Source organism: Armatimonadota bacterium, assembly GCA_013359125.1.
In the GTDB taxonomy this organism is placed as follows: Bacteria; Armatimonadota; Fimbriimonadia; order Fimbriimonadales; family GBS-DC; genus JABWCR01.
Window position 1 is genome coordinate 1 of record JABWCR010000013.1, and the last position, 111,341, is coordinate 111,341.

Annotated in this window: 96 protein-coding genes, 6 tRNA genes and 3 rRNA genes; 54 read left to right on the plus strand and 51 right to left on the minus strand. The window is 58.5% G+C overall.

What is annotated here, in order from left to right:
- Positions 1–350 precede the first annotated feature (350 nt).
- The 4 genes from uvrB to HUU60_07330 form a co-directional block, all read right to left on the minus strand.
- On the minus strand, positions 351–2,342 hold the full coding sequence (uvrB, locus tag HUU60_07315) for an excinuclease ABC subunit UvrB (protein NUL82518.1): 1,992 nt from the start codon (positions 2,340–2,342) through the stop codon (positions 351–353).
- 14 nt (positions 2,343–2,356) lie between these two features.
- Positions 2,357–2,773 carry a YjbQ family protein gene (locus HUU60_07320; GenBank protein ID NUL82519.1) on the minus strand — a complete coding sequence of 139 codons (417 nt, stop codon included), beginning with the start codon at positions 2,771–2,773 and terminating at the stop codon, positions 2,357–2,359.
- A gap of 11 nt (positions 2,774–2,784) precedes the next feature.
- Positions 2,785–3,540, minus strand: a complete 756-nt coding sequence (locus HUU60_07325; GenBank protein NUL82520.1) for a sugar phosphate isomerase/epimerase — start codon at positions 3,538–3,540, stop codon at positions 2,785–2,787.
- A 179-nt stretch (positions 3,541–3,719) separates the two neighbouring features.
- The gene (locus tag HUU60_07330) at positions 3,720–4,145 is read right to left on the minus strand and encodes a hypothetical protein (GenBank protein ID NUL82521.1); all 426 of its coding nucleotides are present in this window, start codon (positions 4,143–4,145) and stop codon (positions 3,720–3,722) included.
- Between the two features lie 54 nt (positions 4,146–4,199).
- On the opposite strand from HUU60_07330, the gene HUU60_07335 reads away from it, so the two are divergent.
- Positions 4,200–5,576 carry an FAD-dependent thymidylate synthase gene (locus HUU60_07335; protein NUL82522.1) on the plus strand — a complete coding sequence of 459 codons (1,377 nt, stop codon included), beginning with the start codon at positions 4,200–4,202 and terminating at the stop codon, positions 5,574–5,576.
- A 3-nt stretch (positions 5,577–5,579) separates the two neighbouring features.
- On the opposite strand, the gene speE is transcribed toward HUU60_07335, so the two are convergent.
- From speE to HUU60_07365, 6 genes are all read right to left on the minus strand, one after another.
- Positions 5,580–6,506 carry a polyamine aminopropyltransferase gene (gene speE / locus HUU60_07340; protein ID NUL82523.1) on the minus strand — a complete coding sequence of 309 codons (927 nt, stop codon included), beginning with the start codon at positions 6,504–6,506 and terminating at the stop codon, positions 5,580–5,582.
- 18 nt (positions 6,507–6,524) lie between these two features.
- A complete protein-coding gene (locus HUU60_07345; protein ID NUL82524.1) occupies positions 6,525–7,601 on the minus strand; it encodes a bifunctional phosphoglucose/phosphomannose isomerase in 1,077 nt (358 codons plus the stop codon).
- The gene (locus HUU60_07350) at positions 7,598–7,879 is read right to left on the minus strand and encodes a 30S ribosomal protein S18 (GenBank protein ID NUL82525.1); all 282 of its coding nucleotides are present in this window, start codon (positions 7,877–7,879) and stop codon (positions 7,598–7,600) included. The genes HUU60_07345 and HUU60_07350 overlap by 4 nt, the downstream gene beginning before the upstream one ends.
- An 11-nt stretch (positions 7,880–7,890) precedes the next feature.
- The gene (locus tag HUU60_07355) at positions 7,891–8,367 is read right to left on the minus strand and encodes a single-stranded DNA-binding protein (GenBank protein ID NUL82526.1); all 477 of its coding nucleotides are present in this window, start codon (positions 8,365–8,367) and stop codon (positions 7,891–7,893) included.
- 1 nt (position 8,368) lies between these two features.
- Positions 8,369–8,803, minus strand: a complete 435-nt coding sequence (rpsF, locus tag HUU60_07360; GenBank protein NUL82527.1) for a 30S ribosomal protein S6 — start codon at positions 8,801–8,803, stop codon at positions 8,369–8,371.
- 83 nt (positions 8,804–8,886) lie between these two features.
- Positions 8,887–10,113 carry a hypothetical protein gene (locus HUU60_07365; GenBank protein ID NUL82528.1) on the minus strand — a complete coding sequence of 409 codons (1,227 nt, stop codon included), beginning with the start codon at positions 10,111–10,113 and terminating at the stop codon, positions 8,887–8,889.
- Between the two features lie 69 nt (positions 10,114–10,182).
- On the opposite strand from HUU60_07365, the gene gatC reads away from it, so the two are divergent.
- On the plus strand, positions 10,183–10,476 hold the full coding sequence (gene gatC / locus HUU60_07370) for an Asp-tRNA(Asn)/Glu-tRNA(Gln) amidotransferase subunit GatC (GenBank protein NUL82529.1): 294 nt from the start codon (positions 10,183–10,185) through the stop codon (positions 10,474–10,476).
- Entirely contained in the window at positions 10,473–11,936 is a 1,464-nt protein-coding gene (gene gatA / locus HUU60_07375; GenBank protein ID NUL82530.1) for an Asp-tRNA(Asn)/Glu-tRNA(Gln) amidotransferase subunit GatA, read from the plus strand. The genes gatC and gatA overlap by 4 nt, the downstream gene beginning before the upstream one ends.
- Here the strand turns inward: gatA and HUU60_07380 are convergent.
- The 9 genes from HUU60_07380 to HUU60_07420 all read right to left on the minus strand — a co-directional run bounded on the left by HUU60_07380 (position 11,933) and on the right by HUU60_07420 (position 19,209).
- Positions 11,933–12,823 (minus strand): hypothetical protein, encoded by an 891-nt coding sequence (locus HUU60_07380; GenBank protein ID NUL82531.1) that lies wholly within the window; start codon positions 12,821–12,823, stop codon positions 11,933–11,935. The genes gatA and HUU60_07380 overlap by 4 nt on opposite strands.
- 30 nt (positions 12,824–12,853) lie before the next feature.
- Positions 12,854–14,398 carry a hypothetical protein gene (locus HUU60_07385; protein ID NUL82532.1) on the minus strand — a complete coding sequence of 515 codons (1,545 nt, stop codon included), beginning with the start codon at positions 14,396–14,398 and terminating at the stop codon, positions 12,854–12,856.
- A gap of 72 nt (positions 14,399–14,470) precedes the next feature.
- Entirely contained in the window at positions 14,471–15,601 is a 1,131-nt protein-coding gene (locus HUU60_07390) for a Gfo/Idh/MocA family oxidoreductase (protein ID NUL82533.1), read from the minus strand.
- Positions 15,602–15,619: 18 nt separating this feature from the next.
- Positions 15,620–16,189 (minus strand): ABC transporter ATP-binding protein, encoded by a 570-nt coding sequence (locus tag HUU60_07395; protein NUL82534.1) that lies wholly within the window; start codon positions 16,187–16,189, stop codon positions 15,620–15,622.
- Entirely contained in the window at positions 16,182–16,541 is a 360-nt protein-coding gene (locus HUU60_07400; GenBank protein ID NUL82535.1) for an ATP-binding cassette domain-containing protein, read from the minus strand. Before HUU60_07400 ends, HUU60_07395 begins: the two co-directional genes overlap by 8 nt.
- Positions 16,534–17,355, minus strand: a complete 822-nt coding sequence (locus tag HUU60_07405; protein NUL82536.1) for a hypothetical protein — start codon at positions 17,353–17,355, stop codon at positions 16,534–16,536. Before HUU60_07405 ends, HUU60_07400 begins: the two co-directional genes overlap by 8 nt.
- 25 nt (positions 17,356–17,380) lie before the next feature.
- Complete coding sequence (locus HUU60_07410; GenBank protein ID NUL82537.1) at positions 17,381–17,959, minus strand: DUF1211 domain-containing protein; 579 nt, start codon at positions 17,957–17,959, stop codon at positions 17,381–17,383.
- Positions 17,960–18,002: 43 nt separating this feature from the next.
- Entirely contained in the window at positions 18,003–18,938 is a 936-nt protein-coding gene (locus HUU60_07415; GenBank protein NUL82538.1) for a hypothetical protein, read from the minus strand.
- A gap of 67 nt (positions 18,939–19,005) precedes the next feature.
- Positions 19,006–19,209 (minus strand): hypothetical protein, encoded by a 204-nt coding sequence (locus HUU60_07420; protein ID NUL82539.1) that lies wholly within the window; start codon positions 19,207–19,209, stop codon positions 19,006–19,008.
- Positions 19,210–19,282: 73 nt separating this feature from the next.
- On the opposite strand from HUU60_07420, the gene HUU60_07425 reads away from it, so the two are divergent.
- The 9 genes from HUU60_07425 (at position 19,283) to HUU60_07465 (ending at position 29,063) form a co-directional block, all read left to right on the plus strand.
- Complete coding sequence (locus HUU60_07425; protein ID NUL82540.1) at positions 19,283–21,814, plus strand: DEAD/DEAH box helicase family protein; 2,532 nt, start codon at positions 19,283–19,285, stop codon at positions 21,812–21,814.
- Between the two features lie 9 nt (positions 21,815–21,823).
- Entirely contained in the window at positions 21,824–24,352 is a 2,529-nt protein-coding gene (locus tag HUU60_07430) for an N-6 DNA methylase (GenBank protein ID NUL82541.1), read from the plus strand.
- 35 nt (positions 24,353–24,387) lie between these two features.
- Positions 24,388–24,741 (plus strand): four helix bundle protein, encoded by a 354-nt coding sequence (locus tag HUU60_07435; protein NUL82542.1) that lies wholly within the window; start codon positions 24,388–24,390, stop codon positions 24,739–24,741.
- 140 nt (positions 24,742–24,881) lie between these two features.
- A complete protein-coding gene (locus tag HUU60_07440) occupies positions 24,882–25,799 on the plus strand; it encodes a hypothetical protein (protein ID NUL82543.1) in 918 nt (305 codons plus the stop codon).
- 79 nt (positions 25,800–25,878) lie between these two features.
- Positions 25,879–26,361: a hypothetical protein gene (locus HUU60_07445; GenBank protein NUL82544.1), complete on the plus strand. Its 483-nt coding sequence runs from the start codon at positions 25,879–25,881 to the stop codon at positions 26,359–26,361.
- A gap of 200 nt (positions 26,362–26,561) precedes the next feature.
- Positions 26,562–26,786: a DUF433 domain-containing protein gene (locus HUU60_07450; GenBank protein ID NUL82545.1), complete on the plus strand. Its 225-nt coding sequence runs from the start codon at positions 26,562–26,564 to the stop codon at positions 26,784–26,786.
- On the plus strand, positions 26,783–27,127 hold the full coding sequence (locus HUU60_07455; protein ID NUL82546.1) for a DUF5615 family PIN-like protein: 345 nt from the start codon (positions 26,783–26,785) through the stop codon (positions 27,125–27,127). The genes HUU60_07450 and HUU60_07455 overlap by 4 nt, the downstream gene beginning before the upstream one ends.
- A gap of 77 nt (positions 27,128–27,204) precedes the next feature.
- Complete coding sequence (locus HUU60_07460; protein ID NUL82547.1) at positions 27,205–28,767, plus strand: methylmalonyl-CoA mutase; 1,563 nt, start codon at positions 27,205–27,207, stop codon at positions 28,765–28,767.
- A 146-nt stretch (positions 28,768–28,913) separates the two neighbouring features.
- Positions 28,914–29,063, plus strand: a complete 150-nt coding sequence (locus HUU60_07465; GenBank protein NUL82548.1) for a type II toxin-antitoxin system VapC family toxin — start codon at positions 28,914–28,916, stop codon at positions 29,061–29,063.
- Between the two features lie 44 nt (positions 29,064–29,107).
- Here HUU60_07465 and HUU60_07470 read toward each other — a convergent pair whose 3' ends face one another.
- Positions 29,108–30,220, minus strand: coding sequence for a hypothetical protein (locus tag HUU60_07470; GenBank protein NUL82549.1), 1,113 nt, complete (start codon positions 30,218–30,220; stop codon positions 29,108–29,110).
- Between the two features lie 710 nt (positions 30,221–30,930).
- Here HUU60_07470 and HUU60_07475 point away from each other — a divergent pair.
- The 14 genes from HUU60_07475 to HUU60_07540 all read left to right on the plus strand — a co-directional run bounded on the left by HUU60_07475 (position 30,931) and on the right by HUU60_07540 (position 51,652).
- Positions 30,931–31,716, plus strand: a complete 786-nt coding sequence (locus tag HUU60_07475; protein ID NUL82550.1) for a hypothetical protein — start codon at positions 30,931–30,933, stop codon at positions 31,714–31,716.
- A gap of 322 nt (positions 31,717–32,038) precedes the next feature.
- Positions 32,039–33,566, plus strand: a 16S ribosomal RNA gene (locus tag HUU60_07480).
- A 100-nt stretch (positions 33,567–33,666) separates the two neighbouring features.
- Positions 33,667–33,743 (plus strand) — tRNA-Ile (locus HUU60_07485).
- Between the two features lie 10 nt (positions 33,744–33,753).
- Positions 33,754–33,828 (plus strand) — tRNA-Ala (locus HUU60_07490).
- 184 nt (positions 33,829–34,012) lie between these two features.
- Positions 34,013–37,294, plus strand: a 23S ribosomal RNA gene (locus tag HUU60_07495).
- A gap of 70 nt (positions 37,295–37,364) precedes the next feature.
- Positions 37,365–37,481 (plus strand): 5S ribosomal RNA (rrf, locus tag HUU60_07500).
- Together the 16S, 23S and 5S rRNA genes with 2 tRNA genes alongside form the textbook arrangement of a ribosomal RNA operon.
- A gap of 89 nt (positions 37,482–37,570) precedes the next feature.
- Positions 37,571–41,089 carry a hypothetical protein gene (locus tag HUU60_07505; GenBank protein ID NUL82551.1) on the plus strand — a complete coding sequence of 1,173 codons (3,519 nt, stop codon included), beginning with the start codon at positions 37,571–37,573 and terminating at the stop codon, positions 41,087–41,089.
- Positions 41,090–41,149: 60 nt separating this feature from the next.
- Positions 41,150–42,178, plus strand: coding sequence for a Holliday junction branch migration DNA helicase RuvB (gene ruvB, locus HUU60_07510; protein ID NUL82552.1), 1,029 nt, complete (start codon positions 41,150–41,152; stop codon positions 42,176–42,178).
- Positions 42,179–42,564: 386 nt separating this feature from the next.
- On the plus strand, positions 42,565–43,968 hold the full coding sequence (gene dnaA / locus HUU60_07515) for a chromosomal replication initiator protein DnaA (GenBank protein ID NUL82553.1): 1,404 nt from the start codon (positions 42,565–42,567) through the stop codon (positions 43,966–43,968).
- Positions 43,969–44,018: 50 nt separating this feature from the next.
- Positions 44,019–44,267 carry a hypothetical protein gene (locus HUU60_07520; GenBank protein ID NUL82554.1) on the plus strand — a complete coding sequence of 83 codons (249 nt, stop codon included), beginning with the start codon at positions 44,019–44,021 and terminating at the stop codon, positions 44,265–44,267.
- Positions 44,268–44,326: 59 nt separating this feature from the next.
- Entirely contained in the window at positions 44,327–46,822 is a 2,496-nt protein-coding gene (locus HUU60_07525) for a tetratricopeptide repeat protein (GenBank protein NUL82555.1), read from the plus strand.
- Positions 46,819–47,769, plus strand: coding sequence for an aldo/keto reductase (locus HUU60_07530; protein ID NUL82556.1), 951 nt, complete (start codon positions 46,819–46,821; stop codon positions 47,767–47,769). The genes HUU60_07525 and HUU60_07530 overlap by 4 nt, the downstream gene beginning before the upstream one ends.
- A gap of 553 nt (positions 47,770–48,322) precedes the next feature.
- On the plus strand, positions 48,323–50,821 hold the full coding sequence (locus HUU60_07535) for a sodium-translocating pyrophosphatase (protein ID NUL82557.1): 2,499 nt from the start codon (positions 48,323–48,325) through the stop codon (positions 50,819–50,821).
- A 78-nt stretch (positions 50,822–50,899) separates the two neighbouring features.
- Positions 50,900–51,652: a PEP-CTERM sorting domain-containing protein gene (locus HUU60_07540; GenBank protein NUL82558.1), complete on the plus strand. Its 753-nt coding sequence runs from the start codon at positions 50,900–50,902 to the stop codon at positions 51,650–51,652.
- 27 nt (positions 51,653–51,679) lie between these two features.
- Here HUU60_07540 and HUU60_07545 read toward each other — a convergent pair whose 3' ends face one another.
- Genes HUU60_07545 through atpB form a run of 9 tightly spaced genes read right to left on the minus strand, consistent with a single transcriptional unit; the run spans position 51,680 to position 59,311 of the window.
- Positions 51,680–53,662, minus strand: a complete 1,983-nt coding sequence (locus tag HUU60_07545) for a hypothetical protein (GenBank protein NUL82559.1) — start codon at positions 53,660–53,662, stop codon at positions 51,680–51,682.
- A gap of 55 nt (positions 53,663–53,717) precedes the next feature.
- On the minus strand, positions 53,718–54,161 hold the full coding sequence (locus tag HUU60_07550) for a universal stress protein (GenBank protein ID NUL82560.1): 444 nt from the start codon (positions 54,159–54,161) through the stop codon (positions 53,718–53,720).
- A 2-nt stretch (positions 54,162–54,163) separates the two neighbouring features.
- Positions 54,164–54,610, minus strand: coding sequence for an Rrf2 family transcriptional regulator (locus HUU60_07555; protein NUL82561.1), 447 nt, complete (start codon positions 54,608–54,610; stop codon positions 54,164–54,166).
- Between the two features lie 50 nt (positions 54,611–54,660).
- Entirely contained in the window at positions 54,661–55,521 is an 861-nt protein-coding gene (atpG, locus tag HUU60_07560; protein ID NUL82562.1) for an ATP synthase F1 subunit gamma, read from the minus strand.
- Positions 55,518–57,056, minus strand: coding sequence for a F0F1 ATP synthase subunit alpha (locus HUU60_07565; GenBank protein ID NUL82563.1), 1,539 nt, complete (start codon positions 57,054–57,056; stop codon positions 55,518–55,520). The genes atpG and HUU60_07565 overlap by 4 nt, the downstream gene beginning before the upstream one ends.
- Positions 57,057–57,078: 22 nt before the next feature.
- Entirely contained in the window at positions 57,079–57,636 is a 558-nt protein-coding gene (atpH, locus tag HUU60_07570; protein NUL82564.1) for an ATP synthase F1 subunit delta, read from the minus strand.
- On the minus strand, positions 57,637–58,206 hold the full coding sequence (gene atpF, locus HUU60_07575; protein ID NUL82565.1) for a F0F1 ATP synthase subunit B: 570 nt from the start codon (positions 58,204–58,206) through the stop codon (positions 57,637–57,639).
- Positions 58,207–58,261: 55 nt separating this feature from the next.
- Positions 58,262–58,543: an ATP synthase F0 subunit C gene (gene atpE / locus HUU60_07580; GenBank protein ID NUL82566.1), complete on the minus strand. Its 282-nt coding sequence runs from the start codon at positions 58,541–58,543 to the stop codon at positions 58,262–58,264.
- A 60-nt stretch (positions 58,544–58,603) separates the two neighbouring features.
- On the minus strand, positions 58,604–59,311 hold the full coding sequence (gene atpB / locus HUU60_07585; protein NUL82567.1) for a F0F1 ATP synthase subunit A: 708 nt from the start codon (positions 59,309–59,311) through the stop codon (positions 58,604–58,606).
- A gap of 172 nt (positions 59,312–59,483) precedes the next feature.
- Here atpB and HUU60_07590 point away from each other — a divergent pair, with 172 nt between their 5' ends.
- Positions 59,484–60,011: a dihydrofolate reductase gene (locus HUU60_07590; protein NUL82568.1), complete on the plus strand. Its 528-nt coding sequence runs from the start codon at positions 59,484–59,486 to the stop codon at positions 60,009–60,011.
- Positions 60,012–60,018: 7 nt separating this feature from the next.
- Here the strand turns inward: HUU60_07590 and HUU60_07595 are convergent, their stop codons facing one another.
- From HUU60_07595 to HUU60_07610, 4 genes are all read right to left on the minus strand, one after another.
- Complete coding sequence (locus HUU60_07595) at positions 60,019–60,726, minus strand: hypothetical protein (GenBank protein NUL82569.1); 708 nt, start codon at positions 60,724–60,726, stop codon at positions 60,019–60,021.
- 44 nt (positions 60,727–60,770) lie between these two features.
- Positions 60,771–61,628: a PEP-CTERM sorting domain-containing protein gene (locus HUU60_07600; protein NUL82570.1), complete on the minus strand. Its 858-nt coding sequence runs from the start codon at positions 61,626–61,628 to the stop codon at positions 60,771–60,773.
- Between the two features lie 53 nt (positions 61,629–61,681).
- Positions 61,682–61,756 (minus strand) — tRNA-Val (locus HUU60_07605).
- A gap of 12 nt (positions 61,757–61,768) precedes the next feature.
- Positions 61,769–61,854, minus strand: a tRNA-Leu gene (locus HUU60_07610).
- A gap of 71 nt (positions 61,855–61,925) precedes the next feature.
- On the opposite strand from HUU60_07610, the gene HUU60_07615 reads away from it, so the two are divergent.
- From HUU60_07615 to HUU60_07625, 3 genes are read left to right on the plus strand one after another with little or no spacing between them, the layout of a single operon-like run.
- Entirely contained in the window at positions 61,926–63,140 is a 1,215-nt protein-coding gene (locus HUU60_07615) for an ABC transporter permease (protein NUL82571.1), read from the plus strand.
- Between the two features lie 19 nt (positions 63,141–63,159).
- Positions 63,160–63,768 (plus strand): hypothetical protein, encoded by a 609-nt coding sequence (locus HUU60_07620; protein ID NUL82572.1) that lies wholly within the window; start codon positions 63,160–63,162, stop codon positions 63,766–63,768.
- A gap of 3 nt (positions 63,769–63,771) precedes the next feature.
- The gene (locus HUU60_07625) at positions 63,772–64,509 is read left to right on the plus strand and encodes an ABC transporter ATP-binding protein (protein ID NUL82573.1); all 738 of its coding nucleotides are present in this window, start codon (positions 63,772–63,774) and stop codon (positions 64,507–64,509) included.
- On the opposite strand, the gene HUU60_07630 is transcribed toward HUU60_07625, so the two are convergent.
- A complete protein-coding gene (locus HUU60_07630) occupies positions 64,506–65,030 on the minus strand; it encodes a nucleotidyltransferase family protein (GenBank protein NUL82574.1) in 525 nt (174 codons plus the stop codon). The genes HUU60_07625 and HUU60_07630 overlap by 4 nt on opposite strands.
- Positions 65,027–65,533, minus strand: a complete 507-nt coding sequence (locus HUU60_07635; protein ID NUL82575.1) for a DinB family protein — start codon at positions 65,531–65,533, stop codon at positions 65,027–65,029. Before HUU60_07635 ends, HUU60_07630 begins: the two co-directional genes overlap by 4 nt.
- 82 nt (positions 65,534–65,615) lie before the next feature.
- Here HUU60_07635 and HUU60_07640 point away from each other — a divergent pair, with 82 nt between their 5' ends.
- Complete coding sequence (locus HUU60_07640) at positions 65,616–66,725, plus strand: carboxylate-amine ligase (GenBank protein NUL82576.1); 1,110 nt, start codon at positions 65,616–65,618, stop codon at positions 66,723–66,725.
- A 527-nt stretch (positions 66,726–67,252) separates the two neighbouring features.
- On the opposite strand, the gene HUU60_07645 is transcribed toward HUU60_07640, so the two are convergent.
- Entirely contained in the window at positions 67,253–68,965 is a 1,713-nt protein-coding gene (locus tag HUU60_07645; protein NUL82577.1) for a hypothetical protein, read from the minus strand.
- The gene (locus tag HUU60_07650) at positions 68,916–69,677 is read right to left on the minus strand and encodes an ABC transporter ATP-binding protein (GenBank protein NUL82578.1); all 762 of its coding nucleotides are present in this window, start codon (positions 69,675–69,677) and stop codon (positions 68,916–68,918) included. The genes HUU60_07645 and HUU60_07650 overlap by 50 nt, the downstream gene beginning before the upstream one ends.
- A 36-nt stretch (positions 69,678–69,713) precedes the next feature.
- On the opposite strand from HUU60_07650, the gene HUU60_07655 reads away from it, so the two are divergent.
- The 4 genes from HUU60_07655 to dut all read left to right on the plus strand — a co-directional run bounded on the left by HUU60_07655 (position 69,714) and on the right by dut (position 73,695).
- Positions 69,714–70,508: a PD-(D/E)XK nuclease family protein gene (locus tag HUU60_07655; GenBank protein NUL82579.1), complete on the plus strand. Its 795-nt coding sequence runs from the start codon at positions 69,714–69,716 to the stop codon at positions 70,506–70,508.
- A 39-nt stretch (positions 70,509–70,547) separates the two neighbouring features.
- The gene (locus HUU60_07660) at positions 70,548–71,342 is read left to right on the plus strand and encodes a slipin family protein (protein ID NUL82580.1); all 795 of its coding nucleotides are present in this window, start codon (positions 70,548–70,550) and stop codon (positions 71,340–71,342) included.
- Positions 71,343–71,525: 183 nt separating this feature from the next.
- A complete protein-coding gene (locus tag HUU60_07665; GenBank protein NUL82581.1) occupies positions 71,526–73,250 on the plus strand; it encodes a GAF domain-containing protein in 1,725 nt (574 codons plus the stop codon).
- Positions 73,177–73,695 (plus strand): dUTP diphosphatase, encoded by a 519-nt coding sequence (dut, locus tag HUU60_07670; protein NUL82582.1) that lies wholly within the window; start codon positions 73,177–73,179, stop codon positions 73,693–73,695. Before HUU60_07665 ends, dut begins: the two co-directional genes overlap by 74 nt.
- Before the next feature lie 6 nt (positions 73,696–73,701).
- Here dut and HUU60_07675 read toward each other — a convergent pair whose 3' ends face one another.
- Both HUU60_07675 and HUU60_07680 read right to left on the minus strand, forming a co-directional pair.
- Complete coding sequence (locus tag HUU60_07675; GenBank protein NUL82583.1) at positions 73,702–75,255, minus strand: hypothetical protein; 1,554 nt, start codon at positions 75,253–75,255, stop codon at positions 73,702–73,704.
- Between the two features lie 51 nt (positions 75,256–75,306).
- The gene (locus HUU60_07680) at positions 75,307–76,539 is read right to left on the minus strand and encodes a hypothetical protein (protein NUL82584.1); all 1,233 of its coding nucleotides are present in this window, start codon (positions 76,537–76,539) and stop codon (positions 75,307–75,309) included.
- A 662-nt stretch (positions 76,540–77,201) separates the two neighbouring features.
- Here HUU60_07680 and HUU60_07685 point away from each other — a divergent pair.
- Genes HUU60_07685 through HUU60_07700 form a run of 4 tightly spaced genes read left to right on the plus strand, consistent with a single transcriptional unit; the run spans position 77,202 to position 80,760 of the window.
- A complete protein-coding gene (locus HUU60_07685; GenBank protein NUL82585.1) occupies positions 77,202–78,116 on the plus strand; it encodes an ABC transporter ATP-binding protein in 915 nt (304 codons plus the stop codon).
- Complete coding sequence (locus HUU60_07690) at positions 78,113–79,060, plus strand: ABC transporter permease subunit (GenBank protein NUL82586.1); 948 nt, start codon at positions 78,113–78,115, stop codon at positions 79,058–79,060. Before HUU60_07685 ends, HUU60_07690 begins: the two co-directional genes overlap by 4 nt.
- A complete protein-coding gene (locus tag HUU60_07695) occupies positions 79,057–79,977 on the plus strand; it encodes an ABC transporter ATP-binding protein (GenBank protein NUL82587.1) in 921 nt (306 codons plus the stop codon). Before HUU60_07690 ends, HUU60_07695 begins: the two co-directional genes overlap by 4 nt.
- Before the next feature lie 3 nt (positions 79,978–79,980).
- Positions 79,981–80,760: an ABC transporter permease gene (locus tag HUU60_07700; protein ID NUL82588.1), complete on the plus strand. Its 780-nt coding sequence runs from the start codon at positions 79,981–79,983 to the stop codon at positions 80,758–80,760.
- Between the two features lie 51 nt (positions 80,761–80,811).
- Here the strand turns inward: HUU60_07700 and HUU60_07705 are convergent, their stop codons facing one another.
- A complete protein-coding gene (locus tag HUU60_07705) occupies positions 80,812–81,465 on the minus strand; it encodes a PEP-CTERM sorting domain-containing protein (GenBank protein NUL82589.1) in 654 nt (217 codons plus the stop codon).
- A 132-nt stretch (positions 81,466–81,597) separates the two neighbouring features.
- Positions 81,598–82,812, minus strand: coding sequence for an NADH dehydrogenase (quinone) subunit D (gene nuoD, locus HUU60_07710; GenBank protein ID NUL82590.1), 1,215 nt, complete (start codon positions 82,810–82,812; stop codon positions 81,598–81,600).
- Positions 82,813–83,160: 348 nt separating this feature from the next.
- Here nuoD and tmk point away from each other — a divergent pair, with 348 nt between their 5' ends.
- From tmk to HUU60_07735, 5 genes are read left to right on the plus strand one after another with little or no spacing between them, the layout of a single operon-like run.
- Complete coding sequence (gene tmk, locus HUU60_07715; protein NUL82591.1) at positions 83,161–83,856, plus strand: dTMP kinase; 696 nt, start codon at positions 83,161–83,163, stop codon at positions 83,854–83,856.
- On the plus strand, positions 83,853–84,539 hold the full coding sequence (locus HUU60_07720; protein NUL82592.1) for a thymidylate kinase: 687 nt from the start codon (positions 83,853–83,855) through the stop codon (positions 84,537–84,539). The genes tmk and HUU60_07720 overlap by 4 nt, the downstream gene beginning before the upstream one ends.
- 2 nt (positions 84,540–84,541) lie before the next feature.
- A complete protein-coding gene (locus tag HUU60_07725) occupies positions 84,542–85,435 on the plus strand; it encodes a CHAD domain-containing protein (protein ID NUL82593.1) in 894 nt (297 codons plus the stop codon).
- The gene (locus HUU60_07730) at positions 85,432–86,529 is read left to right on the plus strand and encodes an HD domain-containing protein (protein ID NUL82594.1); all 1,098 of its coding nucleotides are present in this window, start codon (positions 85,432–85,434) and stop codon (positions 86,527–86,529) included. Before HUU60_07725 ends, HUU60_07730 begins: the two co-directional genes overlap by 4 nt.
- Entirely contained in the window at positions 86,526–88,097 is a 1,572-nt protein-coding gene (locus tag HUU60_07735) for a Ppx/GppA family phosphatase (GenBank protein NUL82595.1), read from the plus strand. Before HUU60_07730 ends, HUU60_07735 begins: the two co-directional genes overlap by 4 nt.
- Here HUU60_07735 and HUU60_07740 read toward each other — a convergent pair.
- Entirely contained in the window at positions 88,024–89,310 is a 1,287-nt protein-coding gene (locus HUU60_07740; protein ID NUL82596.1) for a hypothetical protein, read from the minus strand. The two genes, HUU60_07735 and HUU60_07740, sit on opposite strands and share 74 nt — an antisense overlap.
- A 26-nt stretch (positions 89,311–89,336) precedes the next feature.
- Here HUU60_07740 and HUU60_07745 point away from each other — a divergent pair, with 26 nt between their 5' ends.
- Positions 89,337–90,023, plus strand: a complete 687-nt coding sequence (locus tag HUU60_07745; GenBank protein NUL82597.1) for a leucyl/phenylalanyl-tRNA--protein transferase — start codon at positions 89,337–89,339, stop codon at positions 90,021–90,023.
- On the opposite strand, the gene HUU60_07750 is transcribed toward HUU60_07745, so the two are convergent.
- From HUU60_07750 to HUU60_07765, 4 genes are read right to left on the minus strand one after another with little or no spacing between them, the layout of a single operon-like run.
- Positions 90,020–90,811, minus strand: a complete 792-nt coding sequence (locus HUU60_07750; GenBank protein ID NUL82598.1) for an ABC-2 family transporter protein — start codon at positions 90,809–90,811, stop codon at positions 90,020–90,022. The two genes, HUU60_07745 and HUU60_07750, sit on opposite strands and share 4 nt — an antisense overlap.
- Complete coding sequence (locus tag HUU60_07755; GenBank protein NUL82599.1) at positions 90,808–91,626, minus strand: ABC-2 family transporter protein; 819 nt, start codon at positions 91,624–91,626, stop codon at positions 90,808–90,810. Before HUU60_07755 ends, HUU60_07750 begins: the two co-directional genes overlap by 4 nt.
- On the minus strand, positions 91,593–92,573 hold the full coding sequence (locus HUU60_07760; GenBank protein NUL82600.1) for an ATP-binding cassette domain-containing protein: 981 nt from the start codon (positions 92,571–92,573) through the stop codon (positions 91,593–91,595). Before HUU60_07760 ends, HUU60_07755 begins: the two co-directional genes overlap by 34 nt.
- 7 nt (positions 92,574–92,580) lie before the next feature.
- A complete protein-coding gene (locus HUU60_07765) occupies positions 92,581–94,020 on the minus strand; it encodes a DUF853 family protein (protein NUL82601.1) in 1,440 nt (479 codons plus the stop codon).
- Positions 94,021–94,518: 498 nt separating this feature from the next.
- Here HUU60_07765 and HUU60_07770 point away from each other — a divergent pair, with 498 nt between their 5' ends.
- Complete coding sequence (locus tag HUU60_07770; GenBank protein ID NUL82602.1) at positions 94,519–96,681, plus strand: DEAD/DEAH box helicase family protein; 2,163 nt, start codon at positions 94,519–94,521, stop codon at positions 96,679–96,681.
- Between the two features lie 124 nt (positions 96,682–96,805).
- The gene (locus tag HUU60_07775) at positions 96,806–97,444 is read left to right on the plus strand and encodes a hypothetical protein (protein NUL82603.1); all 639 of its coding nucleotides are present in this window, start codon (positions 96,806–96,808) and stop codon (positions 97,442–97,444) included.
- Between the two features lie 104 nt (positions 97,445–97,548).
- On the opposite strand, the gene clpB is transcribed toward HUU60_07775, so the two are convergent.
- The 5 genes from clpB to HUU60_07800 all read right to left on the minus strand — a co-directional run bounded on the left by clpB (position 97,549) and on the right by HUU60_07800 (position 101,938).
- Complete coding sequence (clpB, locus tag HUU60_07780) at positions 97,549–100,137, minus strand: ATP-dependent chaperone ClpB (protein NUL82604.1); 2,589 nt, start codon at positions 100,135–100,137, stop codon at positions 97,549–97,551.
- Complete coding sequence (locus tag HUU60_07785) at positions 100,128–101,108, minus strand: RluA family pseudouridine synthase (GenBank protein ID NUL82605.1); 981 nt, start codon at positions 101,106–101,108, stop codon at positions 100,128–100,130. Before HUU60_07785 ends, clpB begins: the two co-directional genes overlap by 10 nt.
- Before the next feature lie 9 nt (positions 101,109–101,117).
- Positions 101,118–101,192 (minus strand) — tRNA-Gly (locus HUU60_07790).
- A gap of 43 nt (positions 101,193–101,235) precedes the next feature.
- Positions 101,236–101,330 (minus strand) — tRNA-Sec (locus HUU60_07795).
- Positions 101,331–101,341: 11 nt separating this feature from the next.
- Positions 101,342–101,938 (minus strand): dioxygenase, encoded by a 597-nt coding sequence (locus tag HUU60_07800; GenBank protein NUL82606.1) that lies wholly within the window; start codon positions 101,936–101,938, stop codon positions 101,342–101,344.
- Between the two features lie 99 nt (positions 101,939–102,037).
- Here HUU60_07800 and HUU60_07805 point away from each other — a divergent pair, with 99 nt between their 5' ends.
- From HUU60_07805 to HUU60_07835, 7 genes are all read left to right on the plus strand, one after another.
- Positions 102,038–103,246, plus strand: a complete 1,209-nt coding sequence (locus tag HUU60_07805) for an extracellular solute-binding protein (GenBank protein NUL82607.1) — start codon at positions 102,038–102,040, stop codon at positions 103,244–103,246.
- Positions 103,247–103,303: 57 nt separating this feature from the next.
- Positions 103,304–104,650, plus strand: coding sequence for an extracellular solute-binding protein (locus tag HUU60_07810; GenBank protein ID NUL82608.1), 1,347 nt, complete (start codon positions 103,304–103,306; stop codon positions 104,648–104,650).
- Positions 104,651–104,667: 17 nt separating this feature from the next.
- Complete coding sequence (gene recG, locus HUU60_07815) at positions 104,668–106,752, plus strand: ATP-dependent DNA helicase RecG (protein ID NUL82609.1); 2,085 nt, start codon at positions 104,668–104,670, stop codon at positions 106,750–106,752.
- A complete protein-coding gene (gene coaD, locus HUU60_07820) occupies positions 106,752–107,237 on the plus strand; it encodes a pantetheine-phosphate adenylyltransferase (protein ID NUL82610.1) in 486 nt (161 codons plus the stop codon). Before recG ends, coaD begins: the two co-directional genes overlap by 1 nt.
- Positions 107,238–107,294: 57 nt before the next feature.
- Positions 107,295–107,846, plus strand: coding sequence for a hypothetical protein (locus HUU60_07825; GenBank protein ID NUL82611.1), 552 nt, complete (start codon positions 107,295–107,297; stop codon positions 107,844–107,846).
- 75 nt (positions 107,847–107,921) lie between these two features.
- On the plus strand, positions 107,922–110,585 hold the full coding sequence (locus HUU60_07830) for a pyruvate, phosphate dikinase (protein ID NUL82612.1): 2,664 nt from the start codon (positions 107,922–107,924) through the stop codon (positions 110,583–110,585).
- 44 nt (positions 110,586–110,629) lie between these two features.
- Positions 110,630–111,163 (plus strand): thymidine kinase, encoded by a 534-nt coding sequence (locus HUU60_07835; GenBank protein ID NUL82613.1) that lies wholly within the window; start codon positions 110,630–110,632, stop codon positions 111,161–111,163.
- Positions 111,164–111,341 lie beyond the last annotated feature (178 nt).

Genomic DNA, 111,341 nt, shown 5'->3' on the forward strand with positions numbered 1-111,341 from the left:
ACCGCCGGGGACATCGAAACTGTTTAGTCTGAACCCTCCGATCCCCCAGCGCCCGCCGGAACGCCAGGCTCCCGCCTGGCACGGTCTTTCGGCTCGCGGAGACGCTCGCCCTCCCGCCTGGCACGGTCTTTCGGCTCGCGGAGACGCTCGCCCTCCCGCCTGGCCTGTCGCGCCGAACGGGATTTTTTCAAAATGTAGCACAATTTTGAGTTCGAAACAAAACCCTCCACACCTGTCGTTTGGTGTGGAGGGTTCGCGAACCTAGAGGTTATACACCGGAATCGAAGTTCTGTCGACTCTTTTTCGCGCAATCGCGCCATACTGGGGCATTTGTGGCATTACGGATTCGCCTACAGCCGCTTGGTCTGTTCGAGGATCGCGCGGAGTTTGAAGATTTCGTCTCGGATGGCGGCGGCTTCCTCAAACTCCAGGGCCTTGGAGGCCTCTTTCATCTCGCGCTCTAATCGCGCGATCACCATGGGCAGGTCTTCGAACGCGATGCGATCGGGGTCGATGCCCTTGTCGTAGGCCGCGCTCTCTTCGGCGACTTTTAGCGAGCGCACGCTGTCGCGCACCTCTTTCTTGATCGTTTCGGGTTCGATTCCGTGCTTGAGGTTGTGCGCTTCTTGGATGGCTCGTCGGCGGTTGGTTTCATCGATGGCGCGCTCCATCGAGCCGGTTATCTTGTCGGCATAGAGCACAACGCGGCCCAGCTTGTTTCGTGCGGCGCGGCCGATCGTTTGGATGAGCGAGGTCTCCGACCGCAGAAAGCCCTCCTTGTCTGCGTCGAGAATTGCGACCAAGGAGACCTCCGGCAAGTCTAAGCCCTCTCGCAGCAGATTGACTCCGACCACAATGTCGCAGTTGCCCAGTCTTAGGTCGCGCAGGATTTCCATGCGCTCCAGCGTGTGCACGGTCGAGTGGAGGTATTGCACCTTCATGCCGGCTTCTCGCAGATAGTCGGTCAAATCTTCGGCCATTTTCTTGGTGAGGGTCGTAACCAAGGCTCGGTCGCCGCGATCGACGGTCTGCTGAATCTCGGCTATCAGGTCGTCGATTTGGCCTTTGGTGGGACGGACTTCGACATTGGGATCGAGCAGGCCGGTCGGGCGGATCACCTGTTCGGCGATGACCGCGCTGTTGTCTCGTTCGAACGGGCCTGGGGTCGCCGAGACAAAAATCACCTGCCCAACGCGATCCAGAAACTCTTCGAACCTCAACGGTCGGTTGTCGAGCGCGGAGGGCAATCGGAAGCCGTACTCGACCAGGGTTGACTTGCGCTGTCGGTCGCCGTTGTACATGGCGCGGAGCTGCGGGATCGTCTGGTGCGATTCGTCGACGAAGATAATCACGTCCTTGGGGAAGTAGTCCATCAGTGTGTAGGGCGGCTCGCCTTCGCTCCGCCCGTCCAGGTAGCGCGAGTAGTTCTCGATGCCGGAGCAGTAGCCCAGTTCGCGCATCATCTCCAAGTCCATATCGGTGCGCTGACGTATGCGCTGGGCTTCGATATGCTTGCCTTGAGAGAGGAAGTATTCCTGCTGACGCTGCGCTTCTTCGTCGATCTTGATCAAGATTTCTTGCAGGCGGTCCCACGGCGTTACATAGTGCGTGGCGGGGAAGATGGTGATGCGATTCGGCTGGTCGAGCGTTTCGCCGGTCAACGGATCGTACAGGCGAATGCGCTCGATCTCGTCGCCAAAGAACTCGACCCTCGTTATGATCTCCTCATCGGCGGGCTGAACCTCTAAGACGTCGCCCCGCGCCCGAAACGTGCCGCGTCCCAGCACCATGTCGTTGCGCTTGTAGGTCATGCCGACCAGTTTTCTCATGCAGTCGCGCATGTCCATCGCCGCGCCGACTTCGAAGGTGAGCACGCCCTGCATATATTCGTCTGGCGAACCAAGGCCAAAGATGCACGAAACGCTGGCGACGACCAGTGCGTCTCGCCGCTCTAGCACGGCTTGGGTGGCGGCATGGCGCAGGCGGTCGATCTCGTCGTTGATCGACGAATCTTTCTCGATATAGGTATCGGTCTGCGGCACATAGGCTTCTGGCTGGTAGTAGTCGTAGTAGCTGATAAAATATTGGACAGAGTTGTCTGGAAAGAACGCCCGGAACTCTTGGCAAAGCTGGGCGGCCAGCGTTTTGTTGTGCGCGATGACCAGCGCCGGACGTTGCAAAGCGGCAGCGATGGCAGCCATGGTGAAGGTTTTGCCCGTGCCGGTCGCGCCTTTAAGGGTTTGGAAGCGGTGGCCTTTGGTCAGGCCTTCGGCCAGCAGGTCGATGGCTTGTTGCTGGTCGCCCTTGGGCGAATAGTCAGGGTTCAGTCGAAAACGATCCATTTGGGCGGGCGCGCTTAATCCCCTAGGATTTGGACGACGACTTCTCGCTTTCGGGGCCGGGTGTCAAAATCGATCAGCACGATCTGTTGCCAGGCTCCCAGCGCCAGGTTGCCGTCTACAAAAGGCACGGTGATGGTTGGGCCGATCAACGCCGCGCGCACATGGGAGTGGCCGTTATCGTCGGACCATCGAGCCTCGTGGGCATACTCGGCGTTGCGAGGCGCAATGCGCTCCAAGGCATTCGGCAGGTCGGCTACCAGTCCGGGCTCGTATTCTATGGTCGTCAGCGCGGCGGTCGAGCCGATGACAAAGGCCACGACGACGCCGTTGATCAGCCCCGATTCCAGCACCGACTGCTGGATTTGGGGCGTGATGTCGATGATGTCGTCGTTGCCTTTGGTCTGCAGATCGACTCGGCTAGTGTGAACCATATAACATTAGTTTACCCTTCGAGCATCTCTCGAAGATTTTTGAGGCAAACGCGAACGCACTCCATGGGCGGCAGGGCGTACGATTCCTGTTCGACCACATACCACTGAGTACCGCCCACCGTCTGGCAGAGTTCCAGCACTTCGGCCCAAGGCACGTCGCCTTCGCCCAAGAGCGCTTTGTCGTTGGTGGCGGAATGCTCTTTAAGATGAACCGTTATGGCGCGTCCGGGGTATCGGCGCAGATAGTCGGTTGCGCGGGCGCCTGCCGAGAGCGCGTTGGCCGTGTCGAACTGCATGATCACCTCGGGCTTGGTGTTGGAGAAGAAAATATCCCAAGGCACATGGCCGTCGATCGGGACAAACTCGAAGTTGTGATTGTGGTACCCGACTCGGAAGCCCGCGGCGGTCGCTCGGTCGGAGGCCTCGTTAAAGCGATCGGCCAAGCGCAGCCAATCGGCGGCCGATTGGCGATCGTTTTGGTCGATCCAGGGCACGATCAGGAACTGGCAACCGATGGTTTTGTGAAAGTCGGTCGTTTCGGCAAATCGATCCGCTGTGAGCGAATCGAGCCCAATGTGAGTGCCGCAGCACGACAGGCCGTTATCGTCCAGCATCCGGCGCAGCGTCGGCGCGTCGAAACCGTGATAACCGGCAAACTCGACGCCATCGTAGCCCATGTCGGAGACGGCTTCGAGCACGCCCGGCAGGTCTTTGGCGCAATCCTCGCGCACGGAATAGAGTTGAAGCCCGACAGGAATCTGGGACATGAATCCTCCTTGAGTTAAATCAAGGAGAGTCTACCGGAAAGCGGCTAGTTGGCGATCTGCCATTCGCCCGTGGGCGAGCCGGCGTTTAAGATTCGGTCGGCGGTCTCTTCGTCCATGCTTGCGCCCGGATTTTGGTCGCAGACCAGTGCCTTAAAGTCGGCCCAGGGCAGGCAACGGGCCTATCGATTTCGCATTCGATTTCGCAGGTCTCGCTCCTTCTCGTCCGACCAGTATCCGCAGTCCAGCTCGAAAAAGACCGAAGTATAGGCGCGGCAGTGGCGCGTCTTGATCACATAGACCGGATAGAGTTTGGCCGTTTCGTCCAGGCGTAGCAAAAGGTCGCCGTGAGGCACGAGCGCTGGTTGAAATCTCGCGGCCCAGTTTTCGGATCCCAGAACCGCGATCTCCGCGTCTCGATAGACCTTGGCTCGCACGTGCGGCTGGCTCTCAATGGCGCGCGCCACCTTCTCGGCGACTGCTGGCAAATCCTCGTCGACGAACTGGGTGCGAATGCCGGGATGCGTCATCAAGGGAAAGGCCATATCGGCCGCCACAATCCAGTTTCTGTGCCCCAAAAGTCGCAGATCGATGCCGTAAAGCTTCATATTGACCTCCCTGACGCCTGATACCGCTTAGGCGTCAAGTATAGTATACGGCGTATGCGCGCCACGCTCGTTTCGTTGCGGCCTGCGGAGACCGCCGCAGACCGACCATCTCTCACACCCGAGCTTTTAGCCGCAAGCGGCGCGCGCTACTCTCGCAACAACGAGGGGCTTGAGGCGATCCTCGCCAAGATCGATCCCGAGAACTTGGACAAGTCGGTCGATTCGATCTTTCGCATGATCGATTACGGCCATCAATCGATTGCCGACATGGCGCCGGTGGCGATCTTCATCGATGGAATCTCCCTGATACTGGCCTATAAGCTTTGGGCGCGGTGCCCGACTGCGGGCGGGCAGGAATCGTCCACTCGATATATCCAACTGACGCAAGAGGGCGCGCTCTCTGCCGAGGCGATCGGTCTGCCCGAATCGTTGCGCAATGAACACGAGCGGATGATCGGGGACGCTTTCTCGGCCTATGAGCAAGCGCTGGCTTTTTGGGGATGGCTGGCGGAAGAAAGGCCCGATCTGATTCGTGCTCCAGAAGGCTTGTCGCCCAAGGCGGTCGAACGGATCAAGCGGAATTACGCCTTCGACAGGGCGCGGTACTTTCTGCCGGTCGCCAGCAAGACGAACGTGATGTTGGCGATGTCGGCGCGCGCCTGGGCGCAACTGTGCCAGCGGCTTAACTCGCACTATTTGGCCGAGGCGCGGCAATTGGGCGAGTTGCTAAGAAACGAGCTGGCTTTGGCGACGCCGAGACTGGTGAAACATGCGGGTGAGACGCACTCGTACAAGATGGGCGCTCAATATGAATTGGATTGCTGGGTCAATGAGGCGATCCACTTTGTCCCCGAAAGGATTTGCCGCTCCGAATATGAGACGGACGAGCCGCCGATGGCGATGATGGACGTCTATCCCCCTCACGAAATGCCCAATTACGCGGCGGATTTGGCTCATCACGGCAATCGATACGACTGGGTCGGGCCGGACTTGCGGCGCACGGGCTTGCGGTACGGCTGGTCGGCTGTGGCGTTCGGAGAGATTCGCGATCTCAACCGACATCGAACGGGCGCACGGTACTGTCCGCTTATCCCGCGCGGATTCTATTGGGCGTCGGACCAGATTCCAAAGGGAGTCGATCCGTCGCCGATCCGAAAGTTAGCCGAGACGGGCCGAGAGGCAGCCAAGCGATGCTATGAGCTTTTGCGCGACGGCGAGCACACGTTTGGCTATTGGCCGACCTTGGGCGTACAGTTTTTCTTCGAGCGGCTGACCACGGCGGACAAGTTCGTCTACGAGGCCGAATTGAGGACTGGGGCAGGCGCGCACTTTCGCTACGCCCGCCATTACACCGATGCGCTCAGGCTCTTTTACGAGTGGTTTCCCGAGACCAAAGGTCTGATTCTAGAAGGCTCTGCCGAGCCGGAATAGCCTCTACGCCTCCCAGCTATACGGCTGATCGTTGGTCAGTACCCGCGCTTCCTGGATCACTTTGGTCAGATAGGGCGGCAGACCGAACATCCCAAAGTGAACGAAGGGCGAATAGTATTGCAAGCCCGTAACTCGCCGCGACTCGATCCTTGCCATGATCTCTTCGGGCGTCAGCTTGAGCGGGTCGTGCTTTTTGGACGCGACCACGAAACCCCACGGTAAGAGAAAGCCGGCCACGAACGACCAGTAGCCGTGCACGACAGGGAACACCTCGCCCAGCGTTTTGACGATGCAGCCGAACAGATAGGGATAGAGCGGATCGGCCGCTCCCGCTTGCACAGCCAGCACACCGTCGTCCGTCAGCGACTCGTAGATCGATTGGTAGAACTCCTTGGTAAAGAGAAACTGCGACGGCCCAGCCTCTAACGGGTCGGTCAGGTCGCTGATCACCACATCGTAGGCGTTCTTGTTGTTCGCGATCACCTTCATCGCGTCGTCGTAGATCATGGTCGTGCGCGGATCGACGAACGCGCCCTGATGCCACTCGGGCATGTGTTGGTCGCACAGCTTGACCAGTTCGTCGTCGATGTCCACCATGGTGGCCGATTCGACGCTCTTGTGCCTTAAAACCTCGCGCAGGGTCGCGCCCTCTCCGCCGCCCGCCACCAGTACGCGCTTGGGGTCGGGATGGGTGAACATCGCCGGATGCACCATCGGTTCGTGAAACATAAACTCGTCGAGCTGGGCGGATTGAATCTTGGAGTCCAGAATCAGCGCCTTGCCGTACCCTTCCAGCGTTACGATCCAAACGTCCTGATATTTGGACTTGGTCATGGTGTGAACGTCTAAGATGCGATACTTATATTGAATGGCGTGGGTGTGGGTTTCGCTAAACCAAATGCCCGACGCCGCCTGATGGTCTGCAGCCATGGGTTCCTCCGTGAACGATCAGTCGCCGACCTTGGCCAGCTCTGATTTCAAATGGTTGATATAGTCGATGTTGGTCGGGTCTTGCCCGTTAAGGAAGGCCAGATAGACGCTGACGAAGTCGCCAAAGTAGGTAAGGCTCATCATTCGATCCAACAGGCATCCGCCTGTGGCCGTCAACTCGTGCCAATGTTCCGGTCGTCCGACGCACTCCTTCGTTACCTCGATGCGCTTCGCCATCTTGGCAGATTCGGCGCCGTCGCGGAGAACCATAACGCTCCAGTTGTCCGCCTGTTGCCAGCCCGTAACCCATCCAAGAATCTCGTTGTGGTTCATTTCGGGCAGGGAGTAAGCGAAGGCGTGCATTTTGGCGTTCTCGTTGATCTGGCCCTTCCAGCGGAGCGCCGCAACCGTGGGATAGCCCGCCACGCCGTAGACAATGGGGGTGCGGCCAGCCAGTTTGGTGGCTAGGACCTTCGCCGGATTGTCGTCCAGCGCCTTGTCCGGTCCCCAAGCGTCTCTGCGTTTGCGCAAGCCTTCTAATGCCAACGTCCGGTCTCGCGACAGGTCGGGAAGCAGTTCTAACTTTTCGCAAGCGACCACGAGCGGGAAGAAGAGATAGCCCAGCGCGGCGCGAGGCGGCAACCCTGCGGGTACTGTGATATAGGGAAAACCGTCCGCTTTGGCTCGTTCGGTCAGTTCGCCTCCGCTGGAGAGCACAATTATCTGCGCGCCTGCCTCTTTGGCTTGGCGATAGGCGCTGAGGGTCTCCTCTGTATTGCCTGAGTAGCTGGCGGCAATAACCAGCGTTTCGCGCCCTACGAACTTTGGAATGCGATAGTCGCGATTGACCGCCAAAGGCAGGCTGCCGACGTCCTCGAACAGGCAGCGCAACAGATCGCCGCCGATCGCGCTTCCGCCCATTCCGGTAACAAGCACGGCGTTAGGCTTGACGCTTAGGGCCGGCGCATCCCATGCTTCGCCGATCTGAATAGCCTCGGAGACTTGGGACGGCAAATCGTAAGTCAAGCCCATCATGCCGAACGGGTCGGCGGCCATCCATGCGGCTCGGTCGTCTAAGATTCGGGCGTCGCTCATGCCGCGACGTAAGGCAACAGAGCGAGCTCTCGGGCGCGCTTGATCGCGATGCTCAGCTTTCGCTGACACTTAGAACAAGCGCCCGAGGTGCGTCGAGGCAGGATCTTGCCCCGCTCGGTCATGTACCGTCGAAGCCGCGGCACGTCCTTGTAGTCGACGGGGAGCTTGCTGACGCAGAACTCGCAAACCTTCTTCTTGCGCCGAAAGCGTCGTATTTTTGAGGCGGGCGTTGAGTATCCGCCATCTGATTCTTTCTTATAATCGTCTGCCACTGAAATCCTCCAAAGGGTTACGGTTTGCTGAACGGATCGGAGTCGTCGTCCGGGAAGTCGTCAAAATCGGGCGCGGGCGGAGGCTCGTGCGAGGCTGCGACCGGCGCAGGCTCCTGAGGGGCGGCGCCTTCGGTCGAGGCAACGACGGCTCTCTCCGACACGGGCGCATCCGAAGCGCCTTCTTTCGCTCGATCGAGCAGACGGACATTGTCGGCCTGGATCTCGGTCTTATATCGTTTCTGCCCGTCTTGTCCAACCCAGCTTCGGTTTTGCAGGCGGCCCTCGACCAAAACGAGGCGGCCCTTTTGCGCATAGTTGGCCAGGAATTCGGCCTGTTGCCGCCAAGCCGAACAATCGAAGAAATCGGCAACATCGTCTTTGCTTTGGCGGTTGACGGCGACACTGAACTGGCAGACCGGCACTCCGTCCGGCGTCGAGCGAAGTTCGGGATCGCGGGTCAATCGACCGACCAGTATCACGCGATTGAAGTTCATCTTACTCCTCCGTCTTTTCGGGGGCGGCTTCAGCCTCGGCTTCGGGCTGAGGCTCGGGTTCTGGGGTTGGCTCTGGCTCGACTGCCGTTTCGGTTACGGGCGGCGCTTCCTGTCGTGGAGATGGAATGGGTGGCGCGTCTTCGTCTTGGCGGAAGATTCGAGCGCGGACGACTTCTTCGGTCAGTCCCAGAACGCGATTCAGTTCTACGGGAACATCAGGCGCGCTGTTGAAGCTGACGTAGAGATAGTAGCCTTCGCGCGAGTTGCCGATCTCGTAGGCAAGGCGGCGCTTGTCCCAAATTTTGGCTTCGACGACCGTGCCGCCCGCATCGGAAACGACCTTTTGCGCGCGGTCGAGAATAGCGTTTATCCGCTCTTCCTCAATGGAAGAGGGCACGATGAACATCGCCTCGTAAGGCGCGGAAACTGTTGGCATTGTCCCTCCTATGGACCTGTTTTAGGGCTCCAGTCTCGCTGGAGCAGAAGGGGCGCAAATGCGCCGTGCGGACATTATACCCGCTACTTGCCTCGTCGCCGAGTCCAATCGAACATCTCCATCAGCCCAGCGTGCGATTCTTCGCTCGCCGGCACGATCTGCTCTGGCGGCAGAAGAAATCCGAAGTCTCCCGTATCGCGGAGCTCATAGGATATGCCGATGGCGCGACGGTCCCCATGAATCCAGTCGACCGAGTTGCCGCTGGCGGGATAGATGGTCGTGTAGATCGGGCCAATGGTGTAGGTATAGCCGTAAAGCGCTTCCATCTCGGTCTTCATCCTGCCGACCAACTGCTGATAGGTCGCGTTGTTCGCCGGAAGGCTGCTGGTATAGCCCCAGGGCCACAGGATGAGTTGCGAGTAGCTATGGATGTCCATGTGGGTTGTGAGGTTGGGCAAACTCTGCAAGAATCGACGCAGGTTGGTCGTCTCGATCTCGGAAAAGGCCGATGGGCCGCGATAAGTCTCGGATCCCGTGCTTCCGCTAGAGCCTTGACCGCCCCACTGATAGCCCCAGTTCCGGTTAAGATCGACCCCGACGTTGCTGCCCACGGGCCGTCGGTTCTTGCGCCACATCCGGTTCGTCGTCCACGTATAGACGTTGCCATCCGGATTGACGACCGGGATGATGTAGATCTCGCACTCTCTCACGATCTTGGTCGTGCGGGCGTCGATGCCGTAATCGTTTAATAACCGAGTTGCGGTATAGATGGGCGCCATGGTGGCGATCCATTCGCGCGCGTGCTGGCAGCCTTGAACGACCGATGCCGGGCGGCTGCGATAGCTTCGCTGAAGGCGCACGCCCTCTGTGATCTTGATGCCGTAAACTCGCCGACCTTGATAGGAGTTGCCAATGCTAAAGACCTGCGCAAGGTTCGGATAGGTGCGTTGAAGCCTGTAGAGGTACTCGACGATCTCGTCGTAGGTCTTGTAGGAGCCAAACGGGTTCTCGCCCGCTATTCTTGTTGTCTGGCGCTCGATCGCCGCCCCAACGTCTTCTATCACGACCTCTGCGATAAAGCCGCTCTCGGTCAGCTTCTTCAGTTCGTCCGGCGAGACGCAAACCTCCAAGTAGCCTGGCCCGATGATACAATTGCAGATCGTCGCGACCATCGATTCGAGTCTTTCGACGTCTGCCTCGGTTTTGGCATAAGTTCGAACAATCTTGTAGCCGCTGTAGTCGAAGGGTTGTGCAAAGGCAGACAGACACGCAATGGTCCAAACGGCCAGCAAAAGAGAACGCTTAAGCATTGAGGCCTCCTTGTCGTAGGATATTATATCCCTTTTTTGACCATTGGCGTTGGGTAGAATCCCGGGGTTATGGCTCTCACCCTAGACGAGATGCGCCATGTGGCGCGTTTGGCGCGATTAGAGTTGGACGACGAAAGGCTGTTGCGCCAAATGCAACACATCAACGCGCTGATGAGCCATTTTGAGCGGCTGAACGCGATTTCGACCCAGAATCTGGAAGCCACGTCGCACGCAACCTCTGTGGTCGATGTGCTGAGAGAGGACGAAGCGCGTACGGGACTGACGCGAGAAGAAGCCTTGGAACAGGCGCCCGAATCGCGGGACGGCCTGTTCATCGTGCCAAGGATCGTCGAAGAGGAATGAACAGCGATCTTTTTCGACTGTCTATCCCGGAAGCCCGCGCGCTGCTCGATTCCAGACAGATCTCGGCTGTCGAACTCTGCCAAAGCTGCCTGGACCGAATCCGTTCGATCGACCCCCAGGTAAAGGCGTATTTGTTGGTCAATGCCGAGTCGGCGCTGTCCCAAGCTTCCATTGCCGACGCACGGTTGGCGGCAGGGGAGACCGGCCCTCTATTGGGCATTCCGATCGCCCTCAAAGACAACCTCTGCACGACGGATGCCGATACGACGGCCGGCTCCAAGATTCTCGAAGGCTATCGACCGCCATACGATGCGACCGTGGTTGCTAAACTGCGAGAGGCGGGCGCCGTTTTGATCGGGAAGGCCAACTGCGACGAATTTGCCATGGGGTCGTCTACCGAGAATTCTGGCTTCTTTCCGACCGCAAATCCTTGGGATCTGACCCGCGCTCCCGGCGGATCGTCCGGCGGATCGGCGGCGGCGGCGGCGGCCGATATGGCGCTAGGCGCATTGGGCAGCGACACCGGCGGATCGATCCGCCAGCCTGCGGCGCTGTGCGGCGTGGTCGGCGCAAAACCGACGTATGGCCGCGTCTCGCGCTATGGCCTGATTGCCTACGCATCCTCATTGGATCAGATCGGGCCGTTTGGCAAGACGGTCGAAGATTGCGCGATTCTGACCGAGGCGATCTGTGGCCTAGACGCACATGATTCAACAACGTTCGACGCGCCTCCGCCTAAGATTGTAGATACCTTGCATGAGGGCGCTAAGGGGCTTAGGTTGGGAGCGCCAAAGGAGTTTTTCGGCGAGGGAGTCAACCCGCAGGTCGTCTCCGCTGTGCGCCGCGCAATGGACGTATTGGCCGACGCCGGAGCCGAGATCGAGGAGACCTCGCTGCCCTATGTCGAGTATGGGCTGCCTATCTACTACATCCTTGCACCCGCAGAGGCATCCTCCAATCTAGCTCGATTTGACGGCGTTCGGTACGGCCTGCGCGAGGGCTTCGCCGAAGGGCACATCGGCATGATGCAGCGCACTCGGGCAAAAGGCTTTGGCGAGGAAGTCGTCCAACGCATAATGATCGGCACATACGCGCTCTCCGCGGGCTATTACGATGCCTACTATCTAAAGGCGCAACAGTGCAGGACATTGATCCGTCAGGATTTTGACCGGGCTTTCGAGAAATACGATGCTCTGATCTGTCCGACCAGCCCGACGACCGCGTTTAAGTTAGGAGAGTTTAGCGACGATCCATTGGCGCTGAAGTTGGCCGACGTGCTGACGATTCCGGTCAATTTAGCCGGATTGCCCGGCATCAGCGTGCCGTGCGGATTGGACGAGGCGGGGCTGCCGATCGGGCTTCAGATTATTGGCAAAGCATTCGACGAGGCGACGATGTTTCGCATCGCCGCCTCGTACGAGTCTCGAACCGACTTCAGATCGCTGAGACGGTTGCTTTAGCAGCCGGCGCCGAAGAAGCTCAGAACGATCGCCAAATCGCTATCGTCCACGATTTCGTCCGAATTGAAGTCGGCGGCCAGGTTTGTGCCTGTCAGGCCGAACATGGCAAGCGTGATGGCCAAGTCGGTATCGTCCACGCAACCGTCGCCGTTCGCATCGCCGTTGCGGAAACCGGCGCCGCGAGTTACCCACTTGACCGCGTTGGAAACAAGTTGGGCGTAGTCGCCGTTGGCCATCGAATCGAGTCCGCCGCAAGTCGAGAAGGAGACTGTGCGAGCGCCGGAGGCGTGAGTGAATCCTACGACGCCTCCGCCGGGTTCATCGTCGATCAAGTAGTCCGATGCGTAAAACACTAGAGCGCCAGGGCGCGGGACGAAATACGATTCTGTGCCCGCATAGTTGGTCGCACCGTACGAGAATGGGGAACTGACGCCATCGTCCATAATCGGATTTGGCACCGATCGAGTATACGTTACGGCAAAATCGCCGCGATAGTAACCGTCAATGTCTTGTACGGGAAACAGATCTCCCATCATCTGGAAGTGGCCCGATGCGCTCCACTTCCAGATGATCCACTCCGTAGTAACGATACCGCGACCAGGGAGCGACATAAACTCAATGAGATGTTCCTGACCGGCTTGCGGCATGTCCCCGACTGCCCAGTTGGCATTAGCCTGCATGAAGACCACATCGATGTCGGACAAGTCGGCCGTACCATCGAACAAGTGATAGGCTTGGCCGATCGTTACCGTGTGCCCCCGAGAGGTCAGGGCATTGACGACGGCCGTATCCACGTCCGTGTCTTGCGACGTCATCAAGTAAACTCTTTCGGCAAACGCGAAGCTGGCCAAGAGGCCAGCGAGAGCAACATAAGCAAATTTCTTCATTCAAATCTCCTGTTATATTTGATCTGAGTCTTAGCATCCCAAGCCGAAGTTGCTCAGGACGATCGCTAAGTCGGTGTCATCGACGGTTTCGTCGTTGTTGAAATCGGCCGGCAGTCCCGGTCCCGTCTGGCCAAAGAGCGATAAGGTGATCGCCAGATCGGTGTCGTCCACGCAACCGTCGCCGTTCGCATCGCCGGGCACCGCGGCGTCTCTCTGCATGACCCAGGCAAACGCATTGCAGAATAAACGCGCGAAGTTTTCGTTGGCCAACTGAGTCGGACCGTTCGTGCTGGAAAAGTGCAGCACGCGGCCCCGAGCGGGCAATTGGCGGCCTGTAACGGCCGATCCCGGTTGACCGCCGTCGTCGGTGATGTCCGAATTGTAAAATCGAACGCCGCCGTTGATCGGCGTCAGGTGCGAATCCGTACCGCTGTAGATGTCTAGCAGGCAGTCGAACGATGAGGGCACGCCTTGGTCGAGCGTCGAGTTGGGGGTAACGCGGCTAAACGTCATCAATGTAAACGTTCGCCAGGCGTTGAGTTCCGCTCCAAAGACCTGGTTGAGAATTTGAAGGCTTCCGGCCCCTTCGATATAGTGGACCCATTCTCCCAGCGCCAGACCGTTGCCTGGCGTATCGAGGAACTCCACAAGGGCTTGCTGGCCGTCGGCGGGCATGTCTCCGAACACATGCGAATGCGCCGTCGCAAAATAAACGGCGCGCACTTCTGGCATATACAGCAGCCCGACAAATTCCGAATAGTTGACCCCGACGTACGGCCGATATCCGCAGTTTTGCAATGTCGAGAGCGTCGCGTCGTCCATAGCGTTGTCGCGCGTGGCCATTACATAGATGTTTGGTTTGAGTTCGGTGCCCAAACTGGCCCAAGTAACCGCGTTGGCGACCAACCGAGAAAAGTCGGGGTGGGAGAAGTCGGACGGACCAGCGCAGACGGAGAAAGAGATCGAACGGCCGCCGCCCGGTATCCGCATGCCTACGACGCCGGCGCCAACCTGGTCGCCGAACGGATAATTGGACGAGTAAAAGACGGTCGCGTTGGACTTGGGCACAAAGAACGATTCCGTGCCAGCATAGCTAGAGGGCGCGAACACAAACTGATTCGGCACCCCGGCGTTTATGACGGCGTTGGCCGTCTCGCGCGTGTAGGTGACCGATTCGGTGCCGCGATAAGCGCCGTTGCCCGTGATCGGGAGCACGCGATAGAGCGTGCGCAAGTTTCCCGCCATGAACTTCCAAATGGCCCACTCGGTCGTTAAAAGACCGTGCGCTGGATCGCTCAGCCAATGAACAAGCTGCACCTGCCCCAGCAAAGGCATGTCTCCCCACGTCCAGTTCGCGCTGGCTTGAAAATAAACGACGTCGATGTTCGACAAGTCGACGCTGCCGTCAAAGTTGGGGTAAGAGACCCCAAGCGTTACATTGTGGCCATGGTCGGTCAGCGCGTCTACAACGGCAGAGTCGGTTTGAATGTGGTCGCTCGACATGACGTAGACTCTTGCTGGCCATGCGTGCGCGCACAGCATCACAAAAATCAAGATCAATGAGAGCCTCTTCATAATTCTGTCTCTCTTCTTAGGGTTTGTCCAAATCGAACACATTATAACGCGATTTTTGCGAATCGGTCAGGATCACGGCAAAAACTTTGGATCGGTGGCGCTTTGCTCGGCGATTCGCTCCTTAGGTTTGGATTGACGGATGTGGGCCTGTATAACGGCTTTGATGGCGGGACGGTCGACTGGAATGTGAACGGCGTCTTCAACAAAGGCCGAAAGGTAGATCGCATTGATCAGCTCGACCGCCGCCAGACCTTCGTGTCCGGGAGCGATCAGGGGCTCGTGCCCCATGCAAAAACGCGCAAAATTACGGATGACGGCCGCATGATGCCGAGGTTCCGCAGGATCGGGCATTTCGATCGGAATATCTCGCCATTCAGGGCTGTCCCACATGCCGCGAGCCTGCCGGGTGAACTCTGCAAGGTTGTCCTTGAGCGACCAGAACCGAATCGCCTCGCCCCTAATCAGCAACTTGCCCCTGTCGCCCGCTAACTCAATGGTCGTCTCGGGAGGCGCCTCGCCGGTCGTTGCGTAAAGATAGCCGTGCGCGCCGTTCGCATACTCCATCGTCGCCCAGGCCTCGTCCTCCGTCTCCATGTCGTGAAAGCGCGTTCGAGTTTCGGCCCTCAGTTTCACAGGAAGCCCGGTCAATTCCACTAAGAAGTCGAGATAGTGGGGCGCCTGGTTGATCAGCACGCCGCCCCCTTCGCCCGCCCAGGTTGCGCGCCAGCCGCCCGAATCGTAATAGGCCTGATTCCGATACCAAGCCGTAACCAGAGAGGCGCGGCGCAGCTCGCCAATCTCCTTAGAGAGTTCGACCGCTTTTCTGAAGTAAGGCTCCGTGCGCGTCTGATACATAACGGCAAAGGGGAGATTGCCCGCCGCTTCGATCATCGCATCGGCGTCGCCTACGGTTACGGACAATGGCTTTTCGACCAGGGCGCCGAGTCCCGCACTGAACGCCGCAATCGCTATCGGAGCATGATCATGATGAGGCGTGGCGATGAGGACCGCTTGCGCCAAGCTCGACGCGATGGCTTGATCGGAGTCTGTAAACGCGGGAACGCCCAACTCCCCAGCGATCGCGCTCGCCTTTTCGGGCCGTCGGTCGCAAACAAAGACCAGCTCTGTTTCTGGCAGCGCCGCTATAGATTTGCAATGCGCCGAACCCATTGCGCCTGCGCCGATTACGCCGATCTTGACCATAGGCGTCAGATTCTGCGCTTAGCCGGGCTGTCCTGGCGAGGCGCGCCAGCACGCCGCCTCGCGCGCGCCCACCTGCCAGGCGTTCAATAGAGGCTCTTCGATCTCGCATCGATCAATCGCCAAGGAGCATCGGCTTCGGTAGCGACAACCCTGGGGAAGCGAAAACGGATCGGGCGTTTCTCCCGGCGGAATGGGCGGCAGCTTCCCAGTCGGTTTGGGCGGCAGCACGCTGGCCAACAGCATCTTCGTATAGGGATGGCTGGGCGCCTTCAACACCTCGCTGGCTGGGCCGATCTCGACGATGCGACCCATGTACATGACGGCGATCCGCTGGGCAAGCGTCGTTACGACCGAAATATCGTGGGTGATGAGCAGGATGGCCAAGTTGCGCTCCGCTTGTAGGTCGGCCAACAGATTGAGCGCCTGCGCGCGCACGGAAACGTCCAGAGAGGCGGTCGGCTCGTCCATAATCAGCAATTCGGGATCGGTGGACAGGGCGCGCGCAATGGCCGCTCGTTGCCGTTGACCGCCGGACAGTTCTTGAGGAAATCGGAGCGCGAGGGTCGATTCTAGTCCAACTCTACTCATCAGCGACTTTCAGCGGCTCGGCAATGATGTCGCCCACTTTCCAGAGCGGGTCCATCGAGGCCATGGGGTCCTGAAACACCATCTGCCGCTTGCGCGCAATCTCTCTCCTTTGCGCTTTGCTTGCTTTAGCCCAGTCGGCGCCTCGATAGAGGATTTGGCCGCTTGCAGGGGGCAATATTCCAGCCGCGGCGCGTCCTACGGTCGTCTTGCCGCAGCCCGATTCGCCTACCAGGCCCAAACACTCGCCCGCATGGATCGTAAGGGAAACATCATCGACCGCTCGAAGCTGACGACGGCCGACTTCGAACACGACAGAGAGATTCTTGATCTCTAACAGCGGCTGTTCAGACATCGAAGGTCATGCCGTCAAAAGCAACTTCGACCCCGTGAGGATTGAGCGCGGCTTCCAGTTCATCGTGCAGCGCGCCGCCATTGTGCGAAAAGTGGGTCGCCACAAACCGTGAGTCCTGTGCGATCGCGCCGCAATCCAGCAGGTTTTGCCTTTGCGCGACAAGCTGCTTGGCGCTGAGGTGGCCATCGTAATCGCTATGCACCAGAGCCGCCGTACAATCCATGGCGACGGCCCGAATCTGGCGTCCAGCCAAAAACTCCATCGTCTCATCGCGATAGAATCCGGTATCGCAGGCGTAGAGGAACGACGCGCCGTCTTGTTCGACAATCAGATTCAGGCACGTCTCTCCGTCGCCCGCCGTATGCCGAGCACGGATAGGCGTGATCGTGTATTCGCCCGCGACTGCGCTCTCCTCGGGCGAGATCAAGTTCACGGTGAAGCCCAAGTCCAGATAGTTGCGAACGCTTTCGACCTTGGCTTTGATGTGCGCGTTGCCAAACAGTCGGAGGTTCTTCGACATCGAATCGGGCGCAAAGCCCGGCATCAAGTACTGCAGTTCGTGCTCGGCCAAGTGATCGTGATGCGAGTGGGAAAAAAACAGCCATCGCCATTCCGTCGGGTTCAGACGGTCTCGGTGAATGTGATAGAGCGTGTCCGGTCCAAAGTCCAGTTTCAGACTGCTGTCGATCAGTACGCCAGAGCGGGATCGGATCTCCTTGCCGCCTCGCTCGCGGGCCGTGCCGCAGATTCTGCAATCGCAGCCCAGGGCAGGGATGCCCTCTGCGGCCGACGTGCCCAAAATTCTGATTCGCATAACGCAGAGGCGATTATACCCAGGCTCAACTCGACGAGGCGTGCCGCTCTATCCGGCGGTCCGGCACAATCCAGACAAGCGCGACGAATACATAGATCGCTATGGCGGCGCGATGCTCCCAAAAGGCGATCGCAATGGCTGCCGAGTAAAGCACGATGGAACCCTTGCCCTTAAGATCGCCTTGAATCGCTTTTGCCAAAGGCGAATCGTCGCCTTGACTGCGGATGATGGCGCTCTGCAGAATCCAATAGGCGATCGCCGCTAATAGCAGCACAACTCCATACGCCGCCGTAGGGACCGCCGCGAAGTTGTTTTCGCCCATCCAACCGGTAACAAAAGGCACCAGCGAAAGCCAAAAGAGCAGATGAAGATTGGCCCAAAGAATGCCGCCCGAGGTCGTCCGCGTCATGTGCAGCATGTGATGGTGGTTGTTCCAATAGATGGCCAAATAGACGAAGCTCATCGCATAGCTGAGAAACACGGGGACGATGGGTTTGAGCGCGCTCCACTCGGCAGAATGCGGCACCTTCATCTCCAGCACCATGATGGTGATGATGATGGCCAGCACTCCGTCGCTGAACGCCTCCAAACGACCCTTGCTCAAAGTGGATGCGCGGCCCATCTTTTCGATGGGCCGCGAGTTGAGATCAGCAGCCTTCGCCGAACGCGGCCAGAACTTCGGCCAGGTCGATGTCGTCCACCACGCCGTCGTTGTTCATATCCGCCAGCGAGCAGTTGCTGCCAAAGTCGCTAAGAGCAATCGCCAGATCCGTGTCGTTTACGCAACCGTCGCCGTTGACGTCGCCTCGCCCGCGAGGGCCGAGCGCCGGAGCCCACGTCGCCGCGCTAAACGTGCCGCTGCCTGTGAACGGCGAAGGCAGTGTGCCGACTTGAGTTCCCGAAGGAATGTCGTACACATAGAAGTTGGCCTGCGTGCCCATCGGACCGTCGCTGACATAGTAGGCATTATTGCCGTGAACGGCCAGGCCGTCGATGTCGGTCTCCGTGCCCGGATAGCCCGAGATAAACGTCGTCGTCGTACCGATATAGTCCACTTCGTACAGCCCGCGGACGTTGCCGGTAGGCGCCGTATCGCTCAGGCAGTAAAGCTTATCGTTCGCGTATTCCACGCCGCCCATATCGAAGGTGGTCGGATAGGCCCACAGCAGCGTGCCCACGCCCGTCGTGACATCGATCTCGTAAACAGCTTCGGTCGCGATGTTGCGCGTGCCCATCAGCTTGCCCGTATTGGGGTTAAAGCCCAGGCCGACATAGTTGACGGTGCCTGCGTTATAAGTGAGCGTCGTCTGGGTAAAAGTGGGGTTGCCGCATCGAATGCTGGCCATAGAATAGGCATAGAGCTGGCCGCCGTTGTTAAGGTAAAGAATGTGGTTGACGTTGTCGGCGGCCATGCCCCAAGGCTTGTTGGCGTTCGCGCTGCCAGTGATGATGGGCGAGGCGATGCCGGTATTGACATCGATCACGTAGATCGGCGCGACGCCAGATTGGTCGTTGCCGACGATCAGCTGAGCGCTGGCGCCCAGTCCGACAGCGGCGAGAGCGGCGATAAGGATCCCTTTCATATTCAGAATACCTCCAGAGTATCTAACCCAGATTATACACTGGGTTTTGATGGGGGGAGACTGGTTCCTACAACCCCGTAACCGGCGTCAGGCCCCCCGCCGCGCCCGAGCCGGCCGTAGGCGTGCCCGCCCCGCCCGAATCTGTCGATCCCTGTCCCCCGGTCTGCCCGCTGGTCTGCGTCTCCGCCGTCTGTTCCTTCTTGCATCCGGCCAGCGATACGACCAGCGCCGCCGCCGCCAACCCCGTCCAAAACGCCCTCAGTCGTCTCATTATTTCCCTTATTCGCCGCCGCCAAGCAAGATTCCTGCCTTGGCGACTGTGCCAAACTATAAAGCACCCACAAATGCCCGTCGCGACAAACGAAGCCAAAGCCCGAATCCGCATCAACAAGCTGCTCGAAGAAGCCGGTTGGCGGTTCTTTGACGACAATGGCGAGCAAGCCAACGTCTGCTTAGAACTCAACGTCCGCCTCAAGCCCTCCGACCTTGATGCGCTGGGAGATGACTTCAAGAGCGGAAAGGCCGATTTTCTGCTCCTCGACTCGAAAGGCTTCCCACTGATCGTGCTCGAAGCAAAGTCCGAGAATAAAGACCCTCTCTCGGGCAAGGAGCAGGCTAGAAAGTACGCCCGATCGCTCAACTGTCGGTTTGTGATCCTCTCCAACGGAAACCTTCACTACTTCTGGGACCTGGATCGAGGCAATCCGCACATCATCACCGCCTATCCTTCTCCCGACTCCGTCACAAGTTACCAAAAGATCGCCCCAAACCCAAACGCGCTCGTCCAAAAAGAGGTGCGGGAAGACTACACCGTCCTTACACAAAAACCAAACTACCAAGCAGAAGCCGGCTGGAAGAACGAAGCCGAGCGCCCCGAGTACATCAAGACGAATAAACTGCGATTCCTACGACCGTACCAGCTCCAAGCCATTCGCCAGCTTCAGGCCGCGGTTAAAGAAGGCAAAGACCGATTCCTTTTCGAGATGGCAACGGGCACCGGCAAAACGCTCACAGCCGCAGCGGTCGTCAAACTGTTTCTGAGCACTGGCAATGCGCGCCGGGTTCTCTTCCTGGTCGATAGGCTCGAATTAGAGGATCAAGCCAAAAAGGCGTTCACCGAGCTACTGTCCGCCGACTTTCAAACCGTCATATACAAGGAAAACCGGGACGACTGGCGCCGCGCAGAGATCGTAGTAACCACCGTTCAGTCGTTGCTTTTCAACAACAAATATCGACGACTCTTCTCGCCGACCGATTTTGATCTCGTCATCTCGGACGAAGCGCACCGCTCCATCGGGGGCAATGCCAGAGCCGTCTTCGACTACTTCGTCGGCTACAAGCTCGGCCTGACGGCCACGCCAAAGGATTATCTCCGAAGAATCGAAACCAGCGAGAGCATTGTTCGAGACCCCCGAGAAGTCGAAAGGCGACTCCTGCTCGATACCTACAAGACGTTCGGATGCGAGAGCGGACAGCCCACTTTTCGATACTCGCTTCTGGACGGCGTCAAGGACGGCTACCTGATCAACCCGACCGTTGTCGACGCGCGCACCGAAATCACAACCGCGCTCCTGTCTGAAGAAGGCTTCATCGTCCCTGTCTCGGACGACACTGGAGACAATCCTGAAGAATCGTACAAACAGCGAGAGTTCGAAAAACGGTTCTTCTCCGACGCCACCAATCAACTCTTTTGTAAAATGTTCTTAGAGCACGCGCTAAAAGACCCCGTCAGCGGAGAGATCGGCAAGTCGATTATCTTCGCCGTTAGCCAGCTCCATGCCGGCAAACTGGCTCAAATCTTAAACGAAATGGCGCACAAGATGTTCCCCGGCAAATATCAATCCGACTTTGCCGTCCAGGTAACGTCCTCGGTCGCCGACGCCCAGCAATTTGCCGTCAACTTTGCCAACAACAATCTGAGCGGCTCCGCCAACTTCATTCCATCCTATCGAACCAGCAAAGCGCGCGTTTGCGTTACGGTCGGCATGATGACGACCGGATACGACTGCACCGACATCCTCAATCTCGGTCTGTTTCGCCCCATCTTCTCGCCGACGGACTTCATACAGATCAAAGGCCGAGGCACTCGCAGACACCGCTTCACCGATCAACTCTTCGACGAAAGCCTGAAAGCAGACGTCTCGCAGCCCGAAAAAACCGCCTTCAAACTGTTCGACTTCTTCGCCAGCTGCGAGTACTTCGAAACCGAGTTCAACTACGACGAAGTCATCGCGCTCCCAAGCCGATCGATAGCGAAAAAGCCCAACAATAGCCCGCCGATCGTGGTCGATGGAACCTACGAGCACCTCGGCGCCGACATCATGAAGTCCATCAAAGAACAAACCATCGGCTACGAAGGCATGAAGATCGACCGCATGTTCTTTGAAAAGTTCGAGGACGCGGTGAAAGAAAACCCCGAGATCGTCCAAGCGGTCGAAGCAGGGCAGTGGGACCGCGTCGTCGATTACGTCAATCGCGAACTCTTCGACAAACCCGAGGACTACTACACCCTCGACAAACTGCGCAAGGCCGCCGCCGTCGACCGGCGCATTACCCTTCGCGAAATCCTCGAAAAAATCTTTGGCCTCATCCCCCGCTTCAAATCTAAGGACGAACTCCTCGAAGAAGAGTTCGCCAAGTTCGTGGCCGAAAATCTGCCCGAACCGCCCTCGGCCATCCCCGCCATCAAGCACTACTTTAAGGCCTACGCCACCAGCGGACGAGTGCGCGACAGCATCGACCAAGGACACTTTACAGACCTCGCCACCAATCCCGAGTTCTCGACTAAAGACCTCAAAGCCGTGCCCGAAAAGTTTCGCAAAATAGTGCCGGAGTATATCAAGGACTACGTCTCGCTCAACCAGTTCGCGCCCTAAAGGAGAACCATGCTCGATTCAGCCACCAAACGACGCATCGATACCGCCAGAGACACCCTGGTCGGCAAAGTGCCCGACCCCAAATCGCAGGTCGAACAGATCACCATCGCGCTCATCTACAAGTTCATGGACGACATGGACGCCCAGGCCGAAGAGCTGGGCGGCAAGCGCAAATTCTTTGCCGGCGATTTCGAGCGCTACGGCTGGGCCAAACTGATGCGCTCGGGGCTGGGCGGCCACGAGACCCTCAACCTCTATGCCGAGGCCATCGCCAAGATGCCCGAAAACCCGGGCATCCCACCCCTCTTCCGCGACATCTTCAAAAACGCCTACCTCCCCTATCGCGATCCAGAAACCCTGCGCGGCTTTCTCAAAATCATCGACGAGTTCGAGTACGACCACTCCGAGCGCTTGGGCGACGCGTTCGAATATCTGCTCTCCGTCCTCGGCTCGCAAGGCGACGCCGGGCAGTTCCGCACCCCGCGCCACATCATCGACTTCATCGTCGCCATCGTCGATCCCAAAAAGCACGAAACCGTGCTCGACCCCGCCTGCGGCACCGCCGGGTTCCTCATCTCCGCCTACAAGCACATCCTGAAGAACAATTCCAAATTACTAACTACAAATGACGAATTAAAATCCGTAACTCCTAATTCGCAATTCGTAATTAATCTCACCCCCGACGAGCGCAAAAAACTCGCCGACAACTTCCGCGGCTACGACATCTCCCCCGACATGGTCCGCCTGTCCCTCGTGAACATGTACCTGCACGGCTTCACCGACCCGCACGTCTTCGAGTACGACACGCTCACCAGCCAGGACCGCTGGAACGAGATGGCCGATGTCATCCTCGCCAACCCGCCGTTCATGAGCCCCAAGGGCGGCATCAAGCCGCACAACCGCTTCTCCGTCCCCTGCAAGCGCTGCGAAGTGCTCTTCGTGGACTACATGGCCGAGCACCTCACCCCCGGCGGCCGTGCGGGCATCATCGTCCACGAGGGGATCATCTTCCGAAGCCAGACGGCGTACAAAGCCTTGCGGAAGATGCTCGTTGAGCAATACCTGGTGGCCGTCATCTCCCTGCCCGCCGGCGTGTTCAATCCCTACGCCGGCGTGAAGACCTCCATCCTCATCCTCGACAAGTCGCTGGCCAAACAGTCCGACACCGTCGGCTTCTTCAAGGTGGAAAACGACGGCTTCAACCTCGGCGCCCAGCGCCGACCCATCGACAAGAACGACCTGCCGCAGGTGCTGGCGGAGATCAACGAATACCTGCGGCGACTGCGGGCGCAGGAATCGGTCTTACCCCCTCTCCCCCTGGGAGAGGGCCGGGGTGAGGGTTCTTTCACGCCGACGCGCGGGCTGATCGTCGCGAAGGAGAAGATCGCGGCAAATGGGGATTACAACCTGAGCGGTGAACGTTACCGAGGCAACGTTGCCCGCGCGTCCGTCTTTCCTTACGTCACGTTGGAAGCGGTCGCGGATATCGACTGGGGGAATACCGATTTGACCAAGGACGCGTATGTCGCGGATGGACGATATTTAGCGGTGTCAGCTGCCGGAGGCGACGGGAGGATTGGCCACGCCGAGCATCGTCTGGGGACCCTTGTACTATCTGCGATCGGCGCAAACTGTGGTCGAATGTTCTTTCCAGAGGAAGACTTCACGGCCATCAAGAACACGATCACGATCACCTCGCGACCGGGAGTCATCGAACCGCTTTACCTGTATCACCTTCTCTCGATGTCGTCTCTTCCGAAACGGGGCGGAGGCCAGCCCTTCATCTCGAAAGGCGACGTACTGGCATTCGAAATCCCCCTTCCGCCGTTGGAGGTGCAGAAGGAGATCGTGGCGGAGATCGAGGCCTACCAGAAGGTGATCGACGGCGCCCGCGCCGTCCTCGACCACTACCGCCCCCACATCCCCATCAACCCCGACTGGCCGATGGTGGAGTTAGGGGAACTCTGCGAACTCGCGCGAGGTGTCACGTACTCGAAAGGGGATGAAGTCAACGACAACGGCCACAAGATTCTGCGCGCAAACAACATCAACAACGCGCACAACACGCTTGATCTCTCGGATATCAAACTGATCTCGCCCACCCTCTCGCTGTCCGAGGACAAGCGACTGCGGCGTGGTGACATCTTCATCTGTTTGGCGAGCGGCAGCAAGGACCACATCGGTAAGGTGGCCTACATCGATGCGGACACAGACTTCTACTTCGGCGGATTTATGGGTGCGGTGCGTGCGAACTCCGAGCGAGTGTTGCCGCGATTTCTCTTCCACAGCTTGACCGCCGACCGATTCAATTCCTTCTTGCGCCTTCGGATCGCTGGCGCCAACATCAACAACTTGAACGGGAAGATACTTGGGCAATACGCCATCCCCCTCCCGCCCCTGTCCGAGCAGGAGAAGATCGTGTCGGAGATCGAAGCCGAGCAGCGGCTGGTGGAGGGGAACCGGCAGCTCATCGAGCGGATGGAGCAAAAGATCGCCGCCACCCTCGCCCGCATCTGGGGGGAGGGAATTACGAATTAAGAATTAATAATTAAGAATTGATGAGGGGTGGGCTGATGGCGGAGAATGTTGTTCAGGTTAAGAGCTTTGCGTTTGCGGCGCGCATTGTTCGGCTGTGTCAGTTCTTGGCGAACGAGAAACGCGAGTACGTTTTATCCAAGCAACTTCTCCGATGTGGATCAAGCGTCGGGGCGAACGTTGAAGAGGCGATAGGCGGACAATCCCGCCCGGATTTTCTCTCGAAGCTTTCCATCGCCTACAAGGAGGCGCGAGAAGCCCTGTACTGGCTCCGTCTCCTAAAAGAGACCGACTATCTGACCGAACCCCAATTCGATAGCATCTATGCCGATGGCGAAGAACTTTGCCGCATCATCACCGCAATCAAAAAGACAACCGCCGCCAATTCGTAATTCCTAATTGCCAATTCCGCCGCCCTCGCGCTCCTCTTTTGTAGCGCCCCGCCTTTGGAGTTAGGCTGGGATCGGGCTTCGAGGTCGTTAGAGACCTTATCTATTGTGGTTTTGGCCAAAAAGCGTGGCAAAATTACCACATGAACACCATGAAGCGGCTGGTTATAGGATTGATGGCCACCTGGTCTCTTTGTAGCGGTTTTGCGTGGGGCCAGTTGAAACTGGTCGATGGCACATGGGCTAATGCGAAGACAAAGCCTTCTCAGCCCGAGATCAAAGTTGAGTTAAAAGCCGGTTCGTCCGACAATTTCACCGTCAGAGGCGCCATTCGCACATTCAATTCGCAGGGTGCCTTCAAGGAACTCATTATGTTCAGCGGAACATTGTACAAAACGGGAATCCTGAGGGCGCGGGTTGATTCGCCGGCTAAGCACGCCTCGACTTGGACGGTGAACGGCACGTTCGATAAGGCGACGGGTCAAATCAAGTTGGCGATCCGCTACCCGCAGCGCTACGATGGCGGAACGCGGAGCGGTTATTACATCAGCAACTACACGCTGACCAATGCCAGCATGAAGCCCGAGAAGGAAGTCTATTGGGTGCTGAAGGCTGGTTCGCCGCGCATGTCTGACGACTACACGAAGAATCCCACTCCGCTCTTTACCATCTCCGGTACGAGCATGATCTATCCAAGCTACTCGTACAAGGATGGCAAACCGGTGCGCCAGGTCCTTACGTTCTCAGATTGCAAGACGGCCTATAAAGAGGGCGAGATGGCGATCTTTTGGGTCGATGCCTCCGGCACAGATAAGGACGCGATGCCGCCCGTGCCGATTGCCATGTACTTTGGCTTCACGCCAGGCATCCATCGCATCTTCTCCGGCTCCGACAAGTCGGAATACAATCTCAAGGTCAACTTTCGCAGCGAAACGACCATCCCATTCAAACCGAGCAGCGAAAAGGACGCGTGGATATTGGTCGGCGCTCCGGGCCAGGGCGGGTTAATCTACGAGTATGAGCGCGAGGAACGGATCAAGAAACCGGAGAAGGCTAAGTAGCCTGACAAGAATCCCGACGCCTGCTAAATCGTCTTGAACAAGAGTGGGCTGTCTGTGCGCCTCATGCTATAATGCTCGAATGAGCGCAACAACTCTGCTTGACCCTCGCGGCGGCCTTGGCACATGGACCACTTACATGCTGAAAAACTATGTATCAGACATTCCGGCGATTCCGGAAGAGAAGTGGAACGTTTCGATGGGCGGATGCTCCCGGCCAGCGAGCGAGTTGACCGCCGAGGTCGTATCGCTTTTGGATTGGGCGGCGGGCGCTATGAAGGGCGAGGTGCGCAACGTGGATGAGAAGCGACTCATCGCCGAATACAACAGCCGTTGCGTTTCCAGGGAGGCTGCGGCTGCCGAGATGAACCGCGCGGCGTCTGCGTTCGTCGAGGCGCTGGGCCAGGCGGACGATGCGCGCCTTACTGGAATGGTAACGGCACCTTGGGGAGCCGAGATGCCCCTGATCATGATTGCCCATATCGTATCCAGCCACATTTGGTATCACGACGGCCAGCTGAACTACATCCAGTGCCTGCTGGGCGACAACCAGTTTCATTGGTAGGACGAACGAATGGCTTGGGCCAGACGAAATGGCGAACAAATGTAGAGAAGCTCATAGCAAGAACCGGTCTGATTGAGCGAAACGAAACTCGGACAAAGCGGCACAATGTGCCCCCCGCGCTATAATATCCCCATGCCCGACCGAAAGCCTAAGTTCGAAACCCTTTCTATAATCCCCATCGATGGTAAACTAACACTACGATGAGTTGGCAGTCCAGAATCACTATGAATCCCAAGCAGTGCGGCGGAAGGCCTTGTGTGCGCGGAATGCGGATCAGGGTCTCCGACGTTCTGGACCTTTTCGCGGCTGGTCTGACCGCCGATCAAATCCTTGCGGAGATGCCGGATTTGCAGCCAGAAGACCTTCAAGCTTGCCTGGAGTTCGCGTCTCGGAGAATCGATCACCCAACCTTGGTCGCCACATGACATTTTGGGTGGACGCCCATCTCTCGCCCCATATCGCCCGCTGGCTGGTCGATACGTTTGAAGTAGAGGCGGCGCCAGTTCGAGATCTGAATCTGCGCGATGCAGAAGACGTCGAGATATTCGAAGCCGCTAGGAGCGCCGGAGTTGTCGTAATGACTAAAGACCGAGATTTCATTCAGTTGCTCGAGCGTCTGGGGCCGCCCCCTCAAGTCATCTGGCTGACCTGTGGCAACACTTCTAATGGTCGGCTGAAAGAGGTATTGGCACAACTGTTGCCTGACGCGATTTCGTTGCTCGCTGCCGGGGAACCGATGGTCGAGATCAGCGATCTCGGTCGATGATGCAACAATATTCAATTGCGGTCGCAGTTCGCTCTGTCGCCAATTTGTAATTCTAACCCTCGCGCTATAATATCCCCATGTCCGACCGAAAGCCTAAGTTCGAAACCCTCTCCGGAGTCCCGATAGAACGGGAGTACGGCCCGCAGGAAGCCGGCAAGTACCCCTACACCCGCGGAATCCACGAAACGATGTACCGCGGCAAGCTCTGGACCACGCGCCAGTTCTCCGGCTTCGCCACGCCGCAAGAGACCAACGAGCGGTACAAGTTCCTGATCGATCAGGGTCAGCACGGCCTCTCGGTCGCGTTCGATCTGCCAACCCTGATGGGGCGCGACCCGGACGATCCCATGTGCGAGGGCGAGGTGGGCGTCTGCGGCGTCAGCGTCGCCAGTCTGGAGGACATGGCCGTCATCTTCGACGGCATCGACTTAGGCGACATCACCACCAGCATGACCATCAACGCGCCCGCCATCATCGTTTGGGCGATGTATCTGGCCGTGGCCGAACGGCAGGGCGTGCCGTTGGACCGCCTGGCCGGCACGCTGCAAAACGACATCCTTAAAGAGTACATCGCGCAAAAAGAATGGGTCTATCCGCCCGAGCCGCACATGAAGCTGATCACCGATACAGTGGAGTTTGCCGCCAAGCGGATGCCCAAATGGAACCCCATCAGCATCAGCGGCTACCACATTCGCGAGGCCGGATCGACCGCCGTGCAGGAGCTGGCCTTTACGCTTTCGGACGGTTTCGAGTACGTTCGCTGGGGTATCGAGCGCGGGCTGGACGTGGACGAGTTTGCGCCTCGCCTATCATTCTTCTTTAACAGCCATATCGACTTCTTTGAGGAGATTGCCAAGTTTCGCGCCGCCCGCCGCATCTGGGCGACCGAGATGCGAGAGACGTTCGGGGCGAAGAACCCGCGAAGCTGGATGCTCCGCTTCCATACCCAGACGGCGGGTTGCTCGCTCACTATGCAACAGCCGTATGTCAACATTATCCGATCGGCGTTCGAGGCGCTGGCAGCGGTGATGGGCGGCACTCAGAGCCTGCATGTGAACAGTTTTGACGAGGCCTGGGCGCTGCCGACCGAAGAGGCCGCCATGTTGAGCCTGCGCACCCAACAGGTGATCGCCGAGGAGACGGGCGTCGTCAACACGGTCGATCCGTTAGGCGGCAGCCACTTTGTAGAAGCCATGACCGACCAGATGGAATCGGACGCGCGCGACTACTTCCGACGCATCGACGAGCAGGGAGGCGTCGTGCCCGCGCTCAAGCAGGGGTTCTTTCAACAGGAAATCGCCGATGCCAGTTATCAGTTCCAGCGCCGAGTGGATAAGGGCGAGTTCAAGATCGTGGGCGTCAACGATTACACGGTGGCCGAGGAGCCGATCCCGTTCCGCGTGCTCAAGATCGGACGCGACGCGCACGATAAGCAGGTGGCCGCATTGAAGGAGTTGAGGCGCAAGCGCGACGACCGTGCGACCATGCTAGCGCTGAAGGGCGTAACCGAAGCGGCGAGAAAGGACATGAACATGGTCCCGCCGATCTTGGAGGCGGTGAAGGCTCTGGCGACCCTGGGCGAGATCGTGAACGCGATGAAAGAGGTCTATGGCGAATGGCGCGAAGCGAGCGTGATTTGACGGCTATTTAGGCGGCAAGGAGCGGGCAAAAGCCAGGCATTCGCTGACAAACCAGCCCAAATCTTCGTCCGACCGAATGGCTTCCGGCTCGACGAACACCCAGCCCAGCATCTCGCGTCCGGTCAAGTCGAACTTCTTCTCGCGCCTTGGATGCGTTCCTTCGGTACGGCAAAGGTCGGCACGAAGCGAGTCTCAATTTTGGAGACTGCATGGCTTATGCGATCGCCATCGTTGCCGACCTTCCCTTGCTCTTTGTAGGAAACGACTTTGCTAAGACCGATGTAAGGCGAGCATGAGAGAACTGGAGAGCCGGGCAGACCGGCTCTCCCACCGACAACCTTTAACAACCCAGACCAAACTCCTCCAGCACGATAGCCAGGTCCGTGTCGTCCACCACTCCGTCGCCGTTAACGTCGGCCGGCAGGTCTGCGCCGGATCTGCCAAACTCTTCCAGCACGATGGCTAGGTCCGTATCGTCCACGCAGCAGTCGCCGTTCACATCGCCGCCGCCCAGGACGGTGAAAGAGTACCAGTGGACCTCGTAGGGCTGATGCGTTTGGCCTGCAAAGATTCGGGCGCCGTCCGCATCGGTTACGGAGAAGCCGGCCAACACGGTCGAGGTGGTGCTGGAACCGCTCGTTACAGCGTTCGGAAAGTCTAACAGTGCGCCTGTCCTGAAGTCGTCGTCGCACGGGCTTCCCAGATGGGTCGCCGTGTTAAATCGACCGATCGCGAGGTAGTGTTTGCCCGGTCCATAGTCGCGACGCAGAATCGACTGCAGCGTCGCTCCAGTGCCGCCGCCGGGCACCGATTCGTCGTCGTTCGAAGAGCCAGGAATGGCGTTCAGATCGCAATCGAACACATGGATCTCTGTGTCGACGTTCGTCCGACCGATCGTGCTGATTGTAATCTGGCCGGCCTTATATCGGCCAATGTCGGTTACCGCGACGGCTTGCTTTTCGAACACTGCCACGTAATCGATCGTGGTCGAAGCCGTGCCCGTAACCCGGTAGTAGATCTCCTCCTCCTTGCCAAATCCGTACCACTGGACGAATCGGGCAGGCGTCGTAGTCGTGGAGCTGGTCTGCGCTACAGTCGTCTCCGATGCAACGCCGGCCCCCAAGGCGCATGGCCAGGCGCCCAGCGCGACTGCGGCCTGTGTCAATCCGCGAATCGAGCCCGTATGCCCGGCTGTGCCTGCAGTGGTCAAAATCAATCGATAGCGATACACGCCTCGAGCGTCCGCCACCGTCTTCACACGGAACGTGTCGATGCCCGCGAGCGTCGATGCGGTGCTGTTGCCGCGGATCTCGCTAAAGGCGCCCGCGCCCAGCGTTACAGCGTTGGCATTGGCCTTGTCGTCGTTCGGCTCCGTCTCGAAAAACGTCTGCGAAAAGGCCGCAACGGCCAAGATAGAGGCCGCCGCAACCGCAATACAGTTGCGAAGAAGCATGGTACATCCTCCCTTTGTCTGTGCGCCCGGCGGTACTGCTAGGGCGATAGGGATATTATATCTCGATTTCTGCAAGGTTTGCATGCGGATTCAGCAGGGCGCTATCAACCTTAGCGGGGCGAGAGCCAGGGTCGTGCTAACGCGCTTCTTAGACCCTAGGCTAAGTCAGCCGAAATACGGCTCTTTTTGTTGAGTCTGCGCCGAATCGCGAGGGTTGAAAAGAGTTTGCCATGAATCCCGCCTAGGCCCTTGACAGACATGGTATAATGTTTCAACAGAGCCTGGTTGCGATGGCGCGGCAGGCCAAGGCATTAAATAATTACCTTATAAACGCGGTCAATTTTAGATTTGCAAATTCATAATAATTGAATGAACGGGAATCTGGGTTTCCGGGGAGGCAAATAAATTGAGAAATTAGAAACTGGGATATGATTTTCAGGATAATCGATTGAAAAAACCACTTGACCTAAATCAAGACAACGCGATGAGCGCGGAGGAAGGTGTAAGCAATGAAGCAGATCCCCCCCCCCGATGTTATTCGGACAGAAATCGGCCAAACGGCCAAGGAGGAGAATCCAATGAAAAGTGAAGATAAGATGCAGCGCAGACAAAGACCGGCCAATGGGCCAAGGAGAGACATGGAAATGTTCAGAATCCAGAACAATAAAGATCAATCTGTAGTTCGAGAAAACAAAGTTAATGAGAATGCAATGAAAATAGACGGAACCTTAGTAATACTGGTCGCCGCGAGCGAATCTGGAGACATCCGTGAAGTCCATCTTGGCGATAGTATTGAGGACAACGAATACGTTCAGGCGGTCGTCCTTTATGGTTCTGACAAGATAGTCTTTACAAAGTGGAAAAAAGAAGACGATTGGGTGCAGGCAAAACGAATCTGTCTTGGGATGAGGCTGGGAGCATGCGCCAGTCGGTTCTTCCTGTTCAAGTTTCAGGAAGGCGGCTGCGTTCTGCACGTGTGGGTCGCGCCGGAGCCAGACAAGGCCGTCAAAGCGAAACTCTACCAACTATCGAAGGAGGATGTTGAGAATTGCTTAAACGGCGACAACTCGTCGTGGATGGGCAAATCGCCGACTCAACCGAACAGTGCCCAGAATGGACATCTACAGGAGACCAAGGATAGTGCGAACCTTCTCGCTTTTTACAGCGGCGAGTTATCGGGCGATTCAGCCTGGGTAGAAAAGACTCTCAGGCTGGTCAATTCCAGTTCCTTGCGCGCAGTCTTGTTCACAAAGCGCGATCTTGCAGCTATTTTTGGACGAGAGCGCATTACTGCGCGCCTTTGGGAGCAGATCGGCAAAGGGCTTTGCCAGGTCGGTTTAGTCATGTGGCCGCTCATAGGCTGGCAAGAATGTAGCCACATCCTCGTGCTCCCGTTGGACGAACTCAACGGGCGGTATAAGGACGTTGTCAAGATAGAGAACCCGGTCGACGCATACAACTGGATCGTCAGGTCCTTTGAAAAACGATCGGCCTAGTCAGGGATCCATTCGGGTCGCCCGCATTGGAAACTGCGCGCGGCGACCCGACCCCTTGACATTCCCCTCGCCCATGGGGTAAAGTCTGCGTCCCCCAAGGCTGGCAGGGCGAGAACTTTGCGGAAATTTCTGCAAGGGCTTGACAATCCTGCCGACAATGGGGTAAGATTACCGTCCGCCCGATCAGAGGCATCGAGCGGTTTGCAAATGTTCCTTGAAAACCAGGCAGGTTTCGACAGCGATCTTGCGAGCTTGGTTTAATCCAAACAAATGAAACAGGGCGCACGCGGGCTTCGGCTCGTTTGCGTTTGTTAAACTTTCCGATGGAGAGTTTGATCCTGGCTCAGGGCGAACGCTGGCGGCGTGCTTTAGACATGCAAGTCGAACGGAGACCAGGGGCTTCGGCCCTTGGAATTAGTGGCGAACGGCGGAGTAACATGTGGGTAACCTGCCCCGAAGACTGGGACAACCTCGGGAAACTGAGGCTAATACCGGATGTGGCCTCCGAGGCTTCGGCCTTGGCGACCAAACGAATTTCGCTTCGGGATGGGCCCGCGTCCTATCAGCTAGTTGGCGAGGTAACGGCTCACCAAGGCGACGACGGGTAGCTGGTCTGAGAGGATGACCAGCCCGACTGGGACTGAGACACGGCCCAGACTCCTACGGGAGGCAGCAGTCGGGAATCTTGGGCAATGGGCGCAAGCCTGACCCAGCGACGCCGCGTGGAGGACGAAGCCCTTCGGGGTGTAAACTCCTTTTATCGAGGAAGACAATTGACGGTACTCGAAGAATAAGCCCCGGCTAACTACGTGCCAGCAGCCGCGGTAATACGTAGGGGGCGAGCGTTGCCCGGATTTACTGGGCGTGAAGAGCGCGTAGGCGGTTTGGCAAGTCTGGTGTGAAATCTCACGGCTCAACCGGGAGGCTGCACTGGATACTGCCGAACTGGAGCACGGTAGAGGGGATCAGAATTCCTGGTGTAGCGGTGGAATGCATTGATATCAGGAGGAATACCAGTGGCGAAGGCGGATCCCTGGGCCGTTGCTGACGCTGAGGCGCGAAAGCTGGGGGAGCGAAAGGGATTAGATACCCCTGTAGTCCCAGCCCTAAACGATGGGCGCTAGGTGTCGGCGGTTCATCCGTCGGTGCCGCAGCTAACGCATTAAGCGCCCCGCCTGGGGAGTACGGCCGCAAGGTTGAAACTCAAAGGAATTGACGGGGCCCCGCACAAGCGGTGGAGCATGTGGATTAATTCGATACTAACCGAAGAACCTTACCTGGGTTTGACATACTTCGGAAAGGCTTGCGAAATCAGGCTCCTCGGCGCCCAAAAGGCGCCGACCGTCGTACACCGGTTGCATGGCTGTCGTCAGCTCGTGCCGTGAGGTGTTTGGTTAAGTCCAACAACGAGCGCAACCCCTGTCCTCTGTTGCCACCGGGTAATGCCGAGCACTCTGAGGAGACTGCCGTTACAAGACGGAGGAAGGTGGGGATGACGTCAAGTCAGCATGGCGGTTACATCCAGGGCTTCACACATGCTACAATGGGCGGAACAAAGGGCCGCAAACCCGCGAGGGTGAGCTAATCTCAAAAATCCGTCCTCAGTTGGGATCGCAGGCTGCAACTCGCCTGCGTGAACGCGGAATCGCTAGTAACGGCGGGTCAGCTATACCGCCGTGAATACGTTCCCGGGGCTTGTACACACCGCCCGTCAAGTCACCCGAGTCGGTGGCACCCGAAGCCCGTGGCCCAACCCGCAAGGGAGGGAGCGGTCGAAGGTGCGATTGGTAAGGGGGACTAAGTCGTAACAAGGTAGCCGTACCGGAAGGTGCGGCTGGATCACCTCCTTTTCAACGGAGAATCGACCAAGCTCGAAACAACACGATCGCATCCGTCGATCGCCTGCCTGGCTTTGAAGGAACGGCAGCTTAACAAAAGCGCGAACAAAGCGGGGCCATAGCTCAGATGGCTAGAGCGCACCCCTGATAAGGGTGAGGTCATTGGTTCGACTCCAATTGGCCCCACCATCCAATCAAAGGGGGCGTAGCTCAGCGGGAGAGCGCCTGCTTTGCAAGCAGGATGTCGCCGGTTCGAATCCGGCCGCCTCCACCAATCAGCGACCTCGGCGTCGAGGGCTCCAAGGAGCCTTGGCCGCCGGAGTTAAAAGAACGGCACCACGATCGCAACGGGACAGAGCGCCCCTGCGGTCTTAAGCAACAAAGCGCCTTGAAAGTCGAATTGGAAAAAAGCATCAAACGATGCGTCTGAGTTGTCCAACGACGAAAGATTTCGGAATATGGGCAAGCTACAAAGGGCGCGCGGCGGATGCCTAGGGGCAAAGGGCCGAAGAAGGGCGCGGACAGCGGCGATACGCCACGGGGAGTCGCAAGCAGACTGTGATCCGTGGATACCCGAATGGGGCAACCCGGCCGCCGTAATGGGCGGTCATCCATCGCTGAACACATAGGCGATGAGAAGGCAAGTCGGGGAACTGAAACATCTAAGTACCCGGAGGAAAGGAAATCGAAGAGACTCCCTCAGTAGCGGCGAGCGAACGGGGACCAGCCTAAACCATTGACGTGTCAAGCCTGCCGGCGTTGCGTCAACGGGGTCGTGGGATCTTTCGGGGAGCGCGGCAGACTCCCAAAGAGTTACCAATCGGCGTTTTAGCGGAAGCGTCTGGAAAGGCGCGCCACAGCGGGTGACAGCCCCGTACGCGAAAAGGCGCCGACTCTTGAAAGACACCCGAGTAGCGCGGAGCACGAGGAACTTTGCGCGAATTTGTGCGGACCACCGCATAAGGCTAAGCACCCTTTGCCACCGATAGCGCAACCAGTACCGTGAGGGAAAGGTGAAAAGCACCCCGGGAGGGGAGTGAAATAGTACCTGAAACCGCGCGCCTACAAACAGTCGGAGGGCTATGCCACCTCGGTGGAATGCCTGACGGCGTGCCTTTTGCAGAATGAGCCGGCGAGTTGCGTCTGTGCGGCAAGGTTAAGCGCTTCAAGCGCGGAGCCGCAGCGAAAGCGAGTCCGAACAGGGCGAACAGTCGTACGGAGCAGACCCGAAACTGCGCGATCTAAGCCTGGTCAGGGTGAAGCGACAGTAACATGTCGTGGAGGCCCGAACTGGTGGGCGTTGAAACGCCTTCGGATGAATTGGGTTTAGTCTGGTGAAATGCCAACCGAGCGCAGAGATAGCTGGTTCTCCCCGAAATGTATTGAGGTACAGCCTCGCGCAGTATGCCATGCAGGTAGAGCCACTGAATGGGCTAGGGGCCCCACCAGGCTACCGAACCCAATCAAACTCCGAATGGCATGGCAGTAAGCGCGGGAGTGAGACAGCGACGGATGAGCGCCGTTGTCGAGAGGGCAATAGCCCAGACCGCCCGCTAAGGCCCCTAAGGGCCGACTAAGTGTCAAAGGATGTCGGATCGCATAGACAGCCAGGAGGTTGGCTTAGAAGCAGCCACCCTTTAAACAGTGCGTAACAGCTGACTGGCCGAATGTGGTCCTGCGCCGATAATGTAAGGGGGCTTAAGTCGGCCGCCGAAGCGGCGGGATCCGTAAGGATCGGTAGGGGAGCGTTCCGCGGGCAGTGAAGCTCGAGCGCAAGCACGGGTGGAGCGCGCGGAAGTGAGAATGTCGGCACGAGTAGCGAGAAGACGGGTGAGAATCCCGTCCGCCGAAAGCCTAAGGTTTCTTCAGGCAGGTTCGTCCGCTGAAGGTTAGGCGGTCCTAAGTCGAGGGCGAAAGCCGTAGGCGAATTGGACAGTTGGGTTAATATTCCCACCCCAGGTGACTGGAGCGAAGGGGGGACGCTGGAGAACGCGCGGACCGCGGCGTTGGTTGACCGCGGCGGCTCGTTAGGCCGCGCCGATAGGCAAATCCGTCGGCATCAAGCGGCCGGGCGAGCCGGGAAGGGAGCCCCTCGGGGCGAGCGAACCCGTGCCGACCTCAGCCAAGAAAAGCCTCTAAGCGTTGATAGGCATCTGACCGTACCGCAAACCGACACAGGTAGGCAAGTCGAAAAGACTCAGGCGCGCGAGAGAAGTCCTGCTAAGGAACTCGGCAATCTGGCCCCGTAACTTCGGAAGAAGGGGTGCCCCTGCTTGTTTCGGCTGAAACGCCGGATGCAAACGGGGGTCGCAGCGAAGCGGGCCTGGCGACTGTTTACCAAAAACACAGCTCTCTGCAAAGAAGAAATTCGACGTATAGGGGGCGACGCCTGGCCAATGCCCGTCGGTCAAGGGGAGAGGTCAGCCGCAAGGCAAAGCCTTAAACTGAAGCCCGGGTGAATGCCGGCCGTAACTCTAACGGTCCTATGGTAGCGAAATTCCTTGTCGGGTAAGTTCCGACCCGCACGAAAGGCGTAACGATCAGGCCGCTGTCTCAGCAGGACACTCGGTGAAACTGTAGTGCCCGTGAAGATGCGGGCTACCCGCAGTAGGACGAAAAGACCCCGTGGAGCTTTACTACACTTTGAGATTGCTCTTTGGTATGGCCTGTAGAGCGTAGGTGGGAGCCGCAAGGCGCCAATGGAACACCACCCTTGTCATGCTGAAGCGCTAACCCGGACCGTCACCCGGTTCGGAGACAGTCTTAGACGGGTAGTTTGACTGGGGCGGTCACCTCCAAAAAGGTAACGGAGGTGTCCAAAGGTTCCCTCAGCGCGGTCGGAAATCGCGCGTCGAGTGTAAGAGCACAAGGGAGCTTGACTGTGAGACCAACAGGTCGAACAGAGACGAAAGTCGGGTCTAGTGACCCTCAGGTTGCGCGTGGGCGCGCCTGGGTTATCGGATAAAAGCTACCCCGGGGATAACAGGCTGATCTTGCCCGAGCGTCCACAGCGACGGCAAGGTTTGGCACCTCGATGTCGGCTCGCCGCATCCTGGGGCTGAAGCAGGTCCCAAGGGTTTGTCTGTTCGCCAATTAAAGCGGCACGCGAGCTGGGTTCAGAACGTCGTGAGACAGTAGAATCGTCCTTGCTGTCTATAAATTCGGCCATATGCTGGAAAATCTGAGTATCTCGCGCTACGAATCCGTCAAACGATTCGTAACAATGCGACGAGTGCAGACAATCAGCAGGGAAGGCCAGACCAAACAGCGCAATATCGTTCGCGCCGATCCGTCTGGAACCCTCAGAGACTATACGCCGAACATCTGACGATGAAGATATAGTCCGAGCTGCGCGGCGACGCGCAGAGACAGAGCGAAACCTCTGTCCGCCTTGATCCCAATCAAGGTCAGTAAGGCCAAAAGCCCGAAAGTAACAGCACTGTCGGTCTCTATCCACTGCGGGCGTAGGATGCTTGAGAGGAGCTGTCCCTAGTACGAGAGGACCGGGATGGACGGACCTCTGGTGTACCAGTTGTCCCGCCAGGGGCAGACGCTGGGTAGCCACGTCCGGAAGTAATAAGCGCTGAAAGCATCTAAGCGCCAAGTACGCCTCAAGATTAAGCATCCCATCCGGTTAACGGAGTAAGGTCCCCGGCAGACCACCGGGTTGATAGGCCGCAAATGTAAGCGCAGCAATGCGTTGAGTTGAGCGGTACTAACCGACCGAGGGCTTGCCCATGTTCCATCATTCATCGACAACGCAGACGCATCCCCAATTCGACTCTCTAGGCGCTCAAAAGCCAAACAGTTTGGGGCGGCCATAGCGGAGGGGAAACACCCGTTCCCATCTCGAACACGGCAGTGAAGAACTCCAGCGCCGACGGTACTGCTCTGGTAACGGAGTGGGAGAATAGGACGCCGCCCCAATTCAATCTCAAAAGAGCCTCCAGCAATGGAGGCTCTTTTGCTTTTTTAACTCCTTCTTGCGTATAATTTCTATCGATAGGAGGCTCCCGATGTATCGAAAACTAATCAGTGCAGCGTTGCTAGCCCCAGCCTTTATAGCCGTCGCTTCCGCTCAATGGAGCCAACCGCCGTTCCAAAACGACTTCAAACTCATCGACCTCCTCCAAACGCCCTGGTTCGCCGCCCCGCCCCAACAACCCACGGACGGCCACCAAGCGCTCATCTTCCGCAACCAACAGCGCCTCAGCGAAGACGGTACGATCCCGCACGGCGCGCTCCTCGCCGCAAAGGCCCAACTCGACGAAGCGCTCCAATTCCATTACGGCCCAGGCGTCCAAATGGCCGGAGTCGTCCGGCCCAACTGGGTCTGGCTCGGCCCAGGCAATATCGGCGGCCGAATACGAGCAATCCTGATCCACCCGACCAATCACAATACGATGTATGCAGGCGCGGCCTCCGGCGGCGTCTGGCGCACCAATTCGGCCGGCGCCAACTGGTTCCCTATCGGAGACTTTCTCGCCTCCATCTCCATATCGTGCATGGCCTTCGAACCCGGCAATCCAAACGTTATCTATGTCGGCACGGGAGAGAGCTTCACAGGCGGAAACGAAGGCGCTTCTCTCTATAGCTCCATGAGAGGCGCAGGAATCTTCAAATCGACGGATGCCGGCCAAACCTGGAACCAAATCCTAACCACCGACGGCTCCGAGTTCTATTACGTCAACCGGATCGCTATCTCGCCGACTAGCGCGGCCATCATGCTCGTTGCCACCAACGCCGGACTCTTCTACACGTTTAACGGCGGCGGCGCATGGATCTATGGAAAGATCGGCGCCAACAACATTACCCAGCGCGTAGTCGATGTGGACTTCCATCCCACCGATGGCAATCGCGCCGTAGCCGGTCTCGCCAACGGATCGGCGCTCTATTCCACCGATGGGGGGCGCAACTGGCAGACCGCGACCGGATTGGGCGGAGCCCGGGTCGAACTGGCCTATGCTCGAAGCGCGCCCGCCACAGTCTGGGCCTCCGTAGACCGAAACCTCGGAGAGGTCTGGCGCTCGACAGACGGCGGCCAGACTTACTCTAGACGCAATACCGGCAACAACTATCTCGCCGTTCAAACCACCTCGATCGGATACTGGACCAATGCCCTTTGGGTCGATCCGACCGACGCAAACCGCGTCGTCGTCGGCGGTATTGATCTTTGGCGCGGAACCGATAATGGCACATCGCTTCCCTTGACTAGAGTCAGCGACTGGCAGCTCGCCCCGGCCCAATCCGCTCACGCCGACCACCATGCGATCGTCCATCATCCAACTTATGGAACGGGCGGCGCCAACAACCGCACCGTCTTCTTCGGCAACGATGGCGGCGTATACCGCACTAACGACGTAACCGCCGTTACGACCAATACAGGCTGGACCGCGCTCAACAACGAACTGGGCGTAACCCAGTTCTATCACGGCATTGCCAGCGCCGACGGCCGCACAATATTCGGCGGTACTCAGGACAACGGCACGATCAGAACGCGAGGCGGCACGGAAAACTGGACGCAGTTCCTCGGCGGCGACGGCGGATTCGTCGCGGCAGACCGAGCCGATAGCAACGCGCTGTACGGCTCTAGCCAATATGGCGGCATAGCCCGATCCACCGACGGCGGCGCTACCTCGCAATTCATCAACGGCCAACATTGGAACGGTACGGCCTGGGTCTGGAAGGCTGCGCCTTACCGCATCACAGACGCCCAGAATCAGACCATCAACTTTATCGCCCCGTTCATTCTCGACCCCAACAACTCCGACCGCGCCTACGTGGGCGGCCGATCCCTCTGGCGATCCAACGATGTCAAGACTGCCAACACCGCGACAACCGGACCGACATGGACCGCAATTCGAGGTCCAATAACGGGCAATCCCAACATCTCGGCCATCGCCGTCGCCAGAGGCAACTCGAACGTCCTATGGATCGCGTACACCAATGGCCAAATCTACTTTAGCGCCAATGCGACTAACGCGACTCCAACCTTTACGCGCGTCGACCTCAACGACCCCAATCTGCCCAAGCGCTGGGTCTCCAAACTGCTCATAGACCCGCTCAATCACCGCCGGGTCTATGTCTCCTTCATGGGCTATCAGCCTCGCAACTTTTGGGTAACCGAAAACGACGGCACAAACTGGACCCAAAGGACAGGCAACGGCGTCGCCGCACAATCCCTTCCTAACGTGCCGGTTTCAACCATTGCCCTCTCGCCTCGAAAGCGCGGATGGCTCTATGCAGGCACCGACGTCGGCGTTTACACCTCCTTCGACGACGGCCGAACCTGGAAGCCGACCAACGACGGCCCGGTCAACGTAACGGTCGACGAACTCTTCTGGAAGAACCCGGACACCCTTGTCGCTGCCACACATGGACGCGGCATGTACGCAGCGACCATCTACCGCCGGACGGGCGATGCGGACGGCAACGACCTTGTCGACGACGCGGACCTCGCGCTCGTATTGACCGACTTCGGACAAACCGGCGTGCGCGCGGGCGACCTCAACGACAGCGGCAACGTGGACGACACCGACCTGGCCGTCGTGCTCGAAAATTTCGGGAAAGGAACCGACTACGCCGTGCTCTCAAATCCGGCGACAGGAGTCCCCCCCACAAAACTCGCCGTCAATCACGTTACCAACCGTCTCTACGTCTCTTGCGAAACCGACAAAACGGTCGAAGTCTACAACTTGATCGACAACTCCCGCATCACGGCCATCAATCTCAACCTGACCCAAAACACGCATCGCCCAGGCTACATCGCTGTCAACCCGAACACGAACAAGATCTATGTCATGATCGAAAGCTTCGATCGTAACGTCAGCTCTCAGATAAAGGTCATCGATGGATGGAACAACAGCATCGTCAAGACCATTTCCCTTGGTGGATCGGGCGCGGGCGGGGTCGGCGTCAATCCAGGTACCAATCGCGTCTACGCCGCCTACGTCATCGACGACGTCAACAACATTCCAGGACTGGCCGTAATCGATGGAGCGACAGACGCCAAACTGACACAGATCGCTTGCTCGTCGACAGGCTTCGAGGCGACCGCCGTCTATGGCATCGCCGTCAACCGATTCACCAACAAGATTTACATGCTCTACCGCGGCGGCACACAGCTCGACGTGTTCAACGGCGCCAACAACACAAGGATCAAGTCGCTAAACATCGGCAATCAGTCGGTCGAGATTGCGGTCAATCCCTTCACCAACAAAATCTACACCGCTAACCTATCCCGCAGCCGCGTCGAAGTGTTCGACGGAACGACCGACGAGTTTGAGACTTCGTTCAATAATCACCAGTCGCTTTATGGAATAGCGGTCGATCCGTTCCTCAACCACGGCTACCTCGTCCGCGGCGGGACGCCGGGCTCAATTCGGGTCATCAATCTGGCCAACGGCGCGACCATCAAAAACATAACCGTTCAAAACGAACCGCGCTACGCCGCTCTCAACCCTTATACCAACAGGGTCTACTGCACCAACGGCTCTAGCAGGACCTACTCGGTCATCGAACGCCCGGCAAGGTGATAAAACGATCGCTTCTGAAACTCTGTCAGACGAGCCGACCTATAGGGTACACTTGTCTACATGAGCCAAGAGAGGGTCCTGTCCGGCCAAAACCTCCCAGAAGAGAGAGAGGCCGAAAACCGGCTGAGGCCCCGGCATATCGACGAATTCATCGGCCAAACGCGACTCATCGCCAACCTCAGCGTCTTTGTCGGCGCCGCCAAACAGCGCCAAGAAGCCCTCGACCACGTCCTCCTGTTCGGCCCGCCCGGACTGGGCAAAACCACCATCGCCTACATCATCGCGCAAGAGATGGCCGCACCCATCCACACCACCTCCGGCCCCGCCATCGAGCGCCCGGGCGACCTGGCAGCCATCCTGACCAACCTCGAACCCCGCGCAGTGCTTTTCATCGACGAGATCCACCGCCTCAGCCGACCGGTGGAAGAGATTCTATACCCCGGTATGGAGGACTTTCAGATCGATATCGTGCTGGGCAAAGGCGCTGCGGCGCGCTCCATCCGGCTCGATCTGCCGCCCTTTACCATAGTCGGCGCGACGACCCGAGCCGGCCTGCTCACCTCGCCCCTGCGCGACCGCTTCGGCATCGTCCACTACTTCCAATTCTACGATCTGGACGAAATGAAGCGCATCGTTCGCCGATCCGCCAAGATTCTCGACGTGCCGATCGACGACGAAGCCATCGACGAGATCGCCCAGCGCTCGCGCGGCACGCCGCGCATAGCCAATCGCCTCTTGCGCCGCGTGCGCGACTTTGCCCAAGTCGAAAGCGACGGCCGCATCACGATCGCCTTGTCGCAAGACGCGCTCCAACGCCTGGGCGTCGATCCGCTCGGATTGGACGAGATGGACGCCAAAATCCTCGAATCGGTCATCCTCAAGTTCGGCGGCGGTCCGGTCGGCCTGGACACTTTGGCCGCCTCGCTCAACGAGGATGCGGGCACGATCGAAGATATGTACGAACCGTTCCTCATGCAAATGGGCTTTCTACAGCGCACCCCCCGCGGACGGAGCGCTACGCCGCTCGCCTACCAGCACCTTGGAGCGGCGCCGCCCAAAAACCAGCCTTCGTTGGAACTCGATACGTAGTCTCCCGAATGCATACAAAAATATCGGCTTGCAAAAATCGCCAGAAAACGTCGAAAATTTGACGAAAAACGTCGATTGTAAGAGCAGGCGGCATCGGCTCTCCGCACGAGTCGCGGCGCTTCCAAAGCAGGGGGACAAATAGGTTCCACAGCATGTAGTATCTGCCGAAGAACTTTTCTCAACTGATTGAAAACCGACGGAACCGGAATGGAGACCAATCGACCCAAAAACGACGAGTCTCATATTTGGTCTCAATTGTCCATAAATGGCCACAATCGCCTAAGAACGGCTCTGTGGCTTCGCTGGAATTGTGGATTCGGCCCCGTGGCCGTGCTACAATGACCCTCGCGCCTCTCGCAATCATCCCATGCTCTCAAGGAGGAGCCATGAAAGTTGGCAATGTCGCTACTCGGTCTCCCGACCAGCTGATTCTGGACAAAGACGATCGCCTACCCCTGTTGATAAGGGCCTGGAACGTCGTCTTGCCCTTGATCAAGAACGGCGCCAACAAAAGCAGCGTTGCCCACATCCTGCAAATGACGCCGGTCGCGCTTACAGACGACCGCGCCGTGTTCGCTTTGCCCGGCCAGTTCAGCCGAAACTGGGTCATGCAGCGAGAATCGAAGCGGATCGAAGCCGCCCTGAACAACGAACTGGGCCAGAATCTGACCTTGGAATTGGTGGCGTCCGATAACGAACAGCCCGAAATCGAGCCAACAGTCGCAGTCGCGCGCGAACCCGCCTCGCAACCCAAGATGCCGCGGCCCAAGCTCAATTCAAAGTTTTCCTTCGCCCAGTTTGTCGAAGGCGCCAGCAATCGTCTGGCCGTCGCGGGCGCCAAAGCCGCAGCGGCCAACCCCGGCGCCGCTCACAACCCGCTCTTCCTCTATGGCCCGCCCGGCGTCGGAAAAACGCACCTGCTCCAAGCCATCGGCAACGAAACCCTCAAGCGCGACAAATCCGCCCGAGTCATCTACATCAGCGCCCAAGACTTCCTCCTTCAATATGTCGATGCCATCAAACTTAACAAAATGGACGCCTTCCGAGCGCTCCACCACAGCGTTACCCTTTGGCTGATCGACGATGTTCAGACCCTCGGCGGGCGAGACCGAACGCAGGAAGAGTTCTTTCACATCTACAACTTCCTGTATCAATCCGACCGGCAGATCGTCATGACCAGCGACCGCCCGCCCATGGAACTGGACGCCGTCAGCGGCAGGCTCAAAACGCGCTTCGAGCAAGGTCTCTGCGCCGACATCGCCCAGCCAGACCTCGAACTTCGCATTGCCATCCTCAAGAAAAAGAGCGAGGGACTGGGATTGGCGCTGCCCGACGAAGCCGTGCTCTGGATCGCCGAAAAGGCCCAAGCCAACGCTCGGTCGCTCCAAGGCGCCCTGACCCGATTGGCCACTTTTGCTTCGATCCATCAAGACAGTCCGTTCACGCTCGAACTGACCATCGATGCGCTCCGCGGCTATCTGACAGACTGCCGGCCAGAGCGCGTCTCTATCGATCAAATCCTAAAGGCCGTCTGCGAGACCGCCAACCTGACGCCCGAGCAACTGACCAAAAGCGGTCGCAAAGCCGAAATCGCCCGAATCCGGCAGATCGCCATGTTCTTAGCGCGGGAATTGACGCACGAACCATGGGCCCGCATCGCCGTCGCGTTTGGCCGCAGCGACCACACGACCGCGATCCACGCCTACGAAACGGTCAATCGATTGCGAGCCCAAGACGCAGATTTAGACGCCCGCATTGCCGCCATCAAACGCAAGCTGTACGCGCTCTAGAGGCCCAGCCCTCCCATCAGATAGGCCATGCGGCACCATCATGGTCAACCATGGCCAAAACGCCCGAGGATTTCGAGCGGCTCCAGATCGAGCTCTACCGGCAGATGTCGCCCGTCCAAAAGCTCAAGATAGTGTTCGATCTCAACGCCGCCGCCGAGGCGCTTCACACGATCGATGTCCGGTCCCGCTATCCAAACGCCTCGGAGCGCGAGATCCGCATGAGGGTCGCTTCTCGCCGCATCCCGCCCGACTTGATGAAGAAGTTCTTCGACTGGGACGTCGAGAAGGAGGGATATTGACCCCAAATAGGTATAATTTGCCAACCCGAAAGACCTCCCGAATCGTCTAACAATAGCCCATGAGACTACTCGTCATCCTCCTCGCGCTCTTCATCTATGTAGAAGCGCCTGCACAAGCCAAGAAACCGCAACCCACTGGCCAAACGCAGTTCAACCGTGCCGTCGCGCTGACCAATCAAGGCAAAATCAAGGAAGCCATCGAAGCCTATCGACAACTCCTGCACAAAGACCCCAAGCAAGCAGGCGCCCACCACAATATCGCATTCCTCTACGTTCAAACCAACGAGCCCAAAAAGGCCGAATACCACCTAAAACAGGCCATCCTCCATCAGCCGAGCGCCATTTCGCACTACAATCAGCTAGGCGCGCTCTATCTGGGGCAAGGTCGACTTCCAGAAGCCCAAAAACTGGCCGACCAAATGACCCAGAAGTTCCCCAACTCGGCCGATGCCCCCTTCATGCAAGGCATGGCCGCCGCTAGTCGACAAGACTGGACGCGATCCAAAGCCCAGTTCGAAATCGCCGCCAAACGCAATCCAAAGGACTTTCGCGCCCATTACAACATCGGCATGGCCGAATACGAACTGAATCGATTCGACGCGGCCGCAGCCGCCTTCCAAAAGTCTGCCGATCTGAGTCCCAACTATATCGCGGCATGGAAAGGCGCCGCCATGGCCTGGGAGGCCGCCAAGAAACCGGATCGGGCGCTGACCGCGCACACCAAAGTCCTGTCGATTCAGCCCGACGACCTGCCCAGCCGCCTAAAACGAGCCGTCATCCACGAGAACGCCAAGCGGCCGGACGAAGCCTTGGCCGACTACCTCGAAGTCCTCAAGCGCTACCCCCGCAACATCGACGCCCTGGTGCGCGCCGGCGCATTAGAGGGCGAACGACAGAACTTCGCCCCTGCGCTCAAACACTTTGTGGCCGCTGCCCAACTTCTGGACGACAAAAGCCCGCTCCATGGCGAACTGATGCTCGAGATCGGCTTTTGCCAACTCAAGCTAAGGCAATATGAACAGGCTCAGAAGGTCTATGCCGAACTGCTCAAGGCCAATCCCAAGAACCGACGCGCCTACGAAGGCCAATCCGAGGTCTTTGCCCACATCGACGACACCGACCTCCTCATTCGCCTGTGCCGCCAATGGTATGCCGAACTTCCCGACGATCCGCGCCCATTGATCAAAATCGCTCATGTTTATTCCACCCACAACCAGCCTCAAATGGCCGATCGCGAGTATCAGGCCGCAATCGCCGCCTTCGCCGATAGCGCCTATGTTCGCATGGAGTACGGGCAGTTTCTGCGCAGCCAATCCCGCTATCAAGAGGCCATCGATCAGTTCGATGCCGTGCTCAAACTCAATCCAAAGGATGCGTCCGCGCTGGCCGCAAAGGCCCAAACTCTGGAAGCCAAGCAAGATTGGGCGGCAGCGATCGAAGCCTATAAGAAAGTGGCCGAGTTCGAAAACCTTTCGCCCAATGCCAAGATTTCTATCGCCGGCATGTACGAAAAAATGGGCAAAATGCCGGAGGCCGAAGCCGCCTACCGAGAGGCAGCATTCGGCGATCCGCCCAGCGCTCTCGCCTTTGGCAAACTGATCGAGATGCTCTCCGCGCAAAAGCGCGTGCCGGATGCCGTAGACGCCTTCAAAACCTACTTTTCCAAGCTCTCCGATCCTACGCCGCTCTATGGCAACTTGGCGATCTTCCTGGCCAAGCACGATCGAATGCCCGAAGCGCGAAAACTCTTTGAGGACGCCATCGCCGCCAAACCCGACGACAAGCGGCTTTACGGCTACTACGGCTTTTTTCTTAAGAGCCAAAACCAGCACGAAGAGGCGATCGGCTACTTCAAGAAGCTCGCCTCGATGGATCCGACGGACACCTGGGGGCGCCTCCATATGTCCTTCTCGATCCGCGCTCTCAATCGGGAGTCCGAGGCGCTGGAAGTCCTAAAAGAAGCCAATGCGGCCAATCCCGACGATATGGCCATCTATCCCGTCTTCTTCGAGGTGGCTGCGAAGCTCAACAGAGAAGACGTCTACGAAAAGTCGGTCGAAACCCAGGCCCGGCGCTTCAGCGGTCAGCGCGTCGCGGTCCAACGATACGTCGATTACCTGATAACGAAGAAGCGCACGGACGAGGCCTCGGCATTCTGCATCCAGGCGCTGCGCGCGCGACCGAACGACGATGTGATCTTGGACACGACGATCGCAATGTTCGAGAACCAGAGCGCCTTTGCCGCCGCGCTGCCCTATTACGAGCGCCTGGCCGCCCTCCGTTCCGAAGATGTTTCGCTGCTTCGTCGATGGGCCGTCCGAGCCGAGGAGCATGGCTCGCCCAGCGTTGCGGTCAAGGCCTACCGAGCGCTGTTTGAGGCGGCGCCGGACGACTTCGGAGCCGGAATGAAATTGGCCGCCCTGCTGATCGAGACCCAACAGTTCGGCGCCGCGGTCGACGCCCTGCGCGAAGTGGTCGAAAGGCATCCCAACAAGACCGACGCCATCGAGATGTTGAAAAGAGCCGAAGCCGCCCACGCCCGGAGAAACCAATGAACTACAAACTCCTCGGCCGAACCGGCGTTCGCGTCTCCGAACTCTGCCTCGGTTGCATGACTCTGGGCGACGAGGCGGACGAACCGACTTCCATCCGCATGATCGAGCGCGCGCTGGACGCGGGCATCAACTTCTTCGATACGGCGAACGTTTACGCTTCTGGAAGGAGCGAGGAAATCGTCGGGAAAGCGCTTAAGAGCCGACGGAACAGCGTTGTCATCGCCACCAAAGCGCGGGGCCGGGTGGGGGATGGCCCGAACGACGAGGGTCTCTCGCGCTACCACCTGATGCAACAACTGGAGATCAGCCTGCGCAAACTTCAGACCGACCGCATCGACCTATACCAAGTTCATCGCTGGGACGACAGCCTGCCGATAGAAGAAACCCTCCGCGCCTTGGACGATATGGTGCGCCAAGGCAAAGTCCTCTACATCGGTTGCTCCAACTTCGCCGCATGGCAGCTCGCCAAGTCGCTTTGGAAGAGCGATAAACTCGGCTTGGCAAGGTTCGAGAGCCTTCAGCCGCGATACAACCTGATCGATCGCGCGATAGAGACCGAACTGCTGCCCCTTTGCCTCGATCAACAAATCGGCGTCATGGTCTATAGCCCCTTGGCGGGCGGCATTCTGACCGGCAAATACCGGCAAGGCGAGCCGTTTCCGCCCGGCACGCGCGGCGCCGAGAGCGAACTATTCCGTCGCATTCGCGCTCTGCCGCACAATCTGGAACGCGGGCAGAAACTGGCCGGGATGTTGCAAGAATTGCCTCGACCGCCGGTCCAATCCGCCATTGCTTGGACGCTCGGACATCCGGCTATAACCAGCGCGATCATCGGCGCGCGAAACCCGGAGCAGCTAGAATGGATCCTCAACGACTGGCCAGGCCCCCTGCCGCCCGAAGAGCAAAAACGGCTCAACGAAGCCAGCCAACCGCCGCCGATCAACTGATTTCGAAGCGTCCCCACGAGCCCAAAGAACGGGCCAGGACGGGCCGGGAGGGCGAGCGTCCCCGCGAGCCGAAAGAACGGGCCAGGACGGACCGGGAGGGCGAGCGTCCCCGCGAGCCGAAAGAACAGGCCAGGACGGACCGGGAGGGCGAGCCTTTGGGAGGGCGAGCGTCCCCGCGAGCCGAAAGAGCGGACCGGGAGGGCGATCGTCCCCGCGAGCCTAAAAGAACAGGCTGGCGTTCCGTCCGAACGGGATTTTTTCGAAATGTAGCACAATTTTGAGTACGAATCCCATCCAAATAAGGTCGCCCATCGCCGGGCTGCACGCCCTTCATGCCCTGAGGTCGTTTGACTTCAAGCCAGGCCATCGGCTATAATTAGGCCGCTTTAATCGCCCGTTTCGGTTGCATGGAGGCATGCGCTTTGGGGCGAACCGATCCGAAGGAGGGATTTTACGGATGCGATTTTCACGCCGACCGTTACCCGCCAGGCGAAGCAGCGCGATTGCGCCGATCGCCGCGGGCATGGCGCTGGCGTCGCTCTGTGCGGCTTGGATGGCTGCCGGAGCGTTCCTAGCGCCCGTTGTTCTGTTGACCCTGCTTGCGCTTTGCGCATTGAGATACCGATTGGCGACTCCGGTCGCCTTTTTGATTTCTGGCCTGGCTCTGGCAAGCCCCGATAGCGAGCACGTCAGCGAGGCCAACCTTGTCGTCCCCAACCTGTCCGATACTGCAACAGCCAGTTTTCTGGGCATGTCGGGACACAACCTGTTGATGATCGGCATCGTCGTCTCGCTGCTCGGTATGGTGTTCGGGCTGGCGGTCTATTCCCAACTCAGGGGCATGCCCGTGCACAAGTCGATGCTGGAGATCAGCGAACTGATCTACGAAACCTGCAAGACCTACCTGCTGACCCAGATGAAGTTCATCACCATCCTCTGGTTCTTCATCGGCGCGGTCATCACGGCCTACTTTGCGTTCTTCCTAAAGTTCGAGCCGGTCAAGGTCGTAATCATCCTGATCTTCTCGCTGGTCGGCATCGCGGGCAGCATGGTGGTAGCCTGGTTCGGCATTCGCGTGAACACCTTTGCCAACTCGCGCACGGCGTTTGCGGCGCTGGGCGGCAAGCCGTTCCCCTGCTACGCCATTCCGATCAAGGCAGGCATGAGCATCGGCATGTTGCTGATCTCGGTCGAACTTTTGATCATGCTCGGCATCTTGCTCTTCATCCCCGGCGACTATGCGGGCGCCTGTTTCATCGGCTTTGCAGTCGGCGAATCGCTCGGCGCGGCCGCGCTTAGGGTAGCGGGCGGAATCTTTACCAAGATCGCCGACATCGGCGCCGACCTGATGAAGATCGTCTTCAAGATCAAGGAAGACGATGCTCGAAACCCGGGCGTCATTGCAGACTGCACAGGCGACAACGCAGGCGACTCGGTCGGTCCGTCGGCAGACGGCTTCGAGACCTACGGCGTAACCGGCGTCGCGCTGATCACCTTCATCCTGCTGGCGGTTACCAATCCAGCCGTGCAGGTTCAACTGTTAGTCTGGATATTCGTCATTCGCGTCATCATGGTCGCCGCAAGCGCGGTGGCTTACTTTGTAAACGACGCGATCGCCAAGGCCAGATATGGGGCGGCTAATGAATTCAACTACGAGGCGCCGCTCACTTCGTTGGTTTGGATCACCTCGATCCTCTCCATCGGCCTGACCTTTATCGCCTCTAAGATGCTCATCCCCACGCTGGACGGAAACGACAACTTGTGGCTGCCGCTGGCCGGAATCATTACCTGCGGAACGCTCGCGGGCGCCATCATCCCCGAGTTGGTCAAGGTCTTTACGTCCACCGAATCGGGGCACGTCAGCGAAGTCGTTACGTCATCCAGGGAAGGCGGCTCGTCGCTCAACATCCTCTCCGGTTTCGTCGCTGGCAACTACAGCGCGTTCTGGCTGGGCGCCACGATCACCGGCCTGATGGGCATCGCCTGGTGGCTCAGTTCGCATGGGCTCGGTCAGCTCATGACCATCAACAATCACGACGCATCGGCCGTCTTTGCGTTCGGTCTGGTGGCCTTCGGCTTTTTGGGCATGGGGCCGGTTACCATCGCGGTCGATAGCTACGGCCCGGTAACCGATAACGCTCAGTCCGTCTACGAGCTCTCCATGATCGAATCGCAGCCGAACATCGAAGCGGAGCTTAAAAAAGACTTCGGCATCGACGCCAATTTCGAGTTGGCCAAGCACAATCTGGAGGCCAACGACGGTGCGGGCAATACGTTTAAGGCAACGGCCAAACCGGTCTTGATCGGCACGGCGGTGGTCGGCGCAACCACGATGATCTTCTCGATCATCCTGATGCTGACCAACAAACTGCAGCCCGAACTGCTTGCCAAACTCTCCATCCTCTATCCGCCGTTCTTGCTGGGTCTGATCGCGGGCGGCGCGGTCATCTACTGGTTCACCGGCGCATCGACCCAAGCCGTAACGACGGGCGCCTATCGAGCGGTCGAGTTCATCAAGAAGAACATCAAGCTAGAAGGCGTCGAAAAGGCGTCGATCGAAGACAGCAAAAAGGTCGTCGAGATCTGCACCCAATACGCGCAAAAGGGAATGTACAACATCTTCTTCACCGTGTTCTTGGGCACGCTCGCGTTTGCCTGCTTCGAGTCGTTCTTCTTCATCGGCTACCTGATCGCCATCGCGCTGTTCGGCCTGTTCCAAGCGCTCTTTATGGCTAACGCCGGCGGCGCATGGGACAATGCCAAGAAGATCGTAGAGGTGGAACTGAAAGAGAAGGGCACCGATCTGCACGCGGCCACAGTCGTAGGCGATACGGTCGGCGATCCGTTCAAGGACACCTCGTCCGTCGCGATGAACCCGATCATCAAGTTCACCACGCTCTTTGGGTTGCTGGCGGTCGAACTGGCCGAGCAACTGACGACCGACCAGCGACATATTGCAGCGGGCTTGCTGTTCCTGGGTTGTCTCTACTTTGTCCATCGGTCGTTCTACGGCATGAGAATCCAGACAGGAAAGCTGGTAAAAGCGCACTAGCTGCAAACCTAAACCCGATGTATACTATGCGGGGCGAGATGGCCAATTCGCCCCGCATTTTGCTCTGAGGAGCATACTATGAAGACCTTCGCTATGGTGTTGCTTGCGTCGCTGCTCGTTGCAGGCCATTCGCAAGTTACTCTGATCTCCAGCACGTTCGATACGGATGACGAGGGCTGGAACATTTTCTCGGACGGGCGAGACTTTCAATGGGTGAGCAACGTCGGCAACCCGCCCGGCTCGGTCTTCGCCATCGATATCACCAATGGTCAGTGGTGGTACTTCCGTGCATCCGATGCGTTTTTGAGAAACAAGAGCGCGGCCTATGGCGGCACGCTCTCTTGGCAAATCAACTGCAACGCTCGCGACGCGTCGAACAACACGATTCCCGATGTCGTCCTGATCGGAGCAGGCATGACGCTCGTCTACGATCTGCCTCAACCAGTCGTCAACGTCTGGCACCCCTACTCGGTCTCGCTGGTCGAGACTGCAGGCTGGCGGATCAACTCGTTTACGGGCGCGGTTCCGACCGAAGCGCAGTTTAGAGCCGTTTTGGCCAACTTGACGGCTATGCGTCTGCGCGGCGAGTTTCGCACCGGCGCCGATCAGGCCTATCTGGACAACGTCGCCATGACCGGATTCTGCCCGTCTCAAGGTCAGATGATCGGCGATTTGAACGGCGACCGGATAGTGGACGACACCGACCTGTCTCTCGTGCTAGAGGCGTTTGGACAGACGGGTTGGGCGATGGCGGAAGACACCAACTGCGACGGCATCATCGACGACATCGATCTGGCGAATGTGCTAGAGAACTTCGGTCGGACGTGGTGAGGATTTCGAACAAGACGAAGGCCCCTCTCACACCCCGCCGTCGCTCAGGTCCTTCTTCTCCAACGTAACCGGCCTCGCCGATATGCTCCGGTCGCCCACGGTCAACGTCAATCGCGCGATCTTGGACTGAAACTCCATGTCCTTGCTCACCGGCTCTTGTCCCGTCTCGCTCGCAACCAGCGCCATTCGAACCCGCGGCTGCTCTAGCTTCAGTTCGATGCGCGCAGTGTTGGCCACTGTGTTGGCGTCGGCCTCTACGGGCGGCTGACCCTTCATCGCGGCTCCCAACTGCATCGCCCATGCAAACTGCCGCTGCTGTTGGGGGGTCAGAATCTTGACCGCCACCGCTTCGCCCTTCTGGAGCGCATCCTTCTGCATGGCCGACAGCGACCCGTAAAGCCTATACGCGGCTCGAGTAGCCGGGTCTTCCTTGAGGTCCATCAACGAGCCAATGCCCATCAGAGCGGGCATTGCAATCCGCGAACTAAAGGTAAACGTCCCATCTCCAGAACCCGCTGTGGGCATCGAGAGCGAGTTCTGCCGTTCGGCCAGTGCGTGTATCTGCGGTTCGGTCAGATGCGCGATCTCGCCGAGGTCGTCCAAAGTTTGCTGCCGTTTGACGCCGTCCTTGGAGTAAAACCACTTTGCGAACTTCTCTTGCGAAACGTCGTGCAGTCGAGCAAAGGGCCTCTCCTCATATTGAACGATCGCCCAGTCGCCGTCCAGACGGCCCAGATATCGCTTCTCTGTCAGATAGTTCAGCGCGGCCTTGAGCGTCCCCAGCATATCGGGCGGGTTGGTGGCATCGTCAGGAGAATAGAGCGGATAGTACTCGGCGGCCAAGCAGACCTTCGCCTTCTTCGCGGCATCGGCAGTCAGGATCGCCGCTCGGTTCAGCGGATCGGTCTTGATCGCTGGATTGGCATCGGTAACACGGGCCAAGATTCGCTCATCGTCGATCTCCTTCGATTCCTTCTTGGTCATGCGCCAGATCATCTCCGCCAGCTTCCAATCGGCCGGGTTCAAAGCGCGATCGGTATCGAACAGATCGGCGATACCGCCGCCGATCGAAATGTCGCGACTGATAAACCGCGCCATAACGCGATTGCCCGGCTGTTCTGGCGGGCCAATGGTGTAGGTTACTTGCCCAGTATCCGGGCTTTGATACAGCACGACGATGATCTCTTGCATGGCTTGCGCGCGCTCTTCCTGCTCTCGCAAGCCTTGCCGCGCAGCCTCCGGAATCTGGACTTCCGCGCCCGCGGAATCGACTGCTCTGATCGACATAACCGCCGAGTTTCGTTTTCTCCACATCTCCAGCGTGTCGGGCGGAACAGGAGTGTTCTGGGCGGCCGTGCTAAAGGCCAAGGGTTCGCCGGCTTTCAATCGAGCCAAATCGGGCGGGCTAAGACGCGCGAACGTGGCCGCGGCCACCCAATCCTCCCAACTGGTCAAGAATCCCATCGCCTTGTCCAGCAATAGTCGCTTGGCTTGTTCTTGGCTGACGGCGATGCCATCTTTGGCCGTGTCGACGCGCATCTGCTTGGCCTCGGCCAACATTTCGTCAAACCCGACCTTCGAAGCACGCGCCAATGCCTGGCTGGCCATTGCTCTCAGCAGATCCTGGCTCAGCGCGCGCATGTCGCGAGCATACTGCTCGTCGGCTCGGCGCAAATCGCCCTTCTGATAAAGCGTATATTCTGCGCCGCCCGATCCGTCTCGCTTGCTCCAGTCAAAATCGAATGCCTCGGCCAGTCGCGACAAAACCTCGTGCAAGGGCTTGCCCTCGGCCACCAAGATAGCTCGGTGCTCTGCAATGGCGCGGTCGGCGATCAGCTTCACGCCAGACTGCGCAGAAAGCTCGGTCAGCAGAGCGCCCAACGGCTTTCCTGCCGCGTAGACGGCGGTCGATTTGTTCAATCGCTCGTCAGCGGTCGCATCCAAGTGAGATTGAGCATGAACAACCGCGACAGAAACCAACAATCCTATGAGCAAGCAAGCACGATGCATGGAAGAACCTCCTAAACTGATTCAAATACGGGCGTAGGCGCCGCCGGTTTCACTCTCAATGGGCGTTAGGCCGAAAACTCAGCACCGGGCAACCCGCCAACCGAACCACTTTCTCTGCAACCGAACCGAACAGCACATGCTTCCAGCCGGTGTGTCCATGGGTGGCGATGACGATCATGTCGGCGGCGACTTCCTTGGCGTGTTCGACAATCTGGTCGCACGGTTCGCCTCGAACCGTCTTGCCTTCGGCCTCAATGCCTTGCGATCGGAGCTCTTGAACGAGCTTTTTCATCTCCTCTTCCGCCGACTTTCGAAGCTCGTCTTCGTAGAGCGCCGTCTCGAAGCCAATGGATGCAGGAGCGAGCGGAATCGGCGGAACGACGTGAATCAGGTAGAGTTTCGCGCCAAACTGCTTTGCCAGACCCTTAGCCATCGCAAGCGCGGCCATAGCCGGATCGCTAAAATCGGTCGGGCAGACGATCTTCGATAGTTGAAGCATTTTTAGGCCTCCTTGAGGCGCTCCCACGGTGGATTCTGCTCGGACATTTTGTCCAGGGTGCACGCGGCCAGCTCTTGCTCTACGCGCTCCCGCATTCGCGACCAGCTGGCATGGGCGGCGCATGGCTTTTCCGGCCGGCAGATGTCGCGCTTGTCCAGCAGACACTGCGCCTTCTCGATCGGGCCTTCTACGGCGTGCACGATGTCGAGAAAGCTGATCTGGTCTGCAGGTCGCGCTAATGAAAACCCTCGGACGCGGCCCTTGTGCGCGTTGATCAATCGACCTCGAACCAACAGGTCGAATATCGAATAGAGAAAATGGACCGACACCTCGGCTTCTGCAGCCAAGTTCTTGACGGTTTCGACGGCGCCTTCGCCCTTTGTGGCAAGAATCGCCATCGTTCGCACGGCATACTCGGTCCTTGCGCCCAATTCCAGAAGCCTGACCATGCTGTTTGCCTCGCTTGGTTAAATAGCTTTACTGGACTGGAGTATACCTGTTACTTCAGCGCTTCGGCGCCGGAGACCACTTCTAAGATCTCTTTCGTAATCGAAGCTTGGCGCATTCGGTTCATCGTCAGCGTCAGTTCTTTGATCATCTTCCCCGCATTGTCGCTGGCCATCGACATGGCCGTCATGCGCGCGCCGTGCTCGCTTGCGGAGGCTTCCAAAAGCGCCTGAAAGACCTGGTTGAACAGGTAGCGGGGCAGAAGCTTGGCCAAAAGTTCGGGCGCCGGAGGCTCAAAAAGAAAGTCTCGGCTGTGCCCGCCGTCGCCTTCTTCTACTGGCGGCTCGATGGGCAGCAATTGCACGACCGTCGGTATCTGGGTCAGCGGGCTGATGAACTTGGGAAAAACCAAGTGCACAGCGTCCACTGAGCCCGACTCAAAGGCGTCTCGCAATCGATTCGTCAGTTCCATGGCCTGCTCGACGGTAACGCCCGTGTTCGGCATCGAATCGGCAAAGGCAATCTGGTAGTCTCGCCGCGAAAAGAACTGATGACCGCGCTTTCCCATGCAAAAGAGCGTCGCGTTGCTTCGATCAACGTCTCGGAGCACATCGGTCGCCTTTCGAATGACGTTCAGATTGAACGAGCCGCACAGCCCGCGATCCGAGGTCAGAATCAACGTTCCAACTTGTCGAATCTCGCGCTTTTCCAACAGAGGATTGGGCGGCAGATCGCCCGCACGGCCCAGTTCCACCATCACTTCGCGCATCTTTTCGGCATAGGGCCTGGCGGCCAGCGCGCGATCCTGCGCGCGGCGCAGTCGCGCCGCCGACACCAGCTTCATGGCGCGGGTGATCTGCTGAATGTTCTTCGCGGCTTTTATGCGCCCGCGAATGGCGCGGACGGACATCATGACAGATTGTGCTCCCGCTTAAACTCGGCTTTGTACTCTTCAATCGCCTTGCGCAGCGTCGCCTCAAGGTCGCTTGTCAGCTCTTTCTCTCGCCGGATCGTCTCGGTCAGTTCGGGATATTTTTCGGCGATGAACGGGTGAAAGCCCTTCTCAAAGTCGGCAGCCTTCTCAACCGGCAAATCGTCCAAGTAGCCCTGAACGGCCGCAAAGATGATCGTGATCTGCTGCTCCACCGGCATCGGCACATATTGCGGCTGCTTCAAAACTTCGGTCAGTCGCAGTCCCCTGTTCAGCTGGTTCTGCGTTACCTTGTCCAGGTCGCTGGCAAATTGTGCAAAGGCCAATACTTCTCGGAACTGCGCCATGTCCAGCTTCAGGCGTCCGGCTGTCTGCTTCATTGCTTTAATCTGTGCCGATCCGCCCACTCGGCTGACCGAGATTCCGACGTTAATCGCCGGGCGCGCGCCTGCAAAGAAGAGGCTCGGCTCCAGATAAATCTGACCATCGGTGATGGAGATGACGTTAGTAGGAATGTAGGCCGACACGTCGCCCGCTTGCGTTTCAATAATCGGAAGCGCTGTGAGCGATCCGCCGCCCTTTTCGGCGCTCAGTTTGGCCGCGCGCTCCAACAATCGAGAGTGCAGGTAGAAAACGTCGCCGGGATAGGCCTCGCGGCCAGGCGGTCGGCGTAACAGCAGCGAAACAGCGCGATAGGCTTGCGCCTGCTTCGAAAGGTCGTCGTAAACCGCAAGCGCGTGCTGGCCCTTGTCTCTAAAGAATTCGCCAATGGTGCAACCTGTGTAGGGCGCCAAAAACTGCAAACTGTTCGGGTCGCCCGCTGCCGCCACGACGATGGTCGTGTAAGCCATGGCGCCGTGATGCTCAAGCGTATTGACGATGCGGGCGACGGTGGCCATCTTTAGGCCGATCGCGACGTAGACGCAGAAGACCGGGCTGTCGGTGTCGTGCGTGTACTTTTGATTGATGATGGTATCGATAGCAATGGCGGTCTTACCGATCGATCGGTCGCCGATGATCAGCTCTCGCTGGCCGCGTCCGATCGGGATCATGCTATCGATCGCCTTGATTCCAGTCTGAAGCGGCTCTTTGACCGGTTGGCGGTCGATAACGCCGGGAGCCAGAATCTCTAATCGCCGGTACTCGTCGGCCACAATTGGGCCTTTGCCGTCCACCGGGCGCCCTAGAGCGTCTACCACGCGCCCCAACACGGCGCTGCCAACCGGCACCTCGACGATTCGGCCCGTTCGGCGCACCGGGTCGCCCTCTTTCAATTCTTCGTCCGATCCCAGGATCACGACGCCGATGTTGTCTTCTTCTAAGTTCAGCGCCATGCCCATCATGTCGCCGGGGAAGGCCAGCAGTTCGCCCATCAGCGCGTCGGGCAGGCCGTAAACTCGGGCAATGCCGTCGCCAACCTGAAGCACCGTGCCCACGCTCTCTGCGTCGGCAGTCTTCTGAAACTCCTGTATTTCCTTTGCCAGTATGCTGGTTATTTCTTCGGGCCTTATCGCCATTGTTTCACCTCGGTCTCTATCGTTACACCGCGCGGCGCCGCTCGATCTCCAAGCGCGCGCTGTCCCTCATCTCGTCCAAATATCTACGGATGCTTCCATCCACCTCATAATCGCCGATCACCGCTCGAACGCCGCCGATCAGGGACGGCTCTGTTTCAAAGTCGGCCTCGATCTTCTTGCCCATCGCCTTTTCTAACGATTCGACGATGCGCTGTCGGTCGCCTTGCTCTAAGGGCAGGGCAGAATAGACCACTGCCTTGGCCATGCCCAGATGATCTTCCAAAAGCCGGTTGTATTCGTCGCGAACCTCTTCAAATAGCAGCTCTCGATCCTTTTGGATCATCACCTCAAGGAGCCGCATGGTGAGGGGATGGACCGACTCTCGAAAGAGCTGCTGGACGATCTCCGTTTTGCGCTCGTCGGCTACCAACGGGTTGTACATCGCCCTGCGAAGCTCTTCGCTGCCGTTGATCGTATTGGCCGTTTCGTCCAGGTCTTTGGCGACGCGCTCGGCGGCCTGCTGCTCCAATGCGCTCACAAAGAGCGCCCTTGCATATCGCCGCGCCAGCTTCAGATCCACTTAGCGCGCTCCCGCCTTGGCGATAAACTCTTCGACCAGTCGCTTGTGCCTCGGCTCGTTCATCTCTTCGTTGAGCAACCGTTCCGTCGCCTTCAGCGCCAGATCCGTTACAAAGGTCTGCATCTCTGTCAGAGCCTTCTCCTGCTCCAGCCGAGCCTGTTCTTGCGCGCGGCCGACCACTTCTTCGCCTTGTTTGCGCGCTTCTTCAAGAATATCTTCCCTCAGTTTTTGCGCCTCGCTGACCGCCGACTGAATTTTCTCTCGCGCTTCAATCTCGATCTGAGCCAATCGATACTCATAATCCGACCGAACGCGATCCATGTGCGCCCGGTCGGCTTCGATCTTGTCATAGGTCGAAGCAATGTCCTGTCGGCGAGATTCCAATTGCGCTTTCATCGGGTTCCACAGAAACTTGCTGAGGATAAACAGCAAGATCAGAAACCCAACGCCCTGGATGATCAGGATGTTGAAGTCGATGCCTAGCAGCGACAGCAAGTCTCCGCCGCCGCCGTGGCCGTCGTCGGCCGCCAGCGACCATGCCAGCCCCTTTGTCCACAGGGTGTCCATCATCTCATATGCTCCTTCGGACAGCCCGGCGAGAAACTGCGCCGGGCGCCAGGCTCAATTAGCCCTTAAACTGGGTAACCAGATCCGCGACTGCAGGCAACCGGCCCTGCAGCAGGAAGAACATGACCAGAGCGTACAAAACCAGCGACTCGATAAACGCGAGCGCAATGATCATCGCCGTCTGGATTCGACCGGCCAACTCTGGCTGGCGAGCCATGCCTTCCATGGCGCCGGCGGCCGCCTTGCCCTGACCGATGCCCGCGCCAACGACGGCTAACGGCAGACCCAGGCCAGTGGCCAGCGCCAGACCGAACAGATAAAGTCCAATTCCTTGCTCCATTGATTACAGCCTCCTTCGTTTTTCTCCGTGTTGTACCGCCCGCAGGCGAGTTTGTCTCTTCTAGTGATGCGCCTCGGCATGAGCGTGTTCGTCATGGTGCGCGGTCATCAGCCCAAGATAGATCGCCGTCAACAACGAGAAGACGAACGCCTGGACGAACGACACCAACACGCCGAAAACTAATATGGGAAACTGGATCGGCAGAGGAAAATAGTACGACTTGATCAGCGGTATCGCAAAGGTCGCGATCAGCGCCAAGATAACCTTCTCCTTGCCGAACATGTTTCCGTAAAGTCGAATCGCCAGCGAAAGCGGCTTGGCAATCTCGCCGACCAGTTCGATGACGAACAGCAACGGCGCAAGCGCGATAGGCACCTGCCCGCCGCCTGCAAAGTGACCAAAGTAGCCCTTGATTCCGTTAGCACGGATGCCTTCGAACTGCACATAAACAAAAACGATCAGCGCAAGCGCGATCGTCGTATTCAGACTGGCCGTCGGTGCGACGCCGCCCGGCATTAGGCCGATCAGATTAGAAAACAGGATGAAGAGAAAGAGCGTGCCGACAAGAGGGGTGTATTTGCGACCGGCCGGTCCCGTAACGCTGGTAACCATCCCTTCAAAGCTCTCGTACATCCATTCGCCCCAATTTTGAGCGCCGGTAGGTACGCGCTGGCGACGGGTGGAAGCAAGAATGGCGAAAACTGCGAGCCCAACGATGACGATCAGCGAGTACGCAACAAACGCATACGGATGCGGATGATGATCCAATGGACCCTCCTGTCCTTGGTTCTTGGCTTCTTGCCAGCGGCCAGATTATACCTTGTGAAATATTGCACAATGCAAGGGTTCGGGACAAAGGCGGCTATAATTCTGCCGAGATGACCGCCCTGATCCAATTCGCCGACATCGCCTTAAAGTCTTCCAGCAAGGAACTGCCCCAATGAGAAAAGTTACCTTCGGCGGCGCTAACAGCCTCGACAACTTCCTGGCTCGCCAAGACGACGCCGTCGACTGGCTCCGTTGGGGACCCGAGGCCGGCGAGATCATGAAGGAATACTGGAGCAACATCGACACCGTCATCATGGGGCGCCGCACCTATGAAGTCGCCAATAAAGGCGGCGGCGGTTTCTCCGGCATCAAGTGCTATGTCTTTTCGAAAACTCTTGAACCGAAGGAAGAAGGCGATCTGACCATCCTCAACTCAGACCCGGTCGAGAAAGTCCGAGAGCTGAAGGCTCAACCAGGCAAGGAAATCTGCGTCATGGGCGGAGGGCTGCTAGCCAAACCGCTCTTCGAAGCCGGCCTGATAGACGAAATCGGATTCAATGTCCATCCTGTGCTGCTGGGACGCGGGATCCCGCTCTTTCACGAGATGAGCCGCCAGATCGACCTCGAGCTTCTGGAGTGCAGACCGTTCAAAAACGGCTGCGTCTATCTGCTCTACAAAGTGGTCAATCCGGCGGATTAGACGCGTCCTAACACCCGATGCCAAAGTTTTCCAAAACGATGGCCAAATCCGAGTCGTCCACCAATCCGTCTCCATTGAAATCCTCTGCCAGACCCGACCCCGTTTGACCGAAAGCCGTCAAGACCAACGCTAAATCGGTGTCGTCCACACAACCGTCGCAATTGGCATCGCCCGCAGGCAACGGCGCGTCGAGCGAGATCCGTATTGCGAGATCGCCGTCAGGGTCGGTATTGTCGTTGTACAGCGAATCGGGAACGCAAATGAACAGATACGCGGCATTGTGCGGGATCCTCACAATGATTTGACGCACTTGCGTAGAATGGCTCGATATCCGAAAGTCCTCCGGTATGTCGGTCGGGAGGTTGCCGAAGTAGGTCCCTCCGCTCAGAGCCGACAGTCCGCAAGTCGATATCGCATCAGGAACGCGATGCTGCTCGGACGTGGCCAACAGCGCGTTGGACGAACTGAAGACGCCGATCATGGTGTACGCGTCGTCGCTAAACTGCGGGCCGGCTCGCCAATCCCCGATCGTTTCGATCTTGATCGTCTGACCGGGCACGAGCCCGACCGATGTCAGACTGACGATCAGCGGATTAAGAGGCGAATCTTGATTCGTTCTCAGAAACGTCCCCCTTGGATTAATCGCGAAAGTCGCTTGGCACAAAGCGGTAGCGACCGATAATGCCGCCAGCGCAACTGTCATCGTCGTTCTCATGCAACCCCCTTTGCTGGATCGATCCAGCAATGTCGTCAACCCTCTTAGCACCCCGCGCCAAAGTTCTCAAGCACGATCGCTAAGTCGATGTCGTCCACCGAGCCGTCGTTGTTCAAATCCTCAGCCAATCCGCTGCCGGTTTCGCCGAACATCGAGAGCACACGGGCCAAGTCAGTATCGTCGGTGCACCCATTGCCGTCCACATCCCCAGGAACGCGCCCAAACAGATTGGCGGCCAGCGTCGCCACTTGCTGATCGGTCAAGATCAAGTCATAAACGCGCAACAGGGCGATCCGCCCGTCCGCATACTCGTTAAGCCCTCCGCCCGACAAGTTGTCCAAGAAGAACGAGACGTGCGGCAGGTTCGCGTCCAGCACATCGCTGAAAACGTCGATCTCCATTCCGCCGTCCAAGTAGACTTTGACCGTGCCGGCGTCGACTGTAAAGACCGCATGATGAAAGGCGTTGATTGTGAAGTTCGTCGTCCCAGTGCCGTCCGGATAGGCTTCGAGAGCGCCGTCCGGATCGACGTAAAGGCCGGAGTCCAAGTTTCGATCCGATACGTCAAAAATCCTCTGCCAAGAACCGGTCGATTCGGTGAACTCGAACACCATCTCGATCGAGTACACGGTCCCCGAGGCTAAGGGCGCGAAGTGGAGCTGGAGACCGGCCTGGTCCGCCGGCGGATCCTCTCCGTCCCACCGAAACACGCGGCGCGATTGGCCGTAAACCGTTGCCGTCTCAAAGCCGTTCAGCGAGTAGGGATCCACCGACGTTAGAGATGGCCTTCCGCTCTCTTGAGCATCAAGCGTGTCGTTAAACAGATAGGTGGCTGCCGCCGTTTGAGCCGAGACCATCGAAAGGCAGAAAGCCGATAGCAGTACGATTGACGCAAGTCGCATGGAGAAGCTCCCTTTTTCTAAAGGAAACTATACAGCGGTTTTTCGAATGGGAATGGTGGGCGGTATTGGACTTGAACCAATGGCCTCTTCGGTGTGAACGAAGCGCTCTACCGCTGAGCTAACCGCCCATAATGCGTGTTTGGTGCGCAGGGTGGGACTCGAACCCACACGGGCTGCGCCCACATGGCCCTCAACCATGCGTGTCTACCAATTCCACCACCCGCGCTCCAATGCATTATAGCCCATTCCGTCAAGGAACCGAACAGCCTCAACTTCGTCTTGGTATAATGGCCAAGGATGAACCTAACCGATAGCTTTCTCAGCGCGTTTGCAAGCCTAAGGGCCAACAAAATGCGCACCTTTCTCACCATGCTGGGCGTCATCATCGGCGTCGCAGCCGTCATCACCATGGTCGCCATTGCCCAGGGCGCCCGCAAACAGACCATGGAGCGCATCGAATCGCTGGGTACCAACGTCATGAGCGTCGTCTCCGGCCAAGCCCGACGCGGCGGCGCCATGCTAGGGTTTGGCAGCACGCAGACGCTGACCGTGGACGATGCCGAAGCGATCCTCAAAGAGTGCAGCGCCGTCGGAAGGGTCTCGCCCGAAACCAGCCGCAACTTCCAAGTCAAGTATCAAAACAGCAACACCCTCACCAACATCAACGCCGTCGGCCAGGACCACAGTGCCATTCGCAACCTGCAGCTGTCGGACGGACGCTTCATCAACGAGCGCGAGGTCCGCACCATGGCGCGGGTCGCAGTTCTGGGCGACACCGTATGGCAAAACTTGTTCAACGGATCGTCCGCCGTCGGCAAGCGCATCCGAATCGGCGGCAGCAGCTTCGAGGTGATCGGCGTTGCCAAGCCAAAGGGCGGCCAAGACTTTAGAAACCCCGACGACGCCGTCTATATCCCGGTTACCACGGGGATGAAGCGGCTAATGGGCGTCAACTTCATCCGAAACATCACAGTCCAGGCCCGTGCGGCAGAACTAATGAACACCGCGCAGCAACAGGTCGAACAGCTCTTGATCAAGCGGCACAAACTCCCCCCAAACGGCGACCTCGACTTCCGCATCTTTAACCAAGCCGAGTTTGCCGAAACCGCCGAACAAACCTCGGCCACGTTCACCTTCTTGCTGGCAGGCGTCGCATTGGTATCGCTGCTGGTCGGCGGTATCGGAATCATGAACATCATGCTGGTTTCGGTTACCGAGCGCACGCGCGAGATCGGCTTGCGCAAAGCGATCGGCGCAAAGCGGCTGGACATCCTGCTTCAATTTATGATCGAGTCGTTCGTCATGAGCGCATTGGGCGGCGCGCTGGGCATACTGTTAGGATTCGCCGCCGGATCCCTCATCGGCCAGCAATCGGGATGGGAGTTAGTGATCCCGCCCTGGTCGATTGCCGCCTCTTTTGGATTTGCCGCATTCATCGGAATCTTTTTCGGCCTCTATCCGGCGGTTCGCGCCTCCGGACTGCAGCCGATCGAGGCATTGAGGTACGAGTAACCACTCAGGAGGAAGCACAATGAAACGCACACTGTTTTTCGCCTTAACATCGCTGGCGCTGGTCGGTATGGCCTGCGCTCAGCCGCCAAACATGACGCCCGAAATGCGCAAGCGCATGGAGGCATGGACAAAGTTCCGCGACCAGCACAAGAACACCCAGCAGCTCAGCGGCCTGGTGCGCGGCATGGCCCGATTGCAGGAAGAGGGCAAGCCGCTCGACGCCAAACAGTCTAAAGCGGTCGTTGCAATTCTGGAGCCGTTGAGCAAGAAGCCCAAACTGACCCAGGACGATGCGCGCAAGACGCAGATGGCGCTGCAAAAAACGCTCACAGCGGCCCAACTGAACACCATTAGCCGAGCCCGCACCCAAGATCGACAGCGCATGGGCGGCGGAGGCGGCAACTCAGGCGGGGGCGGCGCCAGACCGAACGGCGCGCCCGGCGGGGGCAACAATCGCCCAGGCGGTGCCGGCGGCGGCCAAGGCCGCGGCATGATGGACCTCGATCCCGCCAAGCTCAAGGACTATAACCCGTTCTATACCGGCGCGAAGCCCGCAGCGTCGTTCTTAGAGCGCGGCCAAAACGAGTTCAAGCAGTTTCTGGCCGAACTGAAAAAGAAGGCGAAGTAATCCATGGCGATCGTCGCGCAAGGCATTACCAAAGAATATCGGATGGGCAAGGTCATCGTCAAGGCCTTGCGCGGCGTAGACTTGGTGATCGAACCGGGGGAGTTCGTGGCCATCATGGGCCCCTCCGGTTCGGGTAAGTCTACTTTTATGAACATCGTCGGATGCCTCGACCGGCCGACAACCGGCGAGTACATCCTTAACAACGAGAAAGTCAGCACGATGTCGGATAGCCAACTAGCCGACGTGCGCAACAAGTACATCGGTTTCGTCTTCCAAACGTTTAACCTGCTCCCCCGAATGGACGCCCTGCGCAATGTCGAACTGCCCTTGCTTTACGGCGGCGACCGCAATCGTGTGGCCAAGGCGAAAGAAGCCCTGGAGCGAGTCGGATTGGGCGACCGGATGAAGCACAAACCGAACGAGATGTCGGGCGGCCAGCAACAGCGCGTCGCCATCGCCCGAGCGATCGTCAACGATCCCGTCCTGGTGCTGGCAGACGAGCCGACAGGCAACCTTGACAGCCGAAGCAGCGAAGAGATCATGGCGATCTTTCAACAACTGAACGACGAAGGCCGTACGATCCTCTTGGTAACGCACGAAAACGAGATTGCAGAGCACGCCAAGCGCATAGTGCGTTTCAGGGACGGCAAAATCGTCTCGGACGTACCGGTCGAAAGACAATTGCGAGCAAGAGATCTCTTGGAACGAATGCCTCAAGAAGAACTAGAAGTCGTGGTCTAAAAGTCCGACCGCGAATCGTAGTCCTTCAAACAACCCGGATCATCGACCTCTATCGGCAACGCATCGTACAAGCGCAACAGCGCGTTCAGCCCAACGTCTCTAAGCTCCAAAGCTTTGGTCGCCATCTCCGAGCTCAAACCCAACGGATGACCCCGCCTTCCCTGATAGACCGGCACGACCAGCGCAGCGCCGCCTCTCAACCCTTCAATAACCTGGGCGACCGTATCGGAAGAGACATCGGGACAATCGACCGGCAAAACCAAATAGGCGTCCCGCCCATCGCCAAGACCAATCTGAACCGAGGAGATCATCCCGCGCGACGGGTCGGGGTTTGTCAAGACGACACCGCCCTCCGCCTGCATCCCGGGCGCAACGACAGCCCTAATCTCGTCTGCGCCGCCTATAGTTAGCGCATCGATGCATAACTGAAGAAAGGTAGAGCCTCTATGAGGATAATCCAACTTTGGACCGCCCATCCTGCGCCCTTCGCCCGCAGCCGGGATGATTCCGACGACTTTCAAACCAAGCCCTTTTCTCGATAGCCTGCCAACAGGCAGCGAACGTACATGATCTGACCGGCGTGATAATAGTCGTGCTCGCTGAGCATCTTGAACATATCGCCTGTCCGCATCCTTTCGCCGCCCCAAATGGGGCGCTCGATGTACAGATCGTCGTCCGAAAGCGCCGCCAAAGCGTCCAGCGTCGTGTCATAACCCTCTTCGGCAATCTCCAGCGCGGCGGCCAAAGACGACCCCGCGCTTCGAAACCGTCGCTCCATGGCCGTCCAATCGATCGCCCCCTCGCCAAAAGACTGAGAGCAGTTCACGATTTTGTCCGCGCCCACATGAAACACGATCTCGACGATCGAACCGTGCGCCCAGGGAAACCCCTTGAACGCAGGCGGCGCCCAACGCGCGTCTTCCTCCGCCAGATCTTTGACTGCCGACCGAAAACTATGATGCTTGCTGCCCTTATAGGCACGGTTCAATTGCTCCGTCAGCGACGCCACCAAAACGCGGCTCATGACTCGAATCTTCGCCAGAGGGCCCCCGAATCCTGCCAACCGAGGCAGGATTCGGGCAAACAAGCGCACAATAAGTAGAGCAATGTTCTCGAACGTGCCCCTAACCATTGGCGTCGAAGAGGAGTATCAGATCGTCGATCCCGAATCGCGCGAACTCTCCAGCTACGTCTCCAAGATCATGCCCACCGGCGCAGTGCGCCTGCAAGACCAGGTCAAAGAAGAGTTCATGCAGTCCCAGATCGAGGTCGGTAGCCGCGTCTGCAACAGCGCCGCCGAAGCCAGGCAAGAACTGACAAGACTGCGCGGCGCCTTGATAGAGATCGCGGGCAACGAAGGCAAGCGCATCGTCGCTGCCGGCACGCATCCCTTCTCGCGCTGGCTGGATCAAGAGGTAACGCCTCGGATGCGATACAAAGCGCTGGAAGAGGACCTTCAGGAAATCGCTCGAAGGCTGCTGATCTTTGGGATGCACGTTCATGTGGGCGTGGGCGACTTAGACCTCTCGATCGACATCATGAACCAGGCGCGCTACTTCTTGCCGCACCTCTTGGCGCTCTCCAGCAGTTCGCCCTTCTGGCACGGGCGACGAACGGGGCTTAAGTCGTACCGCTCGATGATCTTTAGCAACATGCCCCGCACTGGCATTCCCGATCCGTTCTCCTCCTACTCGGCCTATGACGACTTTATGGGCATCTTAGAATCGACCGGCGTGATCGACGACCGCACAAAGATCTGGTGGGACGTCCGCCCGCACCCCGTCTATAAAACGATCGAGTTCCGCGTCTGCGACGTGTGCACTCGGATCGACGACGCGGTCTGCATTGTGGCCATCGTTCAGTCGCTGGTGGCGATGCTGGTCGATCTGAGACGGGGCAATCGATCTTGGCGCGTCTATAGCCGCAACTTAATCGAAGAGAATAAGTGGCGAGCAGTGAGGCACGGAGTGCAGGGCGAGATGATCGATTTTGGCCTGGGCAAGAGCGTGCCCTACGCACAGCTGATTGAGGAAATTCTAGAACTGATCCAACCCTATGCAGAGCGATTGGGCTGCTGGGACGAGGCCGCGAGGGCCCGCGCGATCGTGGCCGAAGGGACAAGCGCCGACCGGCAGCTGGCGGTCTTCGACGCGACGGGCGGCGACCTGGCCAAGGTGGTCGATCACTTAATAGACCAAACCGCCCTAGGCACATAGCCTGTTGACCGGTTCTCCGTTTCCTGTTCAGAGAGCAAAGTTCACGAAGGCAGAGGGCAACCTCCCTGTCTTCGTTCCCCTCCCCAAACTCGCAAGAGAACTCAACGGGAGGGCGAGCGTCCCCGCGAGCCAAAAAAACGGGCCAGGCGGGCGAGCGTCCCCGCGAGCCAAAAGAACGGACCGGGAGGGCGAGCGTCCCCGCGAGCCAAAAAAACGGACCGGGAGGGCGAGCGTCCCCGCGAGCCGAAAGAGCGGACCGGGAGGGCGAGCGTCCCCGCGAGCCGAAAGAACGGACCGGGAGGGCGAGCGTCCCCGCGAGCCGAAAGAACGGACCGGGAGGGCGAGCGTCCCCGCGAGCCAAAAGAACGGACCGGGAGGGCGAGCGTCCCCGCGAGCCAAAAGAACGGACCGGGAGGGCGAGCGTCCCCGCGAGCCGAAAGAACGGACCGGGCGGGCGAGCGTCCCCGCGAGCGGGATTTTTTCGAAATGTAGCACAAATCTGAGTACGAATTACGCCCCAGAAAAACCTAATCGGTCGGGTTGAAGTTTTCGTAATGCTCGGCAGCCGCCGAGACCAAAACCATGCTGATCAAACCATTCAAAACCATCACCACCAAGAGATTGAGCAACAGCGGCGCTTTGACAAAGAAGAGCAAAGCCGCAACCCCAACCGCCGGCCCCGCCGCCAGCGCGATCAAAGGCATCATCAAGATTCCCACAATCGCCCGCTGAGTAAAGTCGGTCTGATCGGGATTCATCAAAAGCAGCAATGTCAGAGCCAAGAACACTGGAAAGAGCGTTGCCAACCCCGCCACAAGCGCATACAGCACATAGCCGGTCCAGGCAGGCTGAAAAATGATGGCCGCAACAGCGAAAATCGCTTCCAATAGCACAATGCTGCTCAAACTCCCGACCGTCTCAACGATGACGACCCATTTGGCCGAGAGCGGCAAGGGTTTCTGCATGTCCATACGCTTGAGCAGGTCCATTAGCGCATAGATCGACCCTATCAGGAATAGAATAATAAGGATGTACTGCGCGACGCCAAAGCCTGACAGCGCCGCCTTTTGGTGTCCGGGCGCCAGCATCGCCCGGCCGACCAACGCCCCGCCGATAGCGAGCACAGCCGCAACGGCGGGCACCCAGTAGGCCGCTCGTCCTGACATTCTGAACGAGATCAGAAGATCGCGCCACAGCAACGCCCAATGCCCCGTCGGCCGCCAGCGTTGCATCCACTTAGGGTTGATGATTCGAAAATCGCCTGCTCCCGCTTTTTCCGACAACTTGTCGTAATAAAGCCGCAGCGGATTCGACTGGGCCGATCGAACGTTCGAACCGTGCGCGGCGGCGACAGCGGCAAATTCGTACAAGTCCTCTCGCTTAGCCAGCAACGCCCGATCCAAAAGCCAAACCAGGGCGACCCAGAAAGCGATTCCCGCAAAGAGCGTCGGAGTGAAGCCGTTGTACAAGATCACAGCCGCCTCGGCGGGCGCGCGCAAAGGAAACAAAACCCAATGCATGATCGGCGCGTCCAAAGCTCGGACAACGCCGCTCCAAAAGCCGCCGACTGTGTTCAAACTGCCCATGTAGCTCAGATAAGCGCTCACAGAGCCGACGAAAAACAGACCGATCGCTATGACCCGGCGCCATATGCGATCGTCCCGATAGGCGCGAACCGCAATGTTCAGCCCAGTCAGCAACAGGGCGCAGCTGATCGCGATATAGAGCAGAGGGTAGATCGCCATCGCCCATGCAGGCGCCTGAACTTCGACCATCGAAGACATCATCCGCACATTGGCTCGACCAAAGATCAAGAAATAGAAGAGAATCAACACCATGAAGAACAGACTGCCCAGCAAGCCGCGAATGAGTAAGAAGAATCGGATAACGCTCAAGGGCTTTAGCGGGGAAGTGAAGACGTAGTTCACGTCCGATTCGGTAAAGATCGCGATCTGAGAGCGAGAGAACGCAGGCGTTGCGGCGTTTATCAGCATGATCAGATGCAGCGCCATCATCAAAGCGATGGAGGCGGCAATGGGCGGCATGACCGGCTGAACCGGCGTCGGCGGCGCTTTGCCCGAAAAGTACGTCCCCAAAAGGCTGCCGCCGAACGACAGCACAAAGAGCCCGATCAGCAGAAGCACGATACCAGCCCGGGCCGGATTGCCGAACGTTCTTGCAAGACTGTTCTTAAACAGTCTCTTCGTCAGAAACCAAAGCGGATTCGCGTTCGCCTTCATGGGTTAGGTGCAGGAAAATCTCTTCCAAAGACTGGCTGCCGGCCCGCGCCGTGGCCTTCAACTCCTCCATCGTGCCCTCGGCAATCTTGCGTCCCCGCTGCATGATGATGACTCGGTCGCACAGCCGCTCCGCCGTGTCCAACAAGTGGGTGCTGATGAGCACGGCGCGCCCTTCGTTTCTAAGGTTCACTAACTCCGACTTCAGCTCGTGCGCGCCTTTAGGATCGATCCCGATTAGCGGCTCGTCGCACAAAAAGGCCTGCGCGTCGTGCACAAAGGCGCAGGCGACGGCCAACTTCTGTTTCATGCCTTTAGAAAGCGTCGCGACCAAGGCGTTTTCCTTCTCCTTAAGGTCGAATCGATCCAGAAGCTCATCGATCTTGGCCTCAAAGATGTCCAACGTGTCGTAACACATAGCGACAAACTGCACGTGCTCGCGAACGGTGAGGAGTTCGTAAGGGTTGGGCACTTCGGGGATGAAGGCCATCAACCGCTTGGCCTCGCGGTCATGGCTCTTCATGTCGTATCCGCCGACCGTGATCGTGCCGCTGTTGGGCCGCAAGATGCCGGCCAGACATCGAAGCGTGGTCGTCTTGCCCGCTCCGTTGGGCCCCAGCAGACCCACAATCTCGCCCGCATTAACGGAAAACGAGATGCCATCGACCGCTCGAACTTTCTTGAAGGTCTTCAGCAAATCGATGACTTCGATCATCCGTCTTCCCAGCGCGAGTATACCTGTCGGTACACTATGAGCAGAATGGGCAAGAAACCGACCCTCAGCCCCAGCAAGTTCGAGACCTATCTGCGCTGCCCGGTCAAGTACAACCTAACCTATCTCGATCCGAGAGGGCGCCGCTTCTTTCGGTCGCGGGCAGAGTTCACGTTCGGTTCGGTCTTGCATCGTACGCTTCAAAAGTTTCATGAGGAAGGCGGCGCTCAGGTCGTTTCTCAAGAGGCGCTGATCGCGTCGTTCCAAGCCAGTTGGCGCACGGAGGGCTTTGAGAGCGACGAGCGCGCCGAGGAGCATCGACAATTGGGACTTACCCTGTTGACCGCTTATCACGAGGCGCATCGAGAAGCCGAGCCGACCAAGACTCTACTGACCGAGAAGCAACTTCGGCTTGATTTGGGCGAGTTCGTGCTGATCGGACGCATCGACCGGATCGACGAACGTTCCAACGGTGCCATTGAGGTGATCGACTATAAAAGCGGTCGGGACGATGTATCGGATGACGAGGTTCGAGAGGACTTTTCGATGGGCTGTTATGCTTTGCTGGCTCAGGCGGCCTATCCGGACCGGCCGATCCTCACCAGCATCGTAGCATTGCGTTCGGGCAACAAGGGAACCGCGCCCCGAACCTCGGAAGAGATAGACGCCATACGCCAGGACGTGATCGCGCTCGGGTGCGAAATCCTGACCATGGATTTCGAGGCTCTGCGACCCATATTCAAGCCTCGACGCTGTCCCTATTGCGAGTTTTCGCCGATCTGCCGCACCGACGCCGACTTCTCGGCCCAATTTCGAGCGCAGGAAATAGACTAGGGCTGTCGAACCTGGCAATAAGGACAGGAGGTTCTCGTCATGCCATTCGATTTTCTTGCCAAGTTCGGCGGCCCTACCGTCATCATTGCTATTATCGTGCTGGCGACGCTCGCCCGCGCCACGCTCCGCGTATTGCCCGAGTGGGAGCGAGCGGTCGTGTTGCGACTAGGCCGGCTCCACTCTGTGCGCGGGCCAGGCATCATCATCCTCATCCCCTTCATCGAGATTCCCCGCATTGTCGATACCCGAATCGTAACCATGGACGTGCCCCGACAAGAGGCAATGACCCGCGACAACGTCCCCGTCAGCGTGGACGCGATCTGCCTGTTCAAAGTCTTTGAGCCCAAGGACGCCATCGTACAGATAACCGACTATATGCGGACCTCCAGCCTGATCGCTCAGACTACGCTGCGCAGCATCATCGGTCAAGTCGAACTGGACGACATCTTGGCTCGCCGAGAGAACGTTAACCAACAGATTCAAGCCATCATCGACGAACAGACCGAGGCGTACGGCGTCAAGGTAACGGCGGTCGAAATCAGAGACGTCTCCTTGCCCGAAGAGATGAAGCGCGCCATGGCCAGGCAAGCCGAAAGCGAGCGAGAACGGCGCGCCAAGATTATCAACGCCGAAGGCGAGTTCCAGGCGGCAGAGCGGCTGGTGGCCGCTGGAAAGATGATGGCCGCCGAACCTTACACGCTTCAACTCCGCTACCTGCAGACCTTGGCCGAGATCGCGACCGAGAACAACTCGACGACCATTTTCCCGGTCCCGATCGACCTGTTCAAGCCGTTTATGGAACTGGCCGAACGAACCAAACGGGGCAACGAGTAACCAGCAATTCGGGCGGTTTTTTGCTTGCCTCGGCGTTCGATAGTGTACAATTACTCTTCGGCGGCGGAGCAGTCGCTCTGACCGCCTTGACTCTATTGGCGTCGTCTGACTGGTCGTCAGCGCCTTCGGAACCAACCGCGGGCTGGCTCCGTCTAATCGGCGGGCCGCAACAGGAGAATGGGAATGCAGACAGATATGACCAACCCGCTGGAGCAAAAGTATAACGAGCTGGTCAACGACTACAACAAATTACAGACGGAGTACGCCGAGCTTCACAAAAAACTGCAAGAACTGGAACAGCAGTCGGGCGCCCGAGCGGGCGGTCCAGAAGTCAGCGCGGAAGTGCCCAACCCCGACAACCTCGAGTCAACCCTTCGACGCCTAATACGCCAAATCGCCGCCATTCTGCAAGCCGAGAAAGTCGCCTTTATGCTTTTTAAGTCGGAAGAGAGCGAACTGGTCGCTACGCCGCCCGCGTTCGGCTTCACCGACGACGAGATCAACCTATTGAAAGTCCGCGCTACCCAGGGCATCTCTGGCGAGGTGTTCCGCGACGGCAAGCCGATGATGTTCCACGACGCCGTAACCGATCCGCGCACGATGAAAGAGAACGTCGCCCTCTTCCACATTCGAAACGGCCTGACCGTGCCCCTGATCTTGGAGAAGCGCGACGAAGAGAACCGCGTGGTCGATCGCAAGACCATCGGCGTACTGCACGCCTTTAACAAACAGCGAGGCGGCGCCTTCATCGACGAAGACATCCGCCTTCTGGAGCGCATGTCGCGCAACGTGGCAGCCGTCATCGCCAACATGCAAATGTACCAGGCTATTCTCGAAGAGAAACAAGAGCTTCTGCACACTATCGAGAGCCTGGCCGCAGGACTGCTGATGGTTAATCATAACGGCCGCGTCGCCCAAATGAACCAATCCGCGCGCCGCATCTTTGGCATCGACACCGACGTGCAGAACAAGCCCTTCGGCGAAGTGATCGTCGATTCGAGCATTCAAGAGATTGTGAGAAAGGCGATCGACGAAGGCGCCGAGGGCGAACTGCTGGAAGTTACCGTGCGCATGGAAAACCAAGAGCATATCTATCAGGCTCAAAACGCTATCGTGCGAGGCGACGACGGCAAGATGGTCGGCACGGTCGTGATCTTTAACGACATCACCGACATTCGCAACTTGGAGCGCATGAAATCGGCCTTCGTCGCCACTGTGTCGCACGAGTTGAGAACCCCGCTGACCGCGATCAAGGGCTTTACCTCGACCCTGCTGCAGGATAGCGACGACTCCTTTACGAACGATGATCGGCGAGAGTTCTACACCATTATCGACCAAGAGACCGACCGCCTGACCCGACTGATCAACGACCTGTTGAACATTGCGCGCATTGAGGCCGGCGAATCGCTCAAGCCCGACTTCAAACAAGTCGACTTTAAGAAATTGGCCAGCAAGGTGATCACCATCCAGCGCGCCAGCACCAACAAGCACACGCTGGTTTTGGACGTGCCGGACGACATCCCCCTAATCATGGCCGACGAGGACAAACTCGACCAGATCATCACAAACCTCATCAGCAACGCCGTCAAATATTCGCCGCACGGCGGAGAGGTCAAGCTCTTTGCTAAAATGGAAGACGAGGACCACCTGGTGTTCGGCATCAAGGACCAAGGCATCGGCATCCCGCCGGAGCATGTGAACAAGGTCTTCGAAAAGTTCCACCGCGTGGACCACTCCGACACGCGCAAGGCCTATGGCACGGGTCTGGGTCTCTTCTTGGTCAAGAATCTGGTCGAAGAGATCCATGGCGGCGAGATCTGGTGCGAGTCGGTCTATGGCGAAGGCTCAACCTTCCTCGTGCGCTTGCCCAAAGTCGCGCCGCTCTCGCTGCAGCAAGACGGAGACTAAGGCCATCGAGGCTCGCATCGGCGTCCGGCGCGTTCGCGAAGCCCCCGTTCTACCTGCGTATGCAACCCCCGGCTCGGCAGGGTTGGACCTCTGCGCCTGCCTCGATTCGCCCTTGATTTTGGCGCCCATGCAACGGGCGAAAATCCCCACCGGCTTGGCGATCGAGCTTCCCGAAGGATTTGAGGCTCAGGTGCGGCCGCGCAGCGGATTGGCCGACCGGCACGGCATCGCGCTGGTCAACAGTCCTGGCACGATCGATAGCGATTATCGAGGCGAAATTCAAATCATCCTGATCAACCTGGGCTCTGAGGCGTTCGAGATCAAACCGGGCGATCGGATCGCTCAGTTAGTCATAGCGCCCGTGGCGCGGGCTGTCCTGGTCGAACTGGAAAGCCTGTCCGACACCCCCCGCGGCGACGGCGGCTTTGGCAGCACGGGCCGGTAGGCGCCGTCACCTCCGGCTCCAGCCGAACCAGTCGAGCGCGATCTGCACGTCGGCCCAGTCGATTCGTCCGTCCTCGTTGAGGTCGGCGTCGGGGTGATAGAAACCAAAAACGGAGAGCACAAAGGCCAGGTCGGCGTCGTCCACCTGCAGGTCTCCGTTCACATCGGCCAAAGGAACTTCGATGTATTTGCGAATGAGGAGATCGCTGCCGAAAGTAACAGCCCGGTCGTGGCAAAAGCCAGCTGCGACTAGGCTACCGTCGCTGAGCAGTTGCAGGCTCTTAAAGGCATCGATTCTTCGCGCCGCGCCATAATAGACGTCCACGACGCGCATCGCTCCAGTCTCTTGGTCGATTTCCATAAGTGCGGCGTCTGAAAACTGACCGGCGAGCATACCGACGGCATAGAGCTTGCCGTTGGGATGGGTAACGATGGCCTCCAACACGTTTTCGTGCGCCGGCTGATCGCCGGTTTGAAACCAACTGGATCGCCAAAGGATTTGGCCGGTGTCCCGGTGAACTTTCCATGCCATCCAGGCATAGTGATAGTTCTGTAAGCCGTCTCTCCAAATCTGGTTTCCGGCAGAAACCGGATGCCCGGCGTTGTCAAAGGTCAGGTAATAACCTCCGCTACCGTCCACCGGGTCTTGCGCAAGCCAGATCATGTTGCCGTTCGCAGGGTCCCACCGGAAGAGTTGGCCTGAGAGAATCCACAGACCGTTTACGACGGCGCAGCCTCCGCCACTGCTGAAGAGTTCGCCGTTCAGGCCAAAGGCGATGTTGCCGCCGCCGTTTTTGCAGAGCAGACCGTAGCTATCCCACTGGGTTCTCCAAAGCGTGGCGCCATCTGTATTGGAGTACTTGTGCACCATCAGATCGGAATGAAACCAGGGGAACTCTTCGTATACCGAACCGCTGATATAGGCATTTCCCGCGCGATCAAGAGCCATCCCTGAAACCCAATCCTGAAGACCCAAGTGGTCGTAGATGGAGTACCACATCAGGGCGCCGGTCTGTCCATTGATTTTGATGGTAACCCAGTTGTTGTCGTATGGATAGCGTTCACCAGATACGATGACGTCTTGGTTGGGATCGATGAAAAGCGCGAAGGGATTAGTTCCGGACCTGGTGTGGACATCATGGAAAGCGGTCTCCCACAGGATCGCGCCATCTGGGCTGTTCAACTTGAGCGTGGTGTACTCAGGCGCAAACCATCCTGGCCTTCGGGTTCTGCCTGCTACATACACATTGTTTCGTGGGTCTGTCTTGACGGAGGAGGGCACGTCTTCTCGGCCAAGCCCGCCGTCGTAGACGCGGCGCCAGATTTCTCGGCCTTCCGGATCGATTTTGAGGATGAACCAATCGGCGCCCGCATTCGAGTTTGTCGTTCCCGTTGTACCGATCACGATGACGTTGTCCTCCGTATCTTTGGCCGTATCCATCGGGTGGTCGGAAGCGCCTGGGACGAAGTCGAACTTCTCCGTCCACTGAACCTTCATCTTGGTCTGGCACAGCGCGGTTGATACTAAGAGAGCAGACAAGGTCAAGATTAGTAGCTTCATGGCGTCTCTCCTATATAGGGGGCCAGAAAAGGCCCCCTTGCGGACGGATTCCTAGGATCCGCACAGGCCAAAGTTCGTCAGAACGATGGCCAGGTCCGTATCGTCGATAGCCCCATCGTCGTTCAGATCTGCGTTGCAACCGCTACAGGTCTGGCCAAATTGCTCCAGAACGATAGCCAGGTCTGCGTCGTCGATGTCGCCATCCCGATCCACGTCTCCGGGTCGGATTACCGAGAAGACATGGAGCGTGCCGATCTGCTCCGACTTCTCTTGGCAACCTTGCGGCGGGTCTGGACACTCGTTCAAACCTTCCCACTTCACCGTGCCGGTAACATAAGCGCGTTGGCTTTCTGGGTCGACGGCGAGCGCCACGGCTTCGTCTTTCATCTTGCGGCCCGCTGGATCGACGATTAGAACTCCAATTGGCGCACTACCGTTTCCGGAGTACTTGACGATCAGATAGTCGTCATGAGATTCGGCGCCGCGCGCGACCCCCGCAACGTAGACGTTGTTACGGTTGTCCACGCTCACATCGTTGCCTCGATCGGCAAACAAGCCTTGGGAAGAGAAACTATGCGGCCAGCCGGTTGCGCGGTCGCCATTGCCCGAATAGACGATCGTGGTAGCATCATAAAGCCGCCCAAATCCCTCGTGACTTCGCCCCGTCATCACCGGCCTTTGATTGCCGTCGATGCAGAGCGCCAAGATCTCGTCGTCGTCGTTGCCGCTGCCGTTGTAGTGCCGCGCGCCGACCACCGGTTCTTCGATAGCGCCCGTCAGCGTGCCCCAAGTGGTGGACAGTTCGCCGGACGAGGTCAGCTTGATCACGCAGTAGTCCTCCTTGCGGGCAGACGAAAAATAGGACTTGCCGGCCGCATAGATTATGCCGCCAGAGCCGACCGCCACCGCATTAGCCTGGTCGTGCCCGTTGCCGTATCCGTTGTAGATAAAGTAGGGCAGGTTCGACTGTCCGAGGCTCCAGACCGTATCGCCGTCGCTCTTGTCGTACTTAATTACGATCATGTCCCGGTTGGAGGCGCTGTTCTGCCATCCTGCGACCGCAACATGGTCGCCGTGCACGGCGATCGCTCGCGCTTCGCCCGCTCGCCCGGCAACGTCCAGCACCTGCGTCCAGATTTCATCCTCTTCAGAATCGGTCGTGTCGTAGGCGACGGTCAACAGGTCGGTGTCGGTGGAGAACTCGGCGTTGGTCGTCCATCCCGCGATGTAGACCTTGCCGTTCGGCTCCACGACCATGGCTTTAGGCTCTTGGTTGCCGGCCATCTGGAGCCGCCGCGCCCACAGTCTATCGCCGGACGGCGCATATTTGAGCGTTACGATATCCTTTTCGCCTAGAGCGCCGAACTCGGCCCAACCGGTAACATAGGTGTTGCCGGACGAATCGACCCCGACCGCGATCGGCTCCGCGTTGCCTGAAGGAGCGAGGTTCTCGGATTCATTAGCAGGATAGAGGCGCCCCCAAAGCTTCTGTCCGGTACAGCCGTCATAGCGGAATGTGCCCCAGGAGTGGTACTGAGCGTTGGTAACCGTAACATAGCCGGTAACGCTGACGTATCCATCATGATTGGATGCGGGCTTCCAAAAGGCGATGTCTCGGCCCTCGTCAAGTTTCTGGCCCTCGCCTGCAGAATAGCCTTCCTCGGAATATCAACCGAGTTCGATGTCGATGCTGGGCTGAGAATAAACGTCCTGGGTCAAAAACAACAGAGAAAGCGCGGTCAGTGCGGACAGGGCGGTTCTACCCCCCCCCCGCGAATGGCTGGGAGATGAAAACGGCAACTTCGACAATCGCTTCATTGCGTTCGCCTCCTGAGCGAGATGAGCCGAAGCTCATGGGATGATACATCAAAATACGCCGACCCGAAAACCAAAGTTCCCGGCTTGGCAGGAAACTACAGAGCGGCCACGAAACGTAGAGAAAGGAAATGGCCGTCGCCGATATCAGCAATCTGACCGTCAAATACGGCGACAAGGTCGCTGTTTCCGACCTCACCGTTCAGGTGCCCGAGGGCGCCGTCGGCCTGTTGGGCCCCAACGGAGCAGGCAAGACCACGCTTCTCAAAGCGCTCCTCGGCTTTATCTCCCCTTCCTCCGGCACAGGTTCGGTTTTCGGCTACGACATCAAGGGCGACGGGCTGGATATTCGACGCCAGGTAGGGCTGATGCCCGAGCAAGACTGCCACATCCCGGGCATGAACGCCGTCAGTTTTGTAGCCTTTACCGGCGAATTGTGCGGTATGAGGCCCGCCGACGCCTTGCGCCGCGCGCACGAGACGCTACAGTACTGCGGACTGGGCGAGGCGCGGTATCGCAACATCGAAACCTATTCGACCGGTATGAAACAGCGCATCAAGTTAGCTCAGGCGCTGGTGCACGGCCCGCGATTGCTCCTGCTGGACGAGCCGACCAACGGCCTCGATCCGGACGGGCGAGAAGAGATGCTGGGGCTGATCCGCGACGTCTCGCACGACAAAGGCGTGAACGTGGTCGTGTCGTCGCATCTGTTGCCCGACATCGAGCGAGCGTGCGACCATGTGATCGTTCTGCGGCAGGGCAAAGTCGCGGCCGAAGGCCCCATCGAGCAGCTTAGGCGTTCGTCCATGGATATGATCGATGCCGAGCTTCTCCACCCCAGCGAAGCGTTCGAGACGCTGATAGCGGCCAAGGGAGGCAGCATCGCACGAAGGCTTGGCAACCAGTATCGACTGCAGGCGCCCGTGCCCGGCGATCAGGTCGGAGCGTGGCTGTTTCAGGTGGCCAAAGAAGCCGACGCGCAGGTGCGCGGCTTTAGACCGGCAGCGCGGACGCTGGAAGAGGTTTTTATGGAGGCCATCGAATGAGCGACCAGCCCGCTTCGACCATTTCCGACCTCAGCTATCGCCACTTTCAAGGTCCGGTGCGCGGTCGGTCGGCGCGGTGGCTGGCCATCTCCATCAATGCCTTTCGGCTGGCGTTCAAGAACAAGGGCTTTTGGATTCTGGTCTCTCTCAGCACGCTGCCGCATCTTTTCATCATCCTGATCCTCTATCTGCAGACGCAGGCGCCGTCAGAATCGCCCAACTTTTTCTTCGACAACACCAAAGGCCAGATGTTTGCCTCGGCGCTCTTTGCGGGCCTCTCGTGGCAGAAGTTCTTCCTCTTCTTGATGACGCTGCTCTTGGGATCGGGAATGATCTCGGCGGACAACCAGACCAACGCGCTGATGGTCTATCTGTCCAAGCCGATCACCAAGCTCGACTATCTGATGGGCAAGTTTTTCGGCCTGTTCGGCATTCTGTTTCTGTCGGCCTTTCTGCCCGCGATGGTCTTTTTTATCTTCTGCGCGGCCAGCTACTATAACGAAGGGTTCTTCCAACAAGAGCCTTTGCTCTTTTTCAGGATGATCCTGGCTTGCGCGGCGCCCGCGCTCATCCATTCCTCTTTGATGATGGGCGTGTCTGCCTGGTCCAAAACGCCCAGGATCGCGGGCGCAGTCTATGCGGGCATCTACTTTGTGTCGAACGTTGCTGCGAACACGTTCTGGGCGCTCAAGTATCAAGGTCAGTTGGGCGAGGGCGTTTTCGAGCGCAATCTGAGCGTTCAAGGATTGATCAACAGCCTTCAGCAAAACGCGCTGGGCATCATCCTAAGGCCCTGGGACCAAAGCCGACGACGGGGTCTCATCATTCACGAGATCGAACCGCCCAACTGGATCTTCATTGTAGCGATTGCTCTCATCCTCTGTTTTGCCTTTCTCTTAGCGGCTCGCATTCGAATCAAGGCCGTGGAGGTCGTCCGCGGATGATCCGATTGGAGAACGCCTCGCGCTGGTACGGGCAAGTCATTGGAATTAACGACGTAACCTGTGAGATCGGCCCGGGGATTACCGCGCTCTTAGGGCCAAACGGCGCAGGCAAATCAACCCTGATGAAGCTGGTAACGGGCCAACTTCGCCCGACTACGGGCAGCGTGAGCCTGCTGGGCCAGGCGCCCTTTGCCAACAGCGACGTGCTTCGCAGGCTTGGTTACTGCCCCGAGATCGAGAAATGCTACGAAGAGATGTCCGGCCGCGAAATGACCGTTATGCTGGCCTCCCTAAGCGGCTTGTCCGGCAAACGGCTGCACAGCGAGGCCAACGACGCCATCGAGCGGGTGGGCATGACCGCAAACGCCGACCGTCGCATCGCCGGCTACAGCAAGGGGATGAGACAGAGGATCAAGCTGGCGCAGGCGATCATACACGACCCGGACGTGCTGATTCTGGACGAACCTTTAAACGGCCTGGATCCGGTCGGCCGGCGCGAGGTCGTCGAGCTTCTCTTTGGCCTCGCGCAAAGGGGCAAATGCATCGTCGTCAGCAGCCACATTCTGTACGAAGTCGAGAGCATGACCAAAAACATCCTGCTGATGAGCTACGGCCGCCTCTTGGCCCAGGGCGACGTTTACGCGCTGCGCGAACTGATCGACAAACATCCTCACCAGGTGGCTATTCGCGCGCCAGACCCCCGTCGTTTGGCCGAGCGCCTGATCGCAATGCCGAGCGTGGTCAGCGCGAGTCTAGACCGGACTCAGGATGACCGGTTGGACATTCGCACCAACCGGCCCAACGAGTTCTACGCGCAGTTTCCCGAGATCGTGCTGGAAGGCGGCTTTGTGGTAACGGAGTTCTCCTCGCCCGACAACAATTTGGAGTCGGTCTTCCGCTACTTGGTGAAGGGATGAGCAATGCCTGAATATTATCTGTTGCTGAACGCATTGCGCGATCTGATGCGGCCCCGGCGAATGCTGGTGGGGCTGACTTTGGTCTTGCTCCCCGCGCTGATCGCCCTCTTCTTTAAGCGATTTGCGGGCGACGAGTTTAGCGTTTCGGACGGCTACCACGCGATCGTCATCTCGCTCATTCAAGGGTTCGTGCTAGTGATTACAGCGGTGGTCAACGGTTGCGGCACGGTGTCGCAAGAGTTGGAGCAGAAGACCATCGTCTATCTATTGACGCGCCCGCTGCCCCGATGGCGGTTGTTGCTGACTCGTTATATTGCGGCTGTCGTTGGCTCTTCCGCCGTAACGGCATTGTCGATCCTTCTATTGGCCTTGGTTCTGTTTGGCGGGGGCGCGTTTGGTCATACGCAGATCTGGCTGGACCTGGCCATCATTCCGGTCGGCGCAATGGCCTATGCGGGCGTTTTTATGTTCGTGGCGACGATCATCCCCAGGCCGCTGATCGTGGGTCTGCTGTTCATCTTTGGCTGGGAATCGTGGGCGCCGACGCTGCCGGGCAATTTTGGCAAGTTGGCATTGGTGGGCTATGTTCGACGATTGGCGCCGCATCCCGAGGTCGAAATGGACTCTCAAGACATCCGCGAATTCTTGGCCGCCATATCGCCTGCAGTCATCTCTAGAAGAGAGGCATGGATCGTCTTAACCGTCGTAATCTTGCTAAGCGTGATCGCTTCGCTGATTGTCTTCTCCTACAAGGAGTATGTGCCTAAGGAAGACGCAGAATAGGCCGCCCCTATCCAAGCGAGCGGCCTATCGATGCATTACGGACAGACTTGATTAGTTGCGTCGGATGCGTCGCAGACCCATGCCGGCCAGACCGCCGAGAAGAGCGATCATGCTGGCAGGCTCGGGAACGACCGTGCCCTCGATCTTGAAAGCCAAGTCCGCAGCCGAATTGAAGACAACACTACCGGGCACCGGATTGCTACCGAAGCCGAAGCCGCCGCCCGGATTCTGGAACCAATGCTCGCCGCCGCTAACCGGCGTAGTGCGCAGCCAGAACCACTGTCCGCCGCCGCTGAAAGGTCGGCTAACCCAAGCGCCGATGTAGTAGGCGCCGGTCGTCAAGTTGAACGGGACATTGAACTCGAGGTTGTTGCCAGCCAAAACGCCGCCAGCATCAGAATGGTAAATGGTGCCGGGCGCCGTCATGCTCGGATTCTGGGTGATGACTAACCGAGCATCAATGTTGAAGTTGGGATTGCCCTGTTCCAAACCATAGATGGTGACTTTCTTGATGTTCCATTGAGGATCGGAAACCATAAAGTCGTCGAACTCAAAGGACGAGAAGGTTGGAAAGTCGGTAAAGTCCTGAGCGACTGCGCCACTGCTCGTTCCGTCGTAGGCCTGTTCGTAAATCGTGCCGTTGGCGTTTGCGCCGACCACGGCGACCAAGGCCGCGGCTACTAGCAAATTTCGAAGTTGAAGCATCTAGAGGTTCCTCCGTTTCGGTTTTGTATGAAGGCAATTCGCCTTCTCGAAACGAAGCTGTAGCGCAAAAAGAGCCAATTATCCTCGCACTGGTGCGCTGATAGGAGAATTCTGGCATCTTTACGAGGAGATTTAGCGGTCGATTTCGCCCAACACGATATCGATGCTTCCGATGATGGCCACCACGTCGGCTATCAAACGGCCGCGACACATCTTAGCTAGCGCCTGCAGATTCATAAAGCTGGGCGCTCGGGTGTGCATTCGGAAAGGACGCGGCGAGCCGTCGCTGACGAAGTAGAAGCCCAACTCGCCCTTGGGCGATTCGATCGGCACATAGGCCTCGCCAACCGGCGGACGAAAGCCCTCGGTGTGAATCTTGAACCAATGAATCAGTCCTTCCATACTGCTGTCGATCTCGCCTCGGGGCGGCGGAACCACCTTTCGGTCGTCCGTTACAACCGGCCCGTCCGGCAGGTTATCGATGGCTTGGCGAATGATTTTGAGGCTCTCTTTCATCTCCGCCAAACGCACCAGGTAGCGGTCGAACACGTCGGAGTTTTCGGTGGTTGGGATTTGAAACTCAAAATTCTCATAGCCCGAATAGGGGTTGCTCTTGCGAATGTCCCAGGCCAGCCCCGAGGCGCGAATGGTCGGCCCGCTGACGCCGATCGCCATGCACTCTTCAGTCGTGATAACGCCTACGCCTTGTGTCCGCCCGACCCAGATAGGGTTAGAGGTGAGCAGGTCCTCGCACTCCTTGATCGTAGCGGGCATTTCGCTCAGCAAGAGTCTCAGTCGGTCGTCCCAGCCCTCTGGCATGTCGCCGCGCAGCCCGCCCGGGCAGATCCAACTGGGCATCATCCGCACGCCCGACATCATCTCGAACAGGTCGAGGATCTTCTCTCGCTCCTTAAAGATGTAGAAGAAGACGGTCATCGCGCCAATGTCCAGCGCGTGGGTGCCCAGCCAAACGCAGTGGCTGGCCAGTCGGCTCAGTTCGCACAAGATGACGCGAAGATACTGCGCGCGGGGCGGAATATCGATACCCAGAATCTTCTCGATGGGCAAGACAAAGGCGAGGTTATTGTTATTGGCCGAGAGATAGTCCATCCGGTCGGTCATGGGCAGCGCTTTATGGTAGGTCAGATACTCGGCCTCCTTTTCCATGCCCGTATGCAGGTATCCGATGACGCACTCGGCATTGACGATCGTCTCGCCCTCTAGTTCGCAGATGACGCGCAGCACTCCGTGGGTGCTGGGGTGCTGGGGGCCCATGTTGATGATCATGGTGCCTTCTTCGGATCGGTGGTAGGTGGCCGATGGGGGTGGGATGACGGGCTGGTTCATGTCGCCTCCGGTGCGCTTGTGAATTTTATCACATGGAGCGCTCCGTAATCAAGCGGAGAGGGTCTGATTCGTACCTAAAATTGTGCTACATTTTCGCAGATTCCCGTTCGTTTCTAGCGCCTTCGGGAGGCCGAGCGTCCCCGCGAGGCGACGGCCGGAACGCCGCCCGGAAGGGCGGCAAGGACTTTTGCCAGGCAGCAGCCTGGCGTTCCGGACGATCGGACTCCCACACGTGCAACGAACGAACGGGAATCTGAGAAAATGTAGCACAAAACTGAGCACGAATCGAGCCTGGGCACAACGTTAAGGTTCGGTTAAGAAACCCAATCCCCAAGTATAATCTTGACCGTGCGCGCGAACATTCATCCCGGAAAACTGATCGTCGTCGAGGGCGTGGACGGTAGCGGCAAGTCCACTCAGGTCGATCTTCTTTACACCTATCTGCAGTCCCAGGGCCGCGCGGTCTACTTTAGCGAGTGGAACTCGTCCGAGGTGGTCAAAAGCACCACGCGCCTGGGCAAGCAGCGCCGAGCCTTTACCCCCACCAGCTTCAGCCTTATCCAGGCCGCCGATTTTGCCGACCGATGGGAGAAGAACGTGCTACCCCTGCTAAAGGCGGGCGTCATCGTACTGATGGATCGCTACGCCTTTACCGGCTTCGCTCGCGACGTGGCCCGGGGCGTCGATCCGGGCTGGGTGCGGAATCTCTACTCGTTCGCGCCGCTGCCCGACATTGTTTTCTACTTTCGCACGCCCCTGGATGTGGCCGTGGACCGCATCTTGGCCGCCCGATCCAAGATCAAATATTACGAAGCGGGCATGGATCTGGGGCTGAGCGAGAACCGCGTTACGAGTTTCCGCCTGTTTCAGGAGCGCATCGCCCAGGAGTACGAACGCATGGTCGACGAGTACGGCTTTACCGTCATCGACGCCAGCCTGCCCATCGCCGATCAGCAGCGCCAGGTGCGGCAGATCACATCCGACGCCTTGAAAGACTGGCAGGGGCTGCCGTTGTTGACGGCGCCCGGGAGCGCAAGGCGTTGAGCCAGGCGCAATTTTACGGCGCGGGCTTGCCTTACGCCCAGATCGGCGAGCTTCCAGGCAAGTTGATCGTGCTTGAGGGAAACGACGGCGTCGGGCGGTCGACCCAGATCGAGCTTTTGCGCCAATGGCTGGAGACGGAGGGCTACGGCGTGGCAGACACCGGATTGGCACGTTCGCCGTTGACCCAACCGGGTATCGACGCGGCCATGTCCGGCCACACGCTGGGGCGTTTGACGATGAGCCTGTTTTATGCGACCGACTTTGCCGATCGGTTGGAAAATCAAGTGATCCCCGCACTCAAAGCCGGCCTGCACGTGCTTTCGGACCGCTACTTTTACTCTATTGTCGCGCGGGATGTGGCGCGCGGCGCAGACACGGACTGGGCAGAGAAGGTCTACGGTTTTGCGCTCGTGCCGGACATTGCGCTCTATCTGAGGGCAGAGATCGATACGCTTGCTGCCCGTATGGTGCACGGTCGGGGCTTTAACTACTGGGAATGCGGCATGGACTTGGGCATGGCCGACAACTACTACGATTCTTTTATCGAATACCAATCGCGGCTGCGCGACCAGTTCGATGCGATGGCGGCCAAGTTCGGATTTGTTACTATCGACGCCGATCGGAGTGCTTTGGAAGTGTTTGAGGAGTTGAAGGTTCACATACTGGCATTGGAGGGGCGATAGCGATGTCCGATTCGACGGCGAAGTACGCAGGCAGAGCGATCGCTAAGCGAGCTCGAGTTCTGCTCGAGCGTCTGTTAGAAGTCCAAGAGAGCGGGGAAGCGGAAGCGATCCATCAGGCTCGGGTCGCCTGTCGGCGGGCGCGGGCGGCGATCAAGGTTTTTGAGAGCGAACTGCCGGACAATGCGCGACGTTGGCGCAAATGGATCAGCCGAGCTGGATTTGGCTTTTCCGAAGTTCGCGATATGGACATCATGATCGATTTGGCGGAATCCTCGCTTGAGGAGGCTCCAGCAGAAGCCCGATTAGGCATCGAACGAATCATCTTGAGGCTTAAACAGGGGAGGGAAAAGATCAGCCGAACGGCGGTCGTGGACGCATCGAAGCTAGCCGGGGCCAAAACTCTCGCGCAGATGGAGGCCCTGGACCCAGGCGAGAAAATCCAGCCAGATGATGATCTCGTTGAGTTTGCAAAGCGGGTGGTCGCACGGCGGTTCAATCGGTTTTTCAAGAACGCAAAGGACTTTGACGCGGCAACGATGTCCGCCGAAGAGTTGCACAAGGTACGAATCGCGGCCAAGCAACTACGCTATTCGATGGAGGTCTTTCGCAAGTTGCTGCCCGTTGATCGGCCGATCGAGGCTGGCCGATCGCTTCAGGACGCATTGGGCGAAATCAACGATGCGACGGCGCTTCAGTCCTATCTTGACGGTTTCATCGAGACCGAGCGAGAGCGGACGATCGAATACTTTGGCGATGAAGAGGCATTTGACGGCTTGGAGCCGGGCATCTCTTTTCTTACGGCTTGGCTGGATCGGCGTCTGGTAGCATTAAGAGGCCAGGCAGCCGAACTTTGGGAAACCCTCGCACCGGTCTGGCAGGGAGTCGAGTTCCAATGAGAATTGCCGTACTTTCTGATTCGAAAGGGGACGTGTCCGCGTTGCAAGAGGCGTTGAACGATGCGGCAAAGGCGGGCGCCGATGCGATTTGGGGCGTGGGCGACCTGTTGGGCGACGCGGCCAACGCAGACGAGACGGCGCGATTGCTTTCCGAAGCGCGGGCGTCGGTGGCCGTGCGGCACAACGGCCATGCATTGCCCTTGGCGGGGGAAGGCCGCGCCTATTTCGAGAACGCCCCATCCCAGCGCGTGGTGCACGTGGCCGGTCGATCTGCGCTTTTGTGCTCCGAACCGCTCGATTCAGAGGAGAAGTCTCGCACGATTTCGGCACAGTACGGCAGCGATCTGATCGTTTGTAGCGGCGGGGTCCCGGGCGAGTATCGAGAGACATCTCCAGCCGCCATCATCCATGCGGGAAGCCTGGCAGAGACTGGCGCGTATGTGCTCGTCGATCTAACCTCGGACGGGCTCTCGGTTTCAACCCGGCATCTGGCGGTTAAGGAGGATGTATTGAACGAGGAGGACGCTGTATTGCGCCTAGCCGAACTGTGCCGATACGAAGAAGAGCATTCGCAACAGGTAGCGCGACTGGCCGATCTGCTTTTTCAACAGACCTCAGAGCTGCACGATCTTGGAGAGCAGGAGCAAGAGCAGCTGCGCATCGCCGCGATTCTGCACGACATCGGCTGGATCGATGGGAAGAAAGGGCACCACAAACGCTCGCTCAAAATCATCCTCGCCAGCGCGATTCTGCCTTTCGATTCGCGCCTTCGCCTGATCATAGGCTCAATCGCCCGTTATCATCGCCGAGCGACGCCCAAGAAAAAGCACGACCACTTTGCCGCTCTGCAGGCCGACGATCAAGAGATTGTGCGCAAACTCAGTGCAATATTGAGGGTAGCCGATGCGCTCGATTATTCGCACGGTTCGCTGGTCAGGTCGCTGGAGACGGAGATTCAAAGCGATGCGGTTGTTCTGAAAGTCCAGGCACTGGGAGACGAACAGGGCGAGTTGGAAAGCCTGGCGCGAAAAAGCAACCTGTTTGTCAAGACTTTCGGCCGCCAGTTGGTGGTTCGGTGGAACAGCGAGCAATAGAAGGCCGCCCTCACCGTGCGGCCTTTATCGACTTAGGCACGAACTCGATTCGCATCCTCATCGCCGAGATCGACCCCGGCCGTACCTACAGCATCCTTCGCCAAGAAAAAGAGGTCGCTCGTTTGGGCGAGGGGCTGTTTGGGGATGGTCTGCTGGAGCCTGAAGCGATCGATCGGGCGGTGCAGATTGCAAAAACCTTCCGACAGTTGGCCGATGCCCACGGCGCGGAAGAGATCGTCTGTGTGGGCACGTCGGCAACGCGCGAGGCAGAGAACAGGGACGAACTGATCTTGCGGCTGCACGACGAGGCGGGCTTGGACGTTCGAATCGTTTCGGGTCGAGAGGAAGCGCGCCTAATCTATTTGGGCGTGTCGAGCGGGCTGAACATTGGCAAGCAGAACGCGCTTTTCATCGACATCGGCGGCGGCAGCACCGAACTGATGCTGGGCGATCAAAATCAGCACTACTACCTCGATTCGCTCAAGTTAGGCTCGGTGCGGCTGACCAATCTTTTCTTTCCGGTTGACTTTTCCGACCGCGTATCGCCTAAGAAGTACGGGAGGCTGCAAGAGTATGCGAGAAACGCGACGATCCGGGCGGTACAACGGCTGGAGCCGTTTAGCATCGATTTGACCATTGGAAGCAGCGGCACGATCACCAATATGTGCGAAATTGCCCAAGCAATGTTATACAAAAAAAAGCGAGAAGGTCTTTTAAAGGCGTCCCTGGCGGATATTCAGACTGTGGCTGCGCGGTTGTGCGGGATGACTTTGGCCGAACGGCGCAACGCGCCGGGAATCAATCCAGAACGGGCGGACATTATCGTTGCGGGGGCAGCGATTATCCAAACGGTAATGGAGGAACTCAAGCTCAAGTCGATTCAGGTAAGCGAGCGGGGGCTGCAACATGGCTTGTTGCTGGACTACCTGACCCGAGCCGGCGATAGGGGGTCGATTCGGCTTTGGAGCGTGCTTCAGTTCGCTCGCGCCTGTCGGTTTGACGAAGCGCACGCGGAGCGAGTGGCGGCGTTAGCTTTGGAAATGTTTGAGAGCGCGAGAGAGGTTGGATTGCACAGTTTGGGCGAGCAGGAGGCCGAATTATTGCGATATGCCGCGCTTTTGCACGATGTGGGCGGGTTTCTATCCTACAGCAACCATCAGGCGCACAGTTACTACTTCATTATAAATGCCGATCTGTTGGGCTTCGACCAAACCGAGATTGCGATCATGGCGTCAGCGGCGTTCTATCATCGCAAATCGTTGCCCAAGAGGAAGCATCCCGAATTTGGACCGCTCGATGCCAAGTCGCAGAGCGCAGTGAGGGTGTTGGCGATCTTCCTTCGTTTGGCCGAGAGCCTGGATCGCGGTCACGCCAACCGAGTTCAATCTGCACGGTTCGTAAAGTCGGGTCCCCGTGCAGCCAAGTTGCAGTTGTCAGCCGATGCGGACAGCGCTTTGGAATTGTGGGGGCTGGAGGCTCAGGGCAAAGCGTTCCTTAAGACGTTTGATCGGCAGTTGGAGTTCGAACTGGCGCCGTCCTTGGAACGGTTGTCGCCCGCGCCATCGTGACCAACCCGATCAGGCAGATAACGGTCGCGACCGCGTACATGGGTATGGATCCGAATCGGTCCTTGAGCGCGCCGCCTAAAATCGGCAGTCCTGCGCTGATGGCGGTGAGCGCGTTCAGCGCACCTATGCGAATAACTTGCCTCGGATCGGAGGGGAAGTTCTCGATCATGTATCCCATAGCCAGACTCCAAGCGCCCACGCCGATCATGCCCTGTAGCACAAAAGGAGCCGTAAAGGCCCATGGCGATACGAGCCGAGTCGCAATAGCGGTGGCGGGCGCGAGCAATGCAACGGCTCCCAGGCAGAGCAGCGCTGTGCGGGCGCCCCACTGCCGGCGGATCCCAATCCAAAGCAAGCCTGCGACAGCGCCGCCAACCTGGCTCGCGATCAAGTATTTGCCAACCCATGAATCGCTCTTCCAAATCGATTCCGCGTCCAGAACGTAAAAAGTGGAGGCGATCCCAAAAGCGTTCATGCACGCTAGGCCGAGGAAAAGCTTGCGAAACGGCACATCGGTCCGAAAAGTGTCCGCCAACTCGATCAAATAGCTTCTGAAGCGCAGAGGTTCGTCATAAATGCCCGTGCGAGGCTGTTCTCGAATGCCCAAGATGCAGAGCCAGGAGACGAATCCTGCCCCGGCAAAGCAGAGAAAAAGTATGCCGTAAGTTTGCGAATCGGCTCCTTTCGAGAGCAATCGGTCGACAACGAGAGCAGGCAGCAACGATGCGAGGGCCGTTATGGTTACAATGGCGCCAAAAAACCAGGCGCGCGGTTCGGGCGGCAAAGATCGCTCGACAATAGCGGTCCAAGGAGCCCATACCGCCCCGTCCATCAACATGAAGAGCAAAAAGGCGGCGATGAAAAACGCTAAATCTATGTGTGGGTTTCGTCCGCCAAAGTTATACATATAGAGGCCATAGCCGAGGATGGAAAGACGACCGATGGCGCCCAATGCCAGTAGCAAGGGCTTCGCAAAAGCGCGATGCGCGAGCAAGTGCGGCATGAGAAACTGAGGGAGAAGAAGCATGACCGCACGCAGGCCGAGAATCAGACCGACGATCTCATCGCTCTTGACCAGTTTCTTAACAAATACGGGTAGAACAGTGGACAGGTCGATGAACGCCAAGCCGACGAAAAAGAACACAACCTCGCCCAATAGCAGCGCGAGGTTTCGGCGCCACGCGCCATATTGGGCCTTGTCGACCGTGTTCATAGAGAGGGAGAGTCTACCTGGGCGCTATGATTCTCTCAGTGATCCCGTACATTTCTCGTTTCGAGCCCTTTCCTCCGGTCGATAGGGCGCTCAGGCAGTTCGACGGCCTGCTCTGTGCCGGCGCAGACCTCTCGATCGAGCGACTGATCGACGCTTACAGCCAGGGCATCTTTCCGTGGTATATCGATGGCGAGCCGATCCTCTGGTGGTCGCCCGACCCGCGACAGATCCTCTTCGTCGACGAGTTCCATGTCAGCCGATCGCTTCGTCGCAGGCTCAACAACAACCCGTTCGAAACCACCTACAACGCCGCATTCGAACGAGTCGTCCGCGCCTGTGCGGAACCGAGAAAGGACGAGGAAGGCGGCTGGCTCACGCCAGAGATGATCGAAGCCTACATCGAACTGCATCGGGCGGGCCATGCGCACAGCGTCGAGGCTTGGAAAGACGGGAGCCTCGTCGGGGGCGTCTATGGCGTGCTCATAGGCCGGTCGTTCTCCGCAGAAAGCATGTTCTATCGGGTCAGCGATGCCTCCAAGATCGCCCTTTATCGCTTGTGCCAACGGCTCAAGACCATGGGCGTTCCGTTTATCGATTGCCAACAGATTACGCCCCACACAACGGCGCTCGGCGCTCGCGCCGTGCCCAGAAAGGAGTTTGTTGCCCTGCTCGCCGACTTAACTCAACAACCCGCGTTGGAGCCTTTCGCCTAGCTGCCGGTCGATGCGTACTTAGAAGCGCCAAACCGCCAAAACCGAAGCGCAACGATTAGAAATGCCGCGCCCAGCAGGGGCGCGCACCAGACCTCCCAGCCACCGCCCTTGCCGACTAAGTACGTAACGGGAAGGTAGTTCATCCCGGCCACGGGGACTACAAAAGTGAAAAAGCGTCGAAATCCATCGCGATAGATCGTCAAGGGAAACTGCGCGGTCTCGACCCCGCCGTAAGTGATGGCGTTCATCGCCTCCAACGATTCAATGGTCCAGAAGCAAATCGTCGCTTGGACGATCAGCAACCCATAGAACGCGCAAAACCCGCCGACTAAACACCAAATCAGAAGCAGCACAATCGAAGGAGACCAGTCGACATTCAGCCACGACAGGCTGACCAACAACACCACCGACGCTTGCACCAAACGTCCCAAGCGCATCAGCTGGACTTCTTGAGCGGCCACCTGAAACTCGGTCGAAAGCGGGCGAAGCAGAAGCCGGTCGAAATGGCCGTATCGCGTCATGTTGGCAAAAGCGTCAAAGCCTCGGCCCAATCCCTCGGCCAATGCAAAGGCGATTCCGCACAGGCCGTAGCAAACGCCAATCTCGGCCAAGCTCCAACCCCGAATCTGGCCAAAACGATCGAACAGCGCCCATATGCCAAAGAACTCGGCGCTGTGCAGGACGACCGAGGCGATTAGCAGCGCCCAAAACGACGCGCGATACTGCATCTGCGCCCGCAGCGAGATCATCGCATATCGTCCCCACAGGCTCAGCGCTTTCAACCTCATCCTCCCTGCGTTACGATGCGTCGGACGGCGCGACCGGTAATCCAGCGACCGAACAGAGCCAGACCAATCGCCCAACCCCATTGATGCGCCAGCGCCATCCCCAGCTCGTTCGGCGGTATGCGGCCTAAATAGGCGTTGAACGGCGTATCGGCCATGGCGCGGAAGGGCAGTATGGCCAGCAAACTTTGCGCCCAATCGGGAAAGAGCGCAAGGGGGATGATCAGACCGGAAAACAGGTAGCTCATGGCTACAAACAGGCGCGAGACGCCATCGCCCGCAATGGTCCAAATCAGGGTCGTCGAGATCAGCGTTGACAGCGCCGACGAGACTGCCAACGCGCCGAACAGAGCTAGGCCAAAGGCGCATCCCTCGTACCAGCCGCCGGGCGGTTTGAGGCCATAGAAACTGGCGAAGATCAGAACCGGCAAGATGCGCAACAGGCACGGCGCAAGACGATTCGAGACCGACCGAGCCAGCCAAAACGAGTGAAGATTGAGCGGTTTGACCAGATCGAACACCACGCCCCCCGTCATGATGCCATTCCGCAAATCGGCATCGATCGTATAGGGTTGCAGGGCGAACAGCGCCTGACCCAGCCAAATATAAGTGATGGTCTGCTCCAAGGTTAGCGGCTGATCGCCAACGCTCGATCGATAGAACGCCTCGAATATCATGATGCGGATCAGCCCAAAGACAATCTGGGTAAACGCGCCTGCCGCAGCCGCCGTGCGATATTGCAACAGCGACAAAAAACGCGCCCGGGCGATGGCCCAGAAGGCGGTCAACGGTCGGCCGAGTAGATTTGTCCGATCCATTGTTCGATTGGAGGATTCTGCACAAAGAGGTCCGCGACCGGGTAGCGCGCGGCGGCTTGGGCAATCAGACTCGCAGTCGGAGTCTTGGCAGGATCGTAGCGAAAACTGGCTCGTAGTCCGTTCCGTTCGAGCAGCTCTGCACCGTCCAACGCCGGGTCGCCGTCCAAATGCTCAAAGTCGATAGTCAACCATCGCTCGGGCGCAAGCCGCTGGCGCAAGCCTTCTAATGTCCCGTCCCAAGCGATCTGGCCGTTCGCGATGACCAGCGCCCGGTTGCAAAGGGCTTCTGCGTCGTCCAAATCGTGCGTGGTCAGGATAACCGTAACGCCGTCTTTCTGGTTAAGTGCCTTGATAAACTGCCTAACTGCAAGCTTTGCCGGCGCGTCCAAGCCGATCGTTGGCTCGTCTAAAAAAAGAATAGAAGGCGAGTGAACGAGCGCGGCGGCCAGGTCGCACCGCATTCGTTGGCCCAGGCTCAATTGCCGGGCCGGCACGTCTAACAAGGCCGACAAGCCGAGCAGATCGGTCAAGTCGTTCAGCCTCGTTCGGTAAGCAGTCTGATCGACGCTATAGATAACCCGAAGCAGATCGAGCGATTCGATCACCGGCAAATCCCACCACAGTTGGGTGCGCTGGCCGAACACCGCGCCAATCCGGCCAACGTGTGCGATCCGATCGAGCCAGGGAGTGCGGCCGTCCACCGTGCATTCGCCCGAATCGGGCGTCAGGATGCCGCTCAAAATCTTGACCGTGGTCGATTTGCCTGCGCCGTTCGGCCCGATATAGGCGGTCAGTTCGCCCGATTCGATCTCAAAATCGATCCCGTCCAGCGCATGGACCGTCTCGTATCGCCGAGCGAACAGACCCTTGGCCGTAGCCAAGAATCCGGCCTCGCGAACGGGAGTGCGAAACGTCTTTCGAAGCCCTCGAACGACGATCTTGGCCAAATGAGGGCTACCGGCCTTTGAAAATCGAACCCAAAATCCCGCGCATCACTTGGCGGCCCAATTGGCTGCTGGCCGAACGGATGATGCTCTTGGCCGCCGCTTCGAACAGACTGTCCGACCGACTTCCGGCGGGAGCGCGCGCAGGCGTAGGAGCAGGCGGCGCCATAGCAGCGGCCTGTTGAGCCCGGCGGAGCAGCGCCTCGTGAGCCGAATCCCGGTCGATGGCCTGTCCGTACTGCAATCCAAGTGGCGATGACGCCACGATCCGCGCGCGTTCTTCCACGGTCGCCGGCCCCAATCGAGACGAAGGCGGGCGCACCATCGTCCGTTGCACCATGCTCGGTACGCCTTTTTCTTGCAACGTGGAGACCAGCGCCTCGCCGACGCCCAACTCGGTGATAGCCTGCTCGGTATCGAACGCCGGGTTGGCACGGAACGAGCTGGCGGCGGCGCGCACGGCCTTCTGCTCGCCCGGCGTATAGGCGCGCAAAGCGTGCTGAAACCGGTTGCCCAACTGCGCCAGTACCGATTCGGGCACGTCGGCCGGGTTTTGGGTAATAAAAAAGACCCCGACCCCCTTCGACCGGATCAGTTTGACCACCTGTTCCACCTTGTCCACCAAGGCCTTGGGCGCGTCGGAAAAGAGCAGGTGCGCTTCGTCGAAAAAGAAGACCAACCGTGGCTTGTCCAAGTCGCCCACTTCGGGCATTTCTTCAAAAAGCTCGCTCAGCAGCCACAAGAGAAACGTCGAATAAAGCCTGGGATTCTGCATCAGCCGATCGGCCGCCAGCACGTTCACCACGCCCTTGCCGTCCGGCGTTGTGCGGATCAGATCGGCAATGTTCAGCGCCGGTTCGCCAAAGAAGCTCTCGGCGCCTTGCTGCTCCATCACCAGCAGCTGCCTTTGAATGGCGCCCACCGTCGCGCTGGAGACGTTGCCATAGGTGGTCTTGAGCGTCGCCGCGTTCTCGCCCACAAAGGTCAGCATCGAGCGCAGATCGTTCAGATCGAGCAACAGCAAACCCTCGTCGTCGGCCAGTTTGAACGTCAAGTTCAGCACGCCCTCTTGCGTGTCGTTCAGGCCCATCAATCGGCTCAGCAACAGCGGCCCCATCTCGCTGATGGTGGCGCGCACGGGATGTCCCTGCAGGCCGAACAGATCCCAAAACACGGTGGGCGCCGAGCCGTAAACATAGGGGCTGGGACCGGTCTTTTGCGCGCGATCTTCAAACTTGGGATTGGGCGCGCCGGGTTGACTAATGCCGCTCAGATCGCCCTTAATATCGGCTACGAACGAAGGCACGCCGATATCGCTGAGGCTTTGCGCGACGATTTGGAGCGTAACAGTCTTTCCGGTACCGGTGGCTCCGGCGATCAGGCCGTGGCGATTGGTATATTTGGGTTCAAGATAGACGGGCGCATCGCCCTGACCGATGAGGATGGACATGGCGCCATTCTACCTGTTGGAGAAAAAAGCAGAAGCAAGACGCCCCCCCCGGGGATCCTGCTTCTGCAGTTAATCTCGGTTCCAAAGTGGAACCTTAGGAGGGCATCGACCACGGAACGGTAAGCCGATGCACGAATAGTATACGCGAAATTGCGCTGGATTTTTGGTCGAGCGTTTGGCGTTGAGCGTTATGGCGTTGAGCTTTTGGCGTTGTGCGTTTTGGCGGTGGAGGTTGATGGCGTTGTGCGTTTTGGCGGTGGAGGTTGATGGCGTTGTGCGTTTTGGCGGTGGAGGTTGATGGCGTGCGTTTTGGCGGTGGAGGTTGATGGCGTTGGGCTTTTGGCGGTGGAGGTTGGCGGTGGGGGTTGATGGCGTTGACGCAAGCGACCAGATGCCCTCGCTTCCAGATGCCCTCGCTTCCAGATGCCCTCGCTTTATGTCGCGCCTTGATCGCCCCGAGTGCAGGATTCTGCCGCCATATGTCTAAATGACTGCTGAATGCCAAGAGCGACGCCTAACCGGTACGGGGAGCTACTGCTCCCGCCAGTTCAAACCATAAGCATGGAAAGCCAGCTCGAAGGGCAACTGACAGAGAAACTCAGAGTGCTCGAGTACGAGGTCCGCGAGGACTTTCAGTTGACGCTCCACGTCCAGGACGAAGTGCGAATCACCCACCCAACCGGGAACATCTTCCTGACCAACATCCACCGGGTATTCGCGGGCAACGAGGCCCTGCCCTCGCTCGAAGACGACAACCTGATGGACTACTTCCTAGGGTCAAAGCCAGTTGGCAAGACGACCGACAGCAAGATCGACCTCGGCGTCATCGTGCGCGACATCGAGGAACTCGCCGTCCTCAATGACGAGGCGCACCATATCCACGACAAGAAGCTGGCCTGGTTCAAATGCATCCAGGACATCGATAATCAACTCCGACAGCGAGATAGCCGACTGGCGTTCCAGGTCGATGTGACGGCAACACCGCGCCACAACAACGGAGCGATCTTCGTGCAGACGGTTTGCGACTACCCATTGGTAGAGGCGATCCAGCAGAACGTCGTCAAGCACCCAGTTATCCCTGACGAGGCTTCGCTGTCGAAGCTCCACGAGCAGAACAGCTCGAAGTTCACGGAGCGGTATGCGGACTACCTCAATCTGGGGGTGGTGGAGTGGCGACAAGCATCTGAGCTTCATGCGGCGCAAGGCAAGAAGGCGATTTTGTTCGTAATGACGGACGACACTCGAAACTGCGATGAGGTTGCGGAGTATCTCCAGGACTTCCCCGACTTAGCGGGAAAGGTGCTGACGATCCACACGAAGGATAATGGAGAGATCAGCGAAGCGGCGTCCGCGAAGAATAAAGAGGAGCTTAAACGACTGCGCGACGCCGCGAACGACATCGATTCGGGCGCGAGCGAATATCGTGCGATCGTGTCGGTGCTCATGCTGAAGGAAGGGTGGGACGTACGGAACGTGACCACGATCGTGGGCCTGCGGAGTTACTCGGCCAAGAGCAACATTCTGCCCGAACAGACGCTTGGCCGCGGGCTTCGGAAGATGTACTTGGGGCTTGGCCGCGAGGAGGTGAGCGTGCTCGGCACGCCGGCGTTCATGGACTTCGTCAAGTCCATCCAGGCGGAGGGCGTGACTTTAGAGCGACGCCCCATGGGAGGCGGCACGCCGAGGCCAGACATCCTCGTCCAAGTCGATACCGAGAACCCGGACAAGGATCTGGACGCGCTCGACATCGAGGTGCCGATTCTCACGCCTCGGTTTGCCCGTGAGTACAAGCGGATATCCGACCTCGATCCGGCGAAGATTTTGCAACAGCCGGTGATGCTGCAACAGTACTCCGATGAGGATTTACGGAAGATTCGGTTCGAGTACATCGTGGACGGCGAAACGTCGCACGAAACGGAGTTCGATGAGACGCGAGTTGCCGATGGGACTCGGGTCGTCGGTTTCTTCGCCCGGACGGTCATGAAGGACCTGCACCTCGTCAGTGGCTACGATTTGTTGTACGGCAAGGTTAAAGAGATGATTCAAGACCACGCCTTTGGAGAGCTGGTGGACATTCAGGACAGGTCGGTGATCAAGACCCTCAGCGAACCTGCGATAACGAAGACGATCATGGAATCGCTGAAGCTGGCCGTCAATAAACTGGCGATCGTCGACCGTGGGGAGGCACGCGTGGACGGTTACATCAAACTTCGGGAGATGAGGCCGTTCCAAGCCAAGAACCAGGCGTTCCAAGTGCCGACCAAGTGCGTTTTCGACAAGGTGATTGGGGACCGGGGGTTCGAGCTGCGGTTTTCAGGGTGGCTCGACAAAAGGAGCGATGTTGTCTCGTGGGGTAAGAACTTCTTAGGGGTCGGGTTCAAACTCGACTACGTGAACTCGCAAGGGCAGTTGACCAATTACATCCCTGATTTCTTCGTGAAGCTGACTGACGGCAAGCGGTATATCGTCGAAACAAAGGGCTTGGAGGAGCTCGATTTGCCGCTCAAAATGCAGCGCCTTAAGCAGTGGTGCGACGATGTGAATGCGTCGCAAGATTCCGCGATATGGGACTATGTTTACGTCGATCAAACGAGCTTCGAGACGTACGAACCGACATCTTTCGCAGCCCTCGTGCGATCGTTTACTCGATTTCGCGACTAGCATCGATCATGACCGAGCAGGCGAAGAAACTCGATGCCCTCAAGACCCACAAACAGGGCCTTATGCAAGGCCTGTTTCCCGTACCCAGCAAGGTAGCGGAGCGGGCGTGAGGAACGAACAACGCATGGCGAGCAGTCCCGAGCGTCTGGCGTATTGGTACCTGCGTCTCAACGGGTTCCTGACGATTGAGAACTTCGTGGTACATCCCGACACGGGCGCAAATCAGAGAACAGATGTCGATTTGCTAGCCGTCCGATTCCGGCATCGGGCCGAAAACCTGATGGAGCACATGGTCGATGATCTGGAATGCTGCCTTTGCGACGCCTATGCGAATGTAGTCATCGCGGAGGTGAAGAGGGGCGTGTGCGCGCTGAACGGCCCCTGGACGCGTAAGGACGACGGGAACATCCATCGCGTCCTGGCGGCAATCGGTTGCCTGGACCAGGACAAGATCGCGGCTGCGGCTGACGCGCTTTATGAGGAGGGCGCCTACCGGGGCGAGATTGTTCAGCTGAGGCTCATGGCTTTTGGAAACCAGGAAGGAAAACTGCCAATTCCTGCAACGCAGATCCTATTCGACCATATGATACAATTCATTTGGGAGCGGTTCAAAGCCTACGATCGCCAGAAGCGTGCCATTGGGAACTGGGCGGACGACGGCCAGGCGCTTCGCCGCATCTTCGACGAGAACCGGCGCACCCAGGCCAGATTCGCCAACGCCGTGAGGCAGTGCTTCGGCCTCCCCGAGGCAGTTGAGCAGTGAGCCATCCGACTCCGGGCCAATTTCAGCGTGCAAACCGTATCCTCTGGTCCCCGTGTTCCCGCATCGCGGTGCTTACAAAGCGGGCGGATGAGGCCCTCTTGCCCCTACCCCTCCATCCTAAACTCCCACTCTCCATCTCGATAATCCACCACAACAGTAGAGTTCTCTAGAATCTCCCTTGAGAGCAGCTTCTGGGCCAAGGGGTTGAGGATGTGGGCGTCGATCGCGCGTTTGAGCGGGCGGGCGCCGTAGATTTGGTCCATGCCGGCGTTGGCCAGTTCTTCCAGGGCGGCGTCCTGGACGACCAGAGCGATGCCGCGGGTCTTGAGGCGATCTTGAACGCGCTTCAGTTGGATGCGGACGATCTCCTTCATTTGGGGCCGCGATAGGTGGCGGAACAGCACGATGTCGTCGATTCGGTTAAGGAACTCCGGTCTAAAGGCCGCCCGGATCGCCAGACGGACATTCGCCTCCACCTCGGCCGATTCGCCCACAGGCCCCTCGGCGTAGAATTCTGAGCCGATGTTGCTGGTCATAATGATCACTGTATTCCGAAAGTCCACCGTGCGGCCTTGTCCGTCGGTCAATCGGCCTTCGTCCAGCACTTGCAGCAGCACGTTCAGCGCATCCGGGTGCGCCTTTTCGACCTCGTCCAGCAAGATGACGCAGTAGGGGCGTCGGCGCACGGCTTCGGTCAGCTGGCCGCCTTCTTCGTATCCGATATAGCCTGGAGGCGCGCCGATCAGCCTCGACACTGTATGCTTTTCCATGTATTCGCTCATGTCGATGCGCGTCATGTTGCGCTCGTCGTCGAACAGGAACTCGGCCAGGGCGCGCGCCAGTTCGGTTTTGCCCACGCCGGTGGGGCCCACGAACATAAAGGCGCCGATCGGTCGGTTGGGGTCTCCCAGTCCGCTGCGGGCTCGGCGCACGGCTTCGCTGACGGCTCGCACGGCCTCTTCTTGCCCCACCACGCGCTCGCTCAGGCGCTTCTCCATCTCGACCAGTTTCATGGTCTCGGTTTCTTTCAGCCGTTTGACGGGGATGCCGGTCCATTTAGCGACCACCTCGGCGATGTCGTCGGCGTCCACCTCTTCCTTCAGAAGTTGCACATCGATCTGCACTTGGTTCAGCCGTTCTTGCTGGGCTTCTAGTTGCTTTTGCAGGTCGGGCAGCTCGCCGTGTCTTATCCGGCTGGCGGCGGCATAATCGTGCTCGCGCTCGGCGCGCTGTTCTTCCAGCCTCAGTTCTTCTATGCGGCGTTTGGCCTCGCGGATTTCTTGAATAATCTCTTTTTCTTGTTGCCAATGGGCGGTCAGGCGAGACTTTTCCTGGTTCAGGTTGGCCAGTTCGGCCTCTAGTTTGTCCAATTGCTGTCGAGCGCCTTCCGATTCTTCTCTTTTCAGCGCTTCTCGTTCGATTTCGGCTCGGCGGATGCTGCGTTCTAATTCGTCGATTTCGGTCGGCATGGAATCGATTTCCATGCGCAGCCGGGCGGCGGCTTCGTCGATCAGGTCGATGGCTTTGTCGGGCAAGAATCGGTCGCCAATATATCGGGAAGAGAGCTGGGCGGCGGCCATTATCGCCGAATCGTTGATGCGGACGCCGTGGTGCACCTCGTACCGCTCTTTAAGGCCTCGCAGGATGGCGATAGCGTCCTCGACGCTCGGTTCGGCCACGTAGACGGTCTGGAAGCGGCGCTCCAGGGCGGGGTCTTTCTCAATGTGCTTTCGGTATTCGTCGAGCGTGGTGGCGCCGATGCAGCGAAGTTCGCCCCGCGCCAGCATCGGTTTCAGCATGTTGGCGGCATCCATGGCGCCTTCGGCCGCGCCCGCGCCCACGATGGTGTGCAGTTCGTCGATGAATAGCACGATTTGACCGGCCGAATCGGCCACCTCTTTCAGCACGGCTTTTAGTCGCTCTTCGAACTCGCCGCGGTATTTGGCGCCGGCCAGCATCGCGCCCATGTCCAGCTGCAGCACGCGCTTGTCCTTTAGCGAATCGGGCGCGTCTCCCAGGGCGATGCGCTGCGCCAAACCCTCGACGATGGCGGTCTTTCCGACGCCGGGCTCGCCGATCAGCACCGGGTTGTTCTTGGTGCGTCGCGATAGCACATGGATCACGCGGCGGATTTCGTCGTCTCGTCCGATGACGGGGTCGATTTTGCCTTGCCGGGCGCGTTCGGTCAGGTCGATGCTGTACTTTTCCAGCGCTTGATACTTGGATTCAGCCTGTTGATCGGTTACTTTTGCGCCGCCGCGAAGCTCTTGGACGGCTTGTTTCAAGGTTGTTGGCGAGGCGCCTTTTTGATTGAGAAGACGTCCTGCCAGGCTGCCTTGATCGTGCGAAAGACCGAGCAATAGAAGTTCGGCGCTCACGTATTCGTCGCCCAGCGACCGGGATTCGTCGAACGCGGTCTGGATGGCTTTGGTCAGGCGAGCCGTCATCTGAGCGCCGGGCTGTCCGCCATAGGCTTTGGGGCGCGAATCGAGCTCACGGTTGACTTCTTGCAGGATTTCGTCCGGCTTGGCGCCTAGTTTTGAAAGCAGAACCGGTGCAACGCCCTCGGTTTGCGTCAGGAGCGCCGCTAAAAGGTGCTCGCTATCCACGGCGGGGTGCGCTCGGTCGGCGGCCAGCTGTTGGGCTTCTTGCAACGCTTCTCCGGCTTTAACGGTCATTCGGTCTAATCGCATGTCCCTTCTCCAATCTTGAGCCTATTATTATCAAGTCTCTTGATTATACCGCGCTCTATGTCGTTTGGTTCCCAGGTTGGGTCGATTTCATCGATCAATGCTTGCATTTTCGGCGGAATCGGCGCTCGAAAACGCAGTTCTCCGCCCGACGTTGGGTGTCGGAACTGCAATCGCCAGGCCAAAAGCGCCTGTCCGCCCGATTCGCCCTTGGCATAGAGCGGATCGCCGACCAACGGGTGCCCGAGCGACGCGGCGTGCACTCGCACCTGGTGCGTGCGCCCGGTATGCAGTTCGGCCAACAGCAGCGCCATTCCCGAACCTTTGGTCAACAGATAGAAATCGGTCTTTGCCGGGCGGCCGTTTGGAACGATCGCCATCTTCTGCCGATTCTTAGGATGTCGCCCGATCGGTTTGTCAACCGTAGCCGTTTTCCAAGTCGGTTCTCCGATGCAGATAGAGAGATAGGCGCGATGGATTCGTCGGGCCTGAAGGGCTTGTGCCAGACGCCAATGCGCCAGGTTGGTCTTGGCCACAATGATCAGTCCGGCGGTTTCTTTGTCCAGTCGATGCACGATACCGGGTCGAAAGGGCTCACCCGCATCCGAGAGGGCGGTCTGCCGTCCCAGCAGTGCATGAACCAGCGTGCCCGATTGGGAACCGGGCGCGGGGTGCACCGTCATTCCGACCGGTTTGTTGATCACCAGTATGCAGTCGTCCTCGTAGATGACGTCCAATGGGATCGATTCAGGCGTCAGGTTCAGCGTTTCGGGCGGCAGAGGCTGAAACTCGATCTCGTCGCCTGCGGCGAGTCTCTTGTCCTTTGGCACGGCTTTGCCGTTGACTAGGACGTTGCCGTGAGCGATGGCGGCTTGGATTTTTGCTCGGCTGATGTCGGGCAGGCTGTTGGCGATAAAGCGGTCGAGGCGGAGGCCTGCTTCGTCGGGGCCAACGGTCAGGCGGTAACCGGGCATAGCGAGAATTGGAGCGGGCGATGGGATTCGAACCCACGACCCTCTGCTTGGGAAGCAGATGCTCTACCCCTGAGCTACACCCGCGCCGATGCTATTATGGCTTGGCCGGTAGGCCGATGTCAAGCATTGGCGGGAGCGCGTAGGAATTGAACCTACCGAAGACGGTTAACGCCTCCAATCGGGTTTGAAGCCCGTCAGGGACACCAGCCCCCATTCGCTCCCTTTTTGCTCGGTTAGTCTACCTTCAGCACAAAATCGAAGGTCAGTTGGTTTTCCTTGTCCTTGACCTTTTTCACCAAACAGGCGGCCTTGTAGAGGTGATCGCGCTGGTTGGCGGCAACTCCGGGGAAGTAAAGCTGAGTCGTCAGCACGCGGCCTTTGGGCGGGGCGACCTTGACGTGAATGTGCGGCGTGCGGCCCGGATAGGGGCCGGGCATGATCGTCTCAAGCTTATACTCGCCTTTTTTGTTCGCTCGGTGCCAGCCTCGATATTTGAATCCGGCGTTGTCGTAGACGCCGTCCGCATCGGCCTGCCAAAAATCGACCAAGGCTTCGGGCAGGGGATTGCCGTCAGTGTCCAGCACGCGACCGGCGAGTGTGATGACCGTGCCTTTGGCGCCTTTTTCGACCAAACTGGCGCGCTCGGGGGCTTTCGGTTTGTAGTAGGGGCCTTCGATAATGGCGGGCGTCGGGTCGTCGGCATCGGGAATCTCGGGCGTGGGGGCCAGAGCGTTGCCGGCTAAGGGCCACAATGCGCCCGGAACAGCCAGAAAGAGTCCGGCCTTCAACAGTTTGCGTCTTTGCGGATCGGCTTCTTGATTGTGGCTCATTTTTTCTCCTCTGCGTAGATGAGATTAGTACGGTTTGGACAAGCAAAGGTTCAGCAAGAGAGTAGGAAGTTCCTGCTGCTCGGTAGAATTGGGCTAACAATGGCTACACGGGTTTGGAGCATGTGGGCTGGGGACGAGGGCAAGGTGTTCCAGGCCGTGGTGGACGCCTACAACCGCCGGCATCCGCGGCGCAGGGTGGCCAACTTGGGCGGCGTAGAAGACTCCAAGACGATTCGAGCGATCATCGCAGGCGGGCCGCCCGACTTCTTCACCTTGCGAGAGCCGGGCTATTTGGCGCCGCTCGCTTCGCGCAAAGCCCTGCTGCCGCTGGACGAACGGTTTGCCAAGGCGGGTTTTAGACCCTCCGACTTTATCCCGGCGTCGCTCGATCAGGGGCGGGTGGCGGGCCGGCTTTACTCGATGCCGTTTCTATTGGACGCTGCCGCGCTCTTTTGGAACCCCGATCTATTTGCCAAGGCCGGTCTGCCTGAACGAGCGCCGCGAACGCTGGAGGAAACGCTCGAGTTTGCCAAAGCGCTGACCGAGTTCGATCGGTTTGGCAATGTCGAGCGGTTAGGCATGCGACCGCCGGAGCCGATGCACCTGCTGGCCGCCTTTGGCGCGCGCATCGCCAGGCCAGAGACGGGAGAGATAATGGCGAACGCGCCCGAATGCCTCGAGGCGTTCGAGTGGTTTAGAAAACTGGTCGAGGTTCAAGGCGGCGGCAAGAAAGTTCAGGCTTTCACAGCCGGATTTGGCAACGAGCAAGGCACCAACAACCCGTTCTTCGTCTCCAAGATCGCCATGATGATCAACGGCCAATGGAACCCCTATTGGTTCCAGATTTACGCGCCGAAGGTACGGTACGAGGTGAGCGCGATCCCGCATCCCAAGGCCAAGCCGCAGTTAGCTCGCCCCACCGTCATCGGCCAGAACATGTTTTGCATTCCGCGAGAATCGAGAGACCCAGAAGGCGCATGGGCTTTTATGCAATGGATGCAGAGCGACGAGGCGCAGATCCTGTTCGCCGATACGATGCACGGCATCCCCAACATCCGCAGACTGCTGAAAGAGCCTAAACTGCGCCAGCCTCAAAGCCCCAGTGAAGCCTGGAAGAGAGGGTACGCAAAGTTTCTCGATTTGGTGGACAGTCCCAACGCCCGCTATTTTCCGACGGTCTCCGTGGCCAACCTCTATCTGAACGAGCTGACCACCGCGCAGGATTACGTCATGAGCGGCACAAAGTCGCCACGGCAGGCGCTGAACGACGCGCAGAGGCGCGTACAGAGAGAGGCCAATCGCCGATAACGGGCAGGAAGCGGGCTGACGCCAGCGAACCTTTGCGGCATTCGGGAGGGATGAACCATGAAGCGAACTTCGATCGCCATTTTGCTGACTTTGCTCGTACTGTGCATCGGTTGCAACAAAAAGGAAGAAACCGCGACCACGACCGGCGGCGGGTCGATCAATATCGTATGGGCCGAGTGGGAGCCGGCGACTTATTTGCAAGAGTTAGCGGCGGACTTTACCAAAGAGACGGGGATCGAGGTCAACGTCAAGAAGATTCCGTGGGGGCAGTTCCAGGCCGAAGTGTACAAGACTCTCGGCGCCAAGAGCGACACTTACGACATTGTGATCGGGGACAGCCAGTGGCTGGGCTGGGGAGTTTCGGGCGGCCATTACGTCGACCTGACCGACTGGCTGAAGTCGAACGGAGAGATCGACGCCTTCGAACCGAGCGTGGTGGAGGCCTATGCCGAGTATCCAAAAGGCTCTGGCAAACTCTACTCCATGCCGACGCAAGGGGATGCGATCGGCTTTGCCTATCGAAAAGACCTCTTTGAAGACCCAAACGAGATGGCCGCGTTCAAGGCCAAGTACGGTCGCGATCTGGCCGTGCCCGACACTTGGCAGGAGTTTCGCGACGTCGCCGAGTTCTTTACCCGCCCCGACAAGGGACTGTACGGCTGCGCGCTCTATTATGGCAAGGAATACGACGGCGTTACGATGGGCTTCCAACAGGTTCTCTGGAGCTTTGGAGGCGAACTGTACGATCCGGAGACCTTTGCAGTGCAAGGCGTCATCAACTCTCCCGAGGCGGTCCAGGCGCTGGAGTTTTACGTGAGTTTGGCGAAGTTTAATCCCAAGGGCTACGCCAATTACTATTGGCAGGAGTGTCTGCAGGCCTATCAATCAGGCTCGGTCGCGATGGCGATGGACTACTTTGCCTTCTTCCCCGGCTTGACGAACGAAGCCTCGAACAAGTTTGCCAAGAGCACGGGCTTTTTCATGATGCCGGGCTACAAGAATGCTGATGGGACGGTTACACGCTACATCAGTCTGGGCGGGCAGGGGATGAGTCTCTGCGCCTATTCGAAAAAGCAGGACCTGTGCAAGCAGTTTATGGAGTGGTTCGCCAAGCGCGAGACGCAGGAAAAATGGGCGCAGTTGGGCGGTTTCACTTGCCGAACGGACGTTCTAGAGTCCGATGCATTCAAGTCGGCGACCTCTTTCAACGCAGTTTTCGCAGCGTCCATGCCTCACTTGCGCGACTTTTGGGCGATACCCGAATACGAGAAGCTTCTGGAGAGTTGCCAGCGCAACTGGAACGCGGCGGCGGTCAATCAGATCGCTCCAAAGGCCGCGCTAGACAAGATCGCACAGGAACATACCGATATCTTGAAGAAGGCGGGCATCCTGAAGCAAGAATAGGGTATAATTTGTCTACTATGCCAGCCACGGCCGTCAGGCCGCTCTCGACCGAAGTGCAGTTTGTGCCAGGGGTCGGGCCCAAGGTAGCACAACTGCTCGCCAAGTTAGAAATCTATACCCTGGGCGATCTTCTTTGGCATCTGCCGCGTCGCTATGAAGATCGAAGGCGGTTCTTAAACGTCGCTCGCGCTCGCCCGGGCGAGTATGGGCTGTTCAAAGGCAAGATCATAACCGTTGACAACCAAAAGGCTCGGGGCGGGCACATGACGCTGACCAAAGCCTATCTGGACGACGGCACCGGCGCGATCGAGCTGATCTGGTTCAACCAGCCCTGGATGCGCGATCGATTGGTGAAGACCAAAGCGGGCGTCGTGGTTTTTGGCCAAGTCAAATCGGGCGGATACAGCCTTCAGATCGAGACGCCGGAGTGGGAAGAGGCGAGCGATTCGAGCGACCCGATCCACTTCAATCGCATCGTGCCGATCTACCCGCTGACGGAAGGGGTGTATCAAAAGCATCTTCGCCGTATTCTTTATGGCGCGATCAATCTGGCCGAGACGCCGCCCGACATCCTGACCGATGAGCGACTGGCGCGTCTGCAGCTGATGCCGATACACGAAGCGATAAGACAGGTTCATTTTCCCGACAGCGAGGAGCAAGCCACCGAGGCGCGGCGGCGCTTGGCGTTCGACGAGTTCCTCTTGATCCAGACCGGCATTGCGAGGCAAAAGGCGCAGGCGGCCAAGGAGCAGGGCATAGCGATGTCGTTCGACGCGCATGAGGTTGCTCAGGAGCTGGTCAGCCTGGTCGGATTCGAGTTGACGGGGGCTCAGAAGCGTTGCGCGAGGGAGATTTGGCGGGACATGGCGCAACCGCACCCAATGAATCGTCTCTTGCAGGGCGACGTGGGGTCGGGAAAGACGGCCGTTGCGGCGGCGGCTCTGCTCGCCGCCGTTCGTTCTGGCTATCAGGCAGCGATCATGGCGCCGACGGAGATTCTGGCCGAACAGCATTGGAGCACCTTGGCCAATCTGATGGTCGGCGCGGGCATCCCGGTCGAGTTGATGTTGGGCAAGATGACCAAGAAGCAGAAGGAGCAAGCGCGAGAGCGGGTCTTGGCAGGCGATTCGATGGTGGCAGTCGGCACGCACGCGCTGATTCAAGAGGGCGTCGAGTTCCGCAACTTAGGGTTGGTCGTGATCGACGAACAGCATCGTTTCGGCGTCATGCAGCGCAAGGCGCTGAGGCAGAAAGGCGCCAACCCGCACGTATTGGTGATGACCGCAACGCCGATCCCGCGGACGCTGACCATGACGATTTATGGCGAGTTGGACACTTCGATCATCGACGAAATGCCGCCGGGACGCAAGCCCGTGCGCACGCATTGGAAGGCGCCGGATCAGCGCGGAAGCGTCTATGCCGGCGTCAGAAAACTGCTGAGCGAGGGTCGGCAGGCCTATGTGATCTGTCCGCTGGTCGAAGAATCGGAGAAGCTTCAGGCCCAGGCGGCGGAGGAACTCTTCGAGAAGCTTCGGCGCGACATCTTCCCGGACATTGAGGTCGGCTTGTTGCACGGGCGCATGAAACCGGCGGAAAAGGAGCTGGCCATGGAGCGGTTTCGCAACGGCGATGTCAAGGTCTTAGTTGCGACGACCGTGGTCGAGGTGGGCGTGGACGTGCCCAACGCCACCGTGATGGTGATCGAGGACGCCGATCGGTTCGGCTTGGCGCAACTGCATCAGCTCCGCGGTCGAATTGGTCGAGGCGATCAGCAGTCCTTTTGCGTCATGATCGGCGATCCCAAATCGGACGATGGTCGGGCGCGATTAGACACAATGGTGGCGACGACCGACGGCTTCCGGATTGCAGAAGAAGACTTGAAACTGCGCGGGCCGGGCGAGATATACGGCGTTCGCCAAAGCGGGATGCCGGTACTGAAGGTCGGCGATCTGATTCAAGATCGAGAAGTTTTGATCTCGGCTCGCGAGGAGGCTTTCGAGATCGTCAAGGCCGATCCGGATTTGAGTCAAAGGGAAAACTACCGATTGCGCGAAGCCTTAGAGAATCAGATCGCCAAACTGGACGTGGTCAACGTCAGCTAATGAAGAGAATCGCCGTCTATCCGGGCAGTTTCGACCCTCCGACGATGGGGCACGTCGACATCATCGAGCGAGGGGCGGCGCTGTTCGACGAGCTGATCGTGGCGGTAGCCGTTAACAGCCAAAAGCAGCCGTTCTTTACGACCGAAGAGCGGGTTGAAATTCTGAAAGAGTGTTGCGCCGACTATCCGAATGCTCGTGTGGACTCGTTTCAGGGTTTGCTGGTCGATTATGCTCAGAGCCAGGGCGCGTCGGCAATCGTGCGCGGTCTGCGGGCGCTCTCGGATTTCGAGTACGAGTTTCAGATGGCGTCGATCAATCGAAAGCTGAACGAACAGATCGATACGGTCTGCCTGTTGACGCGCTGGGAGCACGCCTATCTCTCCAGTTCGATCGTCAAGGAGCTTTTCATCAACGGCGGCGATGCGACCGGATTGGCGCCGGAGGCAACCTTGAAAAAACTGGCCAAAAGGCGCGCCGCGGGTTGACGAAACGTGCCACAATTATTCATCGCTTGCTGGGACCAATAGGGAGGAGACGAGCCAATGATCAATACGGATGTGCGATTGGTGCGGAAGTGGTTGCGCGACTTAGACGAGTATTTGGAATCGAGCCGGACGCTTGGGCCGTTTACGGTAGGGCTGGACAAGCGCGAGTGCATTATGCTGGTGCAGCAGATCTTAGCCAATCTGCCTTCCGAGTTTGAGGCGGCGGATCGAATTCTAAGGGATCAAGAGCGATTGATCGGCGGCGCTCAGGACGAGGCCGAGCAGACGCTGGCCACTGCCGGCAGCGAGGCGGCGCGCGCAATCGAAGAGGCTAAAACGCAGGCGAAGCAGATTCTGGACCAGGCCAAGGCGATGCAAGCCAACATGATCGAGCAGACCGAGGTCTATCGGCTGGCCGAGGCGCAGGCCCGAGAGATTCTCGAGTCGGCCAAGGATGGCTCCCGACAGATTCGCCAAGGCGCCGACGAGTATGCCCATGAAGTGCTGACCCAAGTCGAGAATGCACTGTCCAAGGTCATGGGAACCGTACAGAACGGCAAGAGCTACCTAGAGGACTATCTGCATCACCGAGCCGTGGTCCGAAGGTAGGCCGCGGTTGTCGGTATCGCGTCCCGTGTTGCAGTCTTCGCGTTCTTTGCCGAATCGGACGACATTGCTGGAGGCATCGTTTTCATGAAGCGCGTTTATCAGTTTGAGGAAGGCCGAGCCGATATGCGGGACTTGCTAGGCGGCAAGGGCGCAAACTTGGCCGAGATGACCAACATCGGTCTGCCCGTGCCGCCGGGGTTTACCATCACGACGGACGCCTGCCGCGATTATATGCGTAACGGCTCTATGGACCACGAGCTTCTATCAGAGATCGACGGGGCGCTGGCCAAGGTCGAGCAAGCGTCGGGCAAGCAATTTGGCGATCCGGCCGATCCCCTCCTGCTGTCGGTGCGCTCCGGCGCCAAGTTCAGCATGCCGGGCATGATGGACACGGTTTTGAACTTAGGGCTGAACGACGAGACGGCACAGGCGCTGATTCGATTGACCGACAATCCGCGCTTTGTATACGACGCCTATCGTCGCTTTATCATGATGTTCAGCGACATTGTCTTAGACATCGGCAAAAAGGCGTTCGAAGAGAAGTTCGACGAATTGAAAAGCCGATTAGGGGCCAAAGCCGATACCGATGTGCCTGCCGAGGCGCTCAGGGGCTTGGTAGAGGAGTTCAAAACGCTGGTGGCGAGCAAGGGGCATACCTTTCCTCAAAGCCCGAAAGATCAACTGAGACTCGCGATCGAGGCGGTCTTTAAGTCGTGGAACAACGAGCGCGCGCGGGTTTACAGGGCCAAAGAGCGCATCTCCGACGAGATTGGCACGGCGTGCAACGTGCAGGCAATGGTTTTTGGCAACATGGGCGACGATTCGGGCACGGGCGTCGCCTTCACGCGCGATCCTTCGACCGGTGAGAATGAGCTCTATGGCGAGTTCTTGATCAACGCGCAGGGAGAAGACGTGGTGGCGGGCGTGCGCACGCCTCTGCATCTGGACGATCTGAAGAGCATCATGCCGGACGTGTATCGGCAGTTCGCCCAGATCGCGCTTCAGTTAGAGGAGCATTACCGCGACATGATGGACCTGGAGTTCACCATCGAGCGCGGGAAGCTCTTTATGCTCCAGTGTCGCGCTGGCAAACGCACAGGGCGGTCGGCGGTCAAGATCGCGGTCGACCTGGTGCAAGAGGGTCGAATCAGCATCGACGAGGCCATCATGCGCGTGCCGCCCGCCAAATTGGACGAATTGCTTCACTGGCAAGTCGATCCCGAAGCTTTGAAAGGCGGTGGGTACACAGAGTTAGCCAAGGGATTGGCCGCCTCGCCCGGCGCCGGAAGCGGCCATGCCGTCTTTGATGCCGAAACGGCGCTGGCCTGGAAGGAATCGGGCCGAAAAGTGATCTTAGTTCGGCCGGAGACCAACCCGGACGATCTGAAGGGCATGTTGGCCTCCGTGGCCATTCTGACGGCTAGGGGCGGCATGACCTCGCACGCGGCCGTGGTGGCGCGCGGGTTTGGCATTCCCTGTGTCGCCGGATGCGAAGCGCTGGCGATCGATGAAGAGGGCAGGCGCTTTACAGCCAAGGGCCAAACGATCCAAGAGGGCGATGTGATCACCGTCGATGGCGCAACGGGCAAGGTCTTCTTGGGCGATGTCCCCTTGGTCGAGCCGGCCTTAACGCCCGAGTTCTTAACGCTGTTGGGCTGGGCCGAGGAGCGCAAACGACTGGGCGTCCGGGCAAACGCCGACAACCCGGAAGACGCGGCCAAAGCGATCGAGTTCGGCGCCAAGGGCATCGGTCTCTGTCGCACCGAGCACATGTTTTTCGAAGACCGCCTGCCCATCATGCGCGAGATGATCCTGGCTAAAGACGAAACTGGCCGTCGGGCCGCGCTCGACAAACTTCGGCCTTTCCAGCGCGACGATTTTGTCGGCATCTTCAAAGCCATGTCGGGCTATCCGGTTACGGTGCGCTTGGTCGATCCGCCGCTGCACGAGTTCTTGCCAGACCACGAAGAGTTGCTGCGCGAGATCATCGTTATGGAAGTCGCCCGGAGCGAATCGCCCGAATTAGAGACCAAGAAGGCGCTCTTGGCCCGAGTAGAAAAGCTGAAAGAGGCGAACCCTATGCTGGGCCTGCGCGGCGTGCGCCTCTCCATCATCCATCCCGAGATCGTCGAGATGCAAGTAGCAGCCATCATCGAAGCAGCGATCTTGGCGAAGCGCGAGGGCTTCGACCCCAAGGTCGAAATCATGATCCCGCTGGTGAGCCATGTGAACGAGCTTCGAATCGTGCGCGACAAGTTAGAAGACGTAGCGAAACAGACTATGCACGGCGAGACGGTCGATTACATGTTCGGTACTATGATCGAGCTTCCCCGCGCCGCGCTGACCGCCAACGAAATTGCCGAATACGCGGAGTTCTTCTCGTTCGGCACCAACGATCTGACCCAGACCACTTTTGGCTTCAGCCGGGACGACGTGGAAGGCAAGTTTATGCTCCAGTACCTCCAGGACGGCATACTGCCCGAGAATCCGTTCGTCAGCATCGACCGCGAGGGCGTCGGCCAACTCGTTCGAATGGCGTGCGAAAAGGGCAGAGCGACCAGGCCAAACATCAAGTTAGGCATCTGCGGCGAGCACGGCGGAGACCCGGCATCGGTCGAGTTTTGCCACGAGGCGGGGCTGGATTACGTCAGCTGTTCGCCCTATCGAGTGCCCATTGCCCGGCTTGCGGCGGCACAGGCCGCGCTCAAATCGAAAGTCAGCGTCAACGAAGACAAGTAGTGAGAAAGGACCGGCTGGGGCAACTGATCGTCATCGCCGGCAGCATGTTCGCCGGAAAATCGGAAGAGCTGATCCGCCTCGCCCGCCGCAACACCTATGCCCGGCGCAAGATTCAAGTGTTCAAGCACGCCTGGGACGACCGGTTCGAAAAGACGGCAGTCGCCGCCCACAGCGGGATGAAGATCGAAGGCGAACCGGTGCGCAACAGCGCCGAGATCGCCGCGCGACTGGAGCCGGACACCGAGGTGATCGCGATCGAGGAGGCGCAGTTCTTCGACGAGGGGCTGCCAGCCATGGCTGTGCGTTGGGCGGACGAAGGGCGAACCGTGATCCTGGCCGGGCTGGACCAAGACTTTCGTCGAGAACCCTTCGGCATCATGCCGCAACTGATGGCGGTGGCCGACGAAGTGGTGAAACTGCGCGCGATCTGCATGGTGTGCGGCCAGTCGGCAAGCCACACCCAGCGCTTGGTGGACGGCAAGCCCGCGGCTTGGAACGAGCCGACCGTGCTGATCGGCGCCGAGGATCATTACGAGGCCCGCTGTCGCCGCTGCCACCGCATCAAAAAGCCCAAGTAACGCATGCTTCTTAGGGCATGATTCGTATCTAATTTTGTGCTACATTTCCGCAGATTCCCGTTCGCAACCCTCTATAACTCGGGAGGGCGAGCGTCCCCGCGAGCCGAAACAGACTGGCCCGACAGTACCGCCGCCGTCCCGGCGGCCCGAACATCGGCCGGCGAGGACGCTGGCGGTA

Coding starts and splice junctions, on each gene's coding strand:
- recG (NUL82609.1), top strand. CDS start 104,668: ATGCCAGCCACGGCCGTCAGGCCGCTCTCGACCGAAGTGCAGTTTGTG.
- HUU60_07705 (NUL82589.1), bottom strand. CDS start 81,465: ATGCTTCAACTTCGAAATTTGCTAGTAGCCGCGGCCTTGGTCGCCGTG.
- atpG (NUL82562.1), bottom strand. CDS start 55,521: ATGATGTCCGTCCGCGCCATTCGCGGGCGCATAAAAGCCGCGAAGAAC.
- nuoD (NUL82590.1), bottom strand. CDS start 82,812: ATGAACCAGCCCGTCATCCCACCCCCATCGGCCACCTACCACCGATCC.
- rpsF (NUL82527.1), bottom strand. CDS start 8,803: ATGCCAACAGTTTCCGCGCCTTACGAGGCGATGTTCATCGTGCCCTCT.
- HUU60_07365 (NUL82528.1), bottom strand. CDS start 10,113: ATGCTTAAGCGTTCTCTTTTGCTGGCCGTTTGGACCATTGCGTGTCTG.
- gatC (NUL82529.1), top strand. CDS start 10,183: ATGGCTCTCACCCTAGACGAGATGCGCCATGTGGCGCGTTTGGCGCGA.
- HUU60_07335 (NUL82522.1), top strand. CDS start 4,200: ATGCGCGCCACGCTCGTTTCGTTGCGGCCTGCGGAGACCGCCGCAGAC.
- HUU60_07730 (NUL82594.1), top strand. CDS start 85,432: ATGAGAATTGCCGTACTTTCTGATTCGAAAGGGGACGTGTCCGCGTTG.
- dut (NUL82582.1), top strand. CDS start 73,177: ATGGCGAAGGCTCAACCTTCCTCGTGCGCTTGCCCAAAGTCGCGCCGC.
- HUU60_07425 (NUL82540.1), top strand. CDS start 19,283: ATGCCCGTCGCGACAAACGAAGCCAAAGCCCGAATCCGCATCAACAAG.
- HUU60_07680 (NUL82584.1), bottom strand. CDS start 76,539: ATGGCCGGCAACCAAGAGCCTAAAGCCATGGTCGTGGAGCCGAACGGC.
- uvrB (NUL82518.1), bottom strand. CDS start 2,342: ATGGATCGTTTTCGACTGAACCCTGACTATTCGCCCAAGGGCGACCAG.
- HUU60_07800 (NUL82606.1), bottom strand. CDS start 101,938: ATGAGCCACAATCAAGAAGCCGATCCGCAAAGACGCAAACTGTTGAAG.
- HUU60_07620 (NUL82572.1), top strand. CDS start 63,160: ATGAAACGCACACTGTTTTTCGCCTTAACATCGCTGGCGCTGGTCGGT.
- HUU60_07695 (NUL82587.1), top strand. CDS start 79,057: ATGATCCGATTGGAGAACGCCTCGCGCTGGTACGGGCAAGTCATTGGA.
- HUU60_07520 (NUL82554.1), top strand. CDS start 44,019: ATGGCCAAAACGCCCGAGGATTTCGAGCGGCTCCAGATCGAGCTCTAC.
- HUU60_07775 (NUL82603.1), top strand. CDS start 96,806: ATGGCGAGCAGTCCCGAGCGTCTGGCGTATTGGTACCTGCGTCTCAAC.
- HUU60_07385 (NUL82532.1), bottom strand. CDS start 14,398: ATGAAGAGGCTCTCATTGATCTTGATTTTTGTGATGCTGTGCGCGCAC.
- HUU60_07535 (NUL82557.1), top strand. CDS start 48,323: ATGGCTGCCGGAGCGTTCCTAGCGCCCGTTGTTCTGTTGACCCTGCTT.
- HUU60_07400 (NUL82535.1), bottom strand. CDS start 16,541: ATGTCTGAACAGCCGCTGTTAGAGATCAAGAATCTCTCTGTCGTGTTC.
- HUU60_07355 (NUL82526.1), bottom strand. CDS start 8,367: ATGAACTTCAATCGCGTGATACTGGTCGGTCGATTGACCCGCGATCCC.
- HUU60_07450 (NUL82545.1), top strand. CDS start 26,562: ATGAGTTGGCAGTCCAGAATCACTATGAATCCCAAGCAGTGCGGCGGA.
- HUU60_07660 (NUL82580.1), top strand. CDS start 70,548: ATGCCATTCGATTTTCTTGCCAAGTTCGGCGGCCCTACCGTCATCATT.
- dnaA (NUL82553.1), top strand. CDS start 42,565: ATGAAAGTTGGCAATGTCGCTACTCGGTCTCCCGACCAGCTGATTCTG.
- HUU60_07415 (NUL82538.1), bottom strand. CDS start 18,938: ATGAAAGGGATCCTTATCGCCGCTCTCGCCGCTGTCGGACTGGGCGCC.
- HUU60_07755 (NUL82599.1), bottom strand. CDS start 91,626: ATGGATCGGACAAATCTACTCGGCCGACCGTTGACCGCCTTCTGGGCC.
- HUU60_07550 (NUL82560.1), bottom strand. CDS start 54,161: ATGCTTCAACTATCGAAGATCGTCTGCCCGACCGATTTTAGCGATCCG.
- HUU60_07430 (NUL82541.1), top strand. CDS start 21,824: ATGCTCGATTCAGCCACCAAACGACGCATCGATACCGCCAGAGACACC.
- HUU60_07655 (NUL82579.1), top strand. CDS start 69,714: ATGAGCAGAATGGGCAAGAAACCGACCCTCAGCCCCAGCAAGTTCGAG.
- HUU60_07540 (NUL82558.1), top strand. CDS start 50,900: ATGAAGACCTTCGCTATGGTGTTGCTTGCGTCGCTGCTCGTTGCAGGC.
- coaD (NUL82610.1), top strand. CDS start 106,752: ATGAAGAGAATCGCCGTCTATCCGGGCAGTTTCGACCCTCCGACGATG.
- atpE (NUL82566.1), bottom strand. CDS start 58,543: ATGGAGCAAGGAATTGGACTTTATCTGTTCGGTCTGGCGCTGGCCACT.
- HUU60_07555 (NUL82561.1), bottom strand. CDS start 54,610: ATGGTCAGGCTTCTGGAATTGGGCGCAAGGACCGAGTATGCCGTGCGA.
- HUU60_07640 (NUL82576.1), top strand. CDS start 65,616: ATGTTCTCGAACGTGCCCCTAACCATTGGCGTCGAAGAGGAGTATCAG.
- HUU60_07745 (NUL82597.1), top strand. CDS start 89,337: ATGATTCTCTCAGTGATCCCGTACATTTCTCGTTTCGAGCCCTTTCCT.
- HUU60_07835 (NUL82613.1), top strand. CDS start 110,630: ATGTTCGCCGGAAAATCGGAAGAGCTGATCCGCCTCGCCCGCCGCAAC.
- HUU60_07330 (NUL82521.1), bottom strand. CDS start 4,145: ATGAAGCTTTACGGCATCGATCTGCGACTTTTGGGGCACAGAAACTGG.
- HUU60_07595 (NUL82569.1), bottom strand. CDS start 60,726: ATGAGAACGACGATGACAGTTGCGCTGGCGGCATTATCGGTCGCTACC.
- HUU60_07635 (NUL82575.1), bottom strand. CDS start 65,533: ATGAGCCGCGTTTTGGTGGCGTCGCTGACGGAGCAATTGAACCGTGCC.
- HUU60_07440 (NUL82543.1), top strand. CDS start 24,882: ATGAACACCATGAAGCGGCTGGTTATAGGATTGATGGCCACCTGGTCT.
- HUU60_07625 (NUL82573.1), top strand. CDS start 63,772: ATGGCGATCGTCGCGCAAGGCATTACCAAAGAATATCGGATGGGCAAG.
- HUU60_07740 (NUL82596.1), bottom strand. CDS start 89,310: ATGAACACGGTCGACAAGGCCCAATATGGCGCGTGGCGCCGAAACCTC.
- HUU60_07390 (NUL82533.1), bottom strand. CDS start 15,601: ATGGTCAAGATCGGCGTAATCGGCGCAGGCGCAATGGGTTCGGCGCAT.
- HUU60_07725 (NUL82593.1), top strand. CDS start 84,542: ATGTCCGATTCGACGGCGAAGTACGCAGGCAGAGCGATCGCTAAGCGA.
- HUU60_07590 (NUL82568.1), top strand. CDS start 59,484: ATGAGAAAAGTTACCTTCGGCGGCGCTAACAGCCTCGACAACTTCCTG.
- HUU60_07325 (NUL82520.1), bottom strand. CDS start 3,540: ATGTCCCAGATTCCTGTCGGGCTTCAACTCTATTCCGTGCGCGAGGAT.
- HUU60_07700 (NUL82588.1), top strand. CDS start 79,981: ATGCCTGAATATTATCTGTTGCTGAACGCATTGCGCGATCTGATGCGG.
- HUU60_07810 (NUL82608.1), top strand. CDS start 103,304: ATGAAGCGAACTTCGATCGCCATTTTGCTGACTTTGCTCGTACTGTGC.
- HUU60_07785 (NUL82605.1), bottom strand. CDS start 101,108: ATGCCCGGTTACCGCCTGACCGTTGGCCCCGACGAAGCAGGCCTCCGC.
- HUU60_07530 (NUL82556.1), top strand. CDS start 46,819: ATGAACTACAAACTCCTCGGCCGAACCGGCGTTCGCGTCTCCGAACTC.
- HUU60_07750 (NUL82598.1), bottom strand. CDS start 90,811: ATGAGGTTGAAAGCGCTGAGCCTGTGGGGACGATATGCGATGATCTCG.
- speE (NUL82523.1), bottom strand. CDS start 6,506: ATGGCTGCAGACCATCAGGCGGCGTCGGGCATTTGGTTTAGCGAAACC.
- HUU60_07675 (NUL82583.1), bottom strand. CDS start 75,255: ATGAAGCTACTAATCTTGACCTTGTCTGCTCTCTTAGTATCAACCGCG.
- HUU60_07685 (NUL82585.1), top strand. CDS start 77,202: ATGGCCGTCGCCGATATCAGCAATCTGACCGTCAAATACGGCGACAAG.
- HUU60_07765 (NUL82601.1), bottom strand. CDS start 94,020: ATGTCCATCCTCATCGGTCAGGGCGATGCGCCCGTCTATCTTGAACCC.
- gatA (NUL82530.1), top strand. CDS start 10,473: ATGAACAGCGATCTTTTTCGACTGTCTATCCCGGAAGCCCGCGCGCTG.
- HUU60_07455 (NUL82546.1), top strand. CDS start 26,783: ATGACATTTTGGGTGGACGCCCATCTCTCGCCCCATATCGCCCGCTGG.
- HUU60_07505 (NUL82551.1), top strand. CDS start 37,571: ATGTATCGAAAACTAATCAGTGCAGCGTTGCTAGCCCCAGCCTTTATA.
- HUU60_07545 (NUL82559.1), bottom strand. CDS start 53,662: ATGCATCGTGCTTGCTTGCTCATAGGATTGTTGGTTTCTGTCGCGGTT.
- HUU60_07565 (NUL82563.1), bottom strand. CDS start 57,056: ATGGCGATAAGGCCCGAAGAAATAACCAGCATACTGGCAAAGGAAATA.
- HUU60_07470 (NUL82549.1), bottom strand. CDS start 30,220: ATGCTTCTTCGCAACTGTATTGCGGTTGCGGCGGCCTCTATCTTGGCC.
- HUU60_07475 (NUL82550.1), top strand. CDS start 30,931: ATGAAAATAGACGGAACCTTAGTAATACTGGTCGCCGCGAGCGAATCT.
- HUU60_07435 (NUL82542.1), top strand. CDS start 24,388: ATGGCGGAGAATGTTGTTCAGGTTAAGAGCTTTGCGTTTGCGGCGCGC.
- HUU60_07805 (NUL82607.1), top strand. CDS start 102,038: ATGGCTACACGGGTTTGGAGCATGTGGGCTGGGGACGAGGGCAAGGTG.
- HUU60_07645 (NUL82577.1), bottom strand. CDS start 68,965: ATGAAGGCGAACGCGAATCCGCTTTGGTTTCTGACGAAGAGACTGTTT.
- HUU60_07460 (NUL82547.1), top strand. CDS start 27,205: ATGTCCGACCGAAAGCCTAAGTTCGAAACCCTCTCCGGAGTCCCGATA.
- HUU60_07345 (NUL82524.1), bottom strand. CDS start 7,601: ATGAGCGACGCCCGAATCTTAGACGACCGAGCCGCATGGATGGCCGCC.
- clpB (NUL82604.1), bottom strand. CDS start 100,137: ATGCGATTAGACCGAATGACCGTTAAAGCCGGAGAAGCGTTGCAAGAA.
- HUU60_07380 (NUL82531.1), bottom strand. CDS start 12,823: ATGAAGAAATTTGCTTATGTTGCTCTCGCTGGCCTCTTGGCCAGCTTC.
- HUU60_07320 (NUL82519.1), bottom strand. CDS start 2,773: ATGGTTCACACTAGCCGAGTCGATCTGCAGACCAAAGGCAACGACGAC.
- HUU60_07525 (NUL82555.1), top strand. CDS start 44,327: ATGAGACTACTCGTCATCCTCCTCGCGCTCTTCATCTATGTAGAAGCG.
- HUU60_07770 (NUL82602.1), top strand. CDS start 94,519: ATGCCAAGAGCGACGCCTAACCGGTACGGGGAGCTACTGCTCCCGCCA.
- atpF (NUL82565.1), bottom strand. CDS start 58,206: ATGATGGACACCCTGTGGACAAAGGGGCTGGCATGGTCGCTGGCGGCC.
- HUU60_07615 (NUL82571.1), top strand. CDS start 61,926: ATGAACCTAACCGATAGCTTTCTCAGCGCGTTTGCAAGCCTAAGGGCC.
- HUU60_07405 (NUL82536.1), bottom strand. CDS start 17,355: ATGCGAATCAGAATTTTGGGCACGTCGGCCGCAGAGGGCATCCCTGCC.
- HUU60_07690 (NUL82586.1), top strand. CDS start 78,113: ATGAGCGACCAGCCCGCTTCGACCATTTCCGACCTCAGCTATCGCCAC.
- HUU60_07420 (NUL82539.1), bottom strand. CDS start 19,209: ATGAGACGACTGAGGGCGTTTTGGACGGGGTTGGCGGCGGCGGCGCTG.
- ruvB (NUL82552.1), top strand. CDS start 41,150: ATGAGCCAAGAGAGGGTCCTGTCCGGCCAAAACCTCCCAGAAGAGAGA.
- HUU60_07445 (NUL82544.1), top strand. CDS start 25,879: ATGAGCGCAACAACTCTGCTTGACCCTCGCGGCGGCCTTGGCACATGG.
- HUU60_07600 (NUL82570.1), bottom strand. CDS start 61,628: ATGCGACTTGCGTCAATCGTACTGCTATCGGCTTTCTGCCTTTCGATG.
- HUU60_07825 (NUL82611.1), top strand. CDS start 107,295: ATGATCAATACGGATGTGCGATTGGTGCGGAAGTGGTTGCGCGACTTA.
- HUU60_07650 (NUL82578.1), bottom strand. CDS start 69,677: ATGATCGAAGTCATCGATTTGCTGAAGACCTTCAAGAAAGTTCGAGCG.
- HUU60_07665 (NUL82581.1), top strand. CDS start 71,526: ATGCAGACAGATATGACCAACCCGCTGGAGCAAAAGTATAACGAGCTG.
- HUU60_07395 (NUL82534.1), bottom strand. CDS start 16,189: ATGAGTAGAGTTGGACTAGAATCGACCCTCGCGCTCCGATTTCCTCAA.